The sequence below is a fragment of the Phaeobacter sp. SYSU ZJ3003 genome (assembly GCF_041300735.1).
GTDB classification, from domain to species: domain Bacteria; phylum Pseudomonadota; class Alphaproteobacteria; order Rhodobacterales; family Rhodobacteraceae; genus Phycobacter; species Phycobacter gallaeciensis_A.
The window spans coordinates 112,636-224,779 of sequence record NZ_PXNU01000001.1 but is presented as its reverse complement, the minus strand read 5'-3'; the positions used below and the strand labels follow the sequence as shown (position 1 = coordinate 224,779).

Sequence of the window (112,144 nt, the reverse complement as noted above, 5' to 3'; positions counted from 1 at the left end):
TCTAGGAAGGACAAGCCCATGCTTCTGGCCGTCGATTGTGGCAATACCAATACCGTCTTCTCGATCTATGACGGAGAGCAGTTCATCGGCATGTGGCGCACCGCCACCGATTGGAAACGCACCGCAGATCAGTATTACGTCTGGCTCAACACGCTTATGCGACTGCAGGGGATCGAGGCGGATATCACCGACATGATCATCTCCTCTACTGTGCCGCGGGTGGTGTTCAACCTCCGTGTTCTGGCGGACCGCTATTTCAACACCCGGCCCCTTGTGGTTGGCAAGCCCGATTGCCTGCTGCCGGTCGAGGTACGCGTGGATGAAGGCACCGCCGTGGGGCCGGACCGTCTGGTCAATACGGTGGCCGGCTTCGATCACTACGGTGGCAATCTGGTGATGGTGGATTTCGGCACCGCGACCACCTTTGACGTGGTGGCCGAAGATGGTGCCTATGTCGGCGGCGTGATCGCCCCCGGCGTGAACCTTAGTCTTGAGGCTCTGCATCAGGCGGCCGCTGCGCTGCCACATGTGGACATCTCTAAACCGCAAAAAGTCATCGGCACCAATACCGTGGCCTGCATGCAATCTGGCGTGTTCTGGGGCTACGTGGGGCTGGTGCGAGAGATATGCACCCGCATCAAGGAAGAGCGCGGTGTGCCTATGAAAATCATATCAACAGGCGGGCTGGCGCCTTTGTTCCAGCAAACGGCGGATCTGTTTGACGCATTCGAGGACGACCTCACGATGCACGGCCTACAGGTCATCCATAAATACAATAAGGATAACGGTACTCCGAATGAGCACTGAACGATTGATCTATCTGCCCCTTGGCGGGGCAGGTGAAATTGGCATGAACGCCTATGTCTATGGCTATGGTAAACCGGGCAAGGAACGGCTGATCCTGGTGGATCTGGGCGTTGCGTTTCCGGATATGGAGACCAGCCCGGGCGTGGACCTGATCATGCCCGACATCACCTGGCTGAAGGAACGCGTTGACCAGCTTGAGGCGATCTTCATCACCCATGGTCACGAGGACCACATCGGGGCGGTCTCGCATCTCTATGGGGATCTGCGGGTGCCGGTTTATGCGCGCGCCTTTACTGCCAATCTTGCCCGCCGCAAGATGGAAGAGCGCGGCCATGATCCCAAGGTGGTGCAGACCGTATCGGCATGGCCCGAAGTGACCAAGCTCGGCCCCTTTACCGTTGGTGTCGCGCCGATGTCCCACTCCATTCCCGAAAGCGGGGCATTGGTGATCGACAGCCCGGCTGGACGGATCGTGCACACCGGCGACTTCAAGCTGGACCCGAACCCGCTGGTCGGTGAGGCCTTCGATCCGCAGATGTGGACCGAAATCGCCAAGGACGGCGTGCAGGCGATGGTCTGCGATTCCACCAACGTCTTCTCGGCTCATCCGGGGCGCTCTGAATCCGAACTGGCGCCGGAGATCACCAAACTGATCGAGAGCGCAACCGGCATGGTTGCTGCCACCACCTTTGCCTCCAACGTTGCGCGAGTGAAAACCCTTGCCGAAGCGGGCGAGCGGGCAGGGCGGTCCATCGTCCTCTTGGGCCGTGCCATGCTGCGGATGGTTGAGGCCGCCGTGGAAACCGGTGTGCTGAAGGATTTCCCCAAGGTGATCCAGCCTGAGGACGCGCAGGAACTGCCGCGTGACAACGTGATGCTGATCACTACCGGTAGCCAAGGCGAACGCCGGGCGGCAACCGCGCAGATGGCACGCGGTAAGTATCGCGGGCTTGAGCTGAAGGCCGGTGATCTGTTCCTGTTCTCCTCGAAAACCATTCCGGGCAACGAGAAGGGCGTGATCCGCATCATGAACCAGTTCTCGGAGCGCGGCGTCGACGTCGTAGATGACAGCTCTGGCCTGTACCACGTGTCGGGCCATGCCAACCGTCCCGACCTTGAACAGCTGCACGCGCTGGTCAAACCGAAGATCCTGGTGCCGATGCACGGCGAACACCGCCACCTGCGCCAGCATGCGCGCATCGCCGAGGAAAAAGGCTATGCCAGCGTTGTGGCGGTGAACGGCACCATGCTGGATCTTTCCGGTGATCAGGGGCCGAAGATCGTCGACTATGTGGACACCGGCCGGACCTATCTGGATGGATCGGTCAAGATCGGCGCGCTGGATGGCATCGTGCGTGACCGGATCCGCATGGCGCTGAACGGCCACGTGGTGATCACGGTGATCCTTGATGAAGAAGACGAACCACTGGGAGAGCCCTGGTGCGATATCAAAGGCCTAGCGGAGACCGGAACATCCGATGCGGCGCTGGCTGAGGTGATCGAAGAGGACCTGAACCAGTTCCTGATGCGCGCCGGTGCCAAGACCCTGCGCGACGATGACAAGCTGGAAGGCGAGTTGCGCCGCGTGGCGCGTCAAACCGCGAACAACGAGATCGGCAAGAAGCCTGAAGTAACGGTGGTGATCAGCCGTATGCGCTGATCCCTACTTGTCAAAGACAGAAAACGAAAACGCCCTGACTGGATAAGTCAGGGCGTTTTTGTGAGTGGTGGTATTCGAAAGTGCGATCAGGCGTGGCGCGGGCGGTGCACCAGTGCGGTGATCTTGTGGACGGCGCCGCCGATGCGTGCCACCAGGGCGCGCAGCATGTTGCCCATTGCCGCGCTGCGCATTGCATGGGCGCGCTGCTCGATGGCCTGGATGTCCTGTGCGGTGAGCGGGGTGTTGTCGAACTGGGTCATTTAACTTTTCAACCTATGAGATGTGTCTGTCTTGCTTGCGGGTGACATAGTCCCCTGCGGCGGGTTTGACATCCGGTCAAATGATCAATGCCGCCATGCTGCAGGTGCAAAGCAAGTCACCAAACCGCGAATAATCGGTTGGCAGGCGCCGTAGGGGAGAACGAAAAACGGCTGCATCCCATTCAGGATGCAGCCGTCAAAACTGTCAAAGTGCTGATGCGTCAGCTAGCGCGGCGTTCGTCAAAGGACAGTGCAATAAAGCTGGGCATGTGATCGCCCATGCCTACAACCTTGCGGTCGTCGCGGCGGTCCTGCTTGCCTCCACGGCCACCACGCGATTGTTTCGCTGGCTTTTCAGCATTGGCCGATTTGTCGCCAGAGCGGGACTGGGATTTTGGCGCGGTTGCTGTGTCCGTATCCGCGTCTGCTGCCTGATCTGCCTTTGCATCCTTGGGCGCGTCCTGACCCTTGTCCGCCGATTTGCCACGGCGGCTGCGGGTCGGCTTGGGCTTGCTTGCGGCGGTATCATCCTTGCCTGCGTCCACGGCATCTTCGGTGGACTTGCGGCTGGGTGCCTTTTTAACAGGGTTTTCCAAGCGGGCGATAGTCTTTTGAACCAGGCTTTCGACTGCATCCAGCGCCTTTTCATCGCGCGGGGTACAGATGGTAATCGCCTTGCCCTCACGGCCGGCGCGGCCGGTGCGGCCAATCCGGTGCACGTAGTCCTCGGCGTGGCCGGGAACGTCGTAGTTGAACACATGGCTGACGCTGGGCACGTCGAGACCGCGGGCAGCCACGTCCGAAGCCACCAGTATGCGCAACTGGCCTTCGCGGAACCCATCAAGGGTCTTGGTCCGCTGGCTTTGGTCCAGATCGCCGTGAATGGGCGCGGCGTCATAGCCGTATTTCTTCAGCGACTTTGCCACCACATCCACGTCCATTTTGCGGTTGCAGAAGATGATCGCATTGGTCAGCTTTTCGCCTTCCTGATCGATCAGCGCGCGCAGTACTTTGCGCTTTTCGCTGCCTTCGCGATCCTTACGGGAGGCTTTGAATTCCACAACGGCCTGTTCGATTGTTTCCGAAGTCGTCGCCTGACGGGCGATTTCGATCCGTTCGGGGTTCGACAGGAAGGTGTTGGTAATCCGCTCGATTTCTGGCGCCATGGTGGCCGAGAAGAACAGGGTCTGGCGGGTAAAGGGCGTCAGGCCAAAGATGCGTTCGATATCGGGGATAAAGCCCATATCGAGCATCCGGTCGGCTTCGTCCACCACCATGACCTTCACATCAGAAAGGATCAGCTTGCCGCGTTCGAAATGGTCAAGCAGACGACCGGGCGTTGCGATGAGAACGTCGACGCCCTTGTCGATCAGTTGGTCCTGTTCCTTGAAGCTGACGCCGCCAATTAGCAGGGCCTTGGTCAGTTTCAGGTGCTTGGTGTAGGTGTCGAAGTTTTCAGCAACTTGTGCTGCCAGCTCGCGCGTGGGGCAGAGCACCAGGCTGCGCGGCATCCGCGCACGCGCGCGACCGCGGGCGAGCATCGTGATCATAGGCAGGGTGAAAGAAGCGGTCTTCCCGGTGCCGGTCTGGGCGATCCCCAGAACGTCGCGTCCCTCCAGCGCGGGCGGAATCGCTCCGGCTTGGATCGGGGTGGGGGATTCATACCCGGCTTCCTCAATTGCCTTGAGGACCTTGGGGTTCAAGTTCAGATCGGTGAATTTTGTCATATGCGTCCGTTTTTGCGGACACTGACCAGGCCCGCGCGTGTGTGAGTCAGCCGGTTTCGCAAGGTCATGCGGTTTGGCAGCTTCCGGCTTCGGGGCGGACTTAGCAAAATACGGGTGCACCGTCAATTGAAGCCTGATTTTGCAGGAGAAAACGCGGTTTTTCGCGCTCTTTCGGTGCATATTTGCAGAGTTTATCGCCCTTTAGGCGAATTTGGGAAAATGTTTGGCGCGTTTCTCCGCGAGGCGCAGTTCACGGATTCGCAGGCAGCCTTCCTGCTCAAGCCGCGCTCGCAGTTCCGCGCTGTCGGCGCAGGTCTCCTCAAAAAAACCGCGCAGACCGTCGGTACCCTTTTCCGCCTCGATGGCCGAGAGGAGTTCGTGCAGATTGATACCGCCCTTGTCGCGGGGCCGGGCCGGTTTCAGCTCGGATCGGTAGGAGCCCTGCTTCAGCCGGTAGCTGTAATGCGACAGCCAGCTGTCCCAATCGCGGGCGTGAAGATGGCACAGGTCGACGTCCGGCAGGACCACCTGGCTGGGATTTTCCTCCCCGTCCACGAAGAAATTGTGGATGCGCAGCTTGCCCTCTTCCATGCCAGGACGGACGAAAAGTTTGCCTTGGGTATGGCTGAGAAAGCCGCTGAGCAGATGCTCGCCATAGGTGGGATAAAGCTGCCCGGCCCGGGCACCTCTGTCGCTACCACGGGGGATTTGCGTCTTGAAGGCAGAGCCGTCGCCTCCGGCCAGGCTTTCAATCGGGTACGCGCGCGCGCAGAGAGCCGTTTCGGGCTGGCGCGCCAGCACCTGTGACAAGGGCTCTTTGGACCAGAGGAATTCATCCACATCCATATGGATCAGCCAATCCAGCCCCTTGCTCTGACGTCTGTAGGCGCGGGTGGCATTCAGGGTTTGCCGGACCTGGTGCTTGTCAGGTTTGCCGCCCTTGCGCCGCTGCGCCCAGGAGGCATCATCGCAGTCGAAAACCCGGATCTTCGTGTGCTGCGCCAAGAGATCGCGTGCCTCGGGGCAGGGGGCATCAAGATAGAGGAAAAGCCGATGCGCGCCTGCGTCGAGATGATAGGCGGCAAAGTTCAATACCTCCTTGGCCTCGGCCTTGATGGTGCTGACGATACCCCATGTCTGTGTCGGCGAATGTGTCAGGGCAGCCTCTTAGAACGGCGGTTCAGCAGGACGGCGCAGTCGGCGGCCGCCTCCAGATCACCGCCGGTCTGGAAACGCGCCCGGGCCATGTTGAACCGCCCGGGCATTGATGGTGTTAGACCATCATTTCCTTGGTCGCGGTCAGTTTCAAGTCCGGATAATCCCGTTCCACTCGGTCGATGTCCCATTGCAGCCGCGTCAGGTAGACGGTGTCGCCGTCATGGTCTGTTGCGATGTGCTGCTTGTTGGCGTTGATGAATTTCTCCACCGCCGGTTTTTCCCCGGAGACCCAGCGGGCCGAGGTGAACTGAGAGGGCTCAAAACGCACCGGCAGGCCGTATTCCATCTCGATCCGGCTGGCGAGCACTTCGAACTGCAAAGCACCCACAACGCCGACAATGAAGCCGGAGCCGAAGGAGGGTTTGAAGACCTTGGCGGCGCCTTCCTCTGCGAATTGCATCAGCGCCTTTTCCAGGTGCTTCGCTTTCATCGGATCGCCCGCCCGCACGGTCTGCAGCAGTTCCGGCGCAAAGGAGGGGATACCGGTCGCCCGTAGGGCCTCGCCTTCGGTCAGCGTATCGCCAATGCGCAGCTGGCCGTGGTTCGGAATACCGATGATGTCACCCGCCCATGCCTCTTCCGCCAGTTCCCGGTCCGAAGCCAGGAACAGCACCGGGTTCGAGATCGCCATGGGCTTCTTGGTGCGCACGTGGGTCAGCTTCATGCCACGTTTGAAATGGCCCGAGGCCATGCGCACGAAGGCGACGCGGTCGCGGTGCTTGGGGTCCATATTGGCCTGTACCTTGAAGACGAAGCCGACGACCTTCTTTTCCTCCGGACAGACCTGGCGCGGGCTGGCCTTTTGCGGTTGCGGCTCGGGGCCGTATCGGCCGATCCCATCCATCAACTCCTTCACCCCGAAAGAGTTGATCGCAGAGCCGAACCAGATCGGGGTCATATGCCCCTCCAGCACCGATTGCGGGTCAAGGGTCGGCAACAGCTCCTTGGCCATCTCCACCTCTTCCAGGAACTTCTCTAGCAGATGCGCAGGCACGTGTTCTGCCAGTTTCGGATCGTCCAGCCCTTCGATCGAGATGCTCTCGGCAACCTTGTTGCGGTCGGCGCGGTCCATCAGCTCCAGCCGGTCACGCAACAGGTCATAGCAGCCGATGAAATCGCGCCCGACTCCGATGGGCCAGCTGGCGGGGGTCACGTCAATCGCCAGCATCTCCTGGATTTCGTCAATGATCTCAAACGTGTCGCGGCTTTCCCGGTCCATCTTGTTACAGAAGGTCAGGATCGGCAGATCGCGCAGGCGGCAGACTTCGAACAGTTTCTGCGTCTGGCTCTCGACACCTTTGGCGCCGTCAATCACCATCACTGCCGCATCCACCGCCGTCAGCGTCCGATAGGTGTCCTCGGAAAAGTCCGAGTGGCCGGGCGTGTCCACCAGGTTGAAGCGGAAGCCGTCGAAATCGAACGACATGGCCGAGGCCGAAACCGAGATGCCCCGGTCCTTTTCCATCTGCATGAAGTCCGAGCGCGTGCGCCGCGCTTCGCCCTTGGCGCGCACCTGACCGGCCATCTGGATCGCGCCGCCATAGAGCAGGAATTTCTCGGTCAGAGTGGTCTTGCCCGCATCCGGGTGCGAGATGATCGCAAAGGTGCGGCGCCGCGCGATTTCGGGCGGCAGTTCGGGGCGGTTTGTGACGGAATCCAGCATGAGCGCGCGTATATCAGGATTGCGGGTCGAGGCAAGAAAAACAGGCGGGCCCCTACGTGCACGGGGTATACACCGGGTCGATTGCATGCCCCGGCAACCCTTTGTCAAAATGTCCAACTTGCGTGCGCTGCGTCTCGGGTGGGTTTCAGCCCGGCGTCACCCTCTTTCAGCGCACGACCTTCAACCCCACAAGTGCTTGCGAGACAGCGCTGCGCAGCGCCAATGAACAATGCGAACGTACAAGTTGCTTCTCGCTGGTCGAAAAATTGGCCCAATCTTTGGCTTGCAAGTTACCTGGAATGACAGATCGACCGCTTACCTGTTTGCCTTCAACAACTTGACTGCTAGTCGCGGGATCGACCAGAGATGCGGTGAGGCCGACTGTGCAGGCATTCTCCCCGATAAGCGCTTTATTTACTGCAGGGTTGCGAACCCACAGGACAAAACGCGGTTGGTATTTTTCACCTTTGGCTTTTTCAGCACTTGCGATGGCGCCGATTGCAAATAGCCCGCCGCCGAGGGCAAAGAAGTCGCGTCCGGGATTGTAGTTCTGGCCCAGAATATCTAGGGGCGTTTGCTGAAGTACGATGACGGCGTCGGTCTTCTGCGCCGCTGTGCCAGTGTGCGACGGAACGTTTGCAACGACTGCGCCTGTCGGGGTGAGTTGTTCCTTTACAAAACCGCCCGCCGTCGATGCGGCGTTCCATCCCAATTGGCCGTCAATCGGCTGTGGCTCGGCGAATGCAGCGTCCCAGTAAGTCGACACAACATTATCACTGATTTGAGTGACTAGGCCGATTTTTGAATACTGCGCTTGCGCATCACTCGGAATACCGACCTGGGCCGTATCCAAGCACCCGGTTAAACTCAGGGCTGCGACCACGCTGAATAGTCGGATGAGGCTTTTTGCTTCCATGACCTTTCCCCTTTCAGTTCCGCGCGCAAAGCATTCTGAACTGACCTACAGCTGCACGCCTTGATCCGGATCATGGCAAAGGTACGGAAACGCCATTGCACCCACCTGTCTGGTTGCGCTGCGGATGATCTCGTATGTCCGCATTGGTGTCGGCGGGCCCGAATTCTGCATTCGGACTTGGGACCCGCTTCACGTCTGACCCCGAGGATAATGCAAGGTCGTCATCAAATAACGCGTAACATCAAAAAGGCCTACCGCAGCGACGCCCGCTTCAACAGCTCCACCAGATCCGGGCGGTCCAAGAGCGGGCTTGGCACGTCCAGCCCGTGGCTGTCGCGGCGCTGGGGGGGGATGGACCCGTCTGCGATCCGCTGCAGCAGGCCTGGGGGAAGGGCGGGTTCGGTCACCGGGTCCAGGAACAGGCTTTCGGCGGCGATGCCCTCGGCATAGACAATGTGATGGCGGTCGAACAGCAGCTGGAAATAATCCACGAACCCGCCGTCCTGCACCACCACGCTGTCTCCGTTCACCAGATGGCGGGCGGCGACCAGCAATTCCGGCGTTCCGGCCCCCAGCGCATCGTGGCGCTGGTAGACCATCAGCCGGTGATCGGGGCTGACCAGCAGGTCGCGGGCATTGTTGAGCGTGCCCTTGCGGATCAGGATCGGGGCCATGGCGCCGGTGGCGCGACTGGTGGTCTGGCCGATCCAGCGCAATTCCTGCACGCCATCATCGCGGGTCAGGATGCGGTCACCGGGGCGCAGATCCTCGATGGGCTTCTGGGCGCCGGTGGCGAGGGTAATATGAGTGCCCCGGGTAAAGGCGATCGAGGCCATCTGCGCCAGCCGCGCGCGGGCGGGGGCGCGCTCGGCCTTCAGCAGGGTATATCCGGTCTGCGGCACTAGCGGCGCCATCGGCACCAGGTAGACCGCGGCGATCAGCCCTTCGGCATCGACCTCCACCATCACCAGCGCATCCACGTTGGGACCGGCCTCGGCCATCAGGGTGAGCGCGCAGTCAAGATGCAGCGCAGCGCCGGGCTGGCCCAGCTCGCTGTCCTCGGCGATGGTGAAGCTGCCATCGCTGCCGCTGGCCACCGACAGGCGTTGGGGGGCTGTGGCGCTGGGGGCGAGCATATAGACATCGTCCAGCACCAGATCCTCCAGCACGCCCAGCGGATCGCCCATATTGGCGCCGGTCTCCACCAAAAAGGCGGCGGCGGCATGGGCCGGGATGGATCGGATCGCGGTGCGGTCGGCTGTCACGGTATGGCTCGTCTGTGCAAAGAAGGGGCGGCGCGGGCGCCAGCGGTTGGTGTAACCTATCCGGGAAATATGGCACGAAACGGACCACAACGGACAGAATTTCTGACCCGTGATCACGACATAGATGATCAGGGCGGGGGCGGGAAGGCTGGTCAACGGCGGGCGCAGAGTGCACAGTCTGCGCCGGAAACGAAGAATCCCGATGGAGGACGAACATGGAACTGGGAATTGCAGGCAAGCGCGCATTGGTCTGTGCCAGCAGCAAGGGTCTGGGTCTTGGCTGTGCCGAGGCGCTGGCCGAAGCCGGGGTCAATCTGGTGATGAACGCACGCGGAGAAGAGGCGCTGCTGGCGGCGGCGCAGACCATCCGCGATACCTATGGCGTCGAGGTCGAAACCGTGGTGGCAGACGTGACCACCGCCGAAGGCCAGCAAAAGGTGCTGGAGGCCGCAGGCGCGGCCGACATTCTGGTCACCAACGCGGGCGGCCCGCCCCCCGGCATGTGGTCGGACTGGGAGCGCGACGATTTCATCAAGGCGCTGGATGCCAATATGCTGGCGCCGATCGCGCTGATGAAGGCGCTGCTGCCCGGCATGATGGAGCGCGGCTGGGGCCGGGTGGTCAATATCACCTCGCAATCGGTGAAGGCGCCGATTGCGGTGCTGGGCCTGTCGAATTCGGCGCGCGCTGGTCTCACCGGCTATGTTGCGGGCACTTCGCGGCAGGTCGCAGGCAGCGGTGTCACCATCAACAATCTGCTGCCGGGCATTCACGCCACTGACCGCGCCGTGTCGCTGGACACCGGTGTGGCCGGGCAAAAGGGCATTTCCATCGAAGAGGCCAAGTCCCAGCGTGAAGCGACCATTCCGGCGGGCCGCTATGGCACCCGGCAGGAATTCGGCGCGGCCTGTGCCTTCCTCTGCTCGCAGCATGCGGGCTTTATCGTGGGGCAGAACATCCTGCTGGATGGCGGCGCCACCAATATGACGCTGTAAGGCGATGGCCAGCGGTTTTTCCCTGAAGGACCAGCTGTTTAATCCGGAAAAGACCCGCTATCTGGCGGGTCTTTTTGCTGCCTGTGACCCCGCTTTCGACGCGCCGGGGTTCGAGGCGCAGGTGAACGCCCGCCTGCCGGAGCTGGAGCTGAAACAGAGGATCGACTGGATCGCCGAGGTTTTGGGTCAGCATTACGCTGCGCCCTTGCCCGAGGTCGCGCCACTGCTGCGCGCGGCCCTGCCGCCGCCGCTGGACCCCGGCAATCGCGACGATGATTTCGGCGATTTCATCTTTGCGCCCCTGGGCGAATTCGTCGTGTCCAAGGGGCTGGAAGCGCACCCGGATCTATCACTGGATCTGCTGGAGGCGCTGACGCAGCGGTTCTCCATGGAATTCGCCATTCGACCCTTCCTGAACCGCTGGCCCGATCTTACGCTGGAGCGGATGCAGGAGTGGGCCGGGCACGACCATTACCACGTGCGGCGGCTGGTCAGCGAGGGCACGCGCCCGCGTCTTCCTTGGGGCCTTGGGATCGGGCTTGATCTGCGGGCGCCGCTGCCGCTGCTGGACCAGCTGCACCGGGATGGCACGCGCTTTGTCACCCGCTCGGTCGCCAACCACCTGAACGACATCGCCAAGAAAGAGCCGGATCTGGTGGTCGAGATCCTGCGCCGCTGGGGCGAGGCCGGACAACAGACGGGCAAGGAAATGGACTGGATCACCCGCCATGCTTGCCGTGGACTGGTGAAGGCGGGGCACCCGGGCGCACTGGGCCTTCTGGGATACGATCCGGAGGCGCCGGTGGAGGCCAGGATCACGCTGCAAAGCGCAGCGGTGCCCATCGGCGATGCACTGTCTTTCTCTGTCGATCTGGCGGGGCCAGCGGGGCAGCCGGTGCTGGTCGATTACCGGCTGCATTTTCAGCGCCCCGGCGGCAAAGCCTCGGCCAAGGTGTTCAAGCTGAAACAGGCAAAGCTAGTGCGCGGTACTCTGAAGCTCAGCAAGGCACATAAGCTGAAAGGGGATGCCACCACGTTCAAACTGGTGCCCGGGCCGCATCGGCTGGAGCTGCTGGTCAATGGCAATGTGCGGGCGGAGGCTGCTTTCGACCTGCTGCCAGCGGGGGAGTAATCGGCAACAACCCGGGACGATGGAATATCCGGCGCAACGGCCGCCGAGGGTGCCTGTTTTGCGCGCAGGTCACTCAGTTTGTCCCTGACACCGCTTCACATTCCTGTGGGCAATATGGTGCGGTAAGGGCCTGCCTGCTACGCCGAGCCCATCAAAACGGGGATAACGATCATGCAGGCCATCGCCATAACCACCATCTTTGCCGCTATCATATTGCTCAGCCTCTACTATGCGCCGCGCAAGGCCACCGTGGGCGGGTTCTTCGGCGGTCAGTCCGACAGGGGCGAGGCGCCGACCCTGTGGACGCTGGTGCTGTCACAGGTGACCACATGGATCTTCGCGCGCTCGTTGATGAACGCCGCGATCCTGGGCTTTTACTACGGCATCGCGGGAACTCTGGCCTATGCGGCCTACTACGGATCCTTTCTGACCGGCGGCTATATCGTTGGCCGGATGCGCGCACAGGGTGCGACATCGGTGCAATCCTGGCTGGCGGAGCGTTTCGGCGCCACGGGCACCACCGCCTATAATCTGGTGATCGCGCTGCGCCTGTTGTCCGAGGTTTTTGCCAACCTGCTGGTGGTCGGGCTGATCTTTGCCGCCGCCCTGCCGGATGTGGCAGGGGCCGAGACAACCGCCATCCTGGTGGTCGGTGTGCTGGCGCTGGCCTATTCCGCATGGGGCGGGCTGTCAGCGGCGCTGCGCACCGATGTGATCCAGATGTCGCTGTTCCTCGTGGTCTTTGGCGCCGCCTTTGTGGCGCTGATCCTGCGCCCGGGCTTTGATATCTCTGCGGTGATGACCGCGCAGGGGGCAGCGGGCGCCCATAATGGATGGGTGCTGCTGGTGGTGGCCGCGCTGCAGGTCTTTTCCTATCCGGTGCATGATCCGGTGATGATGGACCGCGGTTTTCTTGCCGATCCCGCCACCACCCGCAAAAGCTTTTTGCATGCCTTCTGGATTTCGGCGCTTTGCATTATCGCCTTTGGCTTTTTCGGCATTCAGGCTTCCCTTGAGGGCGCGGAATACGAAGGCCAGCTGTTGGGCACCTGGGCGACTATGCTGCCGGGCTGGGTTTTCGTCATGCTGATCGTGTCGCTGCTGGTTTCGGCGCTCTCGACGCTTGATTCCGCGCTCAGCTCGGCCGCGCGTCTGGTGGTCGAAGAACTGCGCCTTGCGCCGCGCAGCCTGATGGGCGGCCGTATCGCCATGGTGGTCTTTGCCGCTGCTGGTGGCGCGCTGACGCTTTGGGGGAACAAGACGCTGTTTGATGCGGTGGCTGTATCCGGTACCGCCTCGATGTTCCTGACCCCGGTGCTGGTCGCGGGGCTTCTGGGCAAACGACAGGTGGCGACCTGGGCCTATCTGGTTAGCTTAGGCTCTGCCATCCTTGGCGCGGCGGCCTATATGTTCCGCGATGCACCGGGCGTCTCGGGGCTGCTGTACGATGGGCACAAGTACGAGCAGCTTTTGCAGATCTGCGTGATCGTGCTGGTGGTCGGCTTTGCCGCAGTGGCGCGCGGCAGCCGCAGGGTTGAAGCCTGACAGGGGGGCTGCTACATCTGCGCCAAACCCGATGGAAAGCGTCGGAAACAGCTCCGAGGCCGCATGAACACTGCCCCTGCCGAAATGCTCAGCACCATGGCCCCGCCACGGCTGGAAATCCGCAATATCAAGCGGTTCTTCGACGGGCGCCCGGTGGTCGACGATGTGTCCCTGCAAATTCAGGCGGGGCAGGTGACCTGCTTGCTGGGTCCCTCGGGCTGCGGCAAATCCACCACTCTGCGCATGATCGCCGGGGTGGAGATGCAGGACGAGGGCGAAATCTATGTGGATGGCAAGCTGATCTGCGACACGGTGTTCCGTGTCCCGCCCGAGCGGCGCGAGATCGGCCTGATGTTTCAGGACTTTGCCCTGTTCCCACACCTGAGCGTCGCGGATAACGTCGCCTTTGGTCTGAAAGGGCCGAAAGATCAGAAACGCGCCCGGGTCGAGGAGCTGCTCGCCAAGGTGTCGCTGTCGAAATACATCGACGATTACCCGCACCAGCTGTCGGGCGGCGAACAACAGCGCGTGGCGCTGGCCCGCGCCCTGGCGCCGCGTCCGCGTATCATGCTGATGGATGAGCCGTTTTCGGGCCTTGATAACCGTCTGCGTGATGGTATCCGCGACGAGACGCTGACGCTCTTGCGCGAAGAGGACACGGCAGTCCTTCTGGTGACGCACGAGCCCGAAGAAGCCATGCGCATGGCCGATGAGATCGCCCTGATGCGGGGCGGGCGGATCGTACAGCAGGGCGCGCCCTATAACGTCTATACCCGCCCGGTCGATAAGGCGGCGGTGGCTTTTTTCAGCGACGTCAACGTTCTGGATGCACAGGTGAACGGCGCGCTTGCACAGACGCCATTCGGCCAGTTCCTGGCCCCGGGCGTGCCAGACGGCACCGATGTGGAGATCGTCTTTCGCCCGCAGCACGTGCGCATTGATTTCGACCGCGCGGGCAAAGGTCCCTTGCCGACCCCCAGCGACGGCGTCCCGGCGCGCGGTGTGGTAGAACGGGCGCGCTTTCTGGGCCATGAAAGCCTAGTCGAGTTCCGCATGGATTTTGACGGATCGCTCCTGAAGGTGACGGTGCCCAACGTGTTCCTGCCCGAAGTGGGCCGCGTTCTCTGGCTCACCGTGCCGCGCAACCGGTGTTTCGTCTTCCCAAAGGGATAGGGAACCACTCCGTCCTTGGCGTTATGTCGGTGCACCGTCGTATTGCGGGGCATCGTCGCAAATCTCGTACCAATCGGCCTTGTCAGCGACGAACTCGTGAAACTGGTTGCTGACGCCGATATCGCCATCCAGCGCGCTTGCCGCGATTGCGATACGCTCGTCCTCGGCCAGGATTTCCCCCAGCGAGGTGCCGCAGATCTTGCAGAAACAGCGGATGAAATTGAAGGGCGGCTCAGGCGTGTAGGTGGTGACCTGATCCTTGCCCTTGGTCCATTGCACGTCTCCGGGCCGCACAAGCACGATGGCGCTGGTGCCGACCTTGCGGCAGCGGGAGCAATGGCAGGTACCCATCATCGGCGGCTGCACGGTCAGTTGAAATTGTACCGCGCCGCAACAGCAGATTCCCTGGACCATGTGGTGTGCCTTCCCGCGTGATGAACTGGGCAAACGCTAGGGGAACAGCTGCAAGGCTGCAATATATGGGCGGGCGGGGCAGAGGTGACTTTCCCGTGAAGCGCGCGCACCGGCGGGCCGAGCCGCCCCACGGGGTGACGTCTTGAACCGATGTTTCTGCCGTTGTCTTATACTCGGGCACGGGAGGCACAGAACATGCCGGAAGAGCCAGAGACCGAACCAGAGATCCCGCCTTGGGCCGCCAGAAATTTGCGTGGGGTGCGCCTGATTGCCCATCTCACTTGGCTGGGAGGCCTTGGGGCGATCTATGCAACAGGGGGGCTGGTCTGGATCACGTTGCAGAACGCCGGGGTGTCCATGGTGTCCTGGTCGCGGGGCGTGTCCCTGTTCATACCCGTCGCGTTGTTTCACGCCGTGCCGCTGATCGTGCTCGCCCTTGTGGAGATTTCGGCCTGCAAGGCGGCAATCCGCGGGCGCAAAAGCAAGTGGCGAGAGTATGTCCTCGCGGTTCTGGTGCCCGCTGTTTCGGTTGCCGAGCCAAAGGATGCGGGCAGGCTATGGGCTGCGCTTTCGGGCGCTGGCCTGCTGTCGGTCGTCTGGGTCTGCTATTCGCTGTTCACCCTTGCCTCCTATCAGGGGCCGGGCGGCTTTGCTGAGGCGGTGATCATGACGCTTGCCCTGTTTCCGCTGACCCTTGGCGCGCTGATGTTGCATGTTGCGCTGGCTGCGGCCATCGGCGGGGCGCTGGGCAGCGGCATCTATGTGCTTGTCCGCCGCCGCGGCAGAAAGCAGGACAAAGGTGAGTGATCAGCTCTCCTCCTTGTCGCGGTAGGGATCGTAATCCGACAGCCGCTTGCCCGGCTCATCGACGAACAACTCGGGCAGGGCGGTGGCCTCTTCGATCAGATCGACGCGGAAGACACGGAAATCCTCGCGCGCTTCGCACCAGGCGGTAAGGGTCCAGACTCGGCCCCAGTATTCCATGTGCAGCGGGCGGATTTTGCGCCGGGTCATTTCGCCATCGATGCGGCGATAGGTGATCTGCAGCTTCTGGCGCGCCTTGATCGCAGCCCGCAGGGTGGGCATCTGGGCAAAGCCCCGCGCCGCATCGGCAAAGGGGTAGACGGCGAATTTCCAGGCATCCGCCTCGGCGATGGTCTCGGCAGGCAGCACCGCGTCCACCTTGGCCGCCAGGGACTGCGCGGCGGATTTAAGGTCCGGATCGGCGGCCTCGGCGACGATGGCCATGCCGAGGTTCAGCGCCTCCAGCTCTTCCGGGGTTAGTGTGAGGGGCGGCAGGGTGATCGCTTCGCGCACCATATAGCCGACGCCGCGCTCCCCTTCGACCGGCACGCCTGAGGCGACTAACGTGTCCATGTCGCGGTATATGGTGCGGGTGGAAACCTCCAGCCGTGCGGCGATGTCCTGCGCGCGGTGCAACTTCCCGTCGCGCAGGATCTGGATGATTTCAAAAAGGCGGTCGGTGCGGCGCATGACCCTAGCCTTGGCCCGCGCCGCACCGTTAGGTCAAGCCGCCATCTGCCACAGGATGTCTTCGTGGCGCATGTCGATGCTGCCGGGCTCAATCGCCTGCATCAACGCCGCGGCAAAGGGTTGCTTGGGAAAGGCCTCTGCTGCCGCCATGGCCGCCGCGTGATCGCGCCAGACCACGTGATCGCTCCAGCGGCCATCAGCGCCGCAGCTGAGGCGGCGGAACATGAACCCTGGCTGCGCCCGCACAAAGGCTTCGCTTTGCTGGCTGATCTCGACAAAGGCCGCCGGGGTGATTCCGTTCGCCAGGGTGAAGGTAACGATTTCGGCAACCGGAGTGGTCTGGGTGTCTGTCATATCGGTGTCTCCTTATTGATGTGACAGGCTGGACCTAGCAGGGAGCAACTGACATAAACCTGTCAGTTGTGTTTGAGTGGATGCGGATTTCAGTGATTTTTGCCCTGCCTGAGCCCCCCGACAGCCTGCCAGATCTATGCGGCAGCGCGGCGCGTCCGTAAAAATGGGGATGACAGACAAAACCGGTGCGGATGGGCACCGGATAAGAAGGAGACACTCACATGCTTAACAATATCGGCCTTCCGGGCATTCTGCTGATCGCCGTCGTGGTTCTGGTCCTGTTTGGCCGCGGCAAGATTTCCTCGCTGATGGGCGAAGTCGGCAAAGGCATCACCGCCTTCAAGAAAGGCGTGAAAGACAGCACCGAGGAACTGGAGCAGGACGCCGCTGCCGACGCCAAGGACATCACCCCCGAGACCGAAAAAGACAAGGCGTAATCCGCCATGTTCGATCTTGGGTGGACCGAACTCATGGTGGTCGGGATCGTTGCGCTGATCGTGGTCGGTCCCAAGGATCTGCCCGTGCTGTTCCGCAACGTCGGCCGCTTCGTGGGCAAGGCCAAGGGTATGGCCCGTGAATTCAGCCGCGCGATGAATGACGCCGCCGATGAGGCGGGCGTCAAGGATATGGCGCAGGGGCTGAAGGCAGCGACCAATCCAGTTGGCACGGCCATGGACGGTGTCAAAGAGGCGGCGCAGGATATGGCCAAATCGATTGACCCAACCAAATTCGATCCGGACAGCGAAACCGGAAAGCTGGCCGCCGAACGCGCCGCCGATGCCAGGAAGATCCAGGAGGCCACCGCCCGCGCCGCATCTGACCGCCAGGCTCGTGAGGCCGAAGAGGCCGCAGCGGCAGCGGAGGCGGCCAAGGCAGGTGCCGGGGAGCCGGATCAAGACAAAGAGACCAAATCATGAGTCAAACGGATGATATCGAGGACTCCACAGCGCCGCTGATCGAGCATCTGGCAGAGCTGCGCACCCGCCTGATCCGGGCGGTGGGGGCCTTTATCGTCGGGATCGTGCTAGCCTTTACCGTGGCCGAGCCGATCCTGCAGTTCTTGCTGGGGCCGATCGAGGCCACCCTGCGCGAGCTGGGCGACCCGTCGCCGACGTTGCAATATACCAGCCCGCAGGAATACCTGTTCACGCTGTTCCGGATCTCGATGGTTTTCGGCTTTGCCTTGTCCTTTCCGGTGATCGGCTTCCAATTGTGGCGGTTCGTGGCACCCGGCCTATACAAGACCGAGAAGAACGCCTTCTTGCCGTTCCTGATCGCGGCGCCGGTGATGTTCCTTCTGGGCGCATCTTTTGCGCATTTCGTCGTCACCCCTCTGGCGATGGCCTTTTTCCTTGGCTTTGCGGATGTGTCGTCGATCTTTGCCAACCTTCTGTCCGGAACGGTCAATGACCTGCCGACGGATGCGGCGGTGGTGCCGGAAACAGCTGACGGCGTGCGCATCACCTTCTTTGGTAAGGTGAACGAGTCGCTGGATATCACGCTGAAGTTCATCATGGCCTTTGGCCTGTGCTTCCAGCTGCCGGTGCTGCTGACCCTGATGGGCAAGGCCGGTCTGGTCAGCGCCGAAGGTCTGGGATCGGTGCGCAAATACGCGGTTGTGGCCATTCTGGTGCTGGCCGCGCTGGTGACGCCGCCGGATGTGATCACCCAGCTGATCCTGTTCACGGTTGTCTATGGGCTTTACGAGATTTCGATCTTCCTGGTCAGCCGGGTCGAGAAGAAACGCGAAGAAAAGCTGCGCGAAGAAGGCTATTACGATGACGAGGATGAAGAGGATCCTCTGATGGCCGAGTTCGACGAAGACGACGACAAGTGATCAACTGACAGAACATCAAGGCGCGCCCCCTGGGGCGCGTCTTTTTCTATGCGCGGGTGAAATTTTGCGGATATGCTGACGCAGTGCTGCATGGGGAAGGGAGGCCCTTTTGCTCGACTACAGTCATAACAGCCTGTTTGTTCTGGCATCTTTGGCCATTGCCCTGATCGCGGGGTTTTCCGGCCTGTCACTGACGCAGGGCGCCTCGCAGATGTCGGCGCCGGTGCGCAAGATCGTGGTCTCGGCGGCGTCGGTGATCCTGGGCAGCGGCATCTGGTCGATGCATTTCGTGGCGATGCTGGGGCTGGAGCTGCCGGTGGCCTATTACTTTGATCCGCTGGTGACACTGATTTCGGCCCTGACGGCGATCCTGTTCATGGGGCTGGCGCTGCTGATCGTGCATTTCGGCACCCGGACACGAGGCAAGATCATGCTGGCCGGGGTCATCATGGGAAGCGGCATTGCGGCGATGCATTACATCGGAATGTCGGGGATGGAGCTGTGCGTGCCGAACTATACTCCGGCACAGATCGCCATGGCTTTTGCCGCCTCCATCGCGCTCAGCATGGCGTCGTTTCAGGTCTCCTATGGCCACCGCAGCGCCCGCAATATCGTGCTGGGCACCTTTGGGTTTGGCATCGCCGTTTTTGCCGTGCATTTCATCGCCATGGCGGGCACGGGTTTCACCCAATCTGCCGAATACACCACCTTTGTACGGCCGATGAGCCGGGGCGTGCTGGCCTTTGGGGTTACCCTGTCCGCCTTTGTGCTCTCGGGCAGTTTCCTGCTTAGCGGCGCCACCTTTGCCACCCGGCTGAGCGGGGAGGGAACTGCGCAGACCGGGAAGGCCGACGTGCAGCCGCATGTGGCGGAGGTGACCGATCCGGGGGCGACCCGGCCTGAAGAGGATACCGCCGAGATCCCGCAGGAGGCCCGCATTCCCTACGAATCCGATGCGCGCACCCATTTCATCAGCCCGGACAGCGTGTCGGCCATCCGCGCCGAAGGTCACTACACCGTGCTCTACAGCGGCGAGGCGAAGCTATTCTGTCCCTGGTCAATCTCAGAGGCCGAAACCCGCACCGCCAACGGCAGTTTCATCCGCACCCACCGCAGCTATCTGGTGAACCTGGCGCATGTCACAAGTTTCGAGCGCAAGAAGGACAACGGCGTGTGTTACTTCGATGAAACCCCTGCGCTGCCCAAGGTGCCTGTCAGCCGCTCCCGCTTGAGCGAGGTGCGGGCAAAGCTGGGCATGTAGCGGAGGGCAGGGCAGGGTGCCTGCGGTTCTGCCTGCATCCTCCAGCCCCCCCCTCCAGTCCTCGGGCGGGTCTGACGGCTTTTCAGTGGCCGACGACTTTTGGACCCGGAACCATTGGGCGTCACAGCGCAGCCCAACACCTCCCTATCTGACACTCCCGAATGGGCCGTGACGGGGCTCTGCTCATTGCGCCGGACACCTGCGCTTTGCCGCCGCGACTCGTGCTGCATGTTCTGGTTGTGCCTGGCGGCGAAACTCCCTGTCTGACGGGGCTTTCGCAACTCGTGCAGCCCATTCGCATTTCGTGAACGCAACCTCGGCGGTCGTTCCCGCAGCCTCGCCCCAGGGCGGCAGCGGCGCCTTTACTATCCGCAATCCGGAATTCAGGGAGGAAACGGATGATACCCTCAGAGTTTGAATACCACCGGCCCGGCAGTATCGACGCGGCCCTGGCGGTATTGCAGGAACACGGCGACGATGCCCGTGTCATGGCAGGCGGGCACAGCCTGATCCCGATGATGAAACTGCGCATGGCCGATGTACCGCATCTGATCGACCTGCAATCCATCGCCGAGCTGAAAGGCATCGCGGTGGATGGTGGAACCGTAACAATCGGTGCAATGACCACCCAGCACGAGCTGATCACCAATGGAGATCTGGCAGACGCAGCGCCGATCCTGCGCGAGGCGGCCCTGCTGATCGCCGATCCCCAGGTGCGCTATGTGGGTACCATCGGCGGCAATGTGGCCAATGGCGATCCTGGCAACGACATGCCGGGGCTGATGCAGTGCCTTGATGCCACCTTCACGTTGCAGGGTCCCGGTGGCACCCGCGAGGTCAAGGCGCGCGACTTCTATGAAGCGGCCTATATGACCGACCGCGAGGATGACGAGATCCTGACCGAGATTTCCTTTGCCGCGCCGAAGGGCGGGCAGGCCTATGAAAAACAAAAGCGAAAGATCGGCGATTACGCCACGGCGGCGGCGGCTGTGATCCTAGAGAAGGTGGACGGCAAGGTGGCCTCTGCCTCGATCGCAATGACCAACCTCAGCGATACGCCGGTGTTCTCCGAGGATGCGGGCGCGGCGCTGGTGGGCAGGGACTGCGGCGCCGATGCTATCGCCGATGCGGTCAGCGCCATGCTGGGCGACATCGACCCGACCGAGGACAACCGCGGACCGGTTGAGTTCAAGAAACACGTGGCTGGCGTCATCCTGCGCCGCGCCATCGAACGCGCCTGGTCGCGGGCCTGAGGGAGGACACCATGGGAAAACAAATCATCACCCTGACGGTGAACGGCGAGAAACACGAGGTCGCCGCCGAGCCGCGCGAGCTCTTGGTGCACACCCTGCGCGAGGGGCTGAACCTCACTGGCCCGCATGTGGGCTGTGAAACCTCGCATTGCGGCGCCTGCACCGTCGATATCGACGGTAAGTCGGTGAAATCCTGCACCATGTTCGCCGCCCAGGCAGATGGCGCCGAAATCACCACCATCGAAGGTATCGCCGCGCCCGACGGCATGCACATCCTGCAGGAAATGTTCCGCGAACATCACGGGCTTCAGTGCGGGTTCTGCACCCCCGGTATGATCACGCGGGCCTATCGCCTGCTTCAGGAGAACCCCAACCCGACCGAGGAAGAGGTTCGTTTCGGTATCGCCGGCAACCTTTGCCGCTGCACCGGCTATCAGAACATCGTCAAGTCGATCCTCGCCGCTGCGGCCGAGATCAACGCATCCAAGGAGGCCGCACAATGAAGGATTTGGAGGACCGTCAGGAACGGATCGACAATCTCAAGGGCATGGGCTGCTCGCGCAAGCGGGTCGAGGATGCCCGGTTCACCCAAGGTAAGGGCAACTACGTCGATGACGTCAATCTGCCGGGCATGCTGCACGGGGATTTCGTGCGCTCGCCCTATGCGCACGCGCGGGTGAAATCGATCAATATCGATGCCGCCATGGCGCTGGATGGTGTTGTCGCGGTGCTGACCGCCAAGGACCTTGAACCGCTGGCCCTGCACTGGATGCCCACCCTTGCGGGCGACAAGCAGATGGTGCTGGCCGATGGCAAGGTGCTGTTCCAGGGGCAGGAGGTCGCCTTTGTGGTGGCCAAGGACCGCTATATCGCCGCCGACGCGGTGGAACTGGTCGAGGTGGAATACGAAGAACTTCCGGTTCTGGTGGATCCCTTCGAGGCGCTGCAATCCGATGTCGTCCTGCGCGAAGACATCAAGGATGAAAAAGAGGGCGCCCATGGCCCCCGCCGCCATCACAACCATATCTTCCTCTGGGAAGAGGGCGACAAGGAGGCCACCGAACAGGTTCTGGACGAGGCCGAAGTGGTCGCCGAAGAGATGGTCTATTACCACCGCACCCATCCGTGCCCGCTGGAACCCTGCGGCTCTGTCGCCAGCATGGACAAGATCAACGGCAAACTGACCCTCTGGGGCACCTTCCAGGCGCCGCATGTGGTGCGCACCGTGGCCTCGATCCTGTCGGGTATCGAGGAACACAACATCCGCGTGATCTCCCCCGATATCGGCGGCGGTTTCGGCAACAAGGTCGGCGTCTATCCGGGCTATGTCTGCTCTATCGTTGCGACCATCGTCACCGGCCAGCCGGTGAAGTGGATCGAGGACCGGATGGAAAACCTGATGGCCACGGCCTTTGCCCGCGACTACTGGATGAAGGGCAGGATCAGCGCCACCAAGGAGGGCAAGATCACCGGGCTGCACTGCCATGTGACCGCCGACCACGGCGCGTTCGATGCCTGCGCCGACCCGACCAAATTCCCGGCTGGTTTCTTCCACATCTGCACCGGCTCCTATGACATCCCGGTCGCCTATGTGGGCGTTGACGGTGTCTATACCAACAAGGCGCCGGGGGGCGTGGCCTATCGCTGCTCCTTCCGGGTAACGGAGGCCGCCTATTTCATCGAGCGCATGATCGAAGTCTTGGCGATGGAGCTGAACATGGACGCAGCCGAACTGCGCCGGATCAACTTCATCAAGGCCGATCAGTTCCCCTATCAGTCTGCACTGGGTTGGGAATATGACTCCGGCGATTATCACACTGCCTGGGACAAGGCGCTGGCCGCCGTCGGCTATGACGATCTGCGCGCCGAGCAGGCGCAGCGGGTGGAGGACTTCAAGGCCGGAAAAACCCGCAAGCTTCTGGGCATTGGTCTGACGCATTTCACCGAGATCGTCGGCGCGGGTCCGGTGAAGAACTGCGATATCCTTGGCATGGGGATGTTTGATAGCTGCGAGATCCGCATTCACCCAACGGGCTCGGCCATCGCACGCCTTGGCACCATCAGCCAGGGGCAGGGCCATGCGACCACCTTCGCGCAGATCCTGGCCTCGGAAATCGGTCTTTCGGCTGACAGCATCACCATCGAGGAAGGCGACACCGACACCGCGCCTTACGGTCTGGGCACCTACGGCTCGCGCTCCACACCCGTTGCCGGTGCTGCCACTGCCATGGCGGGGCGCAAGATCCGCGCCAAGGCGCAGATGATCGCGGCTTACTTGCTGGAAGTGCATGACAACGATCTGGAATGGGACGTGGACCGGTTCGTGGTCAAGGGTGCGCCCGAGCGCTTCAAGACCATGAAGGACATCGCCTATGCGGCCTACAATCAGGCCATCCCGGGCGTTGAGCCGGGGCTTGAGGCGGTCAGCTATTATGATCCGCCCAACATGACCTATCCCTTTGGCGCTTATATCTGCGTCATGGAGGTGGACGTTGACACCGGTGAGCATGAAATCCGCCAGTTCTACGCACTGGACGATTGCGGCACCCGGATCAACCCGATGGTCATCGAAGGGCAGGTGCACGGTGGTTTGACAGAGGCCCTCGCCATCGCCATGGGGCAAGAGATCGCCTATGACGATATGGGCAACTGCAAGACCGGCACGCTGATGGATTTCTTCATCCCGACTGCCGTTGAGACGCCGCATTACACCACCGATCACACCGAAACCCCCAGCCCGCATCACCCGATCGGCGCCAAGGGGGTGGGCGAAAGCCCCAACGTGGGTGGTGTTCCGGCCTTCTCCAATGCGGTGCATGACGCCTTCCGTGCCTTTGGCCTGCGCCAAAGCCATATGCCCCACGATCACTGGCGGATCTGGAAGATCGCCAATGATCTGGGCTTGCACGGCTAAACGGAGAATGGGGGGCCGTTCCGGCGGCCCTCCTATCACATCATGACATATCTCGACCTTCAGAAAGACCTGGCAGAACAAGGCTATGTCGCCTCGGATGATCTGGCGATGGCGCTGCATCTTGCGGTGACACTGGGCCGTCCGCTGCTCTTGGAAGGGGCTGCCGGTGTCGGCAAGACCGAGGTCGCCCGCGCCCTGGCCACCGCCCGCGACACCCGACTGATCCGGCTACAGTGCTATGAAGGGCTGGATGCCGCACAGGCGATCTATGAATGGAATTACCAGCGCCAGCTGCTGGCGATCCAGGCCTCCGGCAAGACCGGCAAGGAGGCCGAGGCGCAGATTTTCTCTGAAGACTACCTGTTGGAGCGCCCGCTGTTGCAGGCGATCCGCCAGGACATTCCCCCGGTGCTGCTGATTGACGAAATCGACCGCGCCGATGAAGAATTCGAGGCCTACCTTCTGGAGGTGCTCGCCGATTTCCAGATCACAGTGCCGGAGCTTGGCACCCTCACCGCCAAAAGCCGCCCGCTGGTGATCCTGACGGCAAACGGCACCCGCGATCTGTCGGACGCGTTGCGCCGACGTTGCCTTTACGCCCATGTGGACTATCCCGACCGCAAAACCGAACTCGCCATTCTGGACGCGCGCTGTCCGGGGGTGAGTGCCCATCTTGCAGGGCAGATCATCGGTTTCGTTCAGGATCTGCGCAAGGAAGATCTGGTGAAGAAACCCGGCGTGGCCGAGATGCTGGATTTCGCCGCTGCCCTTGCTGGGCTTGGGGTTGGCGACCTTACCGATGACCCCACCGCCCTGATGGCGGCCATGGCAACCTTGCTGAAGACCGAGGCCGACCGCAGCGCGGTTCCGGCAGAGGTCGCCCAGCGGCTGGCGGGGCGCGCCGCATGAGCCGGGTGACCAAATTCGCGGGCCGCGATCCCGGCCCCGGTGCGCGCGTTGCGGGCTTCATGGCGCATCTGCGTGCCCATGGCTTTGCCTTGGGTGTGGCCGAAACCGGCACCGCGCTGGCGGCCCTTGGCGCGGTAAAGGCGAGCGATCCGTCAGAGGCGCGCGCCGCCCTGCGTGCCGTCTGCGCAGGCCGCGCCGAGGATGTGGAACGCTTTGATGCGCTCTTTGACAGCTTCTGGATGGATGCGGGCCGCGTGCGGCAGAAGACCGTGCCCAGCGAAAAGGCCAACAAGAGTGATGACATGCGCTCCTCGCGCAAGGATGCAGGCGAGACAGAGGCAGAAGGTGCAGGCACAATTCACGGCAGCGGCGGCGGCGAGGCGGAAAGCGACGGCGTGGGGCGGCTCGTCGCCTCGGATGTGAAGAACCTGATGAAGAAGGACCTGCGCGATCTGGTCGACCCTGAGGACATCCGCAAGGCCGAAGCGGTCGCCCTGCGGCTGGGGCAGGCGCTGCGCGACAAACGTTCCCGCAGGCGCAAGGCGGCGCGGCGGGGCAGGGCGGTGGATTTTCGCCGCACCATCCGCAAGGCGTTGGCCACCGGTGGCGTGCCCCTGCGGCTGGCCCGGCGCACCCGTCCCGACCGCCCCGTGAAGATCGTTGCCCTGTGTGATGTGTCGGGATCAATGCTGGTCTATGCGCGCACCTTCCTGGCTTTTTTGGCGGGGCTGATGCGGGCCGATGCAAATTCAGACGCCTATCTCTTTCACACCCGCCTTGTGCGCATTGCCGAGGCTTTGCGCGAAGAGGACCCGATGCGCGCGCTCAACCGGGTGACGCTGATGGCCGAGGGCATCGGCGGAGGCAGCTGCATCGGCGGCGCGCTCCAGCATTTCGCGGCGACCTATGCGCGCCGCTTCGTCGATGGGCGTTCGGTGGTGATCATCCTGTCCGATGGCTACGACAGCGACCCGCCGGAACATATGGCAGCGGCGCTGGAGGCGCTAAAGCGGCGCGGCTGCCGGATCGTCTGGCTCAATCCGCTGAAGGGCTGGAAGGGCTACGAGCCGATTGCACGCGGCATGGCGGCTGCCCTGCCGTACTTGGATCTGTTCGAGGCGGCCAACACGCTGGAGGCACTGGCCAGCCTCGATCAAAAACTGGGGGCGATATGAGTTTCATCATGGCAGGACATTCATCACTGGGACCACGCCTGGAACAGGATCTGGCCCGCGAAACCGAGGCGCGGCGCAGCGTCGGCGAACCCTTTGCCATGGCGACCGTGGTGCGGACCGTGGCGGCGACCTCGGCCAAGCCGGGCGCCAAGGCGCTGATAGATGCGCGGGGCGAGATCGTCGTCGGTTTCTTAGGCGGGGGCTGCGTGCGCGGCGCCGTGGGCCGCGCCGCGCGCGAGGCAATCGAGAGTGGCGCGCCGCAGCTTCTGTCGATTGGACCGGAAGAATTGCTCGCAGAGGCGGGCGTCAGCGCAGGTGAGGAACGCGACGGCATCAAATACGCCCGGAACGGCTGCCCCAGTAAGGGTGTGCTGGACATTTTCGTGGAACCCGTGCTGCCGTTTCCGGCGCTGGTGGTATGCGGCTCCGGCCCGGTGGCGCAGGCGCTGGTGGAGCTGTCGGCGCGGTTTGAGTTCGACCGCACCCTGTGCCTGCCCGGTCCGCAGGAGGTTGACCTGCCCATGCCCGACCGGGTGGTGGAACATTTCGACGAACACCCGATCTGGGACAGCGCGCCCTTTGTGGTGGTCGCAACCCAGGGGCGCGGGGACGAGGCGGCGCTCCGCCGCGCGCTCATGCAGAAGGCGCGCTATATCGGCTTTGTTGGTAGCCGCCGCAAGTTCGCCACCCTGTCGCATCGTCTTCAGGACAAGGGTGTGTCGCCTGAGGCTCTTGCCAGCGTAAAGGCGCCCGCAGGCGTTGATATCCACGCCATCACCCCGGATGAGATCGCGCTGTCGATCCTTGCCGAACTGGTACAGCGCCGCCGGGCGCTTCAGCGCGGGGAGGCGGCAGATGCGTGAGTTGACCCGACGTCTGACCCGCCCCCTGACCCGCAGCCTGTGGCGGCGTCTTTTCCCCGAATTGAGTGACGCGCAGGCCAAGGTTCTGGCCTCCGTCAAATTCCCCTGTTGCTAGAAGGAAAACGAGCATGGAACTGAGCGACGAAATCTTCATCAACGCCCCGCGAGACGAGGTTTACGCGGCCCTCAACGACCCTGAAGTGCTGCAAAAGGCGATCCCCGGCTGCGAGGAGCTGATCAAACATTCCGACACCGAGCTGGAAGCCAAGGTGGTGCTGAAAATCGGCCCGGTGAAGGCGAAGTTCTCAGGGCAGGTGACCCTCTCTCCCGATGCCCCGCCCGAGCGGTTCTCACTGACAGGTCAGGGCAATGGCGGCGCGGCGGGCTTTGCCAAGGGCGGTGCCGAGGTGGTGCTGACCGAACAGGATGGCGGCACCCTGCTGACCTATACCGCCAAGGCCGATATCGGCGGCAAGCTGGCACAGCTCGGCAGTCGCCTGATTCAGAGCACGGCCAAGAAGCTGGCTGCCAAGTTCTTCAAGAGCTTTTCCGAGGAAATGGAAAAAGCCGAGGCGGCCTGAAACAACGGCCGCACCGCAAGAGGCAGGGCGAGCAGGAGGCAGCATGGCAGCAGGTAAGAAGCCCGAAATGGGCACCAGAACCGAGAGAAGAGAGGGGGCGGCGCGCATGTGTCGCCCCCTTTGCCGTGCCGCCACCCGGCAAAGCATCTTGTTGCTAGGGTCGGAACATGGTTTGTCATGCGCAACAATCGATACGGAGGACCCGATGAACGAGGATGCATTGACGCGCATTGCCGAGGCTTTGGAGCGGATGTCGCCCGCACCGCTGGCGGCCCCTGATTTCGATGCTGCTCCGGCCTTTGTCTGGCACGTGGCCCCGGACAGACTGGCGCCGGTCGAAACGGTGAACCGCGTCGATCTGGATCTTCTGGTGGGGATCAACCGTTCGCGCGATACGCTGCTGGAAAACACCCGCCGCTTCGCACAAGGTGCCGCCGCCAATAACGCCTTGTTGTGGGGCGCGCGGGGTATGGGAAAATCCAGCCTTGTCAAAGCGATACATGGTAACCTTGTCGCGGAACACCCGGATCTGAAACTGGTGGAATTGCAGCGCGAGGATCTGCCTTCAGTGGCGCGGCTGTTGAACCATCTGCGCGGCTCCTCGAAACGTTTTGTGCTGTTCTGCGATGATCTGTCGTTCAGTCATGATGATCAGCACTACAAAAGCCTGAAGGCTGTACTGGATGGCGGTATCGAAGGGCGCCCGGAGAATGTGGTGTTCTACGCGACATCGAACCGGCGTCACCTGATGCCGCGCGACATGATCGAAAACGAACGCTCCAGCGCCATCACCCCCTCCGAAGCGGTGGAGGAAAAGGTCTCGCTCAGCGATCGGTTCGGACTGTGGCTGGGCTTCCACCCGTGTGATCAGGATGAATACCTGGAGATGATCGAAGGCTATTGCACCGCCTATGGGGTGACTGCCGATCCTGAGGTGATCCGCGCTGAGGCCATCGAATGGCAGGCGACGCGCGGGGCGCGCTCGGGGCGGGTGGCCTGGCAGTATTTCACCGATCTGGCCGGGCGTCATGGCGTCAGGCTGAGCTGAGCCGTGGCAGAGGCGCAGGCAGAGTTTTCCGCCGGATGCCTGTGCGGCGCGGTGCGTATCACCGCGCGGGGCAGGCCGCGCCGCGTGGGGATCTGCCATTGCCTTGAGTGCCGCAAACACCACGGCGCGCTGTTCTATGCGGCCGCCGTATTTCCTGAAGATGCGGTGTCCGTCACCGGAGAGACCGGCGCCTATGAGGGGCGCCATTTCTGCCCGCGCTGCGGCTCCTCCGTCTTTGCCCGTACGGATGATGAGATTGAGCTGCATCTCGGCGCGCTGGACGCGCCGGATCAACTGGTGCCGGAGTATGAGATCTGGACCCGGCGCCGGGAAAGCTGGCTGCCTGAGTTTGCGCAGATGCAGCGCTTCTCGGGCAACCGGGAGGGCGGTCAGTCCGACGAAGACTGACCGCGCAGGGGCTGACGCCGCGGGACAAGAGTCAGTTCAGATAGGGCAGCGGATCCAGGCTTTCATAGCCATTGCGGACCTCGAAATGCAGGAAGGCATCGTCGCCATCGCGCAGTTTGGCGATGGGCTGGCCACGGGTGACCTTGTCGCCCTTCTTCACCGAGATATCCGTGACATTCACATAAAGCGTCAGCAGCTTGTTGGAGTGACGCACCACGATGATCGGGATGTTCTTTGAATCCTTGGTGATCGCGGCGACGGTACCGGCATCTGCAGCCATGACCGCAGCGCCCGGCGCCCCGGCGATATCGATGCCTTCGTTGCGCCCCTTGGAGTAGGTCGAGATGATCTTGCCCTGCAGGGGATAGGCCATGGCGGCGTCATTCTTGCGCGTCGGCTCCGGCACCTCGACCTTGGGCAGCGGGGCGACCTCTTCCGCAGCCGGGGCGATATCCTCATCCGGTAGCGGTTTGGTGGCGCTCGGCGGTGTTGGCGTGGCGCTGCCTGCGCCGGGTGGAGTGATTTCTGCGGCGGGCTGTGCCGGCGCGCTCTGATCCTTCAGCGGGATCAGCAGATACTGACCTTCGCGGATGGAGAAATCACTGCCCAGACCGTTCCATTCGGCTAGCGCCTTGACCGGCACCTGATAGAGGCGCGAGATCGTATAGGCGGTTTCACCGCGCACCACCTTGTGACGCACCGGCTCGGGGCCGTCCTGCACCTCGGTTGGGGCCGGGCGGGGCGTCGGTTTCAGCTCGGTCGTGGTGACCGATCCGGGGTTGGGCGATGTTTCGGGGGCCTGGTCGATGGCCTGTCCAGCCAGCGAGGCGATGTCGACTCCGCCGGGCTGGGCGGTTCCTGCTGTTACCGGCGCATCGGGCGCGCGGCGCGGCAAGGCCAGAACCTCGCCTTTGCGCAGGGTATCGCCGGGCTGCATGCCGTTGAAGCGTGCCACTTCACCGCTGGGCAGGCCGATCCGGGTTGCCACATCAGCCACCGTATCGCCGCGCTGGGCGACGGCCACTTGATAGGAGGGATAGGTGATCAACCCGCGCGCATCCGGAGCCGGGCGGTCGCTGGTGGCGCTTTTGGCTGCTGAAGTGGTGTTGAAGGCGCCGATCTGCCCCCTCAGGTCATAATCCAGCGGCCCGTCACAGGCGGCAAGTAGGGCAGCGACTGGCAATATCGCCAAGGTCTTTGCCACGCGTCGGGACAGGATGGGGGCGTTCTGTGTCATCTCGCTCTCCTCGGAACACGTCATTTGGAGCTGGCGCCCGTGCCGGTTCGGATCAGGAAGCTCCGGGCAGGACCGCAACGTCGGCGTCTTTTGTTGTTCACTGCGACAGAGCAGGATCCGGGAAAGGAGGCATTGCCCTGATGCGGTGGCTTTTCCCCTATCTACGTGTCTTTTCCCAGGCCCTCAAGAAGGGGCACGAAGCGAACCGGGCGCAATTCGTCATATTCAAGGCCGGTTTCGGACTTGCGCACCCGGATCAGCGTTTGCACCGTGTCCGACTGGCCCACCGGAACGATCATGATGCCACCGGGTTTCAGTTGCGCCAGCAGCGGGCCGGGCGGATCCTCGGCGGCGGCGGTGACGATGATGCGGTCAAACGGCGCCTGATCCGGCAGACCATGGCTGCCGTCGCCCACCAGCGAGGTGATATTGGGCAGGTGCAGCGCATCAAACAGGGCCCGGGCCTCACGCACCAGCCGGGCGTGGCGGTCGATGGTATAGACCCGGCGCGCCAGTTTCGACAGGATTGCCGCCTGATAACCAGAGCCGGTGCCGACCTCCAAAACCGTGTCGCGCGGCGAAATCTGCGCCGCCTGCGTCATCAGTCCAACAACCGACGGCTGCGAAATCGTCTGGCCGCAGGCGATCGGCAGCGGCATGTCCTCATAGGCGCGTTCGGCAAAGATCCCGCGCACAAAAGGGCCACGGTCGATCTGTTCCATGGCCTCAAGGACCTGACTATCGGTGACCCCGCGCGAGCGGAGCGCAAAAAGGAACTGCATCTTGGTTTCAGGATCGGGTGCGGTCATTCCAGAACCTTGAGCGCGTGGAGGGCGTCATGGGCGGTCAGATCCGCGCGCATCGGGGTGACCGAGATATAGCCGTCCAGATTGACCGAAGCATCGGTGTCCGGCGCGGTGTGCACGTGCTGATCGCCGCCCTTGATCCAGACGTAGCGCCGCCCGTTCGGCGATTGCTGCTCCTGGGCCGAGAACCGGGTGCCATGGCGCATGCCCTGGGCCACGGCGCGGGCGCCCTTGACGGCGGCGGCGGGCACCGGTGGGAAGTTGATGTTGTAAAACAGCCGGTAGCCTTCGGTGGGCTCCTGCGGGCTGGCCTTCAGAATGTCGCGGATCAGCGCGGCGCCATGTTCGGCAGAGGCTTCGAAAGGGTTGTCGAGCTGCGCGTTGTGCGGCCCGAAATACTGCGATAGCGCCATCGCCGGAATGCCCTGCAAGGCTGCTTCCATCGCGCCGCCAAGGGTGCCGGAATAAAGCGCGTTCTCGGCGGAATTGTTGCCCCGGTTGATGCCCGACAGGACCAGATCCGGCATCACATCTTCCATCGCCACGTGCACGCCAGCCAGTACGCAGTCGGCGGGAGAGCCTTCGGTGGCAAAGCGGCGCTCGCCCAGCTGGCTCAGCATCGAGGGGCGGGTGTAGCTGATACAGTGACCGACGCCGGATTGCTCGAACGCGGGGGCAACGGTCCAGACCTCACCATCTGGTCCGGCAACCTCATGCGCAATGGCTTCCAGAACCGTCAGCCCCGGAGCGTTGATCCCGTCGTCGTTGGTAACCAGAATGCGCATCACGTTCCCCTGTCTTGGTTTTGATCTGAATAGGACGTGGGGAATGAGGGGGCAAGTCTTTCACGGAAGGCCTGCGCGCGAAGTGGGGAACGGGGCAAAGGCGCCACAGCTTGTTACAGGTTAGGTCAGGTTTCACCCGCACCCGGGATCGCTCCCGCCTGCTTTGGGTGCATCCTGCGAATGCCCCCGCACAGTTGGGCCGGGCAGGCTGACGCCTGCGGAGCAGGAGGAGCGGACGGGATAAGGCGCAACCGCGCCGAGGCACAGGCGCGGCGCCCGGCCCAACGCCGATCCGTATATCTGTGATATGAGAGAGCTGGGGCGGGAGCCGCGATTTGGCTGGTTCCCGCTGATGCTGTCGCTTAGTCGTCGTTCAGGATCAGGGGCAGCAGGCGCGCGGCCTCATCCTGTACTGGTGTCAGCGCCTCGCGATCTTCACCGGGGAAGAAACGTGCGCGCAGGGCGGTGGGCATCGGCTGCGGCTGCAAGATCTCGACCCGCGGACCAGTTTTGACGCTTTCGGCCTGCCAGCTGCGTGCCAGCGCCATCTGTGCGGTCTTGGTTGCGCCATAGGCGCCAAAGAATTTCTCGCCACCGCGCGGATCGTCAAAGAATACCGCCCGCCCGGTCTGGCCCAGCAGCGGCGCCAGATAGGGGATCAGCACCGAGGTTGCGGTAGCGTTCACCGCAACGGATTTTTCCCAGTCCTTGGGCGCCACAAATGGCGCCGGGCTGAGCGGGGCTGCGTGGATGGCGGTATGCAGCCAAAGATCCAACTGGCCCCAACGGTCGTGGATGCCGCGGCAGAGGGTTGCCATGGCCTCGGGGACGGTGATGTCCATCGGTGCCAGCGTGGCGCTGCCGCCCTTGGCCTTGATCCGGTCGTCTAGCTCTTCCAGAGCGCCGGTGGTGCGGGCCACGGCAACGATGTGATGCGTCGGGGCAAGCGCCTCGGCCAGAGCGGCGCCAAGGCCGCGCGATGCGCCGGTGATAAGAGCAAGTTTCTGTGTCATGTCCGCCTTTTGGGCCTGTTGAGGCATCGGGTCAAGGGGCTGATGCGCGGCAGATTAGCTGCCGGGCATGGTCATCTGCACCGTGGTATTGCCGGAGCGGATCAGCAGGCCGCGCTTGTCGATGGCGATGATCTCGGACCGACCGAGGCGCTGCCCGGTGGTCACCTTGCGGGTGCGCCCACCTGGAAACTGCACCAGCGCCGACAGATTGTCTTCGGAGCCGAAAATACCAAGGAGGGCGATGCGGCCCTCGGGGGCCTCTACGTGCTGCGTAGCGGTTGCGGCCACCTGGGCCGGTGTCGATGTACGTGTCTTTGTCATTCGGAGTGTTTGCTTTGCAAGCTTGGGGGAAGTCGTCCGCCCGGATGGACCCGGCATGGGTCCGGGCAGCGGGCCAGTAACGGCAGATGGTTGCGTCGTGGTGTCGGGCCGCCCCACGGGGGGTATCAGGGATCAGGAGTCATAGACGAGAGAGGGTAGGTCGTGGCCATAGGCGTAGAGTAGCTCCAACAGTTCTTCGAGCTGCACGCCAGTCTGCTGCAGCCGGGCCAGGGCGTTGTTGGACTCCGAGACTTGCAGTTCGGGGTATTCGCCCTCGGGGCGCATGTGCAGCATGCAGGCCACCGGGGCGCCGCTGTCAGGCGGAATGGCATTGGCAAGCCAGGCCGGGCGGCTGCCCATGCTTTCGGTTTCGCGCATGTCGAACAGGTCGAGATAGGCGTCAAAGTCATCCTCGTTGAGGCTGGCCCATGTGCCCAACAGGAATTCGGCGCCACGGCTATCGGCCAGCGGCAGGGCCAGAACGGCGCGCACAAAGCGTAGTTTGCCATAGCGGCAGAAATCCTCGGTCAGCACATCGCCGCGTTCTTCCAGCACCGCGGAGTTGTCCTGTACCACCAGATCATCGGGGCAGACGTCCGGCCGGTCGCAACTGAGGCTCAGCAATTGCGCAAAGGTGGCACCGCAACAACGGCACTGGCGCGCAGAGGTCAGCATTCGGGCAAGATGGGCGTCCAAGGAATGGCCTTTCGTGGTCTTCGGGTCGTGGTATTCGGCTTGTGCCGTCCGGACGGTTGTCCGGGACCATAGGAAAGGGCGCCGATCACACGGATCAGCGCCCTCCCTATATCTGTTCGCGGCTCTCTTACTCTGCTGCGGGCTTCATTTCAAACCCTCGGTCGATCATATCCGACGGGGTGACCGGGTATTCACCGGAGAAGCAAGCGTCGCAGTATTGCGGGCAGGCTTTGTCGCGGCCCTGGAACTGACCGACGGCGCGGTACAGACCATCCAGCGAAATGAACTTGAGACTGTCCACGGCCAGGTGTTCTGCCATCTGTTCCTCGCTCATCGAGGCAGCGAGCAGCTTGTCCCGGTCCGGGGTGTCGACACCGTAGAAACAGGGCCATGCAGTGGGCGGAGAGGCGATGCGGAAGTGCACCTCCTTGGCGCCGGCATCCAGGATCATCTCCTTGATCTTGCGGGATGTTGTGCCGCGCACCACGGAATCGTCCACCAGGATGACCCGCTTGCCTTCGATCAGGGCGCGGTTGACGTTCAGCTTCAGACGCACGCCCATATTGCGGATCTGTTCGGTCGGCTCAATGAAGGTCCGGCCCATGTATTGGTTGCGGATGATCCCCATCGCATAGGGGATCCCCGATTCCAGCGAATAGCCGATTGCCGCCGGTGTGCCGCTGTCAGGCACCGGGCAGACGAGGTCGGCGTCGACAGGGTTTTCCTTGGCAAGTTCCCGCCCAATCGCCTCGCGGGTTTCATAGACCGAGCGGCCACCGAGAATCGAATCGGGGCGCGAGAAGTAGACATGTTCGAAGATGCAGAACTTCGACGGCTGGGGGCGGAAGGGGAAGTGGCTTTGCACACCCTCGTCGTTGATCACCACCATCTCACCCGGCTTGATCTCGCGGATGAACTCGGCACCGATGATATCCAGCGCGCAGGTTTCCGAGCTGAGCGCGTAGCCATCACCAATCTTGCCGAGGACCAGCGGGCGCACGCCCAGCGGGTCGCGCACACCAATCAGCTTGGTGCGGGTCATGGCGACGACGGAAAAGGCGCCTTCGACCTTGCGCAGGGCTTCTTCCATGCGGTCGGGGATCGACCGCCCCATGGAGCGCGCCATCAGATGGATGATGCATTCGCTGTCCGAGGAACTTTGGAAGATCGAGCCACGCTCGATCAGCTCGCGGCGCAGGGCGTTGGCATTGGTGATATTGCCGTTGTGGGCAATGGCGGCGCCGCCCATGGCGAATTCGCCAAAGAAGGGCTGCACGTCGCGGATCGCGGTCTGGCCTTTGGAGCCGGCGGTGGAGTAGCGCACGTGGCCGATGGCCAGCGGGCCGGGTACCGTGGCCATCACATCCTGCGAGGTGAAGTTGTCGCGCACATAGCCAAAGCGGCGCACGCTGTTAAAGCCCTCGACAGGATCATGGGAGACGATCCCGCCTGCCTCCTGGCCGCGGTGCTGCAGGGCGTGCAGGCCGAGGGCGACAAAATTGGCGGCGTCCTGAACGCCTACGACGCCAAACACACCGCATTCTTCGCGGAGTTTGTCGTCATCAAAGGGGTGTGCGGGTGGCATCTGCGGCATCGGCAAGGCGTGTGGCTCCGAATCCGGGATTGAGTGATGGCCCTCACATAGTGCCTTAGGCAGCGGATGTCATCAAAGGATCACAATTGAATTCGGCAAAGCTTTATTTGTCGCGCCCGGTTACTGCCCGGATAAAAGGCGAAGTCTGGGGCGACATCCGTGGCAAACCGCAGCATCCTGTGGTCGAAAGCCGGGGTAACACTGGCGCTTTAGGCCGCCAGAGCTGGGGAAAAAATATCGTCGAAGGGGGCGGGAAAGCGTGCGTCTTCGCTGCCCATGCCGGTCAGGGCCAGGGCGCGGCCGTCTTCGCTGGCCAGAACCTGACGCACTTCGCTGAGCGACAGCTCGCAGAAGGCGCCGTCAAGGCCACCGTCACCAGCCAGAACCAGCATGCCGCTTTCGGCCCAGAGCAGTTCTTCTTCGTCGCAGGTGATGTGAATACGGCCGATGCTTTCCGGCGCTGCGGCCTTGATGCCCTTGTGACCCGACAGGGAGATCAGCTTGGCCGTGATGAGCGGCACACCGAACAGGCGCTCGGCAGCGTCCAGTTCCAGTGCAACGGTCAGATCGGCGGGCAGAAGAAGGTCGGTGTCATTGCCAAGGGCGCCAGCGGGCACATGCATCAGGGTGGTGAGGCGCGGCACCGCATGGCTCACGTCTTTCACTTCCTGCGCGCCGCCATCATAGGTGTAGATCATGTCGCCGGGCTTGACGTCGCGGGCCTGTACAAAGCCACGGTCGGTTTCAACCAGTGTCGAGGGCAGGAAACCGCCGCTGCGGCTCTGCGCCGGGGTGTCCTGCAGGGGCGCGCTCTGGAACATCGGAAAATCCAACAGCATGTCCACCGGCTGGTAGTCAGCGAAAGAGTTGAAATGATCCAGAAACATGTCGTGTCCCTTCTGAGTGATAGTGGCTTTCTGCCTGTCGTTGATCCTATGTGGCCCCCGAATTGGGCCGAAAATGGGGCAAGGGTGCGGCCAATTTAGAATTTGAACGATTTTCTGGGGACAAAACGGCGATTTTGGCTGGGATTGTTAACGATTTACCCGTGTAGAGACAGGTTTTGTTAACTTTTGGCCCTTGTCAGCGGGTGAAATTCAAAAACGTGACTGGGGCGTGATTCCGGGCGCCCTGTTCAGACGCGAATCGACGCGCAAACCGTGCAACGGCGCGGAGTGAGGGCAAAAATTGCGCGGGGTTGGGGGCTTATGATTTTGATATGAAAGCAAAAAGGACGCCCATAGGGCGCCCTTTCGAAACTGTTCACAGTGCTGCGATGGCCGCGTGTTAGCCTTCGCAAGCGCCGATCAGGGCCTCATACTGCTGAGTGACCCAGCCAAGCGCCTGCTCGGGATTGCGTGCTTCGATCTTTCCGATCATGCGTTCGAACACCACGGCAGAGCGGCTTTCGTCAACAATGGTAAAGCTTTGACCGGTCATCACCACATTGTAGAGGAAGAAGGCGATGGCCACCAAAAGGATGCCGCGCAGCACCCCAAAGAAGAAGCCAGCCCCCTGATCCAGCCCGCCAAGCGCCGAGCGTTGTACCAGCGAGGCAAAGAGCGGAGTAAAGAAGGCGGCGACAATCAGCGCCAGGGCAAAGACCGCGGCAAAGGCTGCGATGATCGAGAGTTCGCAACTGTCGGCGATGAATTCACCCAGCACCGGGATTTCCGCCATCAGGGGTTCGACCTGCGGCGCAAACATGAAGGCCAGCACGCCCGCGGCAACCCAGCCGGCGATTGCCATCGCTTCGCGTACCAAGCCGCGTGAGTAGGCAAGCAATGCCGATACAATGATGACCAGGGCCACGACCCCGTCGATAATGGTGAAACCTTCCATGTCCCTCGCCCGTTAGCCCGCAGTAAAATTCTTTCGGCGACTTTAGCCGGCCCCGAAGAATTCGCCAACAAAACCGGTTAGATCACTGACCTTGCGCTGGGAAAGGCCTTTCACGGATACGGATTTGCCGCCGCCGGGGGCAATGGCTGAGGTGAAACCAAGTTTTTGCGCCTCTTTCAACCGGTTTTCGGTCTGAGGCGCCGGTCTGAGCGCACCAGATAGTGAGATTTCTCCGAATATTGCGGTATCGGCGGGAAGTGGCGTGTCCTCACGGGCACTGAGCAGGGCCGCGGCCACCGCCAGATCGGCAGCGGGTTCCGAGATTTTCATACCGCCCGCGACGTTCAGATAGACGTCCAATCCGGCAAAGGGGATACCGCAGCGTGCCTCCAGCACGGCAAGGATCATCGCAAGGCGGGAGCTGTCCCAGCCGACCACGGCGCGGCGCGGCTGCGAATGTGGCGATGGGGCGACAAGCGCTTGAAGCTCTACCAGAACCGGCCTGGTGCCTTCGATACCTGCAAAGACCACCGATCCGGGTGAGGGTTGACCGCGTTCGGAGAGGAACAGGGCCGAGGGGTTGATCACCTCCGAAAGACCGGCACCGGTCATCTCAAAGACGCCGATCTCATCCGCGGGACCAAAGCGGTTCTTCACCGCGCGCAGGATGCGGAACTGGTGGCCGCGCTCACCTTCGAAATAGAGGACCGTGTCGACCATATGTTCGACGACGCGGGGACCGGCGATCTGGCCTTCCTTGGTGACATGGCCGACCATGATGATCGAGATGCCGTTGGATTTGGCAAAGGTGGTCAGCTCATGCGCGGCGGCGCGGACCTGGCTGACCGATCCCGGCGCGCTGTCCACGTGGTCGGCCCACATGGTCTGAATGGAATCGATGATGGCGAGCTGCGGACGTTCCGCCTCCAGCGTGGTCAGGATATCGCGCAGGTTGGTTTCGGCGGCGAGCTTTACCGGCGCTTGCGCCAAACCAAGGCGCTGCGCGCGCATGCGCACCTGGGCGCTGGCTTCCTCACCGCTGACATAGACGGTTTTGACGCCTGCCTCGGCAAAGCGCGCAGCGGCCTGAAGCAGCAGGGTCGACTTGCCGATGCCGGGATCGCCGCCGACCAGAATGGCCGAGGCTGCGACCAGCCCGCCGCCCAGCACCCGGTCGAGTTCGCCAACACCGGAATGGCTGCGCGGTGGCGGGGTTTCCTCGGTCGCGAGATCGGTGAGCGGGATGGTCCTGCCGCGGCGCATGCCGAGGGATTTCTTGGCCGGGCCGCCGGAGGAGAGGCCCTTGTCCTCGGTGATGGTGTTCCATTCGCCGCAGCCTTCGCAGCGGCCGGACCATTTGGAGAAGCTGGCGCCACAGGCCGAGCAGGAGAAGGAAGATGATTTTGCCATGCGGCTGTTCTGCCTCATGTTCAGGGTTTGTTCAAGCCTGGAAGGCGGTGCTCCCGCCCGTCGCGCGATCCCCTTTGGGGATCCGCTCCGGTTGGGCCGGGCACCGCGGCAGCGGTGCTGCTGGGAAAGGGGGCGCCGCTGTCGCGGCGCGGAAGATTTGCTGGGGAAGCGCTTCAGGGGCAGGTCTGCCCTGAAGGCGCGATTTCGAGTGTGTGAGTGATCAGATCCGCGTCAACGATCTGCGACCTTGCTGCGCAAGGCGGCGCGGTGCGCCGTCATTGACCCGGATCTGATCGGAGGTGGCGTTCGGTGAGGAGGCCGAGCGCGATGGAGGCGAGGATGCAGGCGGAAAACATGTAGAGGCCCCAGCCGGTCTCTATCGTGACATAACCGATGCCTTTGGCAATGGTGATGTAGAGCGCGATGAGGAAGATATCGGCCATCGCGAGCTTCCCCAAGATATGCAGCACCGGCTGGGCGCGGGGATCGAGCAGGTTCCATTGCACCAGCGCAAGGCCGATGGTCTTGAGGTAGGGGGCGAAGATCGCGAAGAAGGTGACCAGCAGCGCCAGCACCACGTCGCTGCCCCACAAGGATTGCAGGCCGGTGATGACGCTGATCTCGGAAAGGCCGAACAGGGGCAGTAGCCCCGCGCGCATCAGCGGCGCGAACCAGGCGATAGGGTAGAGGATCAAGAGCGAGAGAGTAATGAGGCGCAGGATCATGGCAGTCCAGTTTGGTGGCTTTGCCTAGATGTGTGCCCTTTGCCGCCGATTTGGAAGGGGAAAGGTGTTGAGCGTTCCCCGGTCGGGGCACCTGTGGCCCGGCCAGCGCCCGACCCACCCCACGGGAGGGCGCTTATTGCGCCCACCCAGGGCCAGGCGCCGACCTTGATTGGAGAGAATACCTTTCGGCGGGTGTTGTTTAGCGCACGGCCTCGATCGGACCCTCGGCGCGACCGTGGATGAACTGGTCGAGGTAGGGATCGCCGCTGTCATCCATCTGGCCAACGGGGCCGGTCCACTTGATCACCCCGTCATGCAGCATGGCAATATTGTCGGCGATTGCACGGACCGAGGTCATGTCGTGGGTGATGGTCATGGCGGTGGCGCCCATTTCGACCACGATTTCGCGGATCAGATCGTTGATAACGCCTGCCATGATCGGATCAAGGCCGGTGGTGGGCTCGTCAAAGAAGATGATTTCCGGCTCGGCGGCGATGGCGCGGGCGAGGCCGACGCGTTTTTGCATGCCGCCCGAGAGTTCGGCCGGCAGGCGGTCGGCGACATCGGGTTTGAGGCCGACGCGGCGCAGTTTCTCGACGGCGATCTCGCGGGCTTCCTCTGCGGGGCGTTTCAGCGCGCCGCGCATCAGGCGGAAGGCGACGTTCTGCCAGACGGGCAGGGAGTCAAACAGCGCACCACCCTGAAACAGCATGCCAAAGCGGGCGAGGAAGGCATCGCGGTCGCCTGCATCCGCCGGTTTGCCATCGACCAGGATGCTGCCGCTGTCGGGTTTGATAAGGCCGAGAACGCATTTCAGCGCCACCGATTTGCCGGTGCCGGAGCCGCCGATGATCACCATTGAGGTGCCTTTGGGAACCTCCAGCGTCATACCGCGCAGAACCTGGTTGGAGCCGAAGGCCTTGTGGACGTTGTCGAGCTTGATCATACCGAGAAGAAGACCCCCGTCAGCAGGAAGTTGGCGGCCAGGATCAGGATGGCAGCAGCCTCGACCGATCCTTTGGTGGCGCTGCCGACACCCTGGGCGCCGCGGCCCGATTGCATGCCGTAATAGCAGCCCATCAGCGCTGCGATGGTGCCGAAGGCCGCGCCTTTGACCAGCGAGGAGACGATGTCGAGCGTTTCAAGGAAATCCACGGTGTTCTTGAGGTAAGCCGCCGCGTTAAAATCGAGATTGTGTACCGCCACCGCGTAACCACCAGCGATACCGATGATGTCGCCGATACCCACGAGCAATGGCACGGTCAGGAAGGCCGCCAGCACGCGGGGGGCAACGAGGTATTGCATCGGATTGGTTGAGAGCGTCACCAGTGCGTCGATCTGCTCGGTCACCTTCATGGTGGCGATCTCCGCCGCGATGGAGGAGGTGACGCGGGCAGCGATCATCAGGCCGACCAACACCGGGCCAAGTTCGCGTACCATGCCGATGGCGACGATCTGGGGCACCACGGCCTCGGCATTGAAGCGCGCGCCACCTGCGTAGATCTGCAGCGCTAGCGCGCCGCCGGTAAAGATCGCGGTGAGCCCCACCACCGGCAGCGACAGCCAGCCGATGTGCAGAAGCGCCTGCAGCGTTTCCTTGCCGTAGAACGGCGGGCGGATCATGTGGCTGAGCGTCGAGAGCCCAAAAAGCGCGACCCGGCCGACAACTGCAAGCATGTGCAGAACCAGCCGACCGATACGGGCAAGAAGGGCGAGCGGGCTCATCCTTGGTAGGTCCGTGCGTAGCGCGCGCCAAGAGAGGTCAGGATCTCATACCCGATGGTACCGGCTGCATCGGCCAGCGTGTCGACGGTCTGCTGCTCGTTCAGAAGGGTCAGAACGGCGGGATCCTCGGACAGATCGGTGACGTCGATTGTGATCAGATCCATGGAAATGCGGCCCACAACGGGGCAGGGCGTGGCTCCGGCATAGGCCTTGATGTCGCCATCGGTCATCCGGCGCAGCAGTCCATCGGCATAGCCCGCCGCGACGGTTGCGATGCGGCATTGGCGCGGCGCGGTCCAGGTGTTGCCATAGCCGACGGTCTCACCGGGCATCAGGTCGCGGATCTGGATGACCGGCAGGTCCAGTTGTACCACGGGCAGGGCATCGCCAAATGGGCGACCGCCGTAAAGACCGATACCGGGGCGGCAGAGATCGAAATGGTAATCACGGCCCAGCAGCATGCCGCCGGTGGCCGAGAGGGACCGGGGCACTTCGATACCGTCGGTCATCTCCTGGAAGGCTTTCAATTGCTGCGGGTTCATTGGGTGGTCCGGCTCATCCGCGCAGGCAAGGTGCGACATCAGCAGCACCGGGTTCTGTCCCAGTGCGATATCGCGCACGGCGGCCCATTCGCCGGGCTCCATGCCCAGCCGGTTCATGCCGCTGTCCAGCTGCACACCAAAGGGGTGGCCGGGCAGCGCCTCGAAATGGCGCAGCATCTGATCGAGCGAATTCAGCATCGGCGTCAGTTGGAAGTCGCGCAGGAGTTTTGCATCGCCCTCCATATGACCGGAAAAGACCGAGATCCCCGGACCGGGGCCCAGGGCGCGGCGCAGGGCGACGCCTTCCTCGGCGATGGCCACAAAGAAATTGCGCGCTCCGGCCTTGGCCAGAGCGGTGGCGACGCGGCCTGAATCGAGGCCGTATCCATTTGCCTTGACCACTGCGGCGGTCTCGCAGTTGGTCTTGGTGTTCAGGTTCCGCCAGTTTGTCACCAGCGCATCCAGATTGATTGTCAGTCTTGCCGTGCTCATGCCCCGTTCATGACATGCGCGCCGCAGGGGTCAAGTGGAATTCGCCCTGCTTTGGCCTAGGCGCGGCCTCCTTGGCGTGCTCCCGCCTGTGGCAGGGCATTCAGGCGGTCAGTCGCGGTCTTTTGCCGCTGTCGGCATGGAGGCGTTGGAGTGCCAGAAAATCCGCACACAGGTGGCAAGCCCTTGCTCGTTCAAATCGGCAATCAGGGTGCCGTCCAGCTCCATCCGGGGCAGGGGATCGCCGGGCTGGCGGTCGGGCAGGCCGGTGCCAGTGGATTTTGCCCAGATCTGGAACAATTCCTCGCTGGCGACCTGATAGGTGACGTTCCAGTGGCCGATGCCCCCGGTGGGCGTTTCGGCCAGAACCGAGGGTGTCAGGCATATATCCTGTTGCAGCTTGATCCGATCCCAGTAACGGGCCAACTCGTTGGGGCCGGTCTGCACCTGAAAGGGCGTGTTCCAATATTGCCCGTCGGGGGTGAATAACGCTGCAAAGCCATCGGAATCCTGCGCCTCCCAGACCCGTTTGTAGGCCTGCATGAAATCATGGATGCGCATTGGATGTCCTCTGGCTGAGCTGTTTTGGGAAAGCCTGCTTTATTCGTAGCCGTCCGGCTGCTGCTGCCAGGATTTGGCGAGGTTGCCAAAGCGGGTGAACTGCGCCTCAAATGACAATTCGACCGTGCCGATGGGACCGTGACGCTGTTTGCCGACGATCACTTCGGCCTTGGCATGCAGGCGCTCCATCGCCTGTTTCCACTCTTCCATCTTGTCCAGCTCGTGATCGCCGGGTTTTTCGCGTTCCTTGTAGTATTCTTCGCGGAACACGAACATCACCACGTCGGCATCCTGTTCGATCGAGCCGGATTCCCGGAGGTCCGACAGTTGCGGGCGTTTATCGTCCCGGCTTTCGACCTGACGAGAGAGCTGCGACAGGGCCACCACCGGAATGTTCAGCTCTTTCGCGATGGCCTTCATCCCCATCGAGATTTCGGCGATTTCGTTCACCCGGTTGTCGGACATGCCGCGGCAAAGCTGCAGGTAGTCGATCACCAGAAGGTCCAGCCCGTGGGTCCGCTTCAGGCGGCGGGCGCGGGCGGCCAGCTGCGAAATCGGCAGGGCGGGGGTGTCGTCGATGAACAGTGGGCAGCTTTCCAGATCCTTGGCGGCCTGCACGAAGCGGCGGAATTCGCCTTCGGTCATGTCACCCTGACGGATCTTGTGGCTGGAAATCTCGGATGCTTCGGCGAGGATACGCCCCGCCAGCTGTTCGGCGCTCATCTCGAGTGAGAAGAAGCCGACCACGCCGCCATCCACGGCGCCTTCAGTGCCATCGGGTTTCACCCCGCGTTTATAGGCCTTGGCGACGTTGAAGGCGATGTTGGTCGCGAGCGAGGTTTTACCCATCGAGGGGCGGCCCGCAAGGATCAGAAGGTCTGACGGGTGCAACCCGCCCAGCTGTTTGTCGAGATCATCAAGGCCGGTGGAAATCCCGGCCATGCCGCCGCCACGCTGATAGGCCTCGTTGGTGACGTTGACCGCCTCGGTCACCGCTTTCAGGAAGGACTTGAAACCGCTTTCGGTCTGGCCCTGTTCGGCCAGCTGATAGAGCGATTGTTCCGCTTCGACGATCTGTTCTTTCGGCTCCGAGGACACATCCACCCGGCGCGCCTTGTCAGAGATCGACTGCCCCAGCGCGATCAGCTCGCGCCGGATTGCCAGATCATAGATCATCTGAGCATAGTCGCGCACAGCATAGGCCGAGATCGAGGCCCCGGCCAGTTTTGCCAGATAGGCCGGGCCGCCCAGCTCCTTCAGCCCTTCATCATCTTCCATGAAGGCCTTCAGCGTCACCGGAGAGGCCAGCGCGTTCTTGGAGATCCGCGCCGCGGCGATTTCATAGATGCGGGTGTGGACCGGGTCGTAGAAATGGGTGGAATTGATGATCGACGCCACGCGGTCATAGACGTCGTTGTTGGTCAGGATCGCCCCCAGAAGCTGCTGTTCGGCTTCGACCGAATGGGGCAGCTCGTTTGCCTCCATGCCGCTGGCCTGCTGCGGGGCATCAGGTTCGGGCATGGGCGCGGGGGGCTGGTCGCCATCAAATGGGGTCAATTCGTTCATCACGGCTCTCTTCATTCGGTCCGGATAGATAGGTCAATTCGCTGGCTCAAAGCCATCTGGAAATCCCTGTGGGCAACCTGTGGATAGCTGCCCGGTGTCTGGGGATCTTTGCGGCCCCCGCAGGGCGGGACGCTATATCGGGTAGCATGGCACGGATGTACGCCCAAATAAAGTATCCAGCACACTGGGGCTGCTCTGCCGAACTGGCGTGCTGGATCAGGGCTTAAACGGCAGGCCGGGCCTGCCTGTGCGTTTTAGGCGGATTTATGCGCATCCTGCCAGGCACGCGGGTCCTTGAGGAACTTTTCCACCTCATCCAGCGTTTCGGTGCTGAAGGCTTCTTGCGCGCGGGCCTCGGCCAGAACGTCCCACCAGGTGCAGAGGTAATGCAGCTCGACCCCGTGATCGCCCAGCGTCTTGGTCGTTTCAGGAAAGATGTCGTAGTAGAAGATCACCGCCGTGTGGCCGCATGTGGCGCCGGTTTCGCGGATTGCATCGACAAAGGACAGTTTCGAGCCGCCATCGGTGGTCAGATCCTCGACCAGCAGCACCCGCTCGCCTTCGCTCATCGCGCCTTCGATGCGGGCGTTGCGGCCATAACCTTTGGGCTTTTTGCGCACATAGGTCATCGGCAGCGCCATGCGCTCGGCCACCAGCGCAGCAAAGGGAATGCCGGCCGTCTCACCACCCGCAATATTGTCGAAGGCTTCAAAGCCTGCGTTACGCATCACGGTGACGGTCATGAAATCCATCAGCGTGGAGCGGATGCGCGGGAAGGAGATCAGCTTGCGGCAGTCAATATAGCTGGGCGAGGGCAGGCCGGAGGCCAGCGTATAGGGCGTGTCGGTGTTGAAATTCACCGCGCCGATTTCCAGCAGCATCCGGGCAGAGAGGCGGGCGATTTCTTCGGCAGAGGGGTAGGAGGAGGGGATCATGGGCGGGCACCTTGTTTGAGCAGACGAGGGTTCGCGCGCTGATACCTGAGTTGAGGGTCGACTGTCGAGGGGACTTGTGGTCCCGGGGCCACGAGCTAAGCTGCGGGTTGTTTGAACGGAGAAGTTATTGATGCAGGAAGATTCCGCCACCTCGGTCGGTTGGGGAACCGGCTTGGCTTTTGCCGCTGTTATTGGCGGCTGGTTTATCAGCCCCAATCTGTTGCGATGGTGGCACGGAGATTTTCAGAGCGCGGGTCCTTTTGGGGATTCATACGGCGCACTGACGTCGCTCTTTACCGGGCTGGCTTTTGTGGGGCTGATCGTGACCCTGCGCCAGCAAAAGCGCCAGATCGAAATGCAGCGCGAGGATCTGAAGCTGCAACGGCAGGAGATGCAAGCGTCGCGCGAGGAGCTGGCCGGACAGAAGGCGCAGATGGAGCTGCAGAACCAGAGCCTGCGGCAGCAGATGTTTGAACAGACGTTTTTCAATCTGCTCAGTGTTTTTAATCAATATATCAATGATATAGTGGGGCCTTCGAGAGACGGAAAAACTCCTAGGTCCGGCCGTGATCAGCTAGCGGATATTCTATATTTATTGGCTGCGACACATGGTTGGGTCATGGTTATGGGAGGGCCAGAACCAACTGATGAGGAAAAAGCAAGCTCTTCCGCTCGTCAATTTCTGGAAGGTTACGGGGAGCATGCCGACGATCTGAACAGCTACTTTCGGCTACTTTACAACGTGCTGAAACTTGTTGATCAATCAGCTGCGACGGAAAAGAAAGTGTACACCAACATCCTGAGAGCACAGCTATCGGATAGTGAGTTGCAGCTTATCGCGCTAAACTGCGCGCGCTCCCAGGGCAAAAAATTGAAAGCGCTGGTGGATGAGTACCAGATCCTGAAACACCTACCGGAACACCTAAACGGTGTGAGTACAGAGGTTGTTTGTGAGGAGATCGCGAAGTTGGAGACAGGAGCGTAGGCAATACCCAAGTTTCCGCCGGTGGTTCAATTGGGAACCTCCGGCGAAGATGTCAAATTGGTTGGGTTCAGGCGACGGTCCAATGCACCGGGAAGCCGGGATCGAACACGGTCACCGGGCCTTCGCCGCTTTCGATCTTTTCCGGGAAGGCGGTGGGGGCGTCCTGTTTGACCAGGGTGATGGTGCTGTCGTTTTCCGGCAGGCGATAAAAGGCCGGGCCGTTTTTCGAGGCAAAGCCTTCCAGCTTGTCCAGCGCGCCATCCTCTTCGAACACATGGGCGAGCAGCGCCATGGTGTTGGTGGCGGTGAAACAGCCTGCGCAGCCGCAGGCGCTTTCCTTGTTGGGGTCGGTATGGGGTGCCGAATCCGTGCCGAGGAAAAACCGCGCATCGCCCGAGGTGGCGGCCTCGCGAAGGGCCAGGCGATGTTCTTCGCGCTTGGCCACCGGCAGGCAATAATAATGCGGTTTGATGCCGCCAACCAGGATGTGGTTGCGGTTGATGATCAGGTGATGGGTGGTGATGGTCGCGCCAAGGTCCGCCGCGTTGGCCTTCACATAGTCCACACCGTTGGCGGTGGTGATATGCTCCATCACGACGCGCAGGCCCGGTGTGGCGCGGCGCACCGGGTCCAGCACCCGGTCGATGAACACGGCTTCGCGGTCGAAGATGTCGATGTCGCTGTCGGTCACCTCGCCATGCACACAAAGCGGCAAGCCGATTTCGGCCATTTTCTCCAGCACCGGACGCACCTTGTCGAAATCACGCACGCCCGAAGCCGAATTGGTGGTGGCCCCAGCGGGGTAGAGTTTCACCGCCTTGATCAACCCGCTGGCATGGGCTGCGGCCATATCGCCGGGATCTGTGTCCTCGGTCAGATACAGCGTCATCAGCGGCTCAAAGGACATGTCGCCCGGCAGCGCGGCCAGGATGCGATCGCGATAAGCGGCGGCCTGCGCCCCGGTTACCACCGGCGGCACCAGATTGGGCATGATGATGGCGCGGCCGAAATGGCGCGCGGTTTCCGGCAGCACGGCCTGCAGCATGGCGCCATCGCGCAGGTGCAGATGCCAGTCATCGGGGCGGGTGAGGGTCAGCGTCTGGGGCGTGGTCTGTGTCATGGCGCCGCGTTAGCACAGGCACGCAGAAAGGGGAAGAAAGAAGCCCGCCACAGGACGATCTGTCACCGGTGCCCGGTGCTGGGCATAACTATTCTATCAGACGGCGAGGGGCGCGTTGGGATCAGCGTTCCGGCGGCAGGGTGAAATCACCCTCGGCGGCGCGTTTGCGCAGGTTCTGCAAGCGTTGCCGGAACCGCGGCGCGCGCAGGCGCGCAGTCACGTTACGGCACAGCAGGGTCATCAAATACGGCCGGTCGCGTTTGTCGAGGTGTCCCATGACGTTGCGCAGATAGGCGGTATTGTTGCGCCGGGCGCGCAGAACGCGTGACAAAGCCAGATCTGTCAGCTTGCCCGAACCAGCCATCGACAGGATCTGATAGAGCACATCCATCTCGATCAGCCGTGTCTGCACCGCCTCGCCAAAGTCCGGCAGACGGCGGCGGGTGACATTGCTGCGGGCAAACAGGGCGGCGTGCATGGCATCCAGATGTTCGCGCGGATCATACAGGACAAAGGCATGATCGGCGGCGTCCAGCATATCGGGCGCATAGCCATAGCGGTCGGTGAAAGAGGTGCGGCGCATCTCGATGAAGCGTTCATCCCATTCGGTCATGCGCGGATCCAGCGTCGCCTGCGGTTGGATGGCCACCACGGTTGCGCCGGGGGCCGCCACCGAAAAGGCGCTGGCCGCATAGCCGCAGGGGCCGGCGCCATAGAAGACGACATTGTCGAATTCCTCGAAGAACCCGTCGTCGATCAGCTGGTCGATGAAGCCAAAGACCTGTTCGTCGCGGAACCAGGTGTCGCCATCCGAAATCATGCACAGATGCGACCAGCCAAGGTTGCGGACCAGATCAAAGCCCAGGGGTTGCGCCAGTTCGGACAGACTCTGGATGCCTTGGATGGTTTCAAAGCTCACAAGAAGCGTGTTGCCCTGATCGATGAAGGCGGCGCAGTGGCGCGCGCCCAGAGGCTGGAACATACCCAGCTCCTCGCTGAGCACGGCAAGCCGCTCTTTCCACTGGGCTGGTTTCAGCCCGGAAAGATCTGTCTCAAGCGCGTCTGAACCGTCCTGCATGCCCATGATCCTCTGCCTCCGGGCCTTTGACGGACCGATAGTTGGGTCTGAAGCTAGGGGCGGAATGCGGCAAAATTGAGAAAAACTCATGCCAGTTTTCCGGCTCTGCGCGGTTCAGTCCGTGCCGCTCTCTTTGGGCGGCTCGGCCTCTCCGTTGGCCCGGTCTGCCGACTGCTCCGTGGTGGCTTGCGGCGCGCTGTCGCCCCGGGCCTGCTCGACCCGGCGTCCCAATGTTGCGAACCCGGCCAGGGTGCGCGCCGTGACCGCGTTGATCGGGCGCGAGGGCGGGGTCATCAATAGCCGGGCAAAGAGGGCGCGAAACGGTTCCTGCAACATCAGCTCGCGGAACCGGGCGTGACGCCAGGCCACGGCTTTTTCGTGCAGGCGGGCGAGTTTGCCATCTTCCAGCAGCAGCGCCTGAATGGCAGCGCGCGCCTCGCTGTAGCGGGCAATGGAGGTATCTTCATCAGTGTTGAAGTTGCGTTCGACCCAGTAATCCACATCGAGCATATGGTCGGAGTGCACCGCGCGGCCTCGGTCTGCCTTCAGGACAAAGCTTTCCATCGCGCCAAGCGCATAGTGGTTCAGCTGCGCCAGCCGGTGGTTGGGCTGGCCGTAGTCGGAAAACAGGCGGCGGGTCTTGAACTGCGGCCCCAGTTCTCGCCCTTCGCAATCGAACCAGCGGAACTGCTCAAGCGCGCTGTCGTCCTCTACCCCGCGCGGGCGGTGCACCCCGGTTTTGCGATAGGTGCCGTCGTTGCGATAAAGCGTCTTGAACATCGCCGCGCGCCACGGCCAGTGGATCACCTCGGGGGCGCAGCGGGTGAACTGCTCCGTCACCGGCGTGTCCTCATAGCGCAGGGTGTCGCCATTACCGAACAGCCGCCATGTCAGGGTGATGGCGTCGGCCGCGGGCAGCGCTTCCAAGAGGTCGCCCAACTGACCACGGCCCGCGTGGATATTGACGAATTCATCGATATCCAGCGCCATGATCCAGTCGGCCTTTTTCACCAGCCGGTGCCGGTCCGCCAGCTTCAGGGCGCTGAACTGGATGCCACCCTTGCCATAGGGGCCGTCGTTTCGCACATGGGTCAGGTGGCCAAGGTCATCGAGCCGGTCCAGCATCCTGTCGGTGCCGTCTTGGCAGTCGTTTGAAAAGACAAGGAAATCGGTAAACCCCACGGCGAGGTGATGGGCCAGCCATTCGAGCAGAAAGGCACCTTCGTTGCGCAGGGTAAGGATGGCCAGATACCGCATGGGCTTACCAGTCGGACCGGAACACGGCGACCTTGCCATGCGACCAGCGCGGGAAAAACACCAGACCGGCGGCATCAAGGCATTGAAAGACCTTGCGGATGCCTGCCTTGCCGATCCATTGCGGATGGGTCTCGATCAGCACCGCCCGCAGCGAGGACAGGTCCATCTTTGGCAGCAGCTCTGCCTCGGCGCCCTCGATATCGCAGATCAGCACGCTGGGTTTCAGCTCTGCCATCACCCGGTTCATATCGCGCATCGGCACCTCGACCTGTTGAACGTCAGGGCCATCCTCGGCCATTGGTGTCAGGGAAGAGGCAAGGAAATTGGGCCGCACGTAAAAGGGTGCGGTTCCGTCGCTGTCGCTGAGCACTGCATGGGTTACTTTTGCTTTGGTGACGTCGTTGAGCGCATGCACCCGGTGGATATAGGGCAAGAGCTGCGGGTTTGCCTCGAACGAATGCACGGATTGCGCCGGGGTCTGGGTGGCGACCAGCGTCGACATGAAACCGATACCGCCGCCCAGTTCCATCACCACATCCCCGGTGCAGATCAGCTTCTTCGCGGCCACGGCCTCCTTGGCCTCATAGGCGCCGGTGCGCAGCAGTTTACGCACACGCGGCGGCAGCACCGCCTTGTCCAGCGGGAACTTCATATCCAGACAGGTCAGAACCGGGTCGGTGGCTGCGGCGGTCATGTCTTCAGCTCTCCATATCCAGCGCAAGCGCATATGCAACGCGTTCGGTTGCGGTCAGTTTTACGTCCAGAGCCTGCCGGTAAAGGGTTTCGAATTCCTCCATCCCATGCAGTTCCTCGGCCTTGGCCCGATGCCAGTCGAGGCCTTTCTCATGCCACTGGCGCAGGGTCGCATCCTCCATCAGCCGGTCATATTCGGCGCGCAGGCGCGGAAGGTTCCGTTGGATGGTGACGTCCTTGTGGTCGTTCCAGTCCATGCGGATCCAGTAGTTGAGGCCGATGGAGCGATCCACATGCAGGGCACGTCCGCGCTGACGTTTGACCAGAAAACTTTCGGCCGAGCGCAGCGCGTAGTGGTTGAGCTGCAGCAGATCGTAACCAATGGAGCGGCGCGAGTTGCGCCAGCCGTTGTCGAGCACATCCTGCGTCATGTCGCGGCCCGATCCGTTGACCCAGCGGACCTGATCGCGGAACCCGTCCTGCAGCTTGTTGGGGCGGTGGCAGCTGATCTTCTGATAGGCGCCGGTGTTCTTGAACATCGTCTTGAACCCCCAAACCGTGTGCGGCTTGGGGCAGTATTTCGGCGCGCAGGCATCAAACTGGCCGATGACGAAATCATCCGACAGCCGGGTCACATCGTTATGGCCGAACAGGCGCCAGGTCATCGCCACATTGGTGGCATCCGGCACCCGGTCAAAGAAATCCTGCAGAGTGCCGTTGCCACAGCGCACGTTGATGAATTCGTCGACGTCGATATGGACGACCCAATCGGCCTGGGTGATCACCGGTTCCTTCAGCGATTGGTTCAGCGCGTGCTGCTGCGGAGACTTGCCGCGCCAGTCGTCGTTGTTGCGGTGCTGCAGGATGCCCTTCTCCTGCAACCGGTCGAGGATCTCGGTGGTGCCGTCTTCGCAGCCATTGGTGTAGATCAGGAAGTTGTCCACACCGATGGCGCGATGATAGGCCACCCATTCCAGGATATACGGCGCCTCGTTCTTCATGCAGCCGACGATCACATTGCCGCTGCTGCCTTGAGGCAGGGCACGGCGTGGCACCTCCGCATAGGGGGCGGCACGCGCGGTTTCATCCAGCGCGCCGATATTGTCATGCGGCCGGAAGGGCGATGTTTGCAGCATTTCGAAGTTTTTTAACGCCAGCGGGGTCATCACTTTGCGGGCCTGCGCGGTGGGTTCCGCGGCGGCTGGGTCCTGCTTGGCCTCGTCCGCTGGTCGGGAGGCGCGGGTTGCGGCCTCAATCTGCGGCATGAAGCGCAGCAGGTACTGCGAGGCGCGAAAGCCCATTTCCGGGTCCGCCTCCTGCCACTCCGCGTCGGAATGGTCTTGGACACCGGGCTGGATGGCTAAGCTGGCTGCAGACAATCCGGGGTGCTGCTCGGCAAGGGCCTGATTTGCGGCGGCAAACCGGTTTGAGATACAGGCCAGCTGCGCCGGGTCCATCGGCGCGCCGTCGATCTGCAGCTCATTCAGGAAACCGCGCCACATTTTCGGCGGTACGATCCTGCCCTGATGCAGGGTGATATGTTGCAGCAGCGTATTGAGCTGCCGCGCCCGCGTCAGCCAGGGCGCGGCAGGCATCGCGGTCGGTGTCGCATCGCCGCAGCGTCCGATCTGCTGCGCAATGCCAAATGCGGCGCGGATCTCTTTGGTGGCCTCCGGCCCGTAGAACAGGGCCTCGTCGTAAGAGCGGAAGCTCATGGACCCGGCGCCGAAAACATTCTCCCAATGCTGATGCAGGGCCTTATAATCGAGCCAGAAGGGCGCGCCTTCGGTTTCTTCGAACTGGTTTTCCTGCGGTCTGATCTGCGGCTGATGCGCGAGGCAGGCTTGCCACCAGTCCGGTTGATCGGCCAGCGCCAGTTCGCGTTCCAGCGGGGTAGCGCGCCCGTTCAGCACCTGCGCGCCATAGCTGCGCGCCAGCAGGCGGGCGGGATCGTCCAGATGCGCCACGATGCTGATGTCGCCGGATAGCGGGGTCAGCATATCCTTCAGCCGCATCAGCTCGCTGCGCCGGTGCAGCCTGCTGCCCAGTTGCGAGGCCGAGAGGATCAGAATGTCCGGCTGCGCCTCATTGACCTCACGGGCCAGATCGGCGCTCAGCTTTTCGCGCAACAGCGCTTGCCGCGCGTGATCGGCAAGGCCGCGGGCATGGCGCAGCGGGTCCACGTGTTCCGGATCGGTCACTGCCATGAACAGGCGTGTGTGATTGCTGCCGCCGGGAGAGGTGGGAAACAACACGCCCTTGCCGCGCAGCTGGTCCCGCTTGTGGGCCAGAACCTTTTGCAGCCGCTCGGCGCCTGTATGCTCGAGCCCGATATGAAGAACGATGCGCATGGTCAGGAACGTGCCTTCCGGTTGACGTTGGCCTGGCCCCACCAGGGTAGATCGCGTCCAAGGAACGCGCCCACCCGCGCTTGCGCACCGGCATCGGCGACGTTGATCTCAAGGTAATCGGGGTCCTCGCGGAACCAGTGTTTCAGCGCCTCGTAATGACCGTCGATCCAGATCATCTGCTGTTCCGGCGTCTTGCCGTATCCGATCGGCAGGCCAGGCACCGTGCTGGCGGGCAGCCGAGCGGTGCCAAGGTTGTTCCAGGCCATGATCGATTTCGAATGACTGGCCGCATCGCGCCGGGTGGCGATGAATTTGAGCCCCGGGTTGAGATCCTTCAGCACCTGCAGCAGGGCAAAATCGAATTGCGGCCAGACCGAGAATTTGCCGTGGATAAAGCTCACCTCTGACAGCGCATCAAAACCATCCAGATAGGCCATGGGATCGCCGCGCTCATATAGTCCTTTGTAAAGGAGGCTGCCGACGAAAATCCGCCGCTTGCCGGGTTTGTCTTCCTCGCGGTCGCGCAGGCGGTGATCGGCCACGGAATAACCCGCCTGCGACAGCGCCTTGCCCAGCGTGGTGGTGCCCGACTTCGGCAGGCCGAGGTTGATGACCTTGAGGCTCATTGCGCCGCCTCTTTGGTCCAGAGGTCAAGATCGCGCAGCAGCGCCTCTTCCTGTGGGGGCAGGGTTGGGGCGGCGCGCAGCTGATCGCGCATCGCCTGATAGTTGGGCTGGGCCAGTAGCTCATCGCGTCTGTGACGATGCAGGCGCACTGCCGCCTCGTGCAGGGCGGCGATCTCGGGGTCGGATTTCAGATCGGCAAGCGCCGCCTCCATCGCCGGGAGATGGCGTTGGATCGACAGGTCCTCATAGGCGGGGTCATTGCGTTCGCGCCAATAGGTATCGTCAAAGGCGCGATTTTCCCGGTTCACATCGCCGCGGTCATTCTTCACCAGATAGCTGTCGAGCGAACGCAGCGCGTAGTGGTTCAGCGTCGCAAGGCTGCGGGCGCCTTTGGCCGGGAGTTTGCGGATATGATCGCGGTTTGCAGCCATCAGGAACCGGAAGGGCACCCGGCGGCCGCCACCATCGGTCCAGACGGGGCGCTTGTCCTTGGCCAAAGCCTTGCGGAAGAACGGGCGATGCGCGCCATAGTATTGCAGCGGAAAATCGCGGCGTACCAGCGTCTTGACCTCGATTGAACCATCGGCGCAGTAGATATCCGGGTTATGCGAACGGGTGAACTGGGCGATCACCGGCACGTCTTCGAAGGCCTCGACCCCGTCATTGGCAAAGAATTGGAAGCTGAGCGAAATCGCCTGGGGATTGCCGCAGGCCGTGATCAGATCGGGGATTGTGTGACCGCCCGTGTGGATGTTGAGGAATTCATCCACATCGGCCACCCAGACCCAGTCCGCATCTGCCACGATAGGCTGCTGGCGCGCGTGTTTCAGCGCCTCCATCTGGTAATTGCGCCCCTCGGCCGGGTTGGGCAGATGCTGCACCAGCCCCCGCGCCGCCAATGCATCTAGCAGGTCATCAGTGCCATCGCTGCAATCGTTGGAATAGAACAGGAAATCCGTGACCCCGATCAGCCGGTTATAGGCGATCCATTCGAGCAGGAAGGGGCCTTCGTTCTTGACGCAGGTGACGGCGGTGATGCGCATCATGCATCCCCTTTGGCGTCCCGGCGCGAAGTGCCGGGCTGTGTTGATCCGTGGCGCATCATTCGATCTGTTGCCTTGCCGCCTGCATCTTGCCTCTCGTTACCGCACGTCGTCGTCACACATGGATCGGGTACAGCCGGGGCTATCGTCATTGCCAAAATCCATGGCAGGGCGGGCGCCCTGCGTCAATCATTGCAGGGTGTATAGCCGTTAACCCTTGTCGAAGTGTTGCCCAACAAACGAAATCAACAATCCGAAAACGGGGGCAGACCAGCCTTGACCGCGCGTTGGGCGCATGGCCTCTTGGTGCGACCAAGCGGGGAGGCAAGGCATGACAGAGGCGCAATCCATCGATCAGGTGCAACAGATGCTGGGGGAGCAGGGTTATGTCTGCGGCCGGGCGCTTGCTACCGTGGTTTTCCTGTCGCTGCGTCTGGGCCGCCCCTTGTTCCTGGAAGGCGAGGCCGGCGTCGGCAAGACCGAGATCGCCAAGGCCCTGTCGGCGGCGCTGGGTCGGCGCCTGATCCGGCTGCAATGCTACGAGGGGCTTGATGCCTCCAGCGCGGTTTATGAATGGAATTTTGCCGCGCAGATGGTGGCGATCCGCACCGCTGAGGCTGCAGGCGGCGCCGACCGCGCGGCGCTGCAAATGGAGCTGTTCTCTGACGAGTTTCTGATCGAACGGCCACTCTTGGAGGCGATGCGCCCCGATGAGAATGGCGCGCCCGTTCTGCTGATCGACGAACTGGACCGCACCGATGAGCCCTTCGAGGCGTTCCTTCTGGAGGCGCTCAGCGATTTTCAGGTGACCATTCCGGAACTTGGCACCATCAAGGCGCCCGAGCCGCCCATCGTGATCCTGACCTCCAACCGCACGCGTGAGGTGCATGACGCGCTAAAACGGCGCTGCCTGTATCACTGGGTCGATTATCCCGATTTCACCCGCGAGGTCGAAATCCTGCGGGCCCGTGCGCCCGAAGCCTCCGAAAAACTCAGCCGCGAAGTGGTCGCCTTTGTGCAGGCGTTGCGGACTGAGGATCTGTTCAAGAAACCCGGCGTGGCCGAAACCATCGACTGGGCCAATTGCCTGCTTGCGCTCGACGTGATCGACCTCAGCCCCGAGGTGATCGCCGACACACTGGGCGCGATCCTGAAATACCAGGACGATATCGCACAATTGCAGGGCTCCGAGGCGAAACGCATCCTCGACAAGGCCAAGCAGACATTGGAGGAGACGCCGTGATCCGGGTGCTGATCTGATGGTTGAACTGCCCGAACTCTCCCTGCCGGACGATCCGAAACTCGTCCAGAACGTCACCCATTTCGCCCGCGCTCTGCGCAAGGCGGGGCTGCCCATCGGGCCGGGCCGGGTGGTGGATGCGGTTGAGGCTGTAGCGGCAGCGGGTTTCACCAGTCGGCAGGATTTCTACTGGGCACTGCACGCCTGTTTCGTGACCCGTCCCGAACACCGGGCGGTCTTTGCGCAGATCTTTCGTCTTTATTGGCGCGATCCGCGGTTTCTGGAGCATATGATGGCGGCGATGCTGCCTGCGGTGCGCGGCGTGCAGGAAGAGCGCGCCGCCAAACCCGGTGAAAAACGCGCGGCCGAGGCGCTGCTGGATGGTGCCAATGATCAGATCGACCTGCCAGAGGGGCAAGAGGACGAGGGCACCGAGTTCGAGATCGACGCGACGCTGACGATGTCCTCGGAGGAGCGTTTGCGGTCCTTGGATTTCGAACAGATGAGCACCGAGGAAGTTGCCCGCGCCAAACGCATCCTGTCGCAGATGCGCCTGCCGGTGCAGCCGATCCAGTCGCGCCGCCTGATGGCCGCGCCGCATGGGCAGCGGGCCGATTGGCGGCGCACCCTGCGCGATGCAGCACGCCGGGGCGGCGATTTGCAAGATATCGCCCGCGCCAAACGGCGCATCCGCTGGCCCAATCTGGTGGTGATCTGCGATATTTCCGGCTCCATGAGCCAGTACAGCCGCATCGTGCTGCATTTCCTGCATTCGGTCGCCAACCAAAAGGGTGCGGGCTGGGCCAAGGTGCATGGCTTCACCTTTGGCACGCGGCTCACCAATATCACCCGCCATCTGGCCACGCGCGATGTGGACGCGGCCTTGGCCGCAGCGGGCGCCGAGGCGCAGGACTGGGAGGGCGGCACCCGGATCGGATCCTGCCTGCATGAATTCAACCGCGACTGGTCGCGCCGGGTGATGGGGCAGGGGGCTGTGGTGCTGCTGATCACTGACGGGCTGGACCGGGACGACCCGGACCAACTGGCCAAGGAGATGCAGCGCCTGCACCTGTCATCGCGGAGGCTGATCTGGCTGAACCCGCTGCTCCGTTGGGAAGGCTTCGCCCCCAAGGCACAAGGTATCCGCGCCATGCTGCCTCATGTGGACAGTTTTCGGGCCGGCCACTCCATTGCCTCGCTCGAAGATCTGGCGCAGGCGATTTCCCGCCCCGAGGACCAGGGCGAAAAGGCGCGGTTGATGGCGCTTCTCTGACGAATTCTAAAAGCCGAATGTAATTGATCTGGGTCAAGCCTGACCTGCGCTCAGCCTGCTACATTCCGTAAATGGAATGTAATTTGGGAGGCTGATGATGGCCATGAACTGGAAAACCGGAGGGCTTCTGCTGGGGTTCGTCTTCTTTCTGGCGGTGCTGCTGGTCAAACCGATTGGCGTGTCCACGCAATTCGTGATCCTGGACGGGATCATCGGCGACGCGGTGAACAGCGAATTGGTGACCAAGACCGAGGAAGGATATACCTCGACCAATGCCTATCTGGCGAAATCGAATGGCAAATACGCCAAATCGGTGATGAACCCGCTGAACTACAGCTTTGTCTTTGTGCTGGCGATGGCGGTGGGCGGCTTTCTGTCGGTGATGGCGCGCGGCGGCCTGCCCGCGCGGGAGCGCAGCATCCCCGATCTGTGGCGCGCCAATATGGGGGACGGGGTTGCCCTGCGCTACGGCGCGACCTTTGTTGGCGGTTTCATCGTGCTTTACGGCGCGCGCCTGGCTGGCGGCTGCACCTCTGGGCACATGATGTCGGGCATGATGCAGACCGCGCTGTCGGGCTATCTCTTTGCCGCCGGGGCCTTTGCCGCTGCGATCCCCGTATCCCTTATCCTGTTCAAGAAGGAGGCCTGAGCCATGATGTCTATCGTTCTCGCAATTGTTATCGGTCTGGCTTTCGGCGCGGTTCTGGACCGTATCGGCGCCAGCAACCCGAACATGATCGGCAAGATGCTGAACCTCACCAACCTCAACCTCGCCAAGACCATCCTGCTGGCCATCGGCACCGGTTCGGTGCTGATGTTCGCGGGCCAGATGCTGGGCTTTGTCGACGTGGGGCATATGTCCGTAAAAACCGCCTATGTGGGCGTCTTTATTGGCGGCTTGATGCTGGGCGCGGGCTGGGCGCTGGCGGGCTATTGCCCTGGCACCGGCGTGGTCGCGGCGGCCTCGGGTCGCAAGGATGCGCTGTTCTTCATCGCCGGCGGCCTTCTGGGTGCAGCGGCCTATATGGTCACCTACCCGATGTGGAAATCGAGCGGCCTTCTGGACAGCATCGCGGGCGGCAAGGTCACCGTTGGCACCGTGCCGGGATCCAAGTTCGACGGGATGACGGCGCTGCCGGGCGATATCCTCGGCATCGTTCTGGGCCTTGGTTTCATCGCGCTGGCCTTTGCCCTGCCCGAGCGGCTGACGCCCTCCAAATCGAACCTGCAACCGGCTGAATAGGCACCCTCCCGCGCCTGTAATATGCCCGAACGCCCGCCGGTCCCGGCGGGCGCTTTGCGTTTTGCGCTGCGTTTTCGGCTTGAAACCTCTGGCCTTCGCGTCAACCTTGGGGGCAACAAAGGCGGAAGACACGCCGGGAGGATTGCATGTCAGAGGAAACCCAGCGTTTCGAGAACGCGCCGGAGGTGGCGCTGGAATGGCACAGGGATGGCACCGGGGCTGCATTGGCCACGGTGGTGCAGACCTGGGGATCGGCGCCGCGCCGGGCCGGATCGCAGCTGGTGGTGGGCGGCGATGGCCGCATCGAAGGCTCGGTCTCGGGCGGCTGCGTCGAAAGCGCGGTGGTCTTTGAGGCGCTGGAAGCCATCGAGGATGGCAAGCACCGCCTGCTCGAGTTCGGGGTCAGCGATGATGATGCCTTTGCCGTGGGGCTGGCCTGCGGCGGCACCATCAAAGTTCTGGTTGAACCCGTGGGCGGCGCCCTGCCGGTGGATCTGCTGGAGGAACTGGTCGCGGCCCGCAAGGAACGTATCGCGCTCGCCTATGAGGTGGATCTGGACAGCGGCGCGCAGCGTCTGGTGCGCGATGGCTATGCTGAGCGCCTGCGCATGGACCGCTCTGGTGTTGAGGAAGACGGAAAGACCTTCGTTGCCGTGCACAACCCGCCACTGCGGTTGATTGTGGTGGGGGCGGTGCATATCGCCCAGGCGCTGGTGCCCATGGCGCGGATTGCGGGTTATGATCCGGTGATTATCGACCCGCGCGAGGCCTTTGCCGCCGCCGCGCGGTTCCCGGGCGAGACATTGATGGACGATTGGCCGGACGAGGCGGTGGAAAAGCTTGGCCTTGATGCCCGCACCGCGCTGGTGCTGCTGACCCATGATCCGAAACTCGACGATCCGGCGCTGGAGGCTGCGCTGGGCGCCGATTGTTTTTACATTGGCGCGCTTGGCTCCACCCGCACCCATGCCAAACGGGTGGACCGGATGGTGGCGGCTGGTTTCACCGGAGAACAGATCGAGCGCATCCACGGGCCCATCGGTCTGGATATCGGCGCGGCGGGCCCGTCTGAAATCGCGGTGTCGATCCTGGCCGAGATGACAGCGGTTCTGCGCGGCAAATCCTCATGAAGTTCGGCCCGGTTCCGCTGGATCAGGCCGAGGGGGCGATTCTGGCCCATTCCCTGCATCTTGAGACCCGCAAGATTGCCAAGGGCACGGCGCTGACCCCGGCGGATCTGAGTGATCTGGCCGCCTCCGGGTTTTCCGAAGTCACCGCCGCGCGGCTGGAACAGGGCGATATGCACGAGGACGCGGCGGCGCAGGCCCTGGCCCGCGCCATCGTTCCGGACCCGGGCGCCCAGGGCTTGCGCATTTCCGGAGCCGGGGCGGGGCGGGTGAACCTTTATGCCGAAACCTGCGGTGTGGTGGAGCTGGACCGGGCGCGGCTGGAGGCGGTGAATGCGGTCGATCCGATGATCACCATCGCCACCGTGCCCGCCTATCACCGGGTCGATGCAGGCGGCATGATCGCCACCATCAAGATCATCGCCTACGGGGTGCCAGAGGCGCACCTGAGACAAGCGGCAAGGAATGCAGGCGGGGCGTTGCGGGTGCGCGCCCCGGCCTACAAGACCGCAACCCTGATCGAAACGCGGGTTACGGGCGATACTCCATCCGAAAAGGGCCGCGCGGCCATGGCCGGACGGCTCGACCGGATGGGTATGGAGTTGACAGATCGCGTGGTTGTGCACCACCGCGAGGCGGAGCTGTCAGCGGCAATTGCCGATGCGCCGGGAGAGGTCATCCTGATCCTGACCGGATCGGCGACCTCGGACCCACTGGATGTGGCGCCTCAGGCGCTGCGCCACGCGGGTGGCACGGTGACGCGCTTTGGCATGCCGGTGGATCCGGGCAACCTTCTGTTTCTCGGTGCATTGGGTGAGAAACCGTTGATCGGCCTGCCGGGTTGCGCCCGCTCGCCCGCGCTCAATGGTGCCGACTGGGTGTTGGAGCGGGTGATCTGCGGAGTGGCGTTGCGCGGGGCGGATATCGCCGCCATGGGGGTCGGGGGCCTGCTGAAAGAGATTCCCACCCGGCCCATGCCGCGCCGCGCTGGACAGGATGACGCCGGGCGGGGCTGAACGCTGCGCCAAACAGCACAAAATGTCCGCATCTCCAACGTGTTACGCGCGGCTTCTTGCCGTTTGGCAAAAATGTTACGGCCAGAGGCCTTTCTGGGGGTTCGCGTCAGCCGCATCCCGTGCTTAACTCCTATTCAGCCAAACAAAAGTAGCGAATGGGAGGAATTCATGGCGAAGGTCTCGATGACCGTGAACGGCAAGCCCGCCAGCGGTGATGTGGAGGGGCGCACGCTCCTGGCGTCATTTCTGCGCGACGAGCTGGGTCTCACGGGGACACATGTAGGCTGCGATACCAGCCAGTGCGGCGCCTGCGTGGTGCATGTGAACGGCAAGGCGGTCAAATCCTGCACCATGCTGGCGGCCGAAGCAGACGGCGCAGAGGTTGCCACCATCGAAGGGCAGGCGGCTCCGGATGGTACGCTGAATACGATCCAGCAGGCGTTTCAGGATCACCACGGGCTTCAGTGCGGTTTCTGCACGCCGGGCATGGTGATGTCGGCGGCGGCGCTGCTGAAGGAAAACCCCAAGCCGACCGAAGCCGAGGTGCGCGCCTATCTTGAAGGCAATATCTGCCGCTGCACCGGCTATCATAACATCGTCAAGGCGATCCTTGCCGCGTCCGGTCAGGACGTGACGGCCATTGCTGCCGAATAAAGCCATAAGCCCGCCGCGGGCAGCGCAGGGAGGCGCGGCCCGGGACGAAAGACAATTTTGCATGACCAAGAGGTGCGCCATTGCGCGCACCATCCAGGGAGGAGATTTGGACAATGCCAAAGGATAGTGGCATCGGCGCCAGCCCGAAGCGGCGCGAAGACGTAAGGTTCCTGACCGGAACCGGAAATTACACTGACGACATCAACCTCAACAATCAGGCCTATGTGCATTTCCTGCGCTCGGATGTGGCCCACGGCAAGATCAACGGCATCGACACCACGGCTGCGGCCGCGATGCCGGGCGTCATCCGCATCTTCACCGGCGCTGATTTCGAAGGTGTGGGGTCGATTCCCTGCGGCTGGCAGGTGACCGACCGCCATGGAGAACCGATGCAGGAACCTGCGCACCCGGTTCTGGCTCAGGGCAAGGTCCGCTATGTGGGCGATGCCATCGCCGCCGTGGTCGCCGAAAGCCGCGAGGAAGCTCGCGACGCCGCCGAGGCGATTGAGCTCGATATCGAAGAACTGCCCGCCGTCATCGACATGAAGGAGGCCGTCAAGGAGGGCGCCCCCAAGGTGCATGACGATCTCACCTCGAACCTCTGCTACGACTGGGGCTTCGTGGAAGAGAACAAACCGGCAGTGGAAGAGGCCTTTGCCAATGCGGCCCATGTGACCACGCTGGAGCTGGTCAACAACCGTCTGGTCGCGAACCCGATGGAGCCGCGCGTGGCGGTGGGCGATTTCAACCGGGCCACCGGGGAATCGACGCTTTATACAACTTCGCAGAACCCGCATGTGATCCGCCTTCTGATGGGCGCTTTCGTGTTGGGCATCCCCGAGCATAAGCTGCGCGTCATCGCGCCGGATGTGGGCGGCGGTTTCGGCACCAAGATCTTCCATTATGCCGAGGAAGCCTTCTGTACCTTCGCGGCCAAGGCGCTGAACCGGGCGGTCAAATGGACCTCTACCCGGTCCGAGGCCTTTATGTCGGATGCCCACGGGCGCGATCACGTGACCAAGATCGAACTGGCGCTGGATGCGGAGAACAACTTTACCGCGCTGCGCACCGACACTTACGCCAATATGGGCGCATACCTGTCGACCTTTGCGCCTTCGGTGCCGACCTGGCTGCATGGCACGCTGATGGCGGGTAACTACAAGACGCCGCTGATCTATGTGAACGTGAAGGCCGTCTTTACCAACACGGTGCCGGTGGATGCCTATCGCGGCGCGGGCCGCCCTGAGGCGACATTCCAGTTGGAGCGCGTCATCGACAAGGCCGCGCGCGAGCTGGGCGTCGATCCCATCGCGCTGCGGCGTCAGAACTTCATCACCGAATTCCCCTATGCCACCCCGGTGGCGGTGGAATATGACACCGGCGATTACAACGCGACCATGGACAAGCTGATGGAGGTTGCCGATTTCGCAGGCTTCAAGGCGCGCCGCGCCAAGAGCGAGGAAAACGGCAAGCTGCGTGGTTTGGGCGTCAACTGCTATATCGAGGCCTGCGGCATCGCGCCGTCGAACCTTGTCGGGCAGCTTGGTGCGCGCGCGGGTCTTTATGAATCCGCCACGGTGCGGGTGAATGCGACCGGCGGTCTGGTGGTGATGACCGGCAGCCACAGCCACGGGCAGGGGCATGAAACCTCCTTCCCGCAGGTGATCGCGGATATGATCGGCATCGACGAAAGCATGGTCGAGATTGTGCATGGCGACACCGCCAACACGCCGATGGGCATGGGCACCTATGGCTCGCGCTCCCTCGCGGTGGGTGGCTCTGCCATGGTGCGGGCGACGGAAAAGATCATCGCCAAGGCGAAGAAGATCGCCGCCCATATCCTGGAGGCGTCTGATGCGGATATCGAGCTGAAGGATGGCCAGTTCTCGGTTGCGGGCACGGATAAATCCCTCGCCTGGGGCGATGTCACGCTGGCGGCCTATGTGCCCCACAACTACCCGCTTGAGGATATGGAGCCGGGGCTGGAAGAGACCGCCTTTTACGATCCGGCGAACTTCACCTACCCCTCGGGCGCCTATGCCTGCGAGGTGGAGGTCGATCCCGAGACCGGCAAGGTCACCATCGAACGTTTCGCGGCGGCGGATGACTTTGGCAATATCGTCAACCCGATGATCGTCGATGGTCAGGTGCACGGCGGTATCGGTCAGGGCATCGGTCAGGCGCTGCTCGAAGGCTGCGTCTATGACGAGAACGGTCAGCTTCTGTCGGCCTCTTACATGGATTACGCCATGCCGCGCGCCGATGATCTGCCCTTCTATCAGGTGGACCATTCCTGCCAGACGCCCTGTACCCATAACCCCCTTGGGGTGAAGGGCTGCGGTGAGGCCGGTGCCATCGGATCGCCGCCGGCGGTTGTGAATGCAGTGGTGGACGCGCTGCAGGCAGCGGGTAAAGATGTGACGCATATCGATATGCCACTCAGCCCCGGCCGCGTCTGGGCTGCGATGAACAGTTAACACCGGGGCAGGGGCCAGGCAGATGTGCCGGGTCCCTGCGCCCTTGGGAGATTTGAACAAAAGAACAAGGGGGGTGATCCCCCGGCATTCTTTGGGAAGGAAAGCGGAATGTATAATTTCGAGTTTGAAAAACCTGCCTCCATTGCCGACGCGGTTGCCGCGCTGGCAGAGGAAGACGCGCAGGCGCTGGGCGGTGGCCAGACCCTGCTGCCGACCATGAAACAGCGGCTGGCGATGCCGTCGAAACTGGTCTCGCTTGCCGGGATTGGTGAAATGCAGGGCGTCTGCCGCGAAGATGATGGAAGCCTGGCAATCGGCGGCGCCACCACCCATGCCACAGTCGCCTCCGAGGCCGCAGCGCATTATCCCGCGCTGGCCGAGCTGGCCAGCCACATCGGCGATCCCGCCGTGCGCAACCGGGGCACCATCGGCGGCTCGCTTGCCAATAACGATCCGGCGGCCTGCTATCCGGCAGCGGTTCTGGGCAGCGGCGCAACCGTGATCACCAATGCCCGCGAAATCGCGGCGGATGATTATTTCGACGGTCTTTTCACCACCGCGTTGGAAGAGGGTGAGATCATCACCGGCGTGCGGTTCCCGGTGCCAGAGGCCGCGAACTATCAGAAGTTCGTGCAGCCTGCCTCGCGCTTTGCCCTGGTGGGGGTTTTTGTCGCCAAATACGCGGACGGGGTGCGGGTTGCCGTCACCGGCGCGTCGGAAGAGGGTGTGTTCCGCTGGAGCGAAGCTGAGCAGGCACTGGGCAAGGAATTCCGCCCCGACGCTCTGACGGATCTGCGCATTAACCCGGCCAACATGATGGGCGATATCCACGGCACCAAGGAATACCGTGCCCATCTTGTCGGTGTCCTGACCAAACGCGCCGTGGCCGCCGCCGCAGGCTGAGCCACTGGGACAGAACAGCAATGGGGCCTCGCAGCACTGCGGGGCCCTTTTTCATGCGGGTACCTGTGGTCAGGCGGGTTTGCGCGCCACGAAATCGATGAGGGCGGACATGCCGCTGTGGCCGCGTCCCTCCTGCACCTCCCGCTCATAGGCGCGGTTCTCCAGGATGTCCCAGCCTACGAAATCAGCGGCCAGCTGATCCTCGGTGTACATGTTCTCGGCAAAGGGCGGCCCGCCGGTGCCGAATTCCAGCTGTTTCGGCGTATAGCCATGCAGCAGCAGCACACCGCCGGGTTTCAGGCTGCGTTTCATGCCTTCGAATTGCACCTTGCGATCCTTGGGGCCGACGAACTGGATGAAAATGCCGACCACCAAATCATAGGCATCCTCAGGCCAGTCATGGGTGAGGATATCAACGTTTTGGAAATCCACCGTGACGCCACGCTCTGCCGCCAGATTACGGGCGCGGGCAATGGCGGTGGGGGCGAACTCATAGGCGGTCGTCTCAAGCCCCCGCTGCGCCATGTAGACGGAATTGCGCCCCTCGCCATCGGCCACCGACAGGGCCGTCTTGCCCGGCGTCAGATAGGCAGCATGTTCGGTCAGGAACCGGGCTGGTTCGGTCCCGAACACATAGTCATCGGAGTTTGCAAATCGTTCTTCCCACATGTCGGCTCGTCCTGATCGCATGGCTGTTTATCAGGGGCGACAATGACAACGCCCCCGGCGCAGTCAAGCACCGGGGGCGGAATAGAAAGGCGGAATTCAGCCCAGATCGGGCTGGTCCGTTAGGGCCGCAGGCTATTTCTGCGGCAGCGGGCCGATCATCATGATCATCTGACGGCCTTCCATCTTCGGCATGTTTTCGATCTTGCCGATATCTTTGACGTCTTCGGCCACACGCTCCAGCAGCTCACGGCCGAGGTTCTGGTGCGCCATCTCGCGGCCGCGGAAACGCAGGGTGATCTTCACCTTGTCACCGTTTTCAAGGAATTTGAACACGTTGCGCATTTTTACGCTGTAGTCATTGGTGTCCGTGTTCGGGCGGAACTTGACCTCTTTGACCTCGATGATCTTCTGCTTTTTACGGGCTTCGCTTTCGCGTTTCTGTTGCTCGTATTTGAACTTGCCGAAGTCCATGATCTTGCAGACCGGCGGATTGGCGTTCGGCGAGATCTCCACAAGGTCCAGACCCGCTTCCGCTGCCATCTCCATTGCCTTGGCCGGATGGACAACGCCAACGTTCTCCCCTTCGGCGCCAATCAGGCGGATTTCGGGGGCGCGGATTTTTTCGTTCGTGCGCGGGCCGGTATCACGAGGCGGCGGCGCGTTATGAGGTCTGCGGGCTATGGGTTCAATCCTTTGATGGTTGCCGATTTTCGAGCATGAAATCTAAACCGGGGCGCGGCGTCTTTCAAGCGGGAACCGATGCGGGCGCCCGTGAAAAAAGGCGATTGTCATCACAGAACCGGTGCAAGCCTCCCGCAGTCGGGCCTGCGGGCAGGTAGGCACCGGCGCCCGGCGGGCAGGGTGGCAGCCAGCCCGGCCTGGTCTGCATCGATTCGGAGGGGCGGCCGTCAGGGGGAAAGCGTATCCGGCCTGGGTGCCGGCAAAGCCCCGCCAATCCGCCGGGATCCTGTCGGCGGCTGCTGGCCGATGACGCATCCAGCGATTTTTGCCCCTTGTGGCGGGGGCTGCGGAACGTCAGCTAGCCGGTATCGAATGTCGCAAGAATACGCGCCGGAGCCCCTGCTGCGATGCAGGCCCCGGCCACAACAAAGGAGAGACATCATGAAACCGGTTATTGTTGCCGTAGCAGCCGGGGTGGTGGCGATTGGCGCTTACTATGCCTTTTCTGTCCAGACCGAAGACAGTGTGATCAGTAACGCGCCGACCAACACGGACGCCCCCGCAGCCGTGACAGAGCCCGCACCTGAGGCAGAACCTGCACCGGTGGTCGAGGAGACCAGCGAGAGCGAAGCGCCGAAAACCACGGCAGAGCAGATGGAAGAGGCTGCCGAAGCGGTCGAGCGCGCGGTCGAGGAGACCGTCGAAGAGGCCGCCGCCGAGGCAGAGGCAGCCTTGGAAAGCGCCAAAGAGACGGCAGAGACAGCCGCCGGAGCGGCAGCGGATGCGGCAGAGGGCGTCGCTCAGCAGGCGGATGAGGCTGTTCGTGAGGCTGTAGAAAGCGCAACGCAAGCTGTGACAGACACGGCGGGGAGTGCCGCTGATCCCGCAGCGGAACAGGCTGCCGATCAGGCTATGTCAGAGGCGCTGACGCTGGAAGGCTTTGATTACGAAACGGTCACCACGATGATCGCCGACTCGGATCTGTCACAGACCCAGAAAACCGTTCTGACCTCGGCGCTGGATGCGGCAAAGGACAGCCCGGCGATGCTGAAGGCGGCGCTGGATCAGGTAAGGGCCGCGCTGAACCTGTAACCTCTGCGCCCCGTCACAGGTGCGGGGTAACCCGCTGTTTCAAAAGAAAAGCCGCGCCGCCCTTATCAGGGTGGCGCGGCCTTTTTGTATCTGGCCATTGGCGGCTTGGATCAGGCGTGCTGGCTTAGTCGAGGAAAGCCTTTTCCACCACATATTGCGCGGGCTTGGAATTGGCGCCTTCTTCAAGGCCCGCCGCTTCCAACATGTCCTTCAGTTCCAGGTTGAAGGCCAGGTTGCCGCAGATCATCGCCCGGTCGCTCTCGGGGTTGAGTGGCTCAACGCCCAGATCCTTGTAGGCCTCGCCCGAGTTGATCAGGTCGGTGATCCGGCCCATCTTGGCGCTCTCTTCGCGGGTGGTGGTGGGGTAGTATTTGATCTTCTTCCAGAAGCCCTCACCGATCACCTCATTGAGCAGCTCGTCGTCCTTCAGGCTTTCGATCAGTTCCCGGCCATAGGTCAGCTCGCCTGCGGTGCGGCAGGTGTGGGTGATGATCACCTCGTCGTAATCCTCGTAGGTCTGCGGCTCGCGCAGCAGCGAGGCGAAGGGCGCAAAGCCGGTGCCGGTGGCGAAGAACCAGATGCGTTTGCCGGGCAGCAGCGCGTCATGCACCAGGGTGCCGACGGGTTTGGGCCGCAGGATGATCTGATCGCCTTCTTTGATGTGCTGTAGTTTCGAGGTCAGCGGACCGTCCTGCACCTTGATCGAGTAGAACTCCAGCTCTTCGTCCCAGGAAGGCGAGGCGATGGAATAGGCACGCAGCAGTGGTTTCTGCTTGCCGGTCTTGGGATCGGGGTCGCCCATCAGGCCGATCATCACGAACTCGCCCGAGCGGAAGCGCAGCGACGCAGGCCGCGATACCCGGAAGGAAAACAGGCGGTCTGTCCAGTGCTTGACCGCGGTCACGGTCTGGGCGTCCGGCAGGGTCGGGGTCGCCTTGGCGGGCTTGGCTTCGGAGGCAGTGTCGGTCACGGCGGTCATCTCGTTCATCGGTTTCACTGCCGGTCTGGTAGACCGGCACCTCTGATTAATCGTTGATTCAGGTCAGGAAAAGCTTTGTTTTTCCCGAATTGCGGTTTGTGGGGGTGTCTGACGCGGGATCAGGCCCGTCTCAGCGGGCGGCCCGGCCGCGTCCCAGACGTGCCTGATAGTCGTGCGCCTGCCAGTTTGCCCGGGCCAGCCACTGATCCTCGGGCTGACGGGCGGCCAGATCATCATCGATCTCGACCTCGTCAAAGCCGCTGCGCCGCGCCATGGCGTATTGATCCGCCAGCACGTGACCATAGGCCCGGAGCCGCCCGGTATAACCCATCTGCCGCAATTGCCGCGCCAGGGTGAAGCCGCGGCCGTCGGCAAAGCTGGGGAAATGAATACGGATCATCTCGCAGCCGGGGATGCGGTTCGACAAGGGGGCCAGATCCGCATCGGGCTGCAGGTCCAGCGCGTTTTCACCCTCGTAGCCGGCCTGCCAGCTGTCGGGGCCAAATCCGGTGTCGGTCACAATTACAGTCATTTGGGGTCAGCTCCTTTGCGGGTGAGTTTGCCATCCACGATGTGGATGCCGCATTCTTCCTTGTTCTGATCGCGCCAGCGTCCGGCGCGGGGGTCTTCGCCTTCTGCCACCTTCGAGGTGCAGGGGGCGCAACCGATCGACGGGTAGCCCTGCGCCACCAGCGGATGGCGCGGCAGGCGGTTTTCTTCCATGTAGGCGCGCACGTCCTCGGGCGCCCAATGGGCTAGCGGGTTCACCTTGATGCGTCCGGTGCCGTCCTCGACCTCGAAAAAGTCGAGCGCGGCGCGGCTGCCGGACTGGAACCGTTTGCGTCCGGTGATCCAGCCATCATAGCCCGACAGTGCGTTTTGCAGCGGCACGGTCTTGCGCAGGTGGCAGCAGGCGTCGGTGTCCGAGAACCGCAAGGCGCCATAGGGGTCCTTTTCGGCGATATCCTCGGCGCGGATGACCTGCACGTTGCGCAGGCCAAGGCGCTCGCTCACCTCCTGCTGATAGACCAGCGTTTCAGTGAACAGCAGCTCGGTATCCACGAACAGCACCGGCACGGCGGGATCGATCACCGCCGCCATATGCAGCAGCACAACCGATTCCGCGCCAAAGCTGGAAACCAGGGCGATCTGCCCGGCATCCTGCAGGGCGCCCTGCATCACGGCGGTTGCCGAATGATGCCGGTAGCGGGCATTCAGCATCTCCACCTTTTCCGCCAGGGCGGTGTCCGGTGCAGCCCCATTGGGGCTGCTCTCTGCGAGCTTCAGCATCGCTCTAGGCCACCTTTTTGCGGGCTTCGGGATAAAGCACGGCTTTGAAGGGCTCCATCCCGACGCGGCGGTAGGTCTCGATGAAGGTCTCGCCTTCATCGGTCCGCAGCTCCAGATAGGCGCCGATCAGACGCTCGACCGCCGGAACGATCTCGTCATAGGCGAAACCGGGGCCGGTGCGGGTGCCGATGGCCGCCGTTTCGGTGGCATCGCCGCCAAGGGTGATCTGGTAGTTCTCCACCCCGGCGCGATCCAGCCCCAGAATGCCGATATGGCCCACGTGGTGGTGGCCGCAGGCATTGATGCAGCCCGAGATCTTGATCTGCAGGTGCCCCACGTCGTGCTCCAGCTTCAGCTCTTCGAACCGGGTTGCGATATCCTGCGCAACGGGGATCGAGCGGGCGGTGGCCAAGGCGCAATAGTCCATGCCGGGGCAGGCGATGATATCCGAGATCAGGCCAATGTTGGCGGTCGCAAGGCCGACCTCTTTCAGGCGGGCATGGATCGCGGGCAGGTCCGATTTCAGAACATGCGGCAGGATCACGTTCTGCTGGTGGCTGATGCGCAGCTCGTCATAGCCGAATTCCTGCGCCAGATCCGCCATCACGCGCATCTGCTCGGCGGTGGCATCGCCGGGGGTGGCGCCATGCGCCTTGACCGAGATGGTGACGATGGCGTGGTCTTCGTTGCGATGCGCCGACAGGTTGGTGTCGGCCCAGGCGCGGAACACCGGATCGTTGTCATAGGCTGCATCATAGGCCGTGGTGTCGCCGCTGCGCAGGGCGGGGGGCGTGAAATGTGCCTTGATCTCTTCCAGCAGCTCCTGATCGGCGCCGTTGAACTGGGCGCGGCGCTCGATAAAACGCTCTTCAACCAGGTCGCGGATCTTGTCGATGCCGTTTTCCTGCACGGTGATCTTGATCCGGGCCTTGTATTTGTTGTCGCGCCGACCGAGCAGGTTGTAGACGCTCAGCACCGCCTCAAGATAGGGCAGCAGGTCCGCCTTGGGCAGGAACTCCCGCAGCACCTTGCCGATCATTGGCGTGCGGCCAAGGCCACCGCCCACGATCACCTCGAACCCGGTCTCGCCCTCACGGGAGACCATGCGCAGCCCGATGTCATGGGCGCGGGTCACGGCGCGGTCCTCTTCGGCGCCAGTCACCGCGATCTTGAACTTGCGCCCCAGGAACTGGAATTCCGGGTGGTCGGTGGACCATTGCCGGATCAGCTCGGCATAGGGGCGCGGATCTTCCAGCTCACCCTTGGCGGCGGCGGCAAAGTGATCCGAGGTCACGTTACGCACGGTGTTGCCCGAGGTCTGGATCGCGTGCAGGCCCACTTCGGCCAGCGCGTCCAGCATGTCCGGCACGTCCTTCAGGGTCGGCCAGTTGTACTGGATGTTCTGACGGGTGGTGAAATGGCCATAGCCCTTGTCCCACTTTTCGGCCAGCAGCGCGAGCTGGCGCATCTGGGCGCTGCTCAGCGTGCCATAGGGGATCGCCACCCGCAGCATATAGGCGTGCAGCTGCAGATACAGGCCGTTCATCAGGCGCAGGGGTTTGAACTCGTCCTCGGTCAGGCTGCCGTCGATGCGGCGCTCTACCTGGGCACGGAACTGGGCGTTGCGTTCAGCCAGAAAAGCGGCGTCAAAGTCGTTATACTTATACATTGGAGAGAGCCTCCTGTTTGCCATGGGCGTAGTTCGAGGGACCGGTGCGGCGGAATTCTTCGCGGAAGTGGACGGGTTCAGGACCATCCGCGCCGGGTTTGGCATCGGTCAGGTAGATGCCGACAACGTTGAGGGCATCGCGTTCGGCGGCCAGCAAGCGCAGCTGCGCCTCGGCCTCGTCGGTGATCAGCTCGGCCTCACTCAGCGAGCGGCTCCAGCTGTCCTTGGCGGTGTAATAGATCACGTCGCCCTCAAGGAGGTCATTCGCGGTGATCACTTTGGGCGTAAAGGGACGGGGCATCAGGCGAGCTCCATATTCAGATCGGAGGTAAGGTCAGAGGCGAGGTCGGGCAGGGCGGCGATGCTTTGGCGCGGCGCCAACCCGAGGAAGGTAAGGGCCGGACCGGAGAGCCCTGCCGCAGCCAGATCGGCGGGCAGCCGATCCAGCGTTGTTTCCAGAACGCGCTGGTTGGCGCGCGAGGCATGTTCGACGATGGTCACCGGCGTGGCCCGGTCGGCGCCGTGCATGATCAGGCGGCCCTGCACGAAACGCGCGGACTTCTTGCCCATGTAGATGGCAGCCACTTCACCGGGGCGCGCCAGGGCGGTCCAGTCGTGATCGGCAAAACCGCGCATGTCGTGCCCGGTAAGGAACCGCACCGAGGAATTGCGCCCGCGCTGTGTCAGGCTCTGACCGATGGCGGCGACCGCTGCAGAGGCGGCGGTGATGCCGGGCAGGATCTGATAGCCGATCCCGGCGGCGTCGCAGGCGGACAGCTCTTCGTCGAGGCGGCCAAAGACGGTGGGATCGCCGGATTTGAGCCGCAGCACCTTGCGGCCCGCACGGGCATGGGCCACCAGACGGTCACAGATCTCCTCCTGCGACATGGAAGGGCCAAAGCCTTCCTTGCCGACATCCTCCAGCGCGATGCCCGGGGCGGCTAGGGCCATGATCTCGGGGCTGACCAGGCGGTCGAACAGGATCACATCCGCGGCCTGCATCGCTTTCAGCACCTTCAGAGTCAGCAGATCGGGATCGCCCGGGCCAGAGCCGGCAAAGGCAACCTGACCCGGCGCGGGGCAGCACATGCCATCTGCGCGCTCAAGGCTGGCAGAGGGAATGATCGGGGCAAAACTGGACATGTGGCGCCTCATTTCTGGTGTTTGACTTGACCCTCAATATAGGAAATATTCCCATTTAAGCGCCATACATCCGGCCAAATAAGGACATGTGTTCCACGTGGTTCAGGGCTTGGTGACCAAGGTTTCGATGCAGAGGGAAAATTGGAATGACAGTGCGGATTGATGCCACGGATCGGAAAATCCTGGCGGAGCTGCAACGCGACGCCAGCCAGTCGCTGGACGAAATCGCCAAGCAGGTGGGCAGCTCAAAGACCCCGGTCTGGAATCGCATCCGCAAACTGCGCGAGGCCGGGGTGATTGGCCGCCAGACCGTGATCCTGGACGCCGAGGCGCTGGGGTTCGAGGCTTGTTTCTTCGTGCTGATCCGCACTTCTGAGCACGAGGCGGAGTGGCAGGCGTCCTTCCTGCAGGCGCTACGCGACCGCCCCGAGGTGCAGGAGGCGCACCGGCTGGCCGGCGATATCGATTACATCCTGAAGGTGCGCGTGAAGAACGCGCGGGCCTATGACAAATTCTATCAGGCGCTGATTTCAGAGGTACGGGTGCACAATGTGACCGCGCTCTTGTCGATGGAGGAAATCAAATCGACCACGCTGCTGCCGCTGGAGCCAGCGGAGTAGGGGAAGTGGAGGGCGGCGCCGGGTGGCGCCGACCATCAGCGGCTCACCATCAGCCGGGTGAGGCCATGAAAATGGTAGCTGTCTGAATACTCGGGTTTTTCTGCCAGACGCAGATCGGGGCAGCGCTGGAACAGGATGGGCAGCGCGATGCGCATTTCCAGCCGTGCCAGCGGCGCGCCGACGCAGAAATGCAGTCCGCCCCCAAAGGACGTGTTGGTCTTGGCCGGGCGGCTGGGGTTAAAGACCTCTGGATCATCAAGCACTGCCGGGTCGCGGTTGGCCGCACCCAGAAGCAGCGCCACCTGATCGCCGCGCTGGAAGGTGTGGCCGAAGACCTCGGCCTCTTCATAGGCATAGCGGGTGAACATATGCAGTGGCGGATCATAGCGCAGGATTTCCTCGACCAGTTGGTCGATCCCGTCCTCGGTCAGCCAGGCCGGATCCCAGCCCTGTTCCAGCATCGTCTTCACCCCGTTGCCAAGGGCGTGCACTGTTGCTTCGTGCCCCGCATTCAGCAGCAGGATGCAGGTGCCGATCAGCTCATCCGTGGTCAGGCTGTCCCCGGCCTCCTCGGCGGCAATCAGGCGGGTGATCAGATCATCCTGCGGATCGCTGCGGCGTTGATCGATATAGCTGCGCAGATAATCGGAAAAGGCGGCAGATGCCTCGGCTGCGGAATGCTCGGTCTCTTCCGTGCGCCCGGCCTGATACATGGCCACCATTCGGTGCGACCAATCCAGAAGCTGCGGCGCCATCCCTTCGGGCACACCCAGCAGGCGGCAGATGGTCACGATCGGAACCTGCGTGCAATAGGCCTGCAACAGATCAAAGGGCTGATCCGGAAAGGCATCGATCAGATCGTGGCACAGCTGCGCGATATCCGCCTCAAGCGCGGCAATCGCGCGCGAGGTGAAGGCCCGCATCACCAGTTTGCGCAGGCGGGTGTGGCGCGGCGGCTCGGCGTCCAGCAGCGAATGAGCCTCGACAGCCAGAAACGGCGCCAGATGGGCCGGGCCGGGCGTGGCCATTTCGGCGGGGATTTCCCGCCCGAAGCGGCGGTCCCGCAGCAGCATGTGAACGGCCGATTTGCGAAAGGCTGCCACCATGTCGTAGTCCTGCCAATAGTGTAGGGCGCCCGCGTCGCGGGCTTTGGCGTAGAACGGATAGGGATCTTGCACAAAGGCCGGATCGGTCGGGGACTGATGCAGTGTTTTCATGCGGCGACTTTTGCCATGGCGGCTGGTCAATGCAAGGTGAGTTTCATAGTCTGGCCTGCATGAGGCAGTATCAATGATCAAACAAACCATGTGGCAGCGCTGGGGCCTATTGCTGGGATTTGCATGTGCAGTCGCAGGGCTGGCGGCTGCGGTCTGGATCTATGGGTACCGGCAGGCGCTGGACTCGCTGGCAGAGCGCAGCGCGGCGGATCTGGCATTGGCGTCGGATCGGGTCAGCACGCAGTTGCAGATCTATCAGGAACTGGCTGTTCTGACGGCGGATCATCCGGTGCTGGACGGGCTGGATACGGCGGCGGGGCAGCAAGAGGCAGCACGGCGTCTGCGCGAGGTGGCGGACAAGACGGCGGCGCTCGACGTGTTCTATGCAGACCGTTCGGGGCGGGTTCTGGCCTTTGCCGAAGGGGTCGCCGGAGGCTCGGTGGCCGATCAACCCTATTTCAAACGTGCCATGCAGGGCGCGCTTGGCACCGGTCAGGCGGTGCTGCTGCCCGAAGGACGGCGAGCCTATTTCTATGCCGCGCCCAGCTTTGCGCCCGGCGGCGGCGTGCTGGGGGCGCTGGTGGTCGTGGCCGATGTAGAGGATGTGGAGCAGACCTGGCGCGGTTCCCTGCCGGCGGTCTTTTTCACCAACCGCAACGAGGAAGTGTTCATCTCCAATCGGCCGGAATTGCTGTTCTGGCGCCGGACCGAACGGCTGCCGGGCAGCGCGGCCGAGGGAGGCGATCCGGTTTCCTTCGCGGTCGAAAATCACGGCGGGCACGAGGTCTGGCAGATGTCCGGCAGCTCCTACCTGCCGCAGCAGGCGCTGCACCTGACGGTGGACCTGCCGGTCATCGGTATGCGTGGAGAGATTCTGGTGGATGTCGCCCCGGCGCGGCGTATCGCAGCCTTGCAGGCGGCGGCTCTGACGGCGGTGTGTCTTGCCTTCGGCACACTGCTGTTTTTGGCGACCGAGCGGCGCCGAACGCTGGCCCGGGCCAATGTCATTCTGGAAACCCGGGTCGAGGCCCGCACCCAGGCCCTGCAGGTGATCAACACTCAGCTGCGCCGCGAGGTCCATGAACGACAAGAGGCCGAAGCGGCGCTGAAACAGGCGCAGGAAGACCTGGTTCAGGCCGGGAAACTATCGGCGCTGGGGCAGATGTCTGCGGGCATCAGTCACGAGCTGAACCAGCCGCTGATGGCCATTCAGCAATATGCCGAAAACGGCGCCGCCTTTCTTGAGCGGGAAAAGCCCGAGCGGGCGGCGGAAAATCTGACCCGGATTTCGAGCATGGCCGAGCGCATGGCGCGGATCATCAAGAACCTGCGGGCCTTTGCCCGCAACGAAAGCGAACCGATGGCGCGGGTTGATCTGGTGCAGGTGATCAATGCGGCGGTGGAACTGACTACGGCGCGGCTGGAAACGGACCATGTGACGCTCGATTGGGCAGCGCCATCCGGTCCGGTCTACGCCTGGGGCGGCGAGGTGCGGCTGACGCAGGTTTTTGTAAACCTGATCAATAACGCCGCCGACGCCATGATGGAGCAGGACCAGCGGGCGATCCGCATCGCGCTGGAATGGCCGTCACAGCAAACCGGCGCGCGGCTGCGCGTTCATGTCCGTGACATCGGCCCGGGCATCAAGGAGCCGGAAAAGATGTTCGAACCCTTCTATTCTACCAAGGCGGTGGGCAGCGCCGAGGGGCTTGGCCTTGGGCTGTCGATCTCTTACGGGTTGGTGCAAAGTTTCGGCGGCCACATCCGCGGCTGCAACAGCAGCGATGGTGCGGTCTTTACCGTCGAACTTGACCCCTGGAGCGAGGAAGAAGCTGCATGACCCGGCGGGTACTGCTCGTGGATGATGACGCGGCGGTGCGCGAGGCGCTGTCGCAGACGCTTGAGCTGAACGACCTGGAGGCGGTGACAGCTGGCTCTTTCGTGGCGGCCAAGGATCTGATCACTCCCGAATTCGATGGGGTGATCCTGTCGGACATTCGTATGCCGGGGCGGGACGGGTTTCATCTTTTGACCTATGCGCATGAGATCGACGCCGAACTGCCGGTTATCCTACTGACAGGCGAAGGCGACATCCCGATGGCCGTGCGGGCGATGTCCGAGGGCGCCTTTGATTTTCTGGAAAAGCCCTGCGCCCCGGGGGATCTTCTTGCGGTGCTGGAGCGGGCGCGCAAGACCCGGGCGCTGGTGCTGGAAAACAGACGCCTGAAACGCCAGCTGGAGGCGGGCGATCCGGCGGCGCGGATGCTTTTCGGCACCTCCCCGCAGGCAGAACAGCTCAGGACGCGGGTGCGCGCAGTGGCGCCCACCGGAGCCGAGGTTTTGGTGACAGGTCCGGCGGGCAGTGGCGTTTCCAAGGTCGCTGAAGTCATCCACCTGATGTCACCGCGGGCGCAGGGCGCCTTCGTCAAACGGCCCGCCGCCGGGATGACCATCGAAGCCTTTGATGCGCTGTGCCAGGATGCGGCGGGCGGGTCGTTGTTTCTGGATGAAATCCCGGCCATGGCCGACGCGGTGCAATACGCGGTTCTGGAACGGCTGGAGCAGGGCGTCGCCGCCCGGGTGATCGCAGGGACCACCAGCGATCTGGCGCAGCTTGCCACCAGCGGTGCCTTCAATGCTGACCTGTTTTATCGCTTGGATGGCATGCGGGTGCGCATTCCATCGCTGGCTGAACGGCCCGAGGATATCCCGGTTCTGTTTCGTCATTACGTGGCCCAGGCGGCAGAGCAGGCGGGCATCGCAGCGCCCGAGATCAGCCAGGAGCATCTGGCGATGCTGATGGCGCAGGACTGGCCTGGCAATGCCCGCTCACTGATGTCGGCGGCCATGCGGTTCGTGCTTGGCATGCCCGAGGAGGTCTCGGTCGGCTCTGGTCTGGGGCTGGCGGAACAGATGGCGCAGGTGGAACGGTCCTTGCTGATCGCGGCTCTGGGGCGCCAGAACGGGCGCGCTTCGGCGGCGGCGGCGGCGCTGAAGCTGCCGCGTAAGACCTTTTACGACAAACTGGCCCGATATGGTATCCGCCCCGAGGACTATCGCCGCGCATCTGACGCGTGATTCCAGTGGTTGAAAAGATGGCGTTACGGCTGTGCGGAAATCCGCACACCTCGCGCTGATCCCTGTGCGGGTTTTCGCACAGCCTACAATTTAGGCGCCTGCGCTCGAGAACTGGGCGCCACGCATCTGTCTGAAAAATTTATAAAAAAATCAAAATCAGCCGAATCACGACTCAATTCTTGAGCGGGGCAGTGCGATTCGCGATCCTTTCGGCGGGGCTTGTGCATTGCGCACAGGCTATGGAGAGAAATCTGGGAGGACTATTATGAAGTTCCTGACTGCTACCGCCGCCGCTCTGGCGATGACCGTATCCGCTGGTGCCGTTCAGGCGGCCTGTGACGAAGGCGAGATCGTCGTCAAGTTCAGCCACGTCACCAACACCGACAAGCACCCCAAGGGGATTGCCGCGACGCTGCTGGAAAAGCGTGTCAACGAAGAGATGAACGGCACCATGTGCCTTGAGGTCTATCCGAACTCGACCCTCTACAATGACAACAAGGTGCTTGAAGCGATGCTGCAGGGTGACGTGCAGCTGGCCGCACCGTCGCTGTCCAAGTTCGAAAAATTCACCAAACAGTTCCGCCTGTTCGACCTGCCGTTCATGTTCAAGAACATCGATGCGGTTGACGCCTTCCAGGCGTCTGAAAACGGTCAGGCGATGTTGGATTCGATGCAGCGCCGCGGCCTGCAGGGCCTGGCTTACTGGCACAATGGCATGAAGCAGATGTCGGCCAACAAACCGCTGGTCGAGCCGACCGACGCCAATGGTCTGAAGTTCCGCGTGCAGTCCTCGGACGTGCTGGTCGCGCAGATGGAAGCGATCGGTGGCAGCCCGCAGAAAATGGCCTTCTCCGAAGTCTACGGCGCTCTGCAGCAGGGTGTTGTCGATGGTCAGGAAAACACCTGGTCCAACATCTACGGCAAGAAGTTCTTCGAAGTGCAGGACGGGATCACCGAAACCAACCACGGCATCATCGACTATCTGGTGGTGACCTCGGTGGACTGGCTGGACAGCCTGGAGCCGGAAGTACGCGACCAGTTCCTGACCATCCTGTCGGAAGTGACCGAAGCGCGGAACTCTGAATCGGCCAAGGTCAACGCAGCAGCCAAGCAGGCGATCATTGATGCCGGTGGCACCGTGCGTCAGCTTTCGGCCGAGCAGCGCCAGTCCTGGGTCGACACCATGAAACCCGTCTGGGCGCAGTTCGCCGGTGACGTGGGTCAGGACAAGATCGACGCCGCACAGGCGATCAACGCAGGCTTCTGATAGCCGCACCCCGGGGCGCGCCATCCAAGGATGAGTGCTGCGCCCCGTTTTGCAGGCGGCGTGGGGATCCGCCGCTTGCACCATTTTATCAACATAGCAGGGGAGACTGGCATGTCGGGGGCAAGAACCGGCCCGGCCGGGGTCATCAATACGCTGGAAGAAACGCTGATCGCGCTGCTGTTGGGGCTGATGACAGTGATCACCTTTGCCAATGTGGTGGCGCGTTTCGTGTTCAACTCCAATATCCTCTGGGCGCTGGAACTGACGGTGTTCCTTTTTGCCTGGCTGGTGCTGCTGGGGGCGTCTTACGCGGTCAAGACGCATGCGCACCTGGGGGTGGATGCCATCGTCAACACGCTTGCGCCGCCTGCACGTCGCGTTGTGGGGCTGATCGCGGTTGGCGCCTGCCTGCTGTTTTCGCTGCTGTTGCTGAAAGGCGCCTATGATTACTGGGCGGTGTTTGCGGATCTGCCGCCGACCTCGGGGCGCTGGTTCCCGACCGGGCTGGATATGAAGGCCCGCAGCCAAAGCTTTTACGAGGTTCAGGATGTGCCGATGGTGGGGATCTTCCGGTTTCTGGAGGATCTGATCAACTACGGCGATTCCTACGAAAAACTGCCCAAGGTGGTGCCGTATTTGATCCTGCCGCTGTCGATGCTGCTGCTTGTGATCCGCTTTGTGCAGGCTGCCCTGCGCATCTGGCGCGGTGAGGCCGACCGGCTGGTGGCCAGCCACGAGGTTGAGGACGAGTTGGACGAGGCCCGCGCCCGCGCCACCGGAGAAAAGACGGGGGGAGAAAACTGATGGACGTCGTTCTGCTTTTTGCCATGGTGGTTGGCCTGATGCTGATCGGCGTGCCGATCTCCGTCTCGCTGGGCCTCAGCTCCACCCTGTTTCTGCTGGTCTATTCGGACAGTTCGCTGGCCTCGGTCGCCGGCACATTGTTCGAAGCCTTCGAAGGCCATTTCACCCTCTTGGCCATTCCGTTCTTCATTCTCGCCTCGACCTTCATGTCGACCGGCGGTGTGGCGCAGCGGATCATCCGGTTCTCGATTGCCTGCGTCGGCCATTTTCAGGGCGGTCTGGCGATCGCTGGCGTCTTTGCCTGCATGATGTTCGCAGCGCTGTCCGGGTCTTCTCCGGCGACCGTGGTGGCCATCGGCTCCATCGTGATCGCAGCAATGCGCCAAGCGGGCTATTCCAAGGAGTTCGCCGCCGGTGTGATCTGTAACGCGGGTACGCTTGGCATCTTGATCCCGCCCTCTATCGTGATGGTCGTCTATGCGGCCTCGGTCGACGTTTCGGTCGGACGGATGTTCCTTGCCGGTATCATTCCGGGCCTTTTGGCCGGGGTGATGCTGATGGTGACGATCTACGTCATCGCCCGGATCAAGAACATGCCCAAGGGCGACTGGGCGGGCTGGGCCGAGGTCGGTGCCTCTTTCCGCGAGGCGTTCTGGGGCCTGTTCCTGATCGTGATCATCATGGTCGGTATCTATGGCTACCCGTGGTATTCGCCTGAACTGGGGCTTTACAAGGAAGGCGCGATCTTCACGCCGACCGAAGCGGCCGCCGTGGCATCCGTCTATGCTTTCCTGGTGGCAACCTTTGTCTATCGCGACATGGGACCGCTGGCGGGAACCGAGGTGCGCCCGCGCCGCACCGTCCTGCAGGCGCCACTTGCGCTGCTATCGGTCTGGTTCCACAAGGACACCAAACGGGCGCTGTTCGATGCGGGCAAGCTGACCGTGACGCTGATGTTCGTGATCGCCAACGCGCTGATCTTGAAACACGTACTAACCGACGAGCAGGTGCCGCAGCATATCGCCAATGCCATGCTGTCGGCGGGCTTTGGCCCGGTGATGTTCCTGATTGTTGTGAACGTGATCCTGCTGATCGGCGGTCAGTTCATGGAGCCGTCGGGCCTGTTGGTGATCGTTGCGCCGCTGGTGTTCCCGATCGCAATCGAGCTGGGCATCGACCCGATCCATCTGGGCATCATCATGGTGGTCAACATGGAGATCGGCATGATCACCCCGCCGGTTGGCCTGAACCTCTTTGTCACCTCCGGGGTTGCGGGCATGCCGATGATGGCGGTGGTCCGGGCGGCCCTGCCGTTCCTGGCGGTGCTCTTCGTCTTCCTGATCATGGTAACCTACATCCCATGGCTCAGCACGATGATCCCGAATGCGCTGATGGGGCCGGAGATTATAACGAACTAGAGATTCACGAGTACCGAGTTGTGTAAGAGTTGGTACGAGTGAGGGCGCCCCGGGAGATCGGGGCGCCATTTTCGTCTGCGAGACTAGAAGCAAAGGCCGTAAAAAAGCCCAGCTCTGCGTCAGAGCCGGGCTTGTCATTCACTTGTGAGGCCGCGCCTCTTGGTCAGGCGTTCTCCAAAGCCGAGATGATCGGAGAGAAATCCGCGGCGGTCAGGCTGGCGCCGCCAACAAGGGCGCCGTCCACGTTCGACACGGCGAAGATCTCGGCCGCATTGCCGGGTTTCACCGAGCCACCGTAAAGCAGGCGAATGCCTTCGGCGGTCTCGGCGCCAAAGCGATTGGTCAGTTCGGCGCGCAGGAAATCGTGCACCTCGCCGATCTGCTCCAGCGTCGGGACCTTGCCGGTGCCGATGGCCCAGACCGGTTCATAAGCGACGACCAGCGTGGCGCCGCTGGCGCCCTCCGGCACCGAACCGGCCAGCTGTGTGCCGACGACCGAAAGGGTCTTGCCCGCTTCGCGCTCTTCCAGCGTCTCGCCAAGGCAGACCACGGCCAGCAGGCCAGCGGCCATGGCGGCTTCGGCCTTGGCAAGGACGATGGCGTCGGTTTCACCGTGATCGGCGCGGCGTTCAGAGTGGCCCAGGATCACCGCGCTTGCACCTGCATCCAGCAGCATCGCGGCGCTCAGATCGCCGGTATGCGCGCCCGAGGCCGCGGCGTGGCAGTCCTGACCGCCGATTTGTACCGGTCCGCCGCGGGTGGTGTCCGCTGCGCGCGACAGCAGCGTTGCGGGCGGGCAGATCAGGATGTCGGTGCCATCCGGCGCCGGATGGCCTTCAGCCAGCGCAGCAAGCTCGACCAGCTCTGCCCCGGTGCCGTTCATTTTCCAGTTTCCCGCCGCCAGTTTCCGCCGCATGTGTCGCTTCCCTTGTTGTTCTGTGGCGTGGTGGTAGCACCCCGCGTCAGAGGGAGCAATTGTGCAAGACGCCGCTGGCGTGGCCATTGGAAACACAAAAGGGCGACCGAAGCCGCCCCATGCAATGAATGCCGTAATCTATGGTGATCAGTCGTCTGAGTTCAGGCGCCGGGTATATCCTTGAAGCTGATCGACTCGCCGCAACCGCAGGCCTCGGCGACGTTGGGGTTGTTGAACTTGAACCCGCTTTCCAGCAGCGTGGTTTCATAGTCGATCTCGGTGCCAAACAGGAACATCTGTGCCATCGGTGCGATCATCACCCGGGCGCCGTCCTGTTCCACGACCTCGTCGTTGGGATCGGCGTCATCGACGTATTCCATGGTGTATTCCATGCCGGCGCAGCCGCCTTTTTTCACGCCGATGCGCAGGCCCGCGTGGCCCGCATTCTGCATCAGCTTTGAAATCTGCGCCGCAGCCTTCGGGGTGATGGTTACAGCCTGTTTGCCGGGGATACCGAACATGAAAGTCTCCAGTTTCGCGCGTTACCCTCAATCTAGGGTCCTGCGGCGGCAGGCTCAAGGGGGCGGTGGCAGATGCGATGCACAGGTGCCTGTGCGGTGGCGGTTTTTTTGTCTACAGTCCCATGCAGTTGGCGTAATAGGTCACCGTTGCAGGCCAGTCGGAAAAGACACCGGAGACGCCCACATCCTGCGCCAGAACGTCCAACACCTGATAATAGGCCGAGGCATCCGAGATCGCCGGTTTCACCGACCGGTAATACCAGCCGCCGCCATTTGTCAGCGGCCCAGAGCGCTCCATCGACCAGGCGATGATCTTGAGCCCCGCCTCGCGCGCCTTGATGGCATAGGGGGAGGGCACGATCTTCCCGTCCTCCAGCGCCAGCAGCATCCAGATCGGCGGTGCGATATAGTTAACCCCCATATCTGCCAGCTCCTGCATGCTCGGCTTGAAACTCGCGGGGTTGGACGGATCCACCTTGCCTTCATCGGCATCGGATTTGGAATAGCGGTCATCGAGGTACACCGCCTGCGCGCCGAACTCCGGCTCGTTCTCGATCCAATATAGAACATCGCTGAGATCGAAACTTTGCAGCCAGACATCCGATGCTGGCACGATCGCGGATTTGTACTCTTCCACCAGCTTCTGCGCGTAGTCTTCCTGCGTGAAACCTTTGAAGGGCATCTTCACCGCGGGGGCCTTCAGCTCGGGCGTGAACTTGGCGCCAAGGCTGCGGAACAGAGCGATGGACTCAGCGTGGGTCATGCTGCGCGCGCCATCCACATAGAGCGTGCTGCGCCATGGGGCGACGCCGCCCTGATAGGCCTCAGCAGTCGTGGCCGTCTTGTCGCGGCTGTCCATCTTGGGAGTCAGGCTGCGGAACTCTTCCAGCGTGATCTCCGAGGTGCGGCACTCGGCCTTGGCGTCCGCGCCGCCGCCTGCGGGGGTGAAGGGGGTGATGCAGGTGTCGGCCAGATCGCTGGTCAGGATATCGGTGGTGGTGTGAAGATCGTTCTGGGCGTGGCGGCAGACCAGCTGCAAATCCTTGGTAAAGGTCACATCGCACTCAAGGATCCCGGCGCCCATCTGCGCGGCGGCCATATTGCTTTCGACGGTGTGTTCGGGAAAGAGCAGCGGTGCGCCGCGATGGCCGATGGAGAATTCCGTGCGCTGCGGCACCTGCGCGGCGCAGGACTGCAGCCGGTCCTTCAGCGCGCCCGCGGGCAGTTTGTCGACCAGATAGGCCGGGCGAGGGCCATAGGTCAGGGCGGTTCCGGCGACAGCAGAAGTGGCGGCAAGCGACAGGAGTAGGCCGGGCAGGGTAAGGGCCGACAGGGAAAAGGAAAGGCGCAAAGGGATTCTCCGGAAAAATCAGGTTTGAAACAAAAATCGCGGCGCCGGGTAACACCCGCGCCGCGATCCCATGAAACTATTGTGATGATGCACGGGGCAGGGATTACATGAACCCAAGTTCCAGGCGCGCCTCGTCCGACATCATCTCCATGCCCCAGGGCGGCTCCCAGGTCAGTTCGACATCGACGGATTTAACGCCGGGTACGGGCGAGATCGCATCGACGATCCAGCCCGGCATCTCACCAGCAACCGGGCAGCCCGGTGCGGTCAGGGTCATGATGATCTTGACGTCATTTTCTTCGTTGATGTCGATGGTGTAGATCAGGCCCAGCTCGTAGATATTGACCGGGATTTCAGGGTCATAGACGCTACGGCATGCGTCTGCCACCGCATCGTAAAGCGGGTGGGAAACAGAAGACGGCGCGATCAGCGGCGCCCCTTCAAGAGGTTCGGAAGCGTTGGTCATATCGGTCCCTGACTGGTTATCCGACCGTTTATATAGGGAACAGGGCAAGCGGCGTCCAGTCTTGGACCGCAGGGAAGTTGCGCGCTGGTGCAGATGGCAGAGGCGATTTTTGACTAGTCGTTGATATCCGTGTCAAAGGTCTTCACCTGCCCGCGGGGCAGGGCAAAGGCGCGGCGCAGGACAAGCCAGGCGATGAGCGATATCGCCGCAAAGAGGAAGACCAGCACAGGCAGGCCAAAGGTGCCGCTGCCCATCGCAAGAAGCAGTACCCCGACGCCAAGGGCGCCGATGGCAAAGCCCAGGAAGACAAAGCCCGGCGCCAGCACCTCCAGAATACCAAGCACCAGCGCCGCAGCGCACCAGACCCACCAGAGTGCCCAGAAGGGAGCGGCCATCACTTGTTTCCTTTCAGCATCTTGAAGGCATTGCCAAAGGCTTCGAGCGCCTGCGCCGGAACCACGATGGTCTGGCTGCCAGTGCCCGCGCCAAGGGTGTTGAGCGCCTCCACCTGTTTCAGTGCCACCTGATACTGCGCCGCCTCCAGCCCGTTTTCGGCAATCGCCTTGGCCACGACACCGGTCGCATAGGCTTCGGCATCGGCCTGAATGCGGCGGGCCTTGGCGGTTTGTTCGGCGGAATACAGCTCTGCATCGGCGGCGAGTTCCACAGCGCGTTTCTTACCTTCCGCCTCGGTCACCTGCGCCCGGCGCGCGCGTTCGGCATTGAGCTGCTGCAGCATCGCATCGCGGGTGGCCTGATCGAGGTTCACGTCAAGGATCTCGGCGCGCGTCACTTCAATCCCCCAGTCATCCACGGCGCTTTCGACGCTGCGCTTGATCTCGCCAATCAGCTGCGAGCGGTTGGATTGCACCTCATCCAGATCCATCTTGCCGATTTCAGCGCGAACAATCCCGGCGACGGTGGTGGCGATGGCACCATCTACATCCCGGATGCGGTAGACTGTCTTTTCCGGCTCCAGGATGCGGTAGAATACCGACGTATCGATCTCTACCAGCACGTTGTCGCGAGTGATCGCATCCTGGCTGGCGTTCGGCAGTTGCCGTTCAAGGATCGACACCTTGTGACGGACCGCATCCAGAAAGGGCACGATGAAATTGATGCCGGGGCCAAGCACCGACTTCAGGCGGCCAAAACGTTCGACGACAAATTTTTCCGACTGCGGAACGATCCGGACGCCTTTGAGAATGACGACGATCAGGAAGATCGCCCCGAGAATGTAAAGCAGGCTGCCGGACAAGAGGGCGGTAATCTGATCTTCGTTCATAACTGGAAATCCTGTCTGAAAGGTATGGAACCAAGATCGGGTGGCGGCGGCGCGCGGTCAAGCCCTGCCGCCGCCAGTGGGATCACTTGCGCGCCGTCGCCTGTTTGCGCACCCGCAGGGGGGCGGGGCGCACGTGGTCTTCGATCTCGTCATAGATCAGCCCGGCAATGTTTTTCTTCGAGGTCCGCTCGATACCTTCCAGCCCGGGCGAGGAATTGACCTCCAGCACCTTTGGCCCGTTTTCCGAGCGCAGAAGGTCGACACCGGCAACGTTGAGCCCGAATGCCTTGGCTGCCTTGACGGCTGTGGCGCGTTCTTCCTTGCTGATCCGGACCGACACGGCGCTGCCGCCAAGATGTAGATTGGAGCGGAAGTCACCCTCGGCGCCCGAGCGTTTCATCGCCGCAACCACTTTGGAACCGACCACCAGACAGCGGATATCCTCGCCATTGGCCTCTTTCACGAATTGCTGCACCAGGAAGTTTGCCTTGAGCCCGCGAAAGGCGGTGATCACGGATTCGGCGGCCTTCTTGGTTTCGGCCAGCACCACGCCTTTACCCTGGGTGCTTTCCAGCAGTTTCACGATCAGGGGGGCACCTCCGACGATGTCGATCAGGTTCTTTGTATCCTTGGGCGAGGCGGCAAAGGCGGTTTCGGGCATGCCGATCTTCTGACGTGCCAGTACCTGATGGGCGTGCAGCTTGTCGCGACTTGCGGTGATGCCAGCGCTGCCATTGACGCAAAAGGTGCCAAGGGTCTCGAACTGGCGCAGCACGGCGGTACCATACTGGGTGATCGAGGCGCCGATGCGCGGGATCACCGCGTCATAGCGGGGCAGGCGCTTGCCGTCGTAGTGCACTTCGGGCGCCAGCGCGTTGATGTCCATGTAGCAGCGTGTGGTGTCGATGACCTCGACGGTGTGGCCTCGTTTTTCGCCTTCTTCCACCAGTCGGCGGGTGGAGAAATTATCCTCGCGGCTGAGTACAGCAATGCGCAGCACCCGGTTCGGCGCGGCCTTGCGGATGTTTTTCGAGGCATAGACCGAATAGTCCAGTTCCGGTTGGCAGAACCGTTCCGAAGGTGCCACCGCGACGTTCTCTCCCAGCGCCTGACGGCCCAGAAGCATATGCAGTGTCATACCGCTGCGGTCGGTGAGGGTGACTTCGATGGGCCAGCTGTGGCCATCGACCACCAGATCGGTCGAGATGACATAGCGCATTTCGCTTTCGCCATTGGAGGAGGTCACCTCACGCCGGTCGATAATATCGGCAGAGCAGGGGATCCGCAGCCCTTCCTGCCCCGGCACGGGGTGGACGGTAAAGCGTACCTTGGGGGCGGCAGCCGGTCCGAAGGTTTCGATTTCAGTGGCATGCAAGGCAGAGGTGCGGGCGCCGGTGTCGACCTTGGCCTTCATTGCGGGCAGGCCAAGCCCCGGCAGGCTTACCCATTCCTCCCAACCCAGGGTCAGTTTTGCGGCGTGCTCGTCTGTGGACATGCGCTTGGCTCCTTGGCATTAGGGGAATCTTATGGTCGTCAGATGACAGAACTAACGCAGGAAGTCGAAATGTCAGAGCTTTTCAAGTTTGAAATGAAAGCGCAGGACGGAAAAGCACGCACCGGTGTGATCCAGACGCCGCGCGGTGACATTCGCACGCCTGCCTTCATGCCCGTTGGCACCGCTGCGACGGTCAAGGCGATGATGCCGGAAAGCGTGCGCGCCACCGGCGCTGACATCCTGCTGGGCAATACCTACCACCTGATGCTGCGTCCAACGGCTGAGCGGATCGACCGGCTGGGTGGCCTTCATAAGTTCATGAACTGGCAGCGTCCGATCCTGACCGACTCGGGCGGGTTTCAGGTGATGTCGCTGGCGGGCCTTCGCAAGCTGACCGAGAAGGGCGTGACCTTCAAAAGCCATATCGACGGCTCCCGGCACGAGCTGACGCCAGAGCGCTCGATGGAGATCCAGCGGCTCTTGGGCAGCGATATCGTGATGTGTTTCGACGAATGCCCGGCGTTGCCTGCGGACCGCGACCGCATTGCCGAGTCGATGCGCCTGTCGATGCGCTGGGCCGAGCGGTCCAAGGACGCGTTTGGCGACCGGCCCGGTCATGCCCTGTTCGGGATCATGCAGGGCGGGCTGGAACAGGACCTTCGCGAGGAAAGCGCCAAGGCGCTGACCGACATCGGCTTTGATGGCTACGCGGTGGGTGGCCTTGCGGTGGGCGAGGGGCAGGAAGCGATGTTCGGCTGCCTTGACTACGCGCCGGACATGCTGCCGCAGGACAAGCCGCGCTACCTGATGGGGGTGGGCAAGCCCGACGATATCGTCGGCGCCGTGGCGCGCGGCATCGATATGATGGATTGCGTGTTGCCGTCGCGATCCGGCCGGACCGGGCAGGTCTTTACCCGCCGCGGCGTGGTCAACATCAAGAACGCGCGCCACGCCGACGACCCGCGCCCGCTGGATGAAGAGTGCAGCTGCCCGGCCTGTTCGAACTATTGCCGCGCTTACCTGCACCATGTGTTCCGCGCCAACGAGATGATTTCGGGCATGCTGCTGACCTGGCACAACCTGCATTACTTTCAGGAGATCATGCAGGGCATGCGCGATGCGATTGCGGCGGGGACCTTCGAGGCCTGGCAGAAGGACTTCCACGACACCCGCGCTGAGGGTGATATCGAGCCGGTGTAATCGGGGAGTATAAAACCGCTGACCACCCTTTTCCGGGTAAGAGGCGGTGGCTGATTGCCCTGTACCTGCGTGGCGACCGTTTATGCCTTGTTCACCAGTTGTGAAGACCTTTTTGCTAGTTTCCCGCCAAAAGGGGAGAATGGTGATGAGGTGGTATCTGGCGCTGGCTTTTGCGGCCTTGATGGGTGGCTCGATGGCAGCTCAGGCGCAGGCGACACAGGATAACACCACGCCAGGATCGCTGGCAGAGGCATCAAGTTTCTTCAAGGCGCCGCGCCTTAACGGTTGCAGCATTCCGCTAGAGGATCTGGTCAAAGGTGGCTCTGCCGGGCTGCGCGGCCAGTGGATCGTTCAAAAAGGCCCGGGAGAAATGTCGACGGCTGTCGGCGGGCGCATCGAGATGGTACCGCTGCCGCAACGCAGCGGCGATACCCTGTCGCTGCGGTTTCGCAATGGCAGGCTGGTGGCGGATTCACCGGTGCTGGGGCTTATTGGGATCTCTGTACAGGACCGGGGCCCACTAACGCCCGGCACGGGGCTGCGCGCCGAAAGCGTCGGCCGCGGCGATCTGCCGGATGATGCCGAGGTGTTCCTGGATGAGGTGTCTCTGGGGCCGCTGCCCTGCGGCGCCGATCAACTGTTCAGGCTGACCCTGCTGGCCGAGCGTCCAACCGGTACCGGAGAGGTCTTGCGGCAGGAGGTGCGTTTGTTCCTGATCGATGAAACACGGATGAGCGGAACCTATACTGAAACCGGGCCGGGCGGGCGGATGGAGCGGGGATTCATCACCCTGATGCGACGCTGAATTGACCCGCATGGCCCAAACCGGGGGCAGCTCGCAGCCCCCTTCACCATTTGCTCACCCTTCCTGCATTTGCGCCCTTGTGGTCGCCGCCCTGCAGGGGCAATGTGAGCGCAAAGATTGAGGCGCTGCGGTTGAAATACATGCTGAACCGCACCAGATAACAGATCAAAGAGGAGACGCCTGCGGCTGCCGCTACCTGGGGCCTGGACGTCTTGCCAAAGAAAAGGACCGAGTATGCAAGAGCCACTCAATTCTTCCTATCCCGTGCTGCCGCTGCGTGACATCGTGGTGTTCCCGCACATGATCGTGCCGCTGTTTGTCGGCCGGGAGAAATCGGTACGCGCCCTGGAAGAGGTGATGGCCGATGACAAACAGATCCTGCTGTCCAGCCAGATCGACCCCTCTGAGGACGATCCGGAAAGCGATGGCATCTACCGCGTCGGCGTGCTGGCCAATGTGCTGCAGCTGCTGAAGCTGCCCGATGGCACCGTCAAGGTGCTGGTCGAGGGCCAGACCCGCGTCAAGATCACCGATTTCCTGGAAAACGACAGCTATTTCGAAGCCCGCGCCGAACTGCTGAACCAGATGCCCGGCGACGTCACCACCACCGAGGCGCTGGTGCGCACCGTTGGTGATGAATTCGAACGCTACGCAAAAGTGCGCAAGAACATCCCCGAAGAAGCGCTGAGCGCAGTTGGCGAGACCACCGAGCCCGCCAAGCTGGCGGATCTTGTTGCCGGTCACCTGGGTATCGAGGTGGACCGCAAACAGGAGCTTCTGGAAACTCTGTCGGTCAGCGAACGTTTGGAAAAGGTCTATGGCCTGATGCAGGGCGAAATGTCCGTCCTGCAGGTTGAGAAGAAGATCAAGACCCGCGTCAAATCCCAGATGGAGAAGACCCAGCGAGAGTATTATCTGAATGAGCAGATGAAGGCCATTCAGAAGGAGCTGGGCGATGGCGAGGAAGGTTCGGGCGAAGTGGCCGAACTGGAAGAGAAAATCGCCGAGACCAAGCTGTCCAAGGAAGCCCGCGAAAAGGCCGATGCCGAGCTGAAGAAGCTCAAGAACATGTCGCCCATGTCGGCCGAGGCCACGGTTGTGCGCAACTATCTGGACTGGATGCTGTCGATCCCATGGGGCACCAAATCCCGCGTCAAGAAAGACCTCAACCGTGCTCAGGATATCCTCGATCAAGACCACTATGGCCTTGAGAAGGTCAAGGAACGCATCGTCGAATACCTTGCCGTGCAGCAGCGCTCGGCCAAGCTGAAGGGGCCGATCCTGTGCCTCGTTGGCCCTCCGGGTGTGGGTAAGACCTCGCTTGGCAAATCGGTTGCCAAGGCGACGGGACGCGAGTTCATCCGCATCAGCCTTGGCGGCGTGCGCGACGAGAGTGAGATCCGCGGTCACCGCCGGACATATATCGGCTCGATGCCGGGCAAGATCATCCAGGCGCTGAAGAAGGCGAAAACCACCAATCCGCTGATCCTGCTCGATGAGATCGACAAGATGGGCCAGGATTTCCGTGGCGACCCGGCCTCGGCGATGCTGGAAGTGCTTGATCCGGAACAGAACTCCACCTTTGTGGATCACTATCTGGAGGTGGAATATGATCTGTCGAACGTGATGTTCCTGACCACGTCCAACAGCTATAACATGCCGGGCCCGCTTCTGGACCGGATGGAGATCATTCCGCTGTCGGGCTACACCGAGGACGAAAAGCGCGAAATCGCCAAGCAGCACCTCGTGTCCAAGCAGGTGAAGAACCACGGCCTCAAGGCCAAGGAATTCGAACTGACGGATGAGGCGCTGACCGACATCATCCGCACCTACACCCGCGAGGCGGGCGTGCGGAACCTGGAGCGTGAAATCGCCAAGGTGGCGCGAAAATCGCTGACCAAGATCGTCAAGAAGGAAGCCGAGAGCGTCAAGGTCACCCATGCCAACCTCGACGAATTCCTGGGCGTGCCGAAATACCGCTTTGGTCTTGCTGAAAAGGAAGATCAGGTCGGTGTCGTGACCGGTCTGGCCTATACCTCGGTGGGTGGTGAGCTTCTCTCCATCGAGGCGCTGCGCCTGCCGGGCAAGGGTCGCATGAAGACCACCGGTAAGCTGGGCGACGTGATGAAGGAGTCGATCGAGGCTGCTTCCAGCTATGTACGCTCGGTTGCGCCGCAGCTGGGGATCAAGCCGCCCAAGTTCGACAAGTGGGACATCCACGTGCACGTGCCCGAAGGCGCCACGCCCAAGGACGGCCCGTCGGCGGGTCTGGCCATGGTGACCTCCATCGTGTCGGTGCTGACCGGGATCCCGGTGCGCAAGGACATCGCCATGACCGGCGAAGTCACTCTGCGTGGCAATGCGCTGGCCATCGGCGGGCTCAAGGAAAAACTGCTGGCAGCCCTGCGCGGTGGCATCAAGACGGTGCTGATCCCCGAGGAAAACGCCAAGGATCTGCCGGATATTCCCGACAACGTGAAGGAAGGTCTGGAGATCATCACGGTGAGCCACGTGTCCGAAGTGCTGAAACACGCACTGGTGGGCAGCCCTGAGCCGATCGAATGGGACGAGGAGGCCGAAGAGGCCGCCGCTGCCCAGGCCGCGCTGGAGGCGAAATCCGCATCGGCAGCCCCCACCGCGCATTAAGTGCCGGTAGCAGTAAGACAGGAAAGGCGGCCCGCTCGGGCCGCCTTTTTCTTTTTAGGGCTGGGGCTTACCAATACTCCGGATTTCGGAAGGGCGCGGCGCAGGAGGCGGGGCCGATCAGCGGCGCGAAGGCTTCCCCGGTCAGCGATTGGCCCAGCCATCCGTGCGGGTAGGACAGAGGCATGGGCGCCGCCGCTTCGTGCTGGGTGATCTGCCTGAACCCGACCTTGGCGTAGAAATTGATATCGCCATAGGTCAGCACGATATCAACGCCATGCCTTTTCAGCTGGCTGAGGCCATGGCGCAGAAGCGCCTGACCGGTGCCCTTGCCCTGCTGCCCCGGCGCAACCGCAACCGGGGACAGCAGAAAAACCACCCGGTCGTCCTGATCATAGCGCATCCGCGTGAACAGGATGCTGGCAACCACCGCGCCGCCCTCTAGCACGGAGAAGACAAACAAATCCTCCTCTGCCACCGTGGTGAGCAGGGCGCGCACCAGCCCAGCGATGGTTTGCCCTTCGTCGGCGCCTTCAGACGCGGTGAAGGAGGCGGCGAACAGGTCGGTGATCTCTGCTGTTCGCCCCTTGTGGCCTGACACAAATTCCATGGTCTGCTCCTTTGATGTCATGATGTTATCGTTGGTTCAGCTGCGCGCGTACGGCTTTGATACCCAGTCGCGAGGCGCGATAGGGTTTGCCGTCGCGCGATTGGATGAAACGGCGTTTGTGCAGGCGCTGAAAGACGCCAAGGGTGCAGTCCGACAGAACGTTCCCCTCGCGCGTGTAGCAGGTGATACTGCGGATCTTGCCGTTTTCACTGCGTTCATGATGGATGCTGCCGCCAAGGGCGAGCTCGTGCAACACGCGTTGCTCGTGTTTTGAGATATTCAACGGAAGTCTCGATTTTATGAGAGTGCAAGGAAAAAGGTCACTCAGCCGATGCCGTGAGTGTCCTTGTTGCGTCCTGCGTTCCCGATGTGCTGTGCCGGGAACGGGCTTATGCCCGGGTCTCTTGCATAAAATCTCCAATGCATGAGGCGCCAGCCTCACGTCTTCTGCCTTAGATAGGGAGGCAATCCCGCGCTGACAAGCGGCAGCGCCAAGTGGCGGCTGCCGCTGTTGCATTTCTGTATTCGATGGGGGCTGGGCTCAGGCCGCTGCGGCCTGCGCCATCTTCGCCCGCACGGTGGCAATGGCCACGGCATCCGGGCTGATGTCCTTCTGACGCGCCTGGTTCAGCACCTCGGCCATGGTCGCATCCAGCGCCGTGAGCTTCTCAGCCACATAAGATTCGCGATCCGCGATTTTCAGGATCTCGGTTGCCACATTGATGATGCCGCCGCCATTGGCGATGAAATCGGGCGCATAAAGGATGCCGCGTTTGTGCAGGGCCTGACCGTCCTCGGGGGTGGCGAGTTGATTGTTGGCGCCGCCAGCGACGATCCCGACCTGCAACAGGGGAATGGTCTCGGCATTGAGGATGCCGCCAATGGCACAGGGGGCAAAAATATCCGCCTGCACGGTGCAGATCTTGTTGATGGCAACCGGGCGGGCGCCGAATTCCGCGACCGCGCGTTCGATGCGCTGGGGATCGACATCCGTGACGATCAGACCGGCGCCCGCGTCATTCAGGAACTGGCACAGGTACCAGCCTACATGACCCAGCCCCTGCACCGCCACCGTGACGCCCTGCAGATCGGCGCTGCCGGCCTTGTGCGCCCGGGCGGTGCGGATGGCGTTGAAGATGCCGCGCGCGGTGATGGGGGAGGGATCGCCGCTGGCAAACTCCCCATTGGCAAGCCCGGCGACATAGGGCGTTTCATCGGCCAGCAGCGCCATGTCGGCAGGGCTCATGCCCATATCCTCGGCGGTGATGTAGCGGCCGTTCAGGCTGTCGATGGCACGGCCAAAGGCGCGCAGCATCTCTGGCGTCTTGCTTGTTGTCGGGTCGCCGATGATCACCGCCTTGCCGCCGCCCAGCGGCAGGCCCGCCGCGGCGTTCTTGTAGGTCATGCCCTCGCTCAGCCGCCGAACATCCTCCAGCGCCTCATCCGCAGTGGCATAGGCGCGCATCCGCAGCCCGCCAGCGGCCGGTCCGGCCTCGGTTGAATGGATGGCGATGAAGCCGGTCAGACCGACGGCGGGATCGTCGACACGGTAGATTTCTTCGTGACCGGGAGAGGCGATTTTGGTGAGGGTCATACTGACAGGCTCCTGAACTAACGGCACCAAGATACCGGGTATGGGCTTCGGGAATTTTCCAAAAATGCCCTCAGGAGTGGTTGGTTTTGGAGTAATTTGCTAAAATGGCGCTAAATAATGGAGGAAATCACTATGCACGCCATTGATCGCAGGATTGTCACCGCGCTGCAGCGGGACGGTCGCATGAAGCTGGCTCAGCTCTCAGAAGAGGTCGGCCTGTCGCCTACGCCCTGCGCCCGGCGGGTGTCGATGCTGGAAGAAGCCGGGATCATTACCGGCTATTCCGCGCGGGTTGATCAGGCCAAGGTCGGGCTGGCCGTCACCATTTTTGTCGCTGTTGAGCTGGAGCGCCAGTCGAAGGACGCGCTGCAGGCCTTTGAAAATGGCGTGCGCCAGTTCGATCAAGTGATGGAGTGCTACCTGATGACTGGCAGTCGCGATATCCTGCTGCGGGTGGTGGCGCAGGATCTGACGGATTTCGACCGCTTTCTGGAAGAGCAGTTGATGCGGGTGCCGGGGATCCGCAATACGCGGTCCAGCTTCACCCTGCGCACCATGATCCGCCGCGATGTGCTGCCCGGCGGACCTGGCTGAGGCGGCCAGTGCAGGAGGGATGTGAAAAAAGGAAACCGGAAAAAGAAGCAGACCGGTGAAAATCTTCATATCCCCCTCTTGCAGAGCGGTGATCCTGACGGTAATACCCGATCCCACGGGTGATTAGCTCAGTGGTAGAGCGCTTCGTTCACATCGAAGATGTCAGGAGTTCAAATCTCTTATCACCCACCATTCCCTCTTTTCAAATTTACTCGTTTGAGTGTTGGCGCGCGCAAGGAACTCCGATCTTAGTCTCGGTTATAGGCTTAATATCGAACGTAATCGCTCTATGGAGACCTCGTTTGCGGGTTTGTCCAGAACCACCGTTCCGGCGTCTAGGCCGAGATACCAATCGGAAATACCGGTCAGAAAGCTGAGGTTTTGTTCGCACAACAGAATACCGGCCCCGGCTTTCGCTCGGTCCATCAGGCACTCCGCCATATGGGCGATGTTTTCCGGCTGAACGCCCTCGGAGGGTTCATCAAGGACAATCACTTTTGTGTCCTCGATCATAGCGCGGACAAAGGCCAGGATTTTCCGCTCACCGCCGGACATGGTGCCTGCGGGCTGGTCCAGCCGTTCTGCCAGCCTTGGGAAGCGGTCGAAATACCTCTCCGGTCCCTCCCGGTTGCTGCCGAGGGTCAGGTTCTCCCTGACCGTCAGATCGTCGAACACCATCGATGTCTGGGGCATGTAACCGATGCCGCGTTTGCGCCGGGCATGCGAAGGACGTGAGGCGACAGAACGCCCTTCCAGCCGGATATCACCAGCCCCCGCAATCAGGCTGCCCTGCACAAGCCGCGCAAGGGTGGTCTTGCCAACACCGTTCCGGCCAAAGACCCCTAGAACGCTGCCTGCTTCGATCCGGGCCGAGACGTTGAACAGAACATGGGTGTCCCGGTAGCCGCCGGTCAGATTGTCGATTTCCAGAAGCGAGGTCATTTGGTGCCTCCCGCATAGACGGCCTGAACCTCGGGATTGCTGCGCACCTTGTCGAAGCTGTCAAAGGCGAGCACCTGCCCCAGGTGCAGGACCAGAACCTTGTCCGAGATCGCCTGAACGATGCTCATGTCGTGTTCGATGACGATGACCAGACCGCCGGTTTGTGCCTGATATGTCCGCACAAGTTCGGTCATTAGCGCCGTTTCATCCGGGGAAAGCCCTGCACAGGGTTCGTCCAGCAGCAATACCCGAGGCTCAGATGCGATGGTCATGGCGTATTCCAGAAACTGACGGTGGCCTTGTGGCAGATGTGCGACCGGCGCGACCAGATCTTCCTGCAGAGGCACCGCGGGGCGTTTTAAAAGTTCCGTCAGCGATTCGGATCGCCAGTGCAGGGTCGCGGGGCGCAGCAGATCCACCAGCCGTGCCCGGTTGGCCATCATGGCAAGCGCCAGGTTTTCTGAAACGTTCATGGAAAAGAACACGGAGGGCACCTGCAACTTGCGGCCAATGCCGCTGCGCAGCGCCTTGTAAGGAGGGCGCGCGTGAATGTTGCGCGTCCCCAATGCAATGCTGCCGCCGGTGATCTGCAGGTTGCCGGTGATCGCGTTGAGCGTGCTGGTCTTGCCCGCGCCATTTGGCCCGATAACGCTGATGATGCCGGTCGAGGGCGTTTCAAAGGTCACGCCGTTCAGGATTCGGACGACACCGATCTGTAGATGAACATCGTCAAATCGCAGCGCGCCTGGGGCGTCGGTCGGTTTGCTTGGCGGAGCCGCGATGGAGGGCGCGCGCCTGCCGGGCGTTGCGGGCCGGATGCGCCGGTATGCGGCTTCCAGTAGCTCCGCGATGCCGCCGGGGGCCTTCAGCACCACTAGAATGAAAGCCAAGGCCATCAATAATTCCCAATAGGGGAAACTGTCGCGCAGCTCGGCTGAGGCCCAGCCGACGATGACGGCTCCGATCAGCGGGCCAAGCACGTGAAACCGGCCGCCCACAGCGGTCAGGATTACCATTTCAGCGGAGAGGCCGAACCCCATCGAGGTGGGCGTCACGATCCCCTGATGCGAAGCAAAAAGCCCCCCGGCCAGGGCCGCAATGGCGGCAGAGAAAGCAAAGGCTGCGCCTTTGATGACATGGGTCGGAAATCCTAGCAGTTGCAGGCGCGGTTCGTTGTCGGCCACGGCCTTGGCGATCAGGTTGACCGGAAGTCGGTTCAGGATGAACAGCAACAGGCTGACCAACACTGTGGCTGCCACGATGACGTAGTAAAAGCTTCCGAAGGGATCGAGATTGCCGAGGCTGGGAAACCCACTCATCCCGTTGAAGCCGCCGGTGAGCGGCGTGGCGGTTCCGGCGATCTGTTCGGCGATCATCACCAAGGCGAGTGTGATCAGTGAAAAGTATGGACCGCTTTCCTTCCGACCGCGAAAGATCAGCGTGGCCAGAAGGAAAGCAAACACGGCGATGGCGGCCAATACGGTGACGGCCAGGAGGAGGTCGATGCCGAGTCCGTTTCCGGTGCGCAGGGTGCTGGCCGTGACATAGGCGGCAAATCCGAAGAACAGTGCCTGCCCCAGCGGTAGCACCCCGGTCTTGCCCCAGAGGTAGCCGATGCCTTGCGCTGCGATGCCATAGATCAGGTACAGCCCGATCTGGTAGGCCGTGAAGTCGCCGAACACCTCGGGGATCAGGAGAAGCACTGCCAGAAGCAGGCTAACGGGAAGAAGAACGGATACCATCAGGTTTCAGCCAGAGAAAGAGAATGGAAAGAGTGAGAACAGCCAGATAGCCATAGGTCTGATTGGCAACGGCCCCGAGGACGGATTGCGTTCCCGCGATAATGCCCGCGCCGATGCCCAGCCCTTCGAGGGAGCCAAGACCGCCGACCACAAGGGCAAAGAACGAGCGGATCAGGTAATCGAGCCCCATCATCGGCTCGATCCGGATGGTGGGCGCCAGGATCAACCCGGCCAGCCCGGCGGTGCAGCAGCCGAAGATAAAAGCGCCAGCCGACAGCCGGGCGGTATTGATGCCCACAGCCTCGGCCAGGTCCGGATTGCCGACCATCGCCTTGATCCGGGTGGCGACCTTGGAGCGGCTGTTCCACCAGAACAGCGCGACAAAACCTGCGAGAATGCCAAGGATGACGGCAATGCGATAGGCAGGGTAGTCGGCGCCAAGAACACTGATCGTGCCGCTGATGGGCGGGGTGACGGATTGATAGCCCCGTCCAAAGATCAGCTCCACCGCTTCGCGGAGCAGGATGGCGATGCCCCAGGTGGCCAGCAGGCTGTCGAACATTCGTCCATAGAGATGACGGATGATCGTGCGCTCAAGCACGAAGGCCACCAGGGCAACGGTCAGCAGGCAAACCGGAACCTGCAGCCATGCAGGCAGACCCAGCGAGGAAGTGATGACCGGGGCATAGGCCCCGATCATTACGAATTCCCCATGTGCCATATTCATGATCTGAAGCTTGCCAAACACGATGGCCAGCCCCAAGGCGACCAGCGCCAGGGTGCTGATCTGCCAGGCAAGGTTGAGGACAAGAACGGAGGACATGGGCGCAGGCTCAGTCCGCGCAGGCTTCGGAGGAGGCCACCTTGTCGAAGGAGGCAACGATGTCGAAGGTGCCGCCGCTGCCATCGGCGAGATAGATCGTCTGCGCCATATGGCGTCCGGTCAGTGTGTTTTCACCGCGGGGCGTGCTCCATGTGGTACCTTCGGCGGCGGCATCCATCGCGGCAACGTCAAGGCTGCCCGCCTTGTTCGCGAGCGCGGCCAGCAGCATCAGCCCTTCATAAGCGGACTGACCAAGGCCATTCAGAGCCGGTGCATCCGCCCCGAAGGCTGCCGTGTAATCCGCTGCAAAGGAAACCGCAGCGTCTGAGTCGATGGAGGCAAAGTATCCCGAAGAGGAGAAAAGCCGGTCCGCGTTCTCTGCGCCGATGCCCGCAAGGGTGTTTTCCTCGATCAATGTACCAAGGCGGAGGGCCTGCTCATCCAGACCAAACCCCGCAAAGCTGACGTTGAAGCCGACGGACCCGCCCCCGACCAACGTGATCAGAATGGCGTCGGCGCCGCTTTCCTTGATGCGTTGCAGCGAGGAGTCGAATTCAGAAACCGTGAAAGGCACGTATTCTTCGCCCACCACTTCACCGCCTGCCTCGGCGATATAGTTCTTCGCGAGCGCATTTGTGCCGCGCGGCCAGTTGTAATCATGGCCGATCAGATACCATTTCGACGCGCCTTCCTTTTCTGCCAGATAGGGGATCACCGGTGCCAGCTGCTGGCTGGGGGTTTCGCCAGTGACATATAGGCCGGGCGCGCAGGAGTTGCCTTCGTATACAGGGGTGTAGACATAGGGAACTTGCCCGTTGAAACGCCCGATCAGCGCTTCGCGCACTGCGGAATCATGCATGCCGACAAAGGCTTGCGCGCCTTCGCCCTTCCAGAGGCGCAATGCGGCCTGTGCAGCCTCGGCCGGGGGCACGCCGACATCGGCGAAGACCAGTTCGATTGCCTCGCCGTTGATGCCACCGGCCGCGTTGATCTGCTCGGCCGCCAATGTGGCCGAGTTGCGGGTGGAAGGGCCAAACAGGCCTGCCGGGCCAGAATCCGGCACCAGCACGCCCACCTTGATATCGGCGGCGGCAGAGACCGTCCCAAGGGCCAGCGCCACCGCAGCGCTGGCAAAAAGTTTGGTTCTTGCTTTCAGCATTTTTATTCTCCCTGTGTGGATGTCGGCGTCTATCGCGCCATTGATTTTTCTGCGGCCCGCGCCAAAGCGAGCAGTGCACGGTCCTTACCGGGCAGGCCGTCAAACTCGATGCCGACCGGAAGGCCCGAGGAAACGGGGCACGGAAGCGAGATGCCGGGGGCGCCGATATTCGATCCAAGGTCGGTATTGCGGATGTAGGTGGGGAAGGTGGGGCATTGGTCACCGTTCAAATTAACGGTTTCGTCCTCACCGATGGGCCGTGCGGGCAGGGGGGTGGTCGGAAAGACAATCGCGTCCAATCCGTTGTCTTCGAAGACCTTGCCGTAGATCTGCCGCATCGCGGGGCGGTGCACATCCATCGCAGCCCGGTAGGCGGCTTCCGGCATCGCCTCGTCCCCCAGCTGACTGCCGATGGCGCCTGCCACATCAGGGGATCCGATGCCCTTGATGAGTGTTTCAAAGGAAACCTCTGGCGCGTGTTCGGCCAGATAGGCAGGAAGGTCACGCATGACCTCGTAGAAAACGACCGGGAAGCTGAAGGCTTCGTTGTGTGGCCAGATGCCATCGAAATCGACGTCGACAAGCTTAGCTCCCGCTGCCGACAGCACCGAAAGCTGCGCCTCGACCGCTGCGGCAACCACCGGATCGAGGTTGTCATAGAACATGTTCCGGGGCACGCCCAGCGTGACATCGGTCATCGCAAGCTCCGCGAGCGCGGCATCATCTCCGGATAGGACTCCATCGAAGAGGGCGATGTCGCGGGTGCTGCGGGCCAGGGTGCCGACGGTGTCGCGGGTGTGGGAGATCGGCACGACGCCATCGCTGTCATAGCGCCCGGTGGTCGGGCGGAAACCAATCACTCCGCACAGTGCTGCAGGAATGCGGCAGGAGCCGCCCGTATCCGTGCCGAGACCCGCCGGGAAGATCCCGGCTGCAACAGCGGCAGCGGTGCCGCCGGAGGAGCCGCCGGCGATCAGGCCGGGATCCGCCGGATTGTGCACCGCGCCGGTGACCGCATTGTTCGAAGTGATCCCGAAGGCGAGCTCGTGCATCCCCGCCTTGGCGCCGATGAAGCCGCCCGCCTTGGTGATGCGCTGCACAACACCGGCATCGGTGGCCGGAGTATGCCTTAATAGCGCCTTGGTACCGCCGGAGGTCGGATAGGCCGTTGTGTTGATATTGTCCTTGGCCACGATGGGCAGCCCGGCCAGCGCCGCCTCCGGGTGGGCTTCAAAGGCTGCGGCCGCCGCCTGGACAACCTGCCCGGCATCGAAACTTTGCAGCGCATTCAGATCGGCGTGTTTCGCGGCCCGCTCTGCCAGGGCTTCGGCATAGGCCGCCGGTGAAACCGATCCTTCCTTGAGCGCAGCGACCGTTGCAACGGCGTCCAAACGTTCCAAATCCAGCGTCATTCCTGTCTCCCTGATGGTTGGGAAACAGGATAGGTTTCGGCAGGATTACATTCCTATCATCACAAATGATGATTTTTCTCGGCCAAGAAAGGTGCCAGTTGGGTACGCCGGTTCAGCCCGGATTTTCGGAAGATGGAGGCGATGTGGGAGCGCAGGGTCGGCTTGGAAAAGCCCAGTTTTGCGCAGAGTTCATCATCGCTGAGGCCGGTGATCAGCAGGTCGGCAACTTCGGCCTCGCGCACCGTCAGACCCAGATCATCGGCGATATGTGCAAATCGAAAGGAGGGCGATTGCTGCGTGGAACTGCGCGCGCGGACCAGCGCGTTAACAAGGCTGGGCCCGACGGCATCCACGATCCGGGCATCCCGTGGTGTAAAATCCTCGCGGTTTGCGCCGCGCCAGATCCGCAGGTCGCCGATGTTGTCGCCCCGGTCATAGGCAAAGAAATCCATACCGTAGCACAGGCCATCTTGCTTCAGGAAATCGTTGTAGAACTCGGTCTTGACCAGCCGGTCGTGGCGCATCACTTCGCTGACCGGCGTCGCCTTCTTGCGCTTTTGCAGGGTTGGTGTGATCGGGTCGTTGAACTGAAAATAGCTTTCGTAGCGGCGCAGGTTGTCGTCGCTCATGTTGATCTGAACGCAGGACACGAACCTCTGCTCGGCATCATCCCAGACGTAAGAGGCGAAATAATCCGCCTTGAGAAGATCCAGCATCTTTTGGCCGACACGGCGCCGGACCTCGCAATGGTCAAAGGCACCACTGAGGTCTCGCATGATCGAAAAGATCAGCTCGGTTTCTGTTTCGGTTAGCTTCACTGGCACCAGTCGAAAGGGAACACGTCATTACTGTTGCAGAAAGAAACATCCACAACAAGAGGAGCGCGTTGCAAGGTCGAATCCCGATGCGGGCAACGTGGGAAAATGGGCTGTATGGGAGGCTGCGCGGCTGAAGACCACGCAGTTTTATGTTCGGGCGCAACCGGAATTCGTCATCCCGTGCTGAATGCGAAAACTCCGCACAGACCGGGTGGCGCGGTTGCAGGTGGCGTCCGCAGGCGTCAATAAGGGGGCTGTGCAAGGGTAAGGCCAGGGGCGCCCGGCAAAAAATGCGCTGGCCCCCGGTCTGGTCTGCATACGTGGTGAGAACGGTCAGTCCTGTTCGGCGTCCCAGTTCCAGGGCGGAGCGGTTTCGGCCTGCCAGATGCCGCGCGCATTGGCCTGCGCGATCGAGGCCTGCGGGACATAGCGGCCGTCGTTCTCATGCGCCCAGGCCAGTCCTTCTTCGACCAGCAGGGCCCCGACGTCGACCCCATCGGCATCGCAGGTGGCCAAGTGTCGGCCATAGTGATCCTGATCGGTGCTAAAGCATTCCACCCGCTCAGCTTCGTTCACAATGGAGCGCACCCGTTGGCGCGCCTGGGCGGCGCAATCCCAATAGGACCCGTCCGGCGTGTTGCAGCGCTGCACCGCGAGCGGCGCATCAATATCGACGAGGCGGATGTTCAGATCGCCCATAGCCAGCGAATCGCCATCGATAACCCGAAAGTCCCGGCCCGGCGCCGACACCAGCGGCACGACCTCACCGGCCAGTTTTTCGATGCTGTGCAACTGCAGGAAGATCTTTGCGGAAATGGGGTCGCCGGGCTGCAGATCGGCAGACATGGCAGCGCTGGCGGCAAAAGTAAGGGCGATACGGGCGGCAAGGTGTTTGATTTTCATCGGCGTGGCTTCTCTGATGATATTTGTCAGGTGGTGCTGATGGTTAAAAACTCGAATGAGCAGGATCATGCCCTCAAACAGGCCAATATTTGGTTAATGGCGGTGCAGACAGTGCCAGAGCGGTTCATCAGGGGCCCGCATGGCACGCCGTTGGGGCGCCGTATTCTCCCCAAGAAATCATACCGCTATGCCCCGCATCTCACCCTGGCCGAGCGGGGGGGGGATCCGGGGAAGCCGCCCCGGGCAGTCTCAGGTGTTCAGTCTGCAGGTCTGCAGAGAGGCGGGACAAGGGCCCTTGTGGGGCGCGCCGCAGTTCGGCTGCCACAAGGCTGCGGGCATAGGTGTCGGGATTAGGGTTTCAGCCGCTCAAGGATTTCCAGGTTGGCGCAGAAGGAAGGCGCAGCGGTCGCATCGGGTTCTGCGTTGCGCCAGTGTTCGCATTGCCGGGCGCAGTTGGAGGAATTGCAGCGATGCACCATGGTGGCATAATCCACTGCGGTGATGTCACCTTTTTTCATGGCGGCGCCAAGATCGACACCGGCAGCTCTGGCGGCGGTGGACATCAGGCCGATGGATTTGCTGAGGTACCCGGGCCTTGTCAGTTTTTCTGCTGTACTCATCAAAAAAGTGTCTCCGACCCACGCCAAAGGCGCGGCTGCTGTTGGTTCGTCGCGTGTTCAAGGCGACCATTCATGTCGAGACCGGCGGAGGAGCCGACCACGTCATCAGTTGCGTTTCCAATCTGACCGACAGCGACAGTTAAGGTGAAGAACGCGGCACGAATGGGGCACCAAAGCGCCAATCGGTAAGTTTCCGTAAAGACTAGTTACGATTTTATTAGAGCTGTCCTTATGGCGGTCACGCGACACGGCCTGAGAGAGAACAAGAGGATGGTACTCTCGCGTTCTCGGCCCGGTCTGTCCGTGTTCTGAGCTGGGGGTGTTTCTTGGACTTTTACGCCACGATGGGGGCGACCAGCCTGGTCAATGGGCGTTGCAAAAGAGATAGGCTTTTCTTGCGCGCTGCCCGCCCATTCCACCGGCGCGGCCATGCTCATCGATGGTCCGGTTTGAACGACGGCCACTCGGTACGATACTCGCTACATCCGAAAGCCAAACCCTTTGGGAAGGCCCCAAAGGTGGGCATTTGGCTCTGGTTCCTGACAACGGGATACTGATTACTGGCACATTCGGGCAAGGGAGAGGAGCACAGCCACACCTCACTATAACGTGATACAACCTTGGGTGGTTATGGGGGGATTCCAGACCTCTGCGTGGTTTGCTGCTCCGCCTGGTCGTTGGCACCAGATTACCGCGCCCTTATGACCTGGTTCAGCGGGCCGGGGAGAGGGTGGGCAGGCGCCGCCAAAAGGCGCATTGACGCCGGTTTCACGGCAGCACAGAGTCCCGATATGAATGCTGCCTTTGACATCACCCGCCTGCCGCGCCCCTTTGATTCCGAACTGGGTGCAGAAACCCGTGCTCTGGTGCCTTCGGCTTCGGCCGAAGTGGCTGAGCTTCTGGCCGGGACCGGCGGCTCCAGCCCCTATCTGAAAGGTCTGATCACGCGGGAGGCAGCCTGGCTGCCCGAAGCCCTGGCAGATCCCGAGGCGGCGTTGGAGGCCGTGTTTGACGACTGCCGCGCCATGGCGCCCGATCAGCTGAAACCGGGGCTGCGTCAGGCCAAGCGGCGTGTGGCCCTGCTGACGGCGCTTTGCGATCTGGGCGGTGTCTGGCCGCTGGAACGGGTGACTGGCGCGCTGACCGATTTCGGTGCACTTTGCGCCGATGTGGCGATCAAGTCGGAAATTGCGGCGCTGATCCGGCGCAAGAAACTGCCGGGAATGACTGAGGCAGATGTGGAAACTGCAGGCGGGCTGACCATCCTCGCCATGGGCAAGATGGGCGCGCATGAGCTGAACTACAGTTCTGACATCGATATGATCTGCCTCTTTGACGAAACCCGGTTCGACCCGGATGATTTCTATGAGGCGCGCCAGGGCATGGTGCGGGCTACTCGCAATATGTGCGCGCTGCTCAGTGACAAGACCGGGGATGGTTACGTCTTCCGTACCGATCTGCGCCTGCGCCCGGATCCCTCAGTGACGCCGGTCGCCATGGCGATGGAGGCGGCGGAACGCTATTACGAAAGCCTTGGGCGCACCTGGGAACGTGCCGCCTATATCAAGGCGCGCGCCTGCGCCGGGGACATTGCCGCAGGCGAGCGGTTCCTTGCGGCATTGCGGCCCTTTATATGGCGCCGCCATCTGGATTTCGCGGCTATCCAGGACGCCCACGACATGCGGCTCAGGATCCGTGAAAACAAGGGCACCGGAGGTGTGATCACCGTGCCGGGCCATGACATGAAACTGGGGCGTGGCGGTATCCGCGAGATCGAGTTCTTCACCCAGACCCGGCAACTGATCGCGGGCGGACGGGATGAAAGCCTGCGCCTGCGTGGCACGGTCGAAGGGCTGGCGGCGCTGGCGGCGCGGGACTGGATCCCCGCCGATGTCGCTGCAACCCTGACCGATCACTACCGATTCCACCGCGAGGTCGAGCATCGCATTCAGATGGTGCATGACGCCCAGACCCACCGGATGCCGCAATCCGAGGATGGCATCGCCCGCGTCGCCTGCCTGATGGGGCGCGATCCGGCTGAGCTTCAGTCGGAAATCCGCGACCGGCTGACCGAGGTGCATACCTTGACCGAAGGCTTTTTCGCCCCGGATGCAAAACCGGCGGCGGCGCCTGCGCTGCCCGAGGGGTTGGATGAGGCAGTGATTGCCCGCTGGCCCACCTATCCGGCGCTGCGCTCGGCCCGGGGCGCGCAGATCTTTGATCGATTGAAACCGGATCTTCTGGCGCGTCTGGCGCGTACCGCAAAACCGGCTGAGGCGCTTTTGGCGCTGGATGGCTTCCTCGCTGGTCTGCCCGCCGGGGTGCAGCTGTTTTCCCTGTTCGAGGCCAATCCGCAGCTGCTGGATTTGCTGGTGGATATCGTCGGCACCTCTGGCGAGCTGGCGGCCTTCCTGTCGCGCAACGCGGGCGTGTTCGACGCGGTGATCGGCGGCTCCTTCTTCGATCCCTGGCCGGGCGGCGCCAAGCTGCAGCAGGATCTGGAGGCGCTACTGGCGGCCGAAGGGGATTATGAAACCCAGCTCGACACCACCCGGCGCTGGTGCAAGGAATGGCATTTTCGCATCGGGGTGCATCATCTGCGCGGTCTGATCGATGCCGAAGCCGCGGGCGTGCAATACGCCGAATTGGCCGAGGCGGTGATCGCCGCATTGGTGCCCTGTGTCGAGGCGCAGTTTGCCGAGAAACACGGCGCCGCGCCCGGGCGCGGCGCGGCAGTGGTGGCGATGGGCTCGCTTGGGGCCGGGCGGATCAATGCGCAGTCCGACCTTGATGTGATCGTGATCTACGATCCGCAATCGGATGAAGGATCCGAAGGCAAGCGACCGCTGGCAACGCGCCCCTATTTTGCCCGGCTGACGCAGGCGCTGATCACCGCGCTGACCGCGCCGATGGCGCAGGGACGCCTTTATGAGGTCGATATGCGCCTGCGTCCCTCGGGCAATCAGGGGCCGGTGGCGACCAGTCTCGCCAGTTTTACCAACTACCAGCAGAACGAAGCCTGGGTCTGGGAGCATCTGGCGCTGACGCGGGCGCGTAGCATCGCCGGGCCTGCGGATCTGATCGCCGATATCGAAGACCTGCGTAGCGCGGTGCTGAGCCGCCCGCGTGAGCGGCTGCAGATCCTCACCGAGGTGGCCAACATGCGCGCCCGTATCGCGGCGGCCAAGGCCCCGGCGGGGGTCTGGGATGCAAAGACGGGGCCGGGCAGGATGATGGATATCGAACTCGTCGCGCAGGCTGGCGCGCTGCTCTCTGGTTCTGGGGCGCGGGATGTGGCGACTGGCCTGGACGGCGCCGTCGCATGTGGCTGGCTGGATGCCGCAGAAGGTACCAGACTGGCGCAGGCCTATCGCCTATTCTGGTCAGTGCAGACGGCGGCGCGGCTGCTGTCGGCCAAGGCGCTGGATACCGCAGCAATTGGTGAGGGCGGCGCGCAGTTCTTGTGCCGCAGCACCGGATTTGAAACGCTGCAGGGTTTGGAGCGGGACTTGGAAGACAGCTATGCGGCCTGTCGTGCGATGATCGACGGGGCGCTTGATCGGGAAGGTGCAAATGGCGCAGATGAGTGAGCAGGATCAGATGGACCCCAAGGGGCTGATCCGGGAATCCTTCCGGATCGACGGGATCGACATGTCGCAGTGCCGCAGTATCTTTCTGGACTGGGCGCTGAGCCTGCCCGGAGGGATTGATAACCGCGATGCGATGCAGCGCCTGCTTGCCAAATATGAGGACGGACAGCCGGACCACCCGATGGTCATCGTTCTGCGTGAGGGGCTCGCCGAGGTCGTGAAGCCGCGTCGGCGCGGCGGCTGGCGCAGTCGGGATCGCTAGGCGTTCGGTACCGCGCGCTATTACCGACTGGCGCGCTGCGGCCTCTTCCCCTCTATCTGCCTTGCAGCTATGAGGGGGCATGACAGACACAGCCTCCGCGCCGCAGCGCCCCCGCGTAAAACTGAAGCCCAAGGCCAATGCCCGTGCGATCCGGCATGGGTTTCCCTGGGTTTATGCCAATGAACTGGTCACCGACCGGCGCACCCGGAAACTGGCGCCGGGCACTTTGGCGGTGCTTGAGGATGAGGCGATGCGGCCGCTGGGGCTGGTCTCGGTCAATCCCGACAGCAAGATCATCGGCCGGATGCTGGACCGCAACCCTGAGGCACAGATTGATCAGGCCTGGTTCGAGGCGCGCCTGTCGCGGGCGCAGGAAATGCGCGCGCAGCTATATGATGCGCCGTTCTATCGACTGGTCCACGCCGAGGCGGACGGGCTGCCTGGCATCGTTATCGATCGGTTCGGCGATGTTTGCGTTGCGCAGCCCAATGCGGCCTGGGCCGAGGCGCATCTGGAGGCGCTGACGGCTGCACTGGCCACCGTCACCGGCGCAGAGGTGATCCTGAAGAATGCCTCCGGCCGCACCCGCGGGCTAGAGGGGCTGGACGATGTCAACGCCACCCTGCGGGGCGCGGCGCCGGATGCTCCGGTGCCGGTTCAGATGAATGGCGCGACCTATATGGCGGATCTGACTGGCGGGCAGAAAACCGGCCTGTTCTTCGATCAACGCGAAAACCACGCCTTTGCTGCCCGGCTGGTGGCGCCGGGTGCGCGGGTGCTGGATGTGTTCTCCCACGTCGGCGGTTTTGGTCTTGCCATGCTGGCGGCTGGCGCTGGTTCGGCGACCTGCGTTGATGGATCGGCGGCAGCGCTGGATCTGGCCGGGCAGGGGGCTGCGGCTTCGGGCTGGCAGGATCGTTTTGTCGCGCGGCAGGGCGATGCCTTTGACGTGCTGGCGGCGCTGGGCAGCGAAGGCGCGCAATTTGACGTGGTGATCTGCGATCCGCCCGCCTTTGCACCGTCGAAGAACGCGCTGGAGGCCGGTCTGCGTGCCTATGAACGGGTGGCCAAACTGGCCGCGCCGCTGGTGGCGCCGGGCGGCTATCTGGGGCTCTGTTCCTGTTCGCACGCGGCGGATCTGACCCGCTTCCGCAACGCCTCGGCGCGCGGGATCGGCAAGGCCGGGCGGCGCGGGCAGCTCATCCACACCGGATACGCCGGGCCGGACCATCCGCAGATGCCACAGCTGGCCGAAAGCGGTTACCTCAAGGCCGTGTTCTTCCGGCTGGACTGATCGCGCGTGAAACTGCTCCTTGATACTTGCGTTCTTTATCCCACGGTGATGCGGGAGATGCTGCTGGGCGCGGCGCGGCTGGGGCTTTATGCGCCGCTCTGGTCCGAGCGTATCCTGGAGGAATGGCGCCGCGCGGCGCTGAAACTCGGCCCCGAAGGGGCGGCGCAGGCCGCGTCCGAAGTTGCGCTGTTACAGGCGAACTGGCCCGGTGCACTTGTGGCGCCTGCACCGGGAGTGGAGGCGCGGCTGTGGCTGCCGGATGCGGCGGATGTGCACGTGCTGGCCGCCGCCATTGCGGGGCATGCCGATGGCATCGTCACCATGAACGCCAAGGATTTTCCGCGCCACACCCTGTCCGAGGAAGGGTTGAAACGCATCGGCCCGGATGAGCTGCTTTATGATCTGTGGCTCAAGGAACAGGCCGGGATGCAAACGGTCGGCGCGGCCGTTCTGGATGAGGCCAACCGCCTGTCCGGCGGCGGCTGGCAGATGCGTCCCTTGCTGAAAAAGGCACGCCTGCCACGGCTTGCCAAGGCGCTGGCGGGCTGAACCTAGATCTCTTTCAGGATTTCTGCGGCGATCTCGAACGACTGCATCCGGGCCTGATGGTCGTGGATCTGCCCGGTCAGGATCACCTCATCGGGCTGATACCGTCCAATGATCTCCGATAGCTGGCTACGCACGCTTTCAGGGCTGCCCACGGCGGTGATGCGCAGCGCCTCGTTCACACCTGCCAGAACATGCGGCTCCAGATGCGCGTTGATGTCATCCACCGGGGCGGGCAGCTTGCCCGGGCGACCCAGCCGCAGCCGGGCAAAGGCCTGCTGCATGGTGGTGCGCAGCCGGATACCTTCGGCGTCGCTGTCGGCGGCAAAGACGTTGATCGCCATCATCGCGTGGGGCTTGTCCAGGAAGGCCGAAGGCTGGAAGGCGTGCCGGTAGACCTCCAGCGCCTCCTCCAGCGCCTGCGGCGCGAAATGGGAGGCAAAGGCATAGGGCAGGCCCAGATGCGCGGCCAGCTGCGCGCCATAAAGGCTGGAGCCGAGGATCCAGACCGGCACATTGGTACCCTGGCCCGGGAAGGCGCGCACCGGCGCCTGCGGGTCCTCCGGCGCCATGAAGCCGATCAGATCGATCACATCCTGCGGAAAACTGTCGCCACTGGCAGCAGCCCCCATGCCGCGGCGCAGGGCACGGGCGGTCTGCATGTCGGTGCCTGGCGCCCGGCCCAGCCCCAGATCAATCCGGTCACCATAGAGGGAGGCCAGAGTACCGAAGGCCTCCGCCACCATATAGGGCGCATGGTTCGGCAGCATGATGCCGCCCGCGCCGATACGCATGGTGCTGGTCTGGCTGGCGATATGGCCGATCAGAACGGCAGTCGCGGCGCTGGCGATGCCGGGCATGTTATGATGCTCGGCCAGCCAGTAGCGGTGATAGCCTAGGCTTTCGGCCTTTTGCGCGAGTTCGGTGCTGTTTTTCAGCGCCTGCGGGATGGCAGAGCCTTCCGGAACCGGGGCAAGATCGAGCAGGGAATAGAGCATGAGCGCGGCCTTTTGATCGAGTGTTTTCCAAGATGTGGCGCCTCTTCCCGTGGGGCGCAAGGCGTGTGGCAGAGCAGGGAGGCACAAAGGCGGTATGACCTTCCGTCAGACCTTAGCCCAGTCCGCCTCCAGCCGTTCGATGGCGGCGATGCGCTGTTCGGTCTTGGGGTGGCTCATCAGCCAGGCTGGGGCCATGCCCGCGCGCGACTGGGTCAGTTCCTCAAGCTTGCGGAATAGACTTTTTTGCGGTTCGACCCCGATGCCTGCCTTCATCAGCAGGGCGGCCGCATATTCATCCGCCTCGTATTCATCGCCACGCGACAGCCGCGCAGCCAGAAGATTTGCCAGAAGTCCGGCAATCCAGGGGCCGACAAAAGGGATATAGCGCCCGAGGATCATCATCAGCGCGGTCCTGAGGGCGTTCTGGCCGGAAAAGTCGATGATGCGTTTCTTTGAATGCCCCAGCGCCACATGCCCCAGTTCATGCGCGATGACCGAGGCGAGCTCCGCATCGCTGACATCGCCCGCCTGATACTTGGCGTAGAACCCGCGGGTGATGAAGATACGTCCATCGGGGGCTGCAAGACCGTTCACCGGGTCGACCTCGTAGATGAAGACGGGGATATCCGCGACCTCCAGCGCTGCCGCCATCTGGTCGGTCAGCCGTTTCAGTTTCGGGTCCGCAAGCCGGGTTGAACGGGCATCAAGTTCGCGGTGGGTCCGCCAGACCGAAATCCGGTAGGAGACGAGGCCATAGAGCACGGCCAGCAGAATGGGAGTGAGACGCAGCATGAGGTAGATATGGGGCGGGCAAGCCCCGCGCTCAAGCGGATTGTTGGCCGCTTTTCGTGGAAACCTGCGCGAGGCTATCCCATTCGCAGTCGCCCTGCAGGGACGTCGCAGGCCAGCCGCTGGCCGTGATCGCATCCTGGAGCGCGGCATAGCAATCCGGATCGATACCGGTGCCGGACATCTTGTCCATGATCTTGTAGGCTTCCTCCAGCGGCATCGCATCGCGATAGGGGCGGTCGGCGGTCAGCGCGTCAAAGACGTCGGCAACGGCCATGATCCGCATGTCCCGCGTCAGCGCCTCTCCCTGAAGCCCATAGGGATAGCCCTTGCCATCGGGGCGTTCGTGGTGGGCCACGATCACTTCGGCCATCCGCCGGAAGGCGCCAACCCGGCTCAGCACGTCATAGCCCCAGACCGGATGCTTGCGGACGATATCCATCTCGTCCATCGTCAGCTTGCCCGGCTTGTCCAGAATGGTGTTCGAAATGCCTAGCTTGCCAATATCATGCAGCAGCGCGGCGCGGGTCATCCACCGGGTGTGGCAGGCCGCCAGTCCCAGCTGTTCACAGATCATGCGGGTATAGCGGGCGACACGTTGGGAATGGCCGTGGGTAAAGGGACTTTTAGCGTCGATCACCAGCGAAAAGGCATGGCTGATCTCATCAAGGTAGTCCTCGTTCACCTCTGCCGTGTGCAGGGCATGGGCGCAGGAGAACACCTGTTGCTCCAGTTCCGGTGACAGCAGGTCATGGGCGAAACCGGGGTCACGGATCAGGCTGGTGAAGACGCGGACCAGATCGGGGTCGAACCAGACGCCCGCGCGGTTTTCCATCTCCCGCGCGGCAGCTTCGGCGCCGAAATCCAGGGTAAAAACATCCGTCACCTGCGCCATCAGGGCGATGCGCGACAGGAGCGGGATCTGATCGCCCTGCAGGCCCAGAGGCCGCCCACCGCCGTCCCAATGTTCATCAAGTGAGGCGATCGCCTCGGCCACCTCTTCGGAAAACCGCATGCGGCGGGCGATTTCCGCCCCGCGACCGCAGCGATTGCGGACCAGCTCTTGCCCGATTTCGTCCCGGTGTCCGATTACATGGCGCAAAGTCTTCAGCCGCGTCAGGGGCGACGCCCCCCGGGCTGTGCTGCGCAGCACGAAGGGCATGCCTTCGCGGCAGCCTTTGACGCGTTTGAAGGTCCGTTTGAAGGCCAGATCATCCATCATGTAGAGTTCGTTGATCCGAGCCGCGTTAGAACTGCAACCGGTGTCTTTCATCAGCAGTGTGAAATACAGATCGGTGCGCATTTGCGGCGGCAGGTCCAGCGCCTCGGCCACCTGCATGCCGATCCAGGCGCAGCGGATGCAATGGCCCTTGGGCTGGCCTTCGGTCATATCCAGCGCGTGGCTGAGCGCGCCAAGGACTTCTCCAAGACGAAGCTCCGGCCCGGCGGTGCCGTCAAAGTTTGTGCCAGTGGTCATTAAATGGCTGTACTCGATAGGGATGCAGAACTGGGCATCGACGCTAATCGCGCGTGTTTGACGATTGATTAACGGTTTCCCGCGTCCGAAATCAAAATACGCAGGAATTTATTTAAGTTGGTATGAAGTGCAGCCTGCAAGCCGGAGCTTACCGGGTCAGCTCGCGCATGCCTTTTTCCAGCCCGTGCAGAGTCATCGGCACCATGCTGTCCTCGAAAATCTCGCGGATCATGCCGATGGAATGGGTATGGTCCCAGTAGTTCTCTGGCACCGGGTTGATCCAGAGATTGGATTTCCAGTGTTCGCGCGCGCGTTGCAACCACACCTGTCCAGCCTCCTGGTTCCAATGCTCATTGGCGCCGCCCGGATAGGCGATTTCATAGGGCGACATCGAGGCATCGCCGACGAAGATGCATTTGTAGTCCGGCCCATAGGTGCGCAGCACCTCGTGCGTCGGCGTTTGTGCATCCCAGCGGCGGCGGTTGTCGCGCCAGACGCCTTCGTAAAGACAGTTGTGAAAGTAGAAGTATTCCAGGTGCTTGAACTCAGACCGCGCGGCCGAGAACAGCTCTTCCACCACCTTGATATGCGGATCCATCGAACCGCCCACGTCAAGGAACAGCAGCACCTTCACGGCGTTGTGCCGCTCGGGCCGGGTCTTGACGTCCAGATAGCCATGTTCGGCGGTGGCGCGGATGGTATTGTCGAGATCAAGCTCTTCTTGCGCGCCTTCGCGGACCCAGCGGCGCAGGCGCTTCAGGGCGACCTTGATGTTGCGTGTGCCAAGCTCCACGTCGCCATCGAGGTTCTTGAACTCGCGCTTGTCCCAGACCTTCACCGCGCGGCGATGGCGGCTTTCCTTCTGGCCGATGCGCACCCCTTCGGGATTATAGCCATAGGCGCCAAAGGGCGAGGTGCCGGCGGTGCCGACCCATTTGTTGCCGCCCTGATGGCGCCCTTCCTGTTCCTTCAGACGCTCTTTCAGGGTTTCCATCAGCTTGTCAAAACCGCCAAGCGCCTCGATCTCAGCCTGTTCTTCTGGCGAAAGATGCTTTTCCGCCATCTTGCGCAGCCAGTCTTCGGGAATGTCCACGGCGTCCAGCACGGCTGAGGCAGGCAGTGCCTCCAGCCCTTCGAATGTGGCGGCAAAGGCGCGG

112 protein-coding genes and 1 tRNA gene (2 of these 113 running past the window's edge) are annotated in these 112,144 nt (G+C 62.4%); 49 read left to right on the top strand and 64 right to left on the bottom strand.

From position 1 onward, the window contains the following. The 3 genes in view from C6W91_RS01075 to C6W91_RS01065 are tightly spaced (at most 13 nt apart) and all read left to right on the top strand, a layout consistent with a single transcriptional unit that may run on beyond the window. On the top strand, positions 1-5 hold the final stretch of the coding sequence (locus tag C6W91_RS01075; RefSeq protein WP_274836737.1) for a biotin--[acetyl-CoA-carboxylase] ligase. It extends 745 nt beyond the left edge of the window; 5 of the gene's 750 nt are visible here — the last part of the coding sequence; the start codon falls outside the window, past its left edge; its stop codon occupies positions 3-5. Between the two features lie 13 nt (positions 6-18). Beyond that, the gene (locus C6W91_RS01070; RefSeq protein ID WP_274828795.1) at positions 19-807 is read left to right on the top strand and encodes a type III pantothenate kinase; all 789 of its coding nucleotides are present in this window, start codon (positions 19-21) and stop codon (positions 805-807) included. After that, positions 797-2,467: a ribonuclease J gene (locus C6W91_RS01065; RefSeq protein WP_065273136.1), complete on the top strand. Its 1,671-nt coding sequence runs from the start codon at positions 797-799 to the stop codon at positions 2,465-2,467. Before C6W91_RS01070 ends, C6W91_RS01065 begins: the two co-directional genes overlap by 11 nt. An 86-nt stretch (positions 2,468-2,553) precedes the next feature. Here C6W91_RS01065 and C6W91_RS01060 read toward each other — a convergent pair whose 3' ends face one another. The 6 genes from C6W91_RS01060 to C6W91_RS01035 form a co-directional block, all read right to left on the bottom strand. After that, positions 2,554-2,727, bottom strand: coding sequence for an RSP_7527 family protein (locus C6W91_RS01060; protein ID WP_274828794.1), 174 nt, complete (start codon positions 2,725-2,727; stop codon positions 2,554-2,556). Between the two features lie 221 nt (positions 2,728-2,948). Next, entirely contained in the window at positions 2,949-4,454 is a 1,506-nt protein-coding gene (locus C6W91_RS01055) for a DEAD/DEAH box helicase (RefSeq protein WP_274868063.1), read from the bottom strand. Between the two features lie 201 nt (positions 4,455-4,655). Beyond that, positions 4,656-5,570, bottom strand: coding sequence for a glycosyltransferase family 2 protein (locus C6W91_RS01050; protein WP_342456149.1), 915 nt, complete (start codon positions 5,568-5,570; stop codon positions 4,656-4,658). 157 nt (positions 5,571-5,727) lie between these two features. After that, positions 5,728-7,335: a peptide chain release factor 3 gene (locus C6W91_RS01045; protein WP_065273138.1), complete on the bottom strand. Its 1,608-nt coding sequence runs from the start codon at positions 7,333-7,335 to the stop codon at positions 5,728-5,730. Positions 7,336-7,501: 166 nt separating this feature from the next. After that, positions 7,502-8,251, bottom strand: a complete 750-nt coding sequence (locus C6W91_RS01040) for a hypothetical protein (protein WP_274868061.1) — start codon at positions 8,249-8,251, stop codon at positions 7,502-7,504. Positions 8,252-8,502: 251 nt separating this feature from the next. Beyond that, positions 8,503-9,516, bottom strand: coding sequence for a Hint domain-containing protein (locus C6W91_RS01035; RefSeq protein ID WP_274868060.1), 1,014 nt, complete (start codon positions 9,514-9,516; stop codon positions 8,503-8,505). A gap of 215 nt (positions 9,517-9,731) precedes the next feature. Here C6W91_RS01035 and C6W91_RS01030 point away from each other — a divergent pair, with 215 nt between their 5' ends. From C6W91_RS01030 to C6W91_RS01015, 4 genes are all read left to right on the top strand, one after another. Beyond that, entirely contained in the window at positions 9,732-10,511 is a 780-nt protein-coding gene (locus C6W91_RS01030) for an SDR family oxidoreductase (RefSeq protein ID WP_274868058.1), read from the top strand. Positions 10,512-10,515: 4 nt separating this feature from the next. Next, positions 10,516-11,643, top strand: a complete 1,128-nt coding sequence (locus C6W91_RS01025; RefSeq protein ID WP_274868057.1) for a hypothetical protein — start codon at positions 10,516-10,518, stop codon at positions 11,641-11,643. Between the two features lie 171 nt (positions 11,644-11,814). Beyond that, positions 11,815-13,188: a sodium:proline symporter gene (locus C6W91_RS01020; RefSeq protein WP_274868056.1), complete on the top strand. Its 1,374-nt coding sequence runs from the start codon at positions 11,815-11,817 to the stop codon at positions 13,186-13,188. Positions 13,189-13,251: 63 nt separating this feature from the next. Next, entirely contained in the window at positions 13,252-14,361 is a 1,110-nt protein-coding gene (locus tag C6W91_RS01015) for an ABC transporter ATP-binding protein (protein WP_274828773.1), read from the top strand. Between the two features lie 21 nt (positions 14,362-14,382). Here the strand turns inward: C6W91_RS01015 and C6W91_RS01010 are convergent, their stop codons facing one another. Next, positions 14,383-14,775 carry a GFA family protein gene (locus C6W91_RS01010; RefSeq protein WP_370570398.1) on the bottom strand — a complete coding sequence of 131 codons (393 nt, stop codon included), beginning with the start codon at positions 14,773-14,775 and terminating at the stop codon, positions 14,383-14,385. 195 nt (positions 14,776-14,970) lie between these two features. On the opposite strand from C6W91_RS01010, the gene C6W91_RS01005 reads away from it, so the two are divergent. Continuing rightward, positions 14,971-15,582: a hypothetical protein gene (locus C6W91_RS01005; protein ID WP_274868054.1), complete on the top strand. Its 612-nt coding sequence runs from the start codon at positions 14,971-14,973 to the stop codon at positions 15,580-15,582. On the opposite strand, the gene C6W91_RS01000 is transcribed toward C6W91_RS01005, so the two are convergent. Together C6W91_RS01000 and C6W91_RS00995 are read right to left on the bottom strand one after the other, a co-directional pair. After that, the gene (locus tag C6W91_RS01000; protein WP_065273147.1) at positions 15,583-16,269 is read right to left on the bottom strand and encodes a YafY family protein; all 687 of its coding nucleotides are present in this window, start codon (positions 16,267-16,269) and stop codon (positions 15,583-15,585) included. It abuts the gene before it with no gap. 33 nt (positions 16,270-16,302) lie between these two features. Further along, a complete protein-coding gene (locus C6W91_RS00995) occupies positions 16,303-16,623 on the bottom strand; it encodes a hypothetical protein (RefSeq protein WP_274831847.1) in 321 nt (106 codons plus the stop codon). A 221-nt stretch (positions 16,624-16,844) separates the two neighbouring features. Between C6W91_RS00995 and C6W91_RS00990 the strand changes: the two genes are divergently transcribed. From C6W91_RS00990 to C6W91_RS00925, 14 genes are all read left to right on the top strand, one after another. Continuing rightward, entirely contained in the window at positions 16,845-17,060 is a 216-nt protein-coding gene (locus tag C6W91_RS00990) for a twin-arginine translocase TatA/TatE family subunit (RefSeq protein ID WP_274828764.1), read from the top strand. 6 nt (positions 17,061-17,066) lie between these two features. Beyond that, positions 17,067-17,540: a Sec-independent protein translocase protein TatB gene (tatB, locus tag C6W91_RS00985; protein WP_274868052.1), complete on the top strand. Its 474-nt coding sequence runs from the start codon at positions 17,067-17,069 to the stop codon at positions 17,538-17,540. Next, positions 17,537-18,460 (top strand): twin-arginine translocase subunit TatC, encoded by a 924-nt coding sequence (locus C6W91_RS00980; protein ID WP_274839333.1) that lies wholly within the window; start codon positions 17,537-17,539, stop codon positions 18,458-18,460. The genes tatB and C6W91_RS00980 overlap by 4 nt, the downstream gene beginning before the upstream one ends. 109 nt (positions 18,461-18,569) lie before the next feature. Beyond that, positions 18,570-19,721, top strand: coding sequence for an MHYT domain-containing protein (locus tag C6W91_RS00975; RefSeq protein ID WP_370570397.1), 1,152 nt, complete (start codon positions 18,570-18,572; stop codon positions 19,719-19,721). A 398-nt stretch (positions 19,722-20,119) separates the two neighbouring features. Next, positions 20,120-20,974 carry a xanthine dehydrogenase family protein subunit M gene (locus tag C6W91_RS00970; protein ID WP_274868050.1) on the top strand — a complete coding sequence of 285 codons (855 nt, stop codon included), beginning with the start codon at positions 20,120-20,122 and terminating at the stop codon, positions 20,972-20,974. An 11-nt stretch (positions 20,975-20,985) separates the two neighbouring features. After that, on the top strand, positions 20,986-21,477 hold the full coding sequence (locus C6W91_RS00965) for a (2Fe-2S)-binding protein (RefSeq protein WP_274868049.1): 492 nt from the start codon (positions 20,986-20,988) through the stop codon (positions 21,475-21,477). Next, on the top strand, positions 21,474-23,888 hold the full coding sequence (locus C6W91_RS00960) for an aerobic carbon-monoxide dehydrogenase large subunit (protein ID WP_274868048.1): 2,415 nt from the start codon (positions 21,474-21,476) through the stop codon (positions 23,886-23,888). Before C6W91_RS00965 ends, C6W91_RS00960 begins: the two co-directional genes overlap by 4 nt. A gap of 42 nt (positions 23,889-23,930) precedes the next feature. Next, the gene (locus tag C6W91_RS00955) at positions 23,931-24,797 is read left to right on the top strand and encodes a MoxR family ATPase (protein ID WP_274868047.1); all 867 of its coding nucleotides are present in this window, start codon (positions 23,931-23,933) and stop codon (positions 24,795-24,797) included. Beyond that, entirely contained in the window at positions 24,794-25,972 is a 1,179-nt protein-coding gene (locus tag C6W91_RS00950; protein WP_274868045.1) for a VWA domain-containing protein, read from the top strand. The genes C6W91_RS00955 and C6W91_RS00950 overlap by 4 nt, the downstream gene beginning before the upstream one ends. An 8-nt stretch (positions 25,973-25,980) precedes the next feature. After that, positions 25,981-26,835, top strand: coding sequence for an XdhC family protein (locus C6W91_RS00945; protein ID WP_370570396.1), 855 nt, complete (start codon positions 25,981-25,983; stop codon positions 26,833-26,835). Further along, positions 26,828-26,950, top strand: a complete 123-nt coding sequence (locus C6W91_RS00940) for a hypothetical protein (RefSeq protein ID WP_274828748.1) — start codon at positions 26,828-26,830, stop codon at positions 26,948-26,950. The genes C6W91_RS00945 and C6W91_RS00940 overlap by 8 nt, the downstream gene beginning before the upstream one ends. Before the next feature lie 13 nt (positions 26,951-26,963). Then, positions 26,964-27,416, top strand: coding sequence for a carbon monoxide dehydrogenase subunit G (locus C6W91_RS00935; protein WP_065273159.1), 453 nt, complete (start codon positions 26,964-26,966; stop codon positions 27,414-27,416). Between the two features lie 205 nt (positions 27,417-27,621). Then, the gene (locus tag C6W91_RS00930; protein WP_274868043.1) at positions 27,622-28,464 is read left to right on the top strand and encodes an ATP-binding protein; all 843 of its coding nucleotides are present in this window, start codon (positions 27,622-27,624) and stop codon (positions 28,462-28,464) included. Between the two features lie 3 nt (positions 28,465-28,467). Next, on the top strand, positions 28,468-28,872 hold the full coding sequence (locus tag C6W91_RS00925; RefSeq protein WP_274868042.1) for a GFA family protein: 405 nt from the start codon (positions 28,468-28,470) through the stop codon (positions 28,870-28,872). 31 nt (positions 28,873-28,903) lie between these two features. Here C6W91_RS00925 and C6W91_RS00920 read toward each other — a convergent pair whose 3' ends face one another. The 17 genes from C6W91_RS00920 to C6W91_RS00840 form a co-directional block, all read right to left on the bottom strand. After that, positions 28,904-30,109: a peptidoglycan DD-metalloendopeptidase family protein gene (locus C6W91_RS00920; RefSeq protein WP_274868041.1), complete on the bottom strand. Its 1,206-nt coding sequence runs from the start codon at positions 30,107-30,109 to the stop codon at positions 28,904-28,906. A 161-nt stretch (positions 30,110-30,270) separates the two neighbouring features. Further along, complete coding sequence (locus C6W91_RS00915) at positions 30,271-30,918, bottom strand: protein-L-isoaspartate(D-aspartate) O-methyltransferase (RefSeq protein ID WP_065273163.1); 648 nt, start codon at positions 30,916-30,918, stop codon at positions 30,271-30,273. Then, positions 30,915-31,700 (bottom strand): 5'/3'-nucleotidase SurE, encoded by a 786-nt coding sequence (surE, locus tag C6W91_RS00910; RefSeq protein ID WP_065273164.1) that lies wholly within the window; start codon positions 31,698-31,700, stop codon positions 30,915-30,917. Before surE ends, C6W91_RS00915 begins: the two co-directional genes overlap by 4 nt. A gap of 362 nt (positions 31,701-32,062) precedes the next feature. Continuing rightward, on the bottom strand, positions 32,063-32,713 hold the full coding sequence (locus tag C6W91_RS00905) for an SDR family oxidoreductase (protein WP_274868040.1): 651 nt from the start codon (positions 32,711-32,713) through the stop codon (positions 32,063-32,065). Between the two features lie 54 nt (positions 32,714-32,767). Then, positions 32,768-33,034 carry a hypothetical protein gene (locus C6W91_RS00900; RefSeq protein WP_065273165.1) on the bottom strand — a complete coding sequence of 89 codons (267 nt, stop codon included), beginning with the start codon at positions 33,032-33,034 and terminating at the stop codon, positions 32,768-32,770. Positions 33,035-33,166: 132 nt separating this feature from the next. Then, on the bottom strand, positions 33,167-33,709 hold the full coding sequence (locus C6W91_RS00895; RefSeq protein ID WP_274836754.1) for a DUF2199 domain-containing protein: 543 nt from the start codon (positions 33,707-33,709) through the stop codon (positions 33,167-33,169). Positions 33,710-33,857: 148 nt separating this feature from the next. Beyond that, the gene (gene purF, locus C6W91_RS00890; protein ID WP_370570395.1) at positions 33,858-35,315 is read right to left on the bottom strand and encodes an amidophosphoribosyltransferase; all 1,458 of its coding nucleotides are present in this window, start codon (positions 35,313-35,315) and stop codon (positions 33,858-33,860) included. A gap of 218 nt (positions 35,316-35,533) precedes the next feature. Continuing rightward, positions 35,534-36,211: a Hint domain-containing protein gene (locus C6W91_RS00885; protein ID WP_274831862.1), complete on the bottom strand. Its 678-nt coding sequence runs from the start codon at positions 36,209-36,211 to the stop codon at positions 35,534-35,536. 400 nt (positions 36,212-36,611) lie between these two features. Next, positions 36,612-37,166: a CvpA family protein gene (locus C6W91_RS00880; protein ID WP_065273168.1), complete on the bottom strand. Its 555-nt coding sequence runs from the start codon at positions 37,164-37,166 to the stop codon at positions 36,612-36,614. Positions 37,167-37,208: 42 nt separating this feature from the next. Next, positions 37,209-38,576 carry a DNA repair protein RadA gene (gene radA / locus C6W91_RS00875; protein WP_065273169.1) on the bottom strand — a complete coding sequence of 456 codons (1,368 nt, stop codon included), beginning with the start codon at positions 38,574-38,576 and terminating at the stop codon, positions 37,209-37,211. 275 nt (positions 38,577-38,851) lie between these two features. Beyond that, on the bottom strand, positions 38,852-39,301 hold the full coding sequence (locus C6W91_RS00870) for a paraquat-inducible protein A (protein WP_274868039.1): 450 nt from the start codon (positions 39,299-39,301) through the stop codon (positions 38,852-38,854). Positions 39,302-39,500: 199 nt separating this feature from the next. Beyond that, positions 39,501-40,247 (bottom strand): ABC transporter ATP-binding protein, encoded by a 747-nt coding sequence (locus C6W91_RS00865; protein ID WP_065273171.1) that lies wholly within the window; start codon positions 40,245-40,247, stop codon positions 39,501-39,503. Next, positions 40,244-41,026, bottom strand: a complete 783-nt coding sequence (locus C6W91_RS00860) for an ABC transporter permease (protein ID WP_065273172.1) — start codon at positions 41,024-41,026, stop codon at positions 40,244-40,246. Before C6W91_RS00860 ends, C6W91_RS00865 begins: the two co-directional genes overlap by 4 nt. Next, on the bottom strand, positions 41,023-42,060 hold the full coding sequence (gene alr, locus C6W91_RS00855; protein ID WP_065273173.1) for an alanine racemase: 1,038 nt from the start codon (positions 42,058-42,060) through the stop codon (positions 41,023-41,025). The genes C6W91_RS00860 and alr overlap by 4 nt, the downstream gene beginning before the upstream one ends. 108 nt (positions 42,061-42,168) lie before the next feature. Beyond that, positions 42,169-42,618 (bottom strand): nuclear transport factor 2 family protein, encoded by a 450-nt coding sequence (locus tag C6W91_RS00850; protein WP_274868037.1) that lies wholly within the window; start codon positions 42,616-42,618, stop codon positions 42,169-42,171. A 39-nt stretch (positions 42,619-42,657) separates the two neighbouring features. Further along, entirely contained in the window at positions 42,658-44,184 is a 1,527-nt protein-coding gene (locus tag C6W91_RS00845) for a replicative DNA helicase (RefSeq protein WP_065273175.1), read from the bottom strand. A gap of 254 nt (positions 44,185-44,438) precedes the next feature. After that, positions 44,439-45,119 (bottom strand): orotate phosphoribosyltransferase, encoded by a 681-nt coding sequence (locus C6W91_RS00840; protein ID WP_274828734.1) that lies wholly within the window; start codon positions 45,117-45,119, stop codon positions 44,439-44,441. A 130-nt stretch (positions 45,120-45,249) separates the two neighbouring features. Between C6W91_RS00840 and C6W91_RS00835 the strand changes: the two genes are divergently transcribed. Further along, on the top strand, positions 45,250-46,104 hold the full coding sequence (locus C6W91_RS00835; protein WP_370570394.1) for a putative phage abortive infection protein: 855 nt from the start codon (positions 45,250-45,252) through the stop codon (positions 46,102-46,104). Between the two features lie 67 nt (positions 46,105-46,171). Here C6W91_RS00835 and pyrC read toward each other — a convergent pair whose 3' ends face one another. From pyrC to C6W91_RS00800, 7 genes are all read right to left on the bottom strand, one after another. Further along, complete coding sequence (pyrC, locus tag C6W91_RS00830; RefSeq protein WP_274868035.1) at positions 46,172-47,224, bottom strand: dihydroorotase; 1,053 nt, start codon at positions 47,222-47,224, stop codon at positions 46,172-46,174. 121 nt (positions 47,225-47,345) lie between these two features. Next, entirely contained in the window at positions 47,346-48,302 is a 957-nt protein-coding gene (locus C6W91_RS00825; protein ID WP_274831868.1) for a phosphoadenosine phosphosulfate reductase, read from the bottom strand. Positions 48,303-48,416: 114 nt separating this feature from the next. Continuing rightward, complete coding sequence (locus C6W91_RS00820) at positions 48,417-49,559, bottom strand: glycosyltransferase family 2 protein (RefSeq protein WP_274868034.1); 1,143 nt, start codon at positions 49,557-49,559, stop codon at positions 48,417-48,419. Between the two features lie 4 nt (positions 49,560-49,563). Then, the gene (locus C6W91_RS00815; RefSeq protein WP_274868033.1) at positions 49,564-50,253 is read right to left on the bottom strand and encodes an FkbM family methyltransferase; all 690 of its coding nucleotides are present in this window, start codon (positions 50,251-50,253) and stop codon (positions 49,564-49,566) included. Positions 50,254-50,257: 4 nt separating this feature from the next. After that, entirely contained in the window at positions 50,258-52,603 is a 2,346-nt protein-coding gene (locus C6W91_RS00810; protein ID WP_370570393.1) for a glycosyltransferase family 2 protein, read from the bottom strand. 2 nt (positions 52,604-52,605) lie between these two features. Beyond that, complete coding sequence (locus C6W91_RS00805) at positions 52,606-53,229, bottom strand: sulfotransferase (RefSeq protein ID WP_274868030.1); 624 nt, start codon at positions 53,227-53,229, stop codon at positions 52,606-52,608. Further along, positions 53,226-54,272 carry a glycosyltransferase family 2 protein gene (locus C6W91_RS00800; RefSeq protein WP_274868028.1) on the bottom strand — a complete coding sequence of 349 codons (1,047 nt, stop codon included), beginning with the start codon at positions 54,270-54,272 and terminating at the stop codon, positions 53,226-53,228. Before C6W91_RS00800 ends, C6W91_RS00805 begins: the two co-directional genes overlap by 4 nt. Before the next feature lie 331 nt (positions 54,273-54,603). On the opposite strand from C6W91_RS00800, the gene C6W91_RS00795 reads away from it, so the two are divergent. From C6W91_RS00795 to C6W91_RS00755, 9 genes are all read left to right on the top strand, one after another. After that, positions 54,604-55,515, top strand: coding sequence for a MoxR family ATPase (locus C6W91_RS00795; protein ID WP_274839323.1), 912 nt, complete (start codon positions 54,604-54,606; stop codon positions 55,513-55,515). Positions 55,516-55,531: 16 nt separating this feature from the next. Next, entirely contained in the window at positions 55,532-56,785 is a 1,254-nt protein-coding gene (locus tag C6W91_RS00790; protein WP_274868027.1) for a VWA domain-containing protein, read from the top strand. A 97-nt stretch (positions 56,786-56,882) separates the two neighbouring features. Further along, on the top strand, positions 56,883-57,434 hold the full coding sequence (locus tag C6W91_RS00785; RefSeq protein ID WP_065273799.1) for a YeeE/YedE thiosulfate transporter family protein: 552 nt from the start codon (positions 56,883-56,885) through the stop codon (positions 57,432-57,434). Between the two features lie 3 nt (positions 57,435-57,437). After that, entirely contained in the window at positions 57,438-58,028 is a 591-nt protein-coding gene (locus tag C6W91_RS00780) for a DUF6691 family protein (protein ID WP_274831876.1), read from the top strand. Between the two features lie 146 nt (positions 58,029-58,174). After that, on the top strand, positions 58,175-59,158 hold the full coding sequence (locus tag C6W91_RS00775; RefSeq protein WP_274868026.1) for an XdhC family protein: 984 nt from the start codon (positions 58,175-58,177) through the stop codon (positions 59,156-59,158). Then, positions 59,155-60,171, top strand: a complete 1,017-nt coding sequence (locus C6W91_RS00770; protein WP_274868025.1) for a molybdopterin-binding protein — start codon at positions 59,155-59,157, stop codon at positions 60,169-60,171. Before C6W91_RS00775 ends, C6W91_RS00770 begins: the two co-directional genes overlap by 4 nt. Positions 60,172-60,339: 168 nt before the next feature. Then, positions 60,340-60,825 carry a (2Fe-2S)-binding protein gene (locus C6W91_RS00765; protein ID WP_274831879.1) on the top strand — a complete coding sequence of 162 codons (486 nt, stop codon included), beginning with the start codon at positions 60,340-60,342 and terminating at the stop codon, positions 60,823-60,825. 113 nt (positions 60,826-60,938) lie between these two features. Beyond that, the gene (locus tag C6W91_RS00760; RefSeq protein ID WP_274868024.1) at positions 60,939-63,302 is read left to right on the top strand and encodes a xanthine dehydrogenase family protein molybdopterin-binding subunit; all 2,364 of its coding nucleotides are present in this window, start codon (positions 60,939-60,941) and stop codon (positions 63,300-63,302) included. A gap of 108 nt (positions 63,303-63,410) precedes the next feature. Next, entirely contained in the window at positions 63,411-64,205 is a 795-nt protein-coding gene (locus C6W91_RS00755; RefSeq protein ID WP_065273188.1) for a xanthine dehydrogenase family protein subunit M, read from the top strand. A 69-nt stretch (positions 64,206-64,274) separates the two neighbouring features. Here C6W91_RS00755 and C6W91_RS00750 read toward each other — a convergent pair whose 3' ends face one another. Continuing rightward, positions 64,275-64,874 (bottom strand): cyclopropane-fatty-acyl-phospholipid synthase family protein, encoded by a 600-nt coding sequence (locus C6W91_RS00750; protein WP_274868023.1) that lies wholly within the window; start codon positions 64,872-64,874, stop codon positions 64,275-64,277. Between the two features lie 132 nt (positions 64,875-65,006). Beyond that, entirely contained in the window at positions 65,007-65,555 is a 549-nt protein-coding gene (infC, locus tag C6W91_RS00745; RefSeq protein ID WP_082996119.1) for a translation initiation factor IF-3, read from the bottom strand. 441 nt (positions 65,556-65,996) lie between these two features. Between infC and C6W91_RS00740 the strand changes: the two genes are divergently transcribed. Further along, entirely contained in the window at positions 65,997-66,647 is a 651-nt protein-coding gene (locus tag C6W91_RS00740) for a hypothetical protein (protein WP_274868022.1), read from the top strand. Between the two features lie 124 nt (positions 66,648-66,771). Here the strand turns inward: C6W91_RS00740 and C6W91_RS00735 are convergent, their stop codons facing one another. The 6 genes from C6W91_RS00735 to cobA form a co-directional block, all read right to left on the bottom strand. Beyond that, entirely contained in the window at positions 66,772-67,635 is an 864-nt protein-coding gene (locus tag C6W91_RS00735) for a ferredoxin--NADP reductase (protein WP_065273192.1), read from the bottom strand. 121 nt (positions 67,636-67,756) lie between these two features. Continuing rightward, complete coding sequence (locus tag C6W91_RS00730) at positions 67,757-68,158, bottom strand: DUF934 domain-containing protein (RefSeq protein ID WP_065273193.1); 402 nt, start codon at positions 68,156-68,158, stop codon at positions 67,757-67,759. After that, complete coding sequence (locus C6W91_RS00725; RefSeq protein WP_274828706.1) at positions 68,155-68,916, bottom strand: phosphoadenylyl-sulfate reductase; 762 nt, start codon at positions 68,914-68,916, stop codon at positions 68,155-68,157. Before C6W91_RS00725 ends, C6W91_RS00730 begins: the two co-directional genes overlap by 4 nt. A gap of 4 nt (positions 68,917-68,920) precedes the next feature. Continuing rightward, a complete protein-coding gene (locus tag C6W91_RS00720; RefSeq protein WP_370570392.1) occupies positions 68,921-70,585 on the bottom strand; it encodes a nitrite/sulfite reductase in 1,665 nt (554 codons plus the stop codon). Continuing rightward, positions 70,578-70,886 carry a DUF2849 domain-containing protein gene (locus tag C6W91_RS00715; protein WP_274831886.1) on the bottom strand — a complete coding sequence of 103 codons (309 nt, stop codon included), beginning with the start codon at positions 70,884-70,886 and terminating at the stop codon, positions 70,578-70,580. The genes C6W91_RS00720 and C6W91_RS00715 overlap by 8 nt, the downstream gene beginning before the upstream one ends. Next, positions 70,886-71,728: a uroporphyrinogen-III C-methyltransferase gene (cobA, locus tag C6W91_RS00710; RefSeq protein ID WP_370570391.1), complete on the bottom strand. Its 843-nt coding sequence runs from the start codon at positions 71,726-71,728 to the stop codon at positions 70,886-70,888. Before cobA ends, C6W91_RS00715 begins: the two co-directional genes overlap by 1 nt. A gap of 146 nt (positions 71,729-71,874) precedes the next feature. On the opposite strand from cobA, the gene C6W91_RS00705 reads away from it, so the two are divergent. Continuing rightward, positions 71,875-72,348 carry an Lrp/AsnC family transcriptional regulator gene (locus C6W91_RS00705; protein ID WP_065273197.1) on the top strand — a complete coding sequence of 158 codons (474 nt, stop codon included), beginning with the start codon at positions 71,875-71,877 and terminating at the stop codon, positions 72,346-72,348. Positions 72,349-72,383: 35 nt separating this feature from the next. Here the strand turns inward: C6W91_RS00705 and C6W91_RS00700 are convergent, their stop codons facing one another. Further along, the gene (locus C6W91_RS00700) at positions 72,384-73,565 is read right to left on the bottom strand and encodes a cytochrome P450 (protein ID WP_274868019.1); all 1,182 of its coding nucleotides are present in this window, start codon (positions 73,563-73,565) and stop codon (positions 72,384-72,386) included. 73 nt (positions 73,566-73,638) lie between these two features. On the opposite strand from C6W91_RS00700, the gene C6W91_RS00695 reads away from it, so the two are divergent. The 5 genes from C6W91_RS00695 (at position 73,639) to C6W91_RS00675 (ending at position 80,132) form a co-directional block, all read left to right on the top strand. Further along, positions 73,639-75,405, top strand: a complete 1,767-nt coding sequence (locus C6W91_RS00695) for an ATP-binding protein (RefSeq protein ID WP_274868018.1) — start codon at positions 73,639-73,641, stop codon at positions 75,403-75,405. Next, positions 75,402-76,643 (top strand): sigma-54 dependent transcriptional regulator, encoded by a 1,242-nt coding sequence (locus tag C6W91_RS00690; protein ID WP_274868017.1) that lies wholly within the window; start codon positions 75,402-75,404, stop codon positions 76,641-76,643. The genes C6W91_RS00695 and C6W91_RS00690 overlap by 4 nt, the downstream gene beginning before the upstream one ends. Positions 76,644-76,908: 265 nt before the next feature. After that, positions 76,909-77,910: a DctP family TRAP transporter solute-binding subunit gene (locus tag C6W91_RS00685; protein WP_274868015.1), complete on the top strand. Its 1,002-nt coding sequence runs from the start codon at positions 76,909-76,911 to the stop codon at positions 77,908-77,910. Between the two features lie 111 nt (positions 77,911-78,021). Next, positions 78,022-78,714, top strand: a complete 693-nt coding sequence (locus C6W91_RS00680; RefSeq protein ID WP_065273801.1) for a TRAP transporter small permease — start codon at positions 78,022-78,024, stop codon at positions 78,712-78,714. Next, a complete protein-coding gene (locus tag C6W91_RS00675; protein ID WP_274833635.1) occupies positions 78,714-80,132 on the top strand; it encodes a TRAP transporter large permease in 1,419 nt (472 codons plus the stop codon). Before C6W91_RS00680 ends, C6W91_RS00675 begins: the two co-directional genes overlap by 1 nt. Positions 80,133-80,295: 163 nt before the next feature. Here the strand turns inward: C6W91_RS00675 and tpiA are convergent, their stop codons facing one another. From tpiA to rimK, 7 genes are all read right to left on the bottom strand, one after another. Next, a complete protein-coding gene (gene tpiA / locus C6W91_RS00670) occupies positions 80,296-81,048 on the bottom strand; it encodes a triose-phosphate isomerase (RefSeq protein ID WP_274868013.1) in 753 nt (250 codons plus the stop codon). Between the two features lie 161 nt (positions 81,049-81,209). Then, entirely contained in the window at positions 81,210-81,569 is a 360-nt protein-coding gene (locus C6W91_RS00665) for an iron-sulfur cluster assembly accessory protein (RefSeq protein ID WP_274836777.1), read from the bottom strand. 112 nt (positions 81,570-81,681) lie between these two features. Next, positions 81,682-82,920, bottom strand: coding sequence for a glycerophosphodiester phosphodiesterase family protein (locus C6W91_RS00660; protein ID WP_370570390.1), 1,239 nt, complete (start codon positions 82,918-82,920; stop codon positions 81,682-81,684). 103 nt (positions 82,921-83,023) lie between these two features. Continuing rightward, complete coding sequence (locus C6W91_RS00655; protein ID WP_065273205.1) at positions 83,024-83,386, bottom strand: SUF system Fe-S cluster assembly protein; 363 nt, start codon at positions 83,384-83,386, stop codon at positions 83,024-83,026. Between the two features lie 113 nt (positions 83,387-83,499). Then, a complete protein-coding gene (locus tag C6W91_RS00650) occupies positions 83,500-83,781 on the bottom strand; it encodes an NfeD family protein (protein ID WP_065273206.1) in 282 nt (93 codons plus the stop codon). Further along, on the bottom strand, positions 83,781-84,671 hold the full coding sequence (locus C6W91_RS00645) for an SPFH domain-containing protein (RefSeq protein WP_274868012.1): 891 nt from the start codon (positions 84,669-84,671) through the stop codon (positions 83,781-83,783). The genes C6W91_RS00650 and C6W91_RS00645 overlap by 1 nt, the downstream gene beginning before the upstream one ends. Positions 84,672-84,753: 82 nt before the next feature. Next, positions 84,754-86,166 (bottom strand): 30S ribosomal protein S6--L-glutamate ligase, encoded by a 1,413-nt coding sequence (rimK, locus tag C6W91_RS00640; protein ID WP_274831893.1) that lies wholly within the window; start codon positions 86,164-86,166, stop codon positions 84,754-84,756. Between the two features lie 69 nt (positions 86,167-86,235). Between rimK and tgt the strand changes: the two genes are divergently transcribed. The 3 genes from tgt to lon all read left to right on the top strand — a co-directional run bounded on the left by tgt (position 86,236) and on the right by lon (position 90,817). Further along, positions 86,236-87,366, top strand: coding sequence for a tRNA guanosine(34) transglycosylase Tgt (tgt, locus tag C6W91_RS00635; protein ID WP_274836779.1), 1,131 nt, complete (start codon positions 86,236-86,238; stop codon positions 87,364-87,366). 145 nt (positions 87,367-87,511) lie between these two features. Next, positions 87,512-88,171, top strand: coding sequence for a hypothetical protein (locus tag C6W91_RS00630; protein ID WP_274868011.1), 660 nt, complete (start codon positions 87,512-87,514; stop codon positions 88,169-88,171). 234 nt (positions 88,172-88,405) lie between these two features. Then, positions 88,406-90,817 carry an endopeptidase La gene (lon, locus tag C6W91_RS00625; protein WP_274868010.1) on the top strand — a complete coding sequence of 804 codons (2,412 nt, stop codon included), beginning with the start codon at positions 88,406-88,408 and terminating at the stop codon, positions 90,815-90,817. Positions 90,818-90,884: 67 nt separating this feature from the next. On the opposite strand, the gene C6W91_RS00620 is transcribed toward lon, so the two are convergent. From C6W91_RS00620 to C6W91_RS00610, 3 genes are all read right to left on the bottom strand, one after another. Next, complete coding sequence (locus C6W91_RS00620; RefSeq protein WP_274868009.1) at positions 90,885-91,424, bottom strand: GNAT family N-acetyltransferase; 540 nt, start codon at positions 91,422-91,424, stop codon at positions 90,885-90,887. 25 nt (positions 91,425-91,449) lie between these two features. Then, the gene (locus tag C6W91_RS00615) at positions 91,450-91,707 is read right to left on the bottom strand and encodes a YjhX family toxin (RefSeq protein ID WP_274828683.1); all 258 of its coding nucleotides are present in this window, start codon (positions 91,705-91,707) and stop codon (positions 91,450-91,452) included. A 258-nt stretch (positions 91,708-91,965) separates the two neighbouring features. Further along, positions 91,966-93,018, bottom strand: coding sequence for a Glu/Leu/Phe/Val dehydrogenase (locus C6W91_RS00610; protein WP_274868008.1), 1,053 nt, complete (start codon positions 93,016-93,018; stop codon positions 91,966-91,968). 132 nt (positions 93,019-93,150) lie between these two features. Here C6W91_RS00610 and C6W91_RS00605 point away from each other — a divergent pair, with 132 nt between their 5' ends. Then, positions 93,151-93,612: an Lrp/AsnC family transcriptional regulator gene (locus tag C6W91_RS00605; RefSeq protein WP_370570389.1), complete on the top strand. Its 462-nt coding sequence runs from the start codon at positions 93,151-93,153 to the stop codon at positions 93,610-93,612. A 117-nt stretch (positions 93,613-93,729) separates the two neighbouring features. Next, positions 93,730-93,804: transfer RNA gene (locus C6W91_RS00600), tRNA-Val, on the top strand. A 66-nt stretch (positions 93,805-93,870) separates the two neighbouring features. Here C6W91_RS00600 and C6W91_RS00595 read toward each other — a convergent pair. The 6 genes from C6W91_RS00595 to C6W91_RS00570 are packed head-to-tail and all read right to left on the bottom strand — an operon-like array spanning position 93,871 to position 100,466. Further along, positions 93,871-94,554: an ATP-binding cassette domain-containing protein gene (locus tag C6W91_RS00595; protein ID WP_274868831.1), complete on the bottom strand. Its 684-nt coding sequence runs from the start codon at positions 94,552-94,554 to the stop codon at positions 93,871-93,873. Next, complete coding sequence (locus C6W91_RS00590; protein WP_274868830.1) at positions 94,551-96,296, bottom strand: ATP-binding cassette domain-containing protein; 1,746 nt, start codon at positions 96,294-96,296, stop codon at positions 94,551-94,553. The genes C6W91_RS00595 and C6W91_RS00590 overlap by 4 nt, the downstream gene beginning before the upstream one ends. Continuing rightward, on the bottom strand, positions 96,271-97,119 hold the full coding sequence (locus tag C6W91_RS00585; RefSeq protein WP_274868828.1) for a branched-chain amino acid ABC transporter permease: 849 nt from the start codon (positions 97,117-97,119) through the stop codon (positions 96,271-96,273). The genes C6W91_RS00590 and C6W91_RS00585 overlap by 26 nt, the downstream gene beginning before the upstream one ends. Before the next feature lie 10 nt (positions 97,120-97,129). Then, the gene (locus tag C6W91_RS00580) at positions 97,130-98,278 is read right to left on the bottom strand and encodes a substrate-binding domain-containing protein (protein ID WP_274868826.1); all 1,149 of its coding nucleotides are present in this window, start codon (positions 98,276-98,278) and stop codon (positions 97,130-97,132) included. A gap of 29 nt (positions 98,279-98,307) precedes the next feature. Next, complete coding sequence (gene iaaH, locus C6W91_RS00575; RefSeq protein WP_274868824.1) at positions 98,308-99,690, bottom strand: indoleacetamide hydrolase; 1,383 nt, start codon at positions 99,688-99,690, stop codon at positions 98,308-98,310. 59 nt (positions 99,691-99,749) lie between these two features. Beyond that, positions 99,750-100,466: a helix-turn-helix transcriptional regulator gene (locus C6W91_RS00570; RefSeq protein ID WP_274868822.1), complete on the bottom strand. Its 717-nt coding sequence runs from the start codon at positions 100,464-100,466 to the stop codon at positions 99,750-99,752. On the opposite strand from C6W91_RS00570, the gene C6W91_RS00565 reads away from it, so the two are divergent. After that, on the top strand, positions 100,465-100,695 hold the full coding sequence (locus tag C6W91_RS00565) for a hypothetical protein (protein ID WP_274868821.1): 231 nt from the start codon (positions 100,465-100,467) through the stop codon (positions 100,693-100,695). The genes C6W91_RS00570 and C6W91_RS00565 overlap by 2 nt on opposite strands. A 146-nt stretch (positions 100,696-100,841) precedes the next feature. On the opposite strand, the gene C6W91_RS00560 is transcribed toward C6W91_RS00565, so the two are convergent. Beyond that, positions 100,842-101,411, bottom strand: coding sequence for a thermonuclease family protein (locus C6W91_RS00560; RefSeq protein WP_065273219.1), 570 nt, complete (start codon positions 101,409-101,411; stop codon positions 100,842-100,844). Positions 101,412-101,761: 350 nt separating this feature from the next. Further along, complete coding sequence (locus C6W91_RS00555) at positions 101,762-102,031, bottom strand: DUF6455 family protein (RefSeq protein WP_274828536.1); 270 nt, start codon at positions 102,029-102,031, stop codon at positions 101,762-101,764. Positions 102,032-102,822: 791 nt separating this feature from the next. Between C6W91_RS00555 and C6W91_RS00550 the strand changes: the two genes are divergently transcribed. The 4 genes from C6W91_RS00550 to C6W91_RS00535 all read left to right on the top strand — a co-directional run bounded on the left by C6W91_RS00550 (position 102,823) and on the right by C6W91_RS00535 (position 107,726). After that, the gene (locus C6W91_RS00550; RefSeq protein WP_274868820.1) at positions 102,823-105,621 is read left to right on the top strand and encodes a glutamine-synthetase adenylyltransferase; all 2,799 of its coding nucleotides are present in this window, start codon (positions 102,823-102,825) and stop codon (positions 105,619-105,621) included. Continuing rightward, positions 105,614-105,883: a hypothetical protein gene (locus tag C6W91_RS00545; protein WP_065273808.1), complete on the top strand. Its 270-nt coding sequence runs from the start codon at positions 105,614-105,616 to the stop codon at positions 105,881-105,883. Before C6W91_RS00550 ends, C6W91_RS00545 begins: the two co-directional genes overlap by 8 nt. Positions 105,884-105,962: 79 nt before the next feature. Further along, positions 105,963-107,177, top strand: a complete 1,215-nt coding sequence (locus C6W91_RS00540) for an RSP_2647 family RNA methyltransferase (RefSeq protein ID WP_370570388.1) — start codon at positions 105,963-105,965, stop codon at positions 107,175-107,177. Positions 107,178-107,183: 6 nt separating this feature from the next. After that, on the top strand, positions 107,184-107,726 hold the full coding sequence (locus C6W91_RS00535; protein ID WP_274828533.1) for an RSP_2648 family PIN domain-containing protein: 543 nt from the start codon (positions 107,184-107,186) through the stop codon (positions 107,724-107,726). A gap of 2 nt (positions 107,727-107,728) precedes the next feature. Here the strand turns inward: C6W91_RS00535 and C6W91_RS00530 are convergent, their stop codons facing one another. From C6W91_RS00530 to C6W91_RS00515, 4 genes are all read right to left on the bottom strand, one after another. Next, positions 107,729-108,721, bottom strand: coding sequence for an LLM class flavin-dependent oxidoreductase (locus tag C6W91_RS00530; RefSeq protein WP_274868818.1), 993 nt, complete (start codon positions 108,719-108,721; stop codon positions 107,729-107,731). 105 nt (positions 108,722-108,826) lie between these two features. Next, the gene (locus C6W91_RS00525) at positions 108,827-109,513 is read right to left on the bottom strand and encodes a M48 family metallopeptidase (protein WP_274868817.1); all 687 of its coding nucleotides are present in this window, start codon (positions 109,511-109,513) and stop codon (positions 108,827-108,829) included. Positions 109,514-109,544: 31 nt separating this feature from the next. Next, positions 109,545-110,987, bottom strand: a complete 1,443-nt coding sequence (locus tag C6W91_RS00520; RefSeq protein ID WP_274831980.1) for an HD-GYP domain-containing protein — start codon at positions 110,985-110,987, stop codon at positions 109,545-109,547. 148 nt (positions 110,988-111,135) lie between these two features. Continuing rightward, positions 111,136-112,144, bottom strand: partial view of a VWA domain-containing protein gene (locus tag C6W91_RS00515; protein ID WP_274833672.1) — the 3' portion only. 176 nt of this gene lie beyond the right edge of the window; only the last 1,009 of its 1,185 coding nucleotides appear in the window; its start codon lies off the right edge, out of view; the stop codon is at positions 111,136-111,138.

Coding starts and splice junctions, on each gene's coding strand:
- C6W91_RS01070 (WP_274828795.1), top strand. CDS start 19: ATGCTTCTGGCCGTCGATTGTGGCAATACCAATACCGTCTTCTCGATC.
- C6W91_RS01065 (WP_065273136.1), top strand. CDS start 797: ATGAGCACTGAACGATTGATCTATCTGCCCCTTGGCGGGGCAGGTGAA.
- C6W91_RS01060 (WP_274828794.1), bottom strand. CDS start 2,727: ATGACCCAGTTCGACAACACCCCGCTCACCGCACAGGACATCCAGGCC.
- C6W91_RS01055 (WP_274868063.1), bottom strand. CDS start 4,454: ATGACAAAATTCACCGATCTGAACTTGAACCCCAAGGTCCTCAAGGCA.
- C6W91_RS01045 (WP_065273138.1), bottom strand. CDS start 7,335: ATGCTGGATTCCGTCACAAACCGCCCCGAACTGCCGCCCGAAATCGCG.
- C6W91_RS01040 (WP_274868061.1), bottom strand. CDS start 8,251: ATGGAAGCAAAAAGCCTCATCCGACTATTCAGCGTGGTCGCAGCCCTG.
- C6W91_RS01030 (WP_274868058.1), top strand. CDS start 9,732: ATGGAACTGGGAATTGCAGGCAAGCGCGCATTGGTCTGTGCCAGCAGC.
- C6W91_RS01025 (WP_274868057.1), top strand. CDS start 10,516: ATGGCCAGCGGTTTTTCCCTGAAGGACCAGCTGTTTAATCCGGAAAAG.
- C6W91_RS01020 (WP_274868056.1), top strand. CDS start 11,815: ATGCAGGCCATCGCCATAACCACCATCTTTGCCGCTATCATATTGCTC.
- C6W91_RS01015 (WP_274828773.1), top strand. CDS start 13,252: ATGAACACTGCCCCTGCCGAAATGCTCAGCACCATGGCCCCGCCACGG.
- C6W91_RS01010 (WP_370570398.1), bottom strand. CDS start 14,775: ATGGTCCAGGGAATCTGCTGTTGCGGCGCGGTACAATTTCAACTGACC.
- C6W91_RS01005 (WP_274868054.1), top strand. CDS start 14,971: ATGCCGGAAGAGCCAGAGACCGAACCAGAGATCCCGCCTTGGGCCGCC.
- C6W91_RS01000 (WP_065273147.1), bottom strand. CDS start 16,269: ATGCGCCGCACCGACCGCCTTTTTGAAATCATCCAGATCCTGCGCGAC.
- C6W91_RS00995 (WP_274831847.1), bottom strand. CDS start 16,623: ATGACAGACACCCAGACCACTCCGGTTGCCGAAATCGTTACCTTCACC.
- C6W91_RS00990 (WP_274828764.1), top strand. CDS start 16,845: ATGCTTAACAATATCGGCCTTCCGGGCATTCTGCTGATCGCCGTCGTG.
- tatB (WP_274868052.1), top strand. CDS start 17,067: ATGTTCGATCTTGGGTGGACCGAACTCATGGTGGTCGGGATCGTTGCG.
- C6W91_RS00980 (WP_274839333.1), top strand. CDS start 17,537: ATGAGTCAAACGGATGATATCGAGGACTCCACAGCGCCGCTGATCGAG.
- C6W91_RS00970 (WP_274868050.1), top strand. CDS start 20,120: ATGATACCCTCAGAGTTTGAATACCACCGGCCCGGCAGTATCGACGCG.
- C6W91_RS00965 (WP_274868049.1), top strand. CDS start 20,986: ATGGGAAAACAAATCATCACCCTGACGGTGAACGGCGAGAAACACGAG.
- C6W91_RS00960 (WP_274868048.1), top strand. CDS start 21,474: ATGAAGGATTTGGAGGACCGTCAGGAACGGATCGACAATCTCAAGGGC.
- C6W91_RS00955 (WP_274868047.1), top strand. CDS start 23,931: ATGACATATCTCGACCTTCAGAAAGACCTGGCAGAACAAGGCTATGTC.
- C6W91_RS00950 (WP_274868045.1), top strand. CDS start 24,794: ATGAGCCGGGTGACCAAATTCGCGGGCCGCGATCCCGGCCCCGGTGCG.
- C6W91_RS00945 (WP_370570396.1), top strand. CDS start 25,981: ATGGCAGGACATTCATCACTGGGACCACGCCTGGAACAGGATCTGGCC.
- C6W91_RS00940 (WP_274828748.1), top strand. CDS start 26,828: ATGCGTGAGTTGACCCGACGTCTGACCCGCCCCCTGACCCGCAGCCTG.
- C6W91_RS00935 (WP_065273159.1), top strand. CDS start 26,964: ATGGAACTGAGCGACGAAATCTTCATCAACGCCCCGCGAGACGAGGTT.
- C6W91_RS00930 (WP_274868043.1), top strand. CDS start 27,622: ATGAACGAGGATGCATTGACGCGCATTGCCGAGGCTTTGGAGCGGATG.
- C6W91_RS00920 (WP_274868041.1), bottom strand. CDS start 30,109: ATGACACAGAACGCCCCCATCCTGTCCCGACGCGTGGCAAAGACCTTG.
- C6W91_RS00915 (WP_065273163.1), bottom strand. CDS start 30,918: ATGACCGCACCCGATCCTGAAACCAAGATGCAGTTCCTTTTTGCGCTC.
- surE (WP_065273164.1), bottom strand. CDS start 31,700: ATGCGCATTCTGGTTACCAACGACGACGGGATCAACGCTCCGGGGCTG.
- C6W91_RS00905 (WP_274868040.1), bottom strand. CDS start 32,713: ATGACACAGAAACTTGCTCTTATCACCGGCGCATCGCGCGGCCTTGGC.
- C6W91_RS00900 (WP_065273165.1), bottom strand. CDS start 33,034: ATGACAAAGACACGTACATCGACACCGGCCCAGGTGGCCGCAACCGCT.
- C6W91_RS00895 (WP_274836754.1), bottom strand. CDS start 33,709: ATGCTGACCTCTGCGCGCCAGTGCCGTTGTTGCGGTGCCACCTTTGCG.
- purF (WP_370570395.1), bottom strand. CDS start 35,315: ATGCCACCCGCACACCCCTTTGATGACGACAAACTCCGCGAAGAATGC.
- C6W91_RS00885 (WP_274831862.1), bottom strand. CDS start 36,211: ATGTTTCTGGATCATTTCAACTCTTTCGCTGACTACCAGCCGGTGGAC.
- C6W91_RS00880 (WP_065273168.1), bottom strand. CDS start 37,166: ATGGAAGGTTTCACCATTATCGACGGGGTCGTGGCCCTGGTCATCATT.
- radA (WP_065273169.1), bottom strand. CDS start 38,576: ATGGCAAAATCATCTTCCTTCTCCTGCTCGGCCTGTGGCGCCAGCTTC.
- C6W91_RS00870 (WP_274868039.1), bottom strand. CDS start 39,301: ATGATCCTGCGCCTCATTACTCTCTCGCTCTTGATCCTCTACCCTATC.
- C6W91_RS00865 (WP_065273171.1), bottom strand. CDS start 40,247: ATGATCAAGCTCGACAACGTCCACAAGGCCTTCGGCTCCAACCAGGTT.
- C6W91_RS00860 (WP_065273172.1), bottom strand. CDS start 41,026: ATGAGCCCGCTCGCCCTTCTTGCCCGTATCGGTCGGCTGGTTCTGCAC.
- alr (WP_065273173.1), bottom strand. CDS start 42,060: ATGAGCACGGCAAGACTGACAATCAATCTGGATGCGCTGGTGACAAAC.
- C6W91_RS00850 (WP_274868037.1), bottom strand. CDS start 42,618: ATGCGCATCCATGATTTCATGCAGGCCTACAAACGGGTCTGGGAGGCG.
- C6W91_RS00845 (WP_065273175.1), bottom strand. CDS start 44,184: ATGAACGAATTGACCCCATTTGATGGCGACCAGCCCCCCGCGCCCATG.
- C6W91_RS00840 (WP_274828734.1), bottom strand. CDS start 45,119: ATGATCCCCTCCTCCTACCCCTCTGCCGAAGAAATCGCCCGCCTCTCT.
- C6W91_RS00835 (WP_370570394.1), top strand. CDS start 45,250: ATGCAGGAAGATTCCGCCACCTCGGTCGGTTGGGGAACCGGCTTGGCT.
- pyrC (WP_274868035.1), bottom strand. CDS start 47,224: ATGACACAGACCACGCCCCAGACGCTGACCCTCACCCGCCCCGATGAC.
- C6W91_RS00825 (WP_274831868.1), bottom strand. CDS start 48,302: ATGCAGGACGGTTCAGACGCGCTTGAGACAGATCTTTCCGGGCTGAAA.
- C6W91_RS00820 (WP_274868034.1), bottom strand. CDS start 49,559: ATGCGGTATCTGGCCATCCTTACCCTGCGCAACGAAGGTGCCTTTCTG.
- C6W91_RS00815 (WP_274868033.1), bottom strand. CDS start 50,253: ATGACCGCCGCAGCCACCGACCCGGTTCTGACCTGTCTGGATATGAAG.
- C6W91_RS00810 (WP_370570393.1), bottom strand. CDS start 52,603: ATGCGCATCGTTCTTCATATCGGGCTCGAGCATACAGGCGCCGAGCGG.
- C6W91_RS00805 (WP_274868030.1), bottom strand. CDS start 53,229: ATGAGCCTCAAGGTCATCAACCTCGGCCTGCCGAAGTCGGGCACCACC.
- C6W91_RS00800 (WP_274868028.1), bottom strand. CDS start 54,272: ATGCGCATCACCGCCGTCACCTGCGTCAAGAACGAAGGCCCCTTCCTG.
- C6W91_RS00795 (WP_274839323.1), top strand. CDS start 54,604: ATGACAGAGGCGCAATCCATCGATCAGGTGCAACAGATGCTGGGGGAG.
- C6W91_RS00790 (WP_274868027.1), top strand. CDS start 55,532: ATGGTTGAACTGCCCGAACTCTCCCTGCCGGACGATCCGAAACTCGTC.
- C6W91_RS00785 (WP_065273799.1), top strand. CDS start 56,883: ATGGCCATGAACTGGAAAACCGGAGGGCTTCTGCTGGGGTTCGTCTTC.
- C6W91_RS00780 (WP_274831876.1), top strand. CDS start 57,438: ATGATGTCTATCGTTCTCGCAATTGTTATCGGTCTGGCTTTCGGCGCG.
- C6W91_RS00775 (WP_274868026.1), top strand. CDS start 58,175: ATGTCAGAGGAAACCCAGCGTTTCGAGAACGCGCCGGAGGTGGCGCTG.
- C6W91_RS00770 (WP_274868025.1), top strand. CDS start 59,155: ATGAAGTTCGGCCCGGTTCCGCTGGATCAGGCCGAGGGGGCGATTCTG.
- C6W91_RS00765 (WP_274831879.1), top strand. CDS start 60,340: ATGGCGAAGGTCTCGATGACCGTGAACGGCAAGCCCGCCAGCGGTGAT.
- C6W91_RS00760 (WP_274868024.1), top strand. CDS start 60,939: ATGCCAAAGGATAGTGGCATCGGCGCCAGCCCGAAGCGGCGCGAAGAC.
- C6W91_RS00755 (WP_065273188.1), top strand. CDS start 63,411: ATGTATAATTTCGAGTTTGAAAAACCTGCCTCCATTGCCGACGCGGTT.
- C6W91_RS00750 (WP_274868023.1), bottom strand. CDS start 64,874: ATGTGGGAAGAACGATTTGCAAACTCCGATGACTATGTGTTCGGGACC.
- C6W91_RS00740 (WP_274868022.1), top strand. CDS start 65,997: ATGAAACCGGTTATTGTTGCCGTAGCAGCCGGGGTGGTGGCGATTGGC.
- C6W91_RS00735 (WP_065273192.1), bottom strand. CDS start 67,635: ATGAACGAGATGACCGCCGTGACCGACACTGCCTCCGAAGCCAAGCCC.
- C6W91_RS00730 (WP_065273193.1), bottom strand. CDS start 68,158: ATGACTGTAATTGTGACCGACACCGGATTTGGCCCCGACAGCTGGCAG.
- C6W91_RS00725 (WP_274828706.1), bottom strand. CDS start 68,916: ATGCTGAAGCTCGCAGAGAGCAGCCCCAATGGGGCTGCACCGGACACC.
- C6W91_RS00720 (WP_370570392.1), bottom strand. CDS start 70,585: ATGTATAAGTATAACGACTTTGACGCCGCTTTTCTGGCTGAACGCAAC.
- C6W91_RS00715 (WP_274831886.1), bottom strand. CDS start 70,886: ATGCCCCGTCCCTTTACGCCCAAAGTGATCACCGCGAATGACCTCCTT.
- cobA (WP_370570391.1), bottom strand. CDS start 71,728: ATGTCCAGTTTTGCCCCGATCATTCCCTCTGCCAGCCTTGAGCGCGCA.
- C6W91_RS00705 (WP_065273197.1), top strand. CDS start 71,875: ATGACAGTGCGGATTGATGCCACGGATCGGAAAATCCTGGCGGAGCTG.
- C6W91_RS00700 (WP_274868019.1), bottom strand. CDS start 73,565: ATGAAAACACTGCATCAGTCCCCGACCGATCCGGCCTTTGTGCAAGAT.
- C6W91_RS00695 (WP_274868018.1), top strand. CDS start 73,639: ATGATCAAACAAACCATGTGGCAGCGCTGGGGCCTATTGCTGGGATTT.
- C6W91_RS00690 (WP_274868017.1), top strand. CDS start 75,402: ATGACCCGGCGGGTACTGCTCGTGGATGATGACGCGGCGGTGCGCGAG.
- C6W91_RS00685 (WP_274868015.1), top strand. CDS start 76,909: ATGAAGTTCCTGACTGCTACCGCCGCCGCTCTGGCGATGACCGTATCC.
- C6W91_RS00680 (WP_065273801.1), top strand. CDS start 78,022: ATGTCGGGGGCAAGAACCGGCCCGGCCGGGGTCATCAATACGCTGGAA.
- C6W91_RS00675 (WP_274833635.1), top strand. CDS start 78,714: ATGGACGTCGTTCTGCTTTTTGCCATGGTGGTTGGCCTGATGCTGATC.
- tpiA (WP_274868013.1), bottom strand. CDS start 81,048: ATGCGGCGGAAACTGGCGGCGGGAAACTGGAAAATGAACGGCACCGGG.
- C6W91_RS00665 (WP_274836777.1), bottom strand. CDS start 81,569: ATGTTCGGTATCCCCGGCAAACAGGCTGTAACCATCACCCCGAAGGCT.
- C6W91_RS00655 (WP_065273205.1), bottom strand. CDS start 83,386: ATGACCAACGCTTCCGAACCTCTTGAAGGGGCGCCGCTGATCGCGCCG.
- C6W91_RS00650 (WP_065273206.1), bottom strand. CDS start 83,781: ATGGCCGCTCCCTTCTGGGCACTCTGGTGGGTCTGGTGCGCTGCGGCG.
- C6W91_RS00645 (WP_274868012.1), bottom strand. CDS start 84,671: ATGAACGAAGATCAGATTACCGCCCTCTTGTCCGGCAGCCTGCTTTAC.
- rimK (WP_274831893.1), bottom strand. CDS start 86,166: ATGTCCACAGACGAGCACGCCGCAAAACTGACCCTGGGTTGGGAGGAA.
- tgt (WP_274836779.1), top strand. CDS start 86,236: ATGTCAGAGCTTTTCAAGTTTGAAATGAAAGCGCAGGACGGAAAAGCA.
- C6W91_RS00630 (WP_274868011.1), top strand. CDS start 87,512: ATGAGGTGGTATCTGGCGCTGGCTTTTGCGGCCTTGATGGGTGGCTCG.
- lon (WP_274868010.1), top strand. CDS start 88,406: ATGCAAGAGCCACTCAATTCTTCCTATCCCGTGCTGCCGCTGCGTGAC.
- C6W91_RS00620 (WP_274868009.1), bottom strand. CDS start 91,424: ATGGAATTTGTGTCAGGCCACAAGGGGCGAACAGCAGAGATCACCGAC.
- C6W91_RS00610 (WP_274868008.1), bottom strand. CDS start 93,018: ATGACCCTCACCAAAATCGCCTCTCCCGGTCACGAAGAAATCTACCGT.
- C6W91_RS00605 (WP_370570389.1), top strand. CDS start 93,151: ATGCACGCCATTGATCGCAGGATTGTCACCGCGCTGCAGCGGGACGGT.
- C6W91_RS00595 (WP_274868831.1), bottom strand. CDS start 94,554: ATGACCTCGCTTCTGGAAATCGACAATCTGACCGGCGGCTACCGGGAC.
- C6W91_RS00590 (WP_274868830.1), bottom strand. CDS start 96,296: ATGGTATCCGTTCTTCTTCCCGTTAGCCTGCTTCTGGCAGTGCTTCTC.
- C6W91_RS00585 (WP_274868828.1), bottom strand. CDS start 97,119: ATGTCCTCCGTTCTTGTCCTCAACCTTGCCTGGCAGATCAGCACCCTG.
- C6W91_RS00580 (WP_274868826.1), bottom strand. CDS start 98,278: ATGCTGAAAGCAAGAACCAAACTTTTTGCCAGCGCTGCGGTGGCGCTG.
- iaaH (WP_274868824.1), bottom strand. CDS start 99,690: ATGACGCTGGATTTGGAACGTTTGGACGCCGTTGCAACGGTCGCTGCG.
- C6W91_RS00565 (WP_274868821.1), top strand. CDS start 100,465: ATGATCGAAAAGATCAGCTCGGTTTCTGTTTCGGTTAGCTTCACTGGC.
- C6W91_RS00570 (WP_274868822.1), bottom strand. CDS start 100,466: ATGCGAGACCTCAGTGGTGCCTTTGACCATTGCGAGGTCCGGCGCCGT.
- C6W91_RS00560 (WP_065273219.1), bottom strand. CDS start 101,411: ATGAAAATCAAACACCTTGCCGCCCGTATCGCCCTTACTTTTGCCGCC.
- C6W91_RS00555 (WP_274828536.1), bottom strand. CDS start 102,031: ATGAGTACAGCAGAAAAACTGACAAGGCCCGGGTACCTCAGCAAATCC.
- C6W91_RS00550 (WP_274868820.1), top strand. CDS start 102,823: ATGAATGCTGCCTTTGACATCACCCGCCTGCCGCGCCCCTTTGATTCC.
- C6W91_RS00545 (WP_065273808.1), top strand. CDS start 105,614: ATGAGTGAGCAGGATCAGATGGACCCCAAGGGGCTGATCCGGGAATCC.
- C6W91_RS00540 (WP_370570388.1), top strand. CDS start 105,963: ATGACAGACACAGCCTCCGCGCCGCAGCGCCCCCGCGTAAAACTGAAG.
- C6W91_RS00530 (WP_274868818.1), bottom strand. CDS start 108,721: ATGCTCTATTCCCTGCTCGATCTTGCCCCGGTTCCGGAAGGCTCTGCC.
- C6W91_RS00525 (WP_274868817.1), bottom strand. CDS start 109,513: ATGCTGCGTCTCACTCCCATTCTGCTGGCCGTGCTCTATGGCCTCGTC.
- C6W91_RS00520 (WP_274831980.1), bottom strand. CDS start 110,987: ATGACCACTGGCACAAACTTTGACGGCACCGCCGGGCCGGAGCTTCGT.